Consider the following 115,343-nt stretch of genomic DNA (forward strand, 5'->3'; position numbering starts at 1 on the left):
GGCACGTTGTACCCGTAGGCGCAGGCGTCGTCGCTCGGCCGGAAGCCGCTCCAGGTCATGCCGGTGCGGGCGACCGGCGTGCCCCGGCCGTCGTTCGGCAGCGTGTCGCTCGGCGGCCCCGAGGCGCGGACGAAGCGGTAGCGCGAGGCGGTGGCGTGGTCCTGCTCGGTGCGCCATACGGCGACGGCGGCCCGGGCGGTGCGGGCGGCCCCGGCCAGGTGGTCGGTGCGCCCGGTGGCCAGCCAGAAGCGGTGGGCCAGCAGCAGCGGGAAGGCGAGCGAGTCGACCTCGTACTTCCGCTCCCACACCCACGGGTCGTCGCACAGGTCGTCCGGGTCGTGCGCCCGGCCGGAGGGGCCCGCGTTGAAGGCGTTGGCGTACGGGTCGCGGGCGATCTGCGCGTACTGGCGGCCCAGCACGGCGGCCACCAGGTCCCCCAGCGCCGGGTCGTCGCGGGTGAGCGCGAGGTAGGGCATCAGCTGCGTGGTCGAGTCGCGCAGCCACATCGCGGGGATGTCGCCGGTCACCACGAACGCGGTGCCGTCGGGCATCGCCCTGATGGTGCGGGCGAGGGTGTCGTCCAGGCAGCGCACCAGGGTCCGGCCGAAGCGCGGGTCGCCGAGCGCGTCCAGGCGGCGCACCGCCTCCCGGACGACCGGGTGGTCCCTGACGGTGGTGGGGAACGGCATCGTCGGCCTTTCTGCCGGTGGCCGGGAGGCCGTGGTGCGGGGCGGTTCCGTCGTGCGCGGGGGCTCCGCGGTGCGCGCGGACCGCGCCGTGGTCGCGGGGTCCGTCATGCGCCGGGGAGCGGGCCGTGGCGGACGACGCGGGTGGGGACGGTGACGCGGCGCGAGGCGCGCGGCTCGGCGTCCCGCTGGTCGAGCCGGTCGATCAGCAGCCGGGCGGCCTGCCGCCCTATCTCGTCGGCGTCGTAGGAGACCAGGGTCAGCGGCAGGCCGAGGACGTCGGACAGGTCGAAGTCGTCGAAGCCGGCCAGCGGCACACTCGTGCCCGCCTTGTACATCGCCCGGATCGCGCCCTGGCTGATGCGGTTGTTGGTGCAGAACAGCGCGGTCGGCCCGGCCGGCCCGGCCAGCAGGTCCGCGGTCGCCAGCTCCGCGGTCGCGGCGTCGACCAGGCCCTGGCGGATGAGCGCGTGGTCCGGCTCGACGCCGGCCTCCTCGTGCGCCGCCCAGAAGCCGCGCAGGCGTTCCGCCCCGGTGTACAGCGCGGGCGGGTTGCCGAGGAAGGCGATCCGGGTGTGCCCCTCGGCCAGCAGGCACGCGGTGGCCTCGCGGGCCCCGTGGAAGTCCTCGACCAGCACGCAGTCGGTGTCGAGGCCGGCCGGCGGCCGGGCGGCCAGCACGACCGGCACCCGGCGCATGGCCTCGGCCAGGTGCTGCTGGCGGCTGCCGGCCGGCACCACGATCAGCCCTTCGACCTGGTGGTCGACCAGGCCGTCGACCAGGCCCGGCTCGCGGTCGGCCTGTTCGGCGGAGTTGCTGAGCACGACCCTGAAGCCGTATTCGGTGGCGACGTCCTGGACGCCCAGTGCCAGGCGCGAGTAGAAGGGGTTGGCGAGGTTGGTGACGACCAGGCCGATCATGCCGCTGCCGCCGAGGCGCAGGCTGCGCGCGGTCTCGTTGCGGCGGTAGCCGAGCCGGTCGACGGCGGCGAAGACGCGCGCGCGGGTCGCCTCGGACACCCCGGGGTCGTTCTTCAGCACCCGCGACACGGTCATGGCGCTGACCTGCGCGAGTTTCCCGACGTCCTGCATGGTCGGCCCGCCGCCGCGGCGTACGGTCATGCCCCTGCTCCCTCCTGTGCCGGCCGGCGGCGTCCCGGCCGTCCCCGCGCGCCGCTCATGCCGCTCCGGGTGCGTCCCGCACCCACTGGGCGGCTCCGATCAGCGGCGCGTGGTCGGGCCGCCGGGCGGGCAGGACGGCCGCCGCGGGTCCGCCGGCCGCCGCGAGTCCGCCGGCCAGCGCGGGTGCGACCAGGTCCCAGGAGCGGGCCATGGAGCCGCCGACGACCACCGCGCCGGCCCCGAAGCGGCCGGCCCACGGGGCCAGCGCCCGGCCGAGCGCGTCGAAAGCGTAGCGGAAGACCTCCGCGGCGACGGCGTCCCCCCGCGCGGCCCGCGCCGCGATCTCGCGCACGTCCGGTGCGGCGCGCTCGCCGGCCCGGTCGTCCGCCAGGTCGTCCGCCCCGTCGGCTCCCCCGCCGCGGGCCCGCTCGCCCGCCAGGTCGTCCTCCCGGCTGCCGGCGGCAGCCGCGAGGCGGGCGTAGTGCGCGCGCATCGCCCGGCGCGAGACGGTGTCCTCCAGCGGCCGGCCGGCCACCGTCAGCCGGTGCGCATGGCCCTCGGGCGGCACGTCGGGGCCGTCGTGCACCGGCCGGCCGCGCAGGAACGAGGAGCCCACGCCGGTGCCCAGCGTCAGGCAGAGCACCCGCTCGTGCCCGGCGGCGGCGCCGGCGCGGTACTCGCCGAGGGCGAAGGCGTCGGCGTCGTTGAGGAAGCACATCCGCTCGGCGCGGCCGGCCAGCCGCCGTAGCAGCCCCGCGCCGACGTCGACGCCGGACAGCGACTCGAACTTGCCGACGCCGCTGAACCGGCCGATCCCGGCGGCGTAGTCGAAGGGTCCCGGCATGGCCACGCCCCAGCGCGGCAGGTGGCCCGCGGGAAGTCCCGCGGCGGCCTCGGCGATGGCGTCGAGGATGCCGTCGGCGCCGGCGTGCGAGCCCAGCTCCCTGCGGGTCACCGAGGCCGGCACCGGCAGGCCGTCCGCGGGGTCGACGAGCGCGGCGGTGACGTGTGTGCCGCCGACGTCGAGCACCGGCACGAGCGCGGCGGTGCGGCCCGCGGCGGCAGCGGCGCCGCCGCCCGCTCCCTCGGAGACGCCCGCGCCGGCCGTCCGGCCCGCGGCCCCGGGCGCCGGCGAGGTGTCCGGACCCGTGCCGCCGGCGGCGCCCAGGACGCCGCCCGCGCCCGCGAACCTCCCGCTCACGCCTCCACCACCAGTGCCTTCACGATCCGCACCTCGTCCGGGCCGGTCGCGCGGACGCGGTACGGACCGACCGCCGCGGGCACCGTGATCGTCTCGGCGAAGGCCAGGTCGTGGCTGCGGCCGTCCGCGGTCTCGATGACCGCGCCCCGGCCGGCGGCGACGTTCAGGATGTGGAAGCGGCCCTCGGTGTCGTCGTTGGCCGCCGCGTCCGGCGCCACCACCAGGCGGTGCACCGCGTAGAACATCTCCGGCAGCGCGCCGACGACCTCCTCGCGCCAGCCGTCGCCGGAGCGCAGCGTGCGCGGCTGCTGGACCAGGTCCTTCAGCACGTCCTCGCCGCGCCGCGCGGTGTCGAGGTTGGCGAAGCCGTGCTCGTAGGGCAGCGGGCGGGACGCGCCGGACGCGTCCTTGCGGAGCCAGTCGTAGAAGCGCAGCGAGTACAGGTACGGCGTCGCGCTCACCTCCAGCACCAGGTTGCCGGCCCCGAGGCGTGCGGGGTGCCCGCGGGGATCATGAACAACTGTCCCACCTCGGCGGGGTGGCTCTGTACGTGCTCCTCGACCGGCAGCGGGACGCCGTCCGCGACGGCGGCCTCGACCTGGCGGCGCATGACCTCGGGGTCGGCGTGCTCGGTGAGGCCGAGCAGCACCCGCGAGCCGGCTTCGCGGCGGTGACGTAGTACGTCTCGTGCTGGGTGTACGGCCAGCCGAACACCTCGCGCATGTACCGCTCGCGGGGGTGGCAGTGCAGGGAGAGGTTGCCGCCGCCCATGGTGTCGAGGTAGTCGAAGCGGATCGGGAAGGAGGTGCCGAACCTGCGGTGCACCCCCGCGCCGAGCATGTCCTCGGGATGCCGCACGCACAGCAGCTGGAACGGCACCTCGACCTGCGGCCCCTCCCGCTCGCCGACCAGCACCCCGGCCTCGGGGGCGATCAGCTCGTAGCCGAGCGCGGTGTTGCCGGCCTGCGGGGTGAAGCCCAGTTCACTGGCCGCCCACTGACCGCCCCACGGGGTGGAGTTGAAGTAGGGGCGGGTGCGCACCGGGCCGCGGGCCAGGTCGGCGAGGGTGGCCTGCAGCGCCGCGCCGTCCAGCGAGGCGGGGGCGGCGGGGTCGGCCAGGTCGATCCACCGCGCGATCCGCCCGGCGATCGCGTCGCGGTGCCGGTCCAGCACCGGCCAGTCGGTGTAGAACAGCCGCACCAGGTCGCCCGGGGTGTCGTCGCCGGCGGGCCGGCCGAGGTTCACGCCCACCGGCGACTCGCCGTGCGCGACGGCCGCCTCGGCGTACCGCTTGGGCAGGTCCGCGTACCAGAGCAGGTCCGGCTCGCACAGCGCCGCGCCCGGCCCGAACACCACCAGCACGCCGTCGCCCGCGGGCCGCCGCGGCCGCGGCACGGCGTCGAACAGGTCCGCGGCCCCCGCCGTCGAGAGCGGGGTGAAGAACGGATCGCCGGGCGGGACCGGCTCGGCCTGTATCCGATCGGCGGCCGAGGGCGCGTAGTGGCCGCGCACGTCCAGCAGGCCGCCCTCCCGCCCGGCGTCGCGCAGGGCGGCGACCAGGCCCTCGGCCGCCGTGGCCCAGTCGGCCGCGGCGGGACCGTCCACGGCCAGGACGAGCGGGCCGGGCGGCAGCGCGGCGACCGCGGCCGGCCAGCCGGCCGTCACCTGGCCGCCGACCGGGCGGTAGCTGGGGTGGGGGTCGTACGCACGAGACGCGGGCTGCACATCTGCTCCTCACTGGGCTTCCTCCGTGTTCGTTAACGATAACAGCGGGTGGCTGACGAGGTCCATCCCCTCCCGGAGAAGCGACTGTCATCACAGCAAGGCATCTGACCTGCATTTTTACCGAAGCAATGACGAGAATCGGACGCTAATCGGTCACCAACCCTTGCTACCGCTGGAATGGTGTCGTTAACCTCCACGCAACGCCCACTCGGCGATTCCGGGCGCTTCACTGGGTACACGTGTGCCCTGGTGTCTAGATCCGGCCATCTCCTGGCCCGATTCGGTGAAGGTGATCCATGTCAGCAACGGGCAGGAACCGTCCGGCGGGCGTGCCGCTCGGCCGGCGCCGCTTTTTCGCCGGGATGGCCGCGGGAGCGGCCGTCCTCGCGGTGGAGGGCTGCGCCCGCGGAAGCAGCACGTCCGCCCAGCCGGGCACCACCAGCCTCTCCAACGACAACGCCACCTGGGACGACGGCTACCGCTCCGCGGGACGCGAGCTGAAGAAGATCACCGGCTACGCGCTGCGGCCGCTGTCGAACCCGTCGGTGACCTCGTACCAGCAGGTGGTCCAGATGACCCTGCAGACCTCGAAGGCCACCGACCTGGTCAAGTGGGCGTCGGGCTACCAGCTCAAGCGGCTGGCCCGGGCCGGCGGGCTGACCGACCTCAGCGGCGTGTGGCGGGAGTACGCGGCCAAGGGCTGGGTGCGCGAGGCGTCCCGGGACGCGGTGTCGTACCGGCAGAAGGTCTACGGCGTCCCGCTGTACGAGTCCTACTACGTGCTCTTCTACAGCAAGCCGGTGTTCGCCAAGCTGGGCCTGACCGCGCCGCGCAGCTGGGACGAGCTGCTGCACTGCGCCGAGGTCCTCAAGCGCAACCGGATCACGCCGTTCCTGGCCAGCCAGGTCGGCGGATGGCCGGCCATCGAGTGGTTCCAGGAGCTGGTCACCAAGGTCGACCCGGTCTTCTACCGGAAGCTGGTGGCCGGCCAGGCCTCGTACACCGACGCCCCGGCGCGCCAGGCGATGGACATCTGGCAGGACTTCATGCGCAAGGGCTGGATGACCGCGCCCGACTTCGACCAGGCCCGCGGGCCCGGGGCGCTGAAGTCCGGCACGGTCGGGATGTTCCTGCACGGCACCTGGCAGGCGCAGGGCATCGCCGCCGCGGGGATGAAGGCGGGCGTCGACTACGACGCCTTCATCCTGCCGACGGTGCGGCCGTCCACGCCCAAGAGCGTGATCGCCGAGTCCGGGGTGTTCGTGGTGCCCAGCCGCGCCTCCTCGCACACCGCCGCCATGGCGAACGCCCGGGCGTGGCTGGACCCGTCGGTGCAGCGGGTGTGGAGCGACTTCCTGCAGGACAGCTCCGCCAACCCGACGGTGCCCTCGGGCAATCCGGTGGTGGCCCGGCTGCAGCGCGACATCGCGAGCGAGCACCGGACCCCGCTGATCCGCTACTGGGAGGCCAGCCCGCCGAGCCTCATCCAGGGCAACACCGACGACCTGGGCGGGTTCATGGCCGGGCAGACCTCGCCGGCCACCACGCTGCGCCGGATGCAGGACCGGGCGCGGGACGAATGGGCGGCCTGGAGGCGGGACGAGGCATGAGCACCCCGATGACCGAGACGACCGACACGACACCGCGCGCTGCCGGCGGCGCGGGCAGAGCCGGCCGGTGGGCCGGGCGCCATCCCGGCAGACGGCCGCACTCCCCCGGCGGCGCGCCGCCCACGCCGGTCGCGCACACCTGGCGCGGCAGGCGCGAGCGGCTGGCCGCGGGGACGTTCATGGCGCCGGCGGTACTGCTGGTCGCCGCGTTCCTGCTGGCGCCGTTCGTCTGGACGGTCTACCGCAGCTTCTTCAGCGACACCCGGACCTCGCCGTTCAGCTGGTTCGACAACTACACGAGGTTCGCCTCCGACCCGGCGCTGACCCGCTCGGTCCAGAACACGCTGCTGTGGGTCGCCGGCACGGTGGTGCTGCCGTTCGTGCTGGGGCTGGCCATCGCCGTCATGACCAACGCGACCCGCTGGTCGCGGGCCGCCCGGCTGTGCGTGGTGCTGCCGTACGCGCTGTCCGGCTCGGCGGTCGCGGTGGTGTGGAACTTCATGCTCACCAGCGACGGCGCGGTCAACCAGGTGCTCAAGGCCGTGCACCTGGGCTCGCTGGCCCACGGCTGGCTGCTGACCTGGCCGGGCAACACGCTGGTGATGATCCTCGCCAACGCCTGGCAGGCGACCGGGGTCGCGGTCATCCTCTTCCTGGTCGGGCTGCAGTCGATCCCGCCGGAGACGCTGGAGGCCGGCGCGCTGGACGGCGCGGGCAGCTGGCAGCAGTTCCGGCACATCGTGCTGCCGCAGCTGCGGCCGGTGTCGATCATCGTGATCGGCATGAGCCTGGTCAACGGCCTCAAGTCGTTCGACCTGATCTGGGTGCTCACCCAGGGCGGCCCCGGGCGGGCCACCGAGACCCTCGCGGTCTCCATGTACAACGAGACCTTCCTGGAGCTGCGGCCCGGCGCGGGGGCGGCGATCGCGGTCGTCCTCACCGTGATCGTGCTGGCCGCCTCCTGGCTCTACCTGCGCCGCCAACTGGACGTGAAGGGCGAATGACCATGTCTTTCGGCAGAGTTCTGCGGGGCGGCACCGTGGTGGTGCTCGCCGTGCTGTGGCTGGTCCCGACCTGGCTCCTGGTGGTCAACGCGCTGGTGCCGGCCGACCAGTACACCGGCGGCCCGCACTGGCTGCCCAGCCACTTCGGGCTGTTCGGCAACATGTCGCAGGCCTGGCACAAGGCCAACCTCGGGCCCGCCTTCGGCAACAGCCTGCTGTACGCCACCGTCAGCGCGCTGGCCGCGGTGGTCATCGCGACCTTCGCGGCGTTCGCCACCGTCGTCATGCCGGTCAAGCGGCGGGTGCTGTGGTTCTGGGCGATCTACTCCGGCACGCTGCTGCCGCTCCAGGTCTTCATCCGGCCGCTGTTCCTGTCCTACGCCCGCTCGTCGCTGTACGACACCCAGATCGGGCTGGTGCTGATCTACACGGCCATCGCGGTCCCGTTCGCCTTCTTCGTGATGCGCAACTACTCGCTGACGCTGCCGCGCGAGGTGGTGGAGGCGGCGCGGATGGACGGGGCGTCGTGGTGGCGGGTGTTCTGGCAGATCCACGTGCCGCTGACCCGCTCGGCCATGGTCGCGGTGTTCGTGTTCCAGTTCGTGGCCGTGTGGAACGACCTGATGTTCGGCATCACGCTGACCACCAGCCGCAACATCCGGCCGATCATGGCCGCGCTCGCCGACCTGCAGGGCAACTACTCCAACGTCGGGCCGCCGGTGGTGCTGGCCGGCGCGCTGCTGGTCTCGCTGCCGACCCTCGTGCTGTTCTTCTCCGCCCAGCGCTTCTTCGTCAGCAGCCTCAGAATCCACCGCTGACCGCTGACCGCCGATCGCTCACCGCTGACCGCTCACCGCTCACCGCCGATCACTCACCACCGACCGCCGGCCGCCTGCTCCTGGCTGCCGACCCTTCGACCGGGGCGCCGCTGTCCGCCGCGCGCTCGCGCCGCTTCGACCGCCCCGCCGCTTCCACCGCCCCGCCGCTTCCGCCGCTTCCGCCGTGAAGGGAACACCATGCCGCGATCCCTGCTCCGCCCCGCCCTCGTCACCGCCGTCTGCGCGGGGCTGCTCTGGAGCGCCGTCCCCGCCCACGCCCGGCCGGCCCCGCCGGACGGCGGCGCCGCCGTCACCTCGGCCCAGTGGACCGCCCGCGCCTCCGACGCCTACCGCGCCCTCCAGGCGAACCTCTACCAGGGCCCGGACGAGCACGGTCTGTACCTGGAGCGCACCCCCCGCCAGGCCGGCGACCAGGACCACTCCTACCTGTGGCCGATGCGCGAGGCCGCCGCCGCGGCCGTCGACATGGAGCGGCTGCCGCGATCGGGCCCCGCCTACCGCCGCGACGCGGCCGAGCGCTTCGCCACCGTCCAGCTGTACGCGACCTCCGGCGACCGGCCCGGCTACGCCTCGTACCTGCCGGCTCCGCTGGGATCGGGCGGCGACGTCTACTACGACGACAACGCGGTGGTCGCCCTCAGCCAGCTCGACCAGTACGAGGCCACCGGCGACCGTGCGTACCTCACCCGCGCCGAGCAGACGATCCCGGTCGTCAGCCGCGCCTGGGACGCCGACGCCGCCAAGGCGTGCCCCGGCGGCATGGACTGGTTCGACTCGCCGGCCAACTCCATCCGCGCCACCAACGTGACCGCCCTGTCCGCGCAGTTGGCCGCCCGCCTCTACGAGCACACCCACCGCGAGGCGTACCTGGACGCGGCGGAGCAGTGGTACGGGTGGGTGTACTCGTGCATGCGGCAGGCGCCGGGCCTGTACGGCAACGACCGCGCCGACGACGGCGGCACCGACCCGACGCTGTGGAGCTACAACTCCGGCTCGATGATCGGCGCGGCGCTGGCGCTGTACCGCGGCACCGGCGACGCCGGGTACCTGGCCAAGGCGGTGGAGGACGCCGACGGCTCGCTGGCGTACTGGACGCAGGGCAGCCGTCTGCACGACCAGCCGGCGATCTTCAACTCCTTCTACTTCAAGGACCTGCTCGCCCTGGACGCGGTCCGCCCGAACCCCGCGTACCTGAGCGCCATGAGCGCCTACGCCGACAGCGAGTACGCCGGCAACCGGGACGCGACCACCGGCCTGTTCCGCTTCCAGCCCTCCGGCGGCGGCGACTACGACCCGGCCGCCCCGGCCGAGACCCTGGAGCAGTCGGCGATGGTGCAGATCTTCGCCACTCTCGCCGGCGCCACCGCCGCCCCGCACGGCGGCCACCGCGCCTCCTCCTGACCGCGCCTCCTCCTGGCCGAGGCGCCGCACGCCGGCGCCGCGCCCGCTCCGACCCGGCGGCATGCGCCGCCCCCCGACACGAAGCCCGACCACCCCCGACACGAAGGACGTCCACGCACCATGCCCAAGCCACCGCTCACCCGGTCCTCCTGGTGGGACTCCGACATCGCGCGCGACATCCTGCGCGACCGCGTGGCCGTCGCCGCGGGCTTCGGCGACGCGCAGGTGCTGCTGTCGGGCGAGCCGCTGCTGCGCCACGACGGCCGCGGCGGGCTGCTGCAGTCCGTCCGGGTGCGCCTGCGCCGCGACGGCGCCGTCCGCACCCGGCCGCGGCTGACCCGGGCCTCGGTGACCACGGCGGGCGGCGTGCCGGTGCCGTGCGAGGTCGCCGCCGGCCCGGGTGACGACCTGCGGGTGCTGGTGCCGGAGGTCGACGCGCCGACGCCGCTGCTGATCGCGCTGCCGGAACTGGGCGAGGACGCGCGGTTCGCATTCGAGGCGCGCCCGCAGCGGCACTGGACGCTGCACCTGGTGCAGCACTCCCACCTGGACATCGGCTACACCGACCCGCAGGGCCGGGTGATGGCCGAGCACCGCGCGTACCTGGACTCGCTGCTCGAACTGTGCGACGACACCGACGGCCGGCCGGAGGAGGCCCGGTTCCGCTGGGCCGTCGAGGGCTTCCACTCCTTCGAGGACTGGCGGGACCACCGGCCGCGCCGCCGGGTCGAGGCGTTCCTCGACCGGGTGCGCGAGGGCCGGATCGAGCTCACCGCGATGCCGTTCAACCTGCACACCGAGACCTGCTCCACCGACGAGCTGCACGAACTGCTGCGCCCGGTCACGCGGTTGCGCGACCGGCACGGCATCGACATCCGCACCGCCATGCAGACCGACGTGCCCGGCCAGGTCGTCGGCCTGCCCGGGGTGCTGGCCGGCAACGGCATCCGTTATCTGTCGGTGGCGCACAACTGGGCCGGGCGCGCCGTGCCGCACCACGTCGGCGGCGAGCACCTGCCGCGGCTGTTCCGCTGGCGGGCGCCCGGCGGCGAGAGCGTCCTGGTGTGGCGCACCGACACCCCGCACGGCCTGGCCTACATGGAGGGGTCGGTGCTCGGCTTCGACGCCTCCTACGAACACGTCGACGACCTGCTGCCGGCGTACCTGAGCGCCCTCGCGTCGTTCCCGTATCCGCACGAGGGCCGCGGCATCCCCGGCTTCCCGATCCTGGACCGGGCCTCGGGCGCCGACCCGTACCCGTGGGACGTGCTGCACCTGCGGGTGCTGGGGAAGTTCGCGGACAACGGGCCGCCGCGGCGGATCATCTCCGACACGGTGAGCCGCTGGAACGAGCAGTGGGCGTTCCCCCGGCTGCGGGCCTCGCGCAACCAGGACTTCTTCGAGGACGCCGAGCGGCGCGTCGGCGACCGGCTGGAGACGTACACCGGGGACTGGAGCGACTGGTGGGTCGACGGGGTGGGCGCCGGCGCGGTGCCGCAGGCGGCGGTGCGCCGCGGCCAGGCCGCGCTCGCCGGGGCGCAGACGGTGGCCGGCTACGCCCGGCTGCTCGGGGTGCCGGGCGCCGGGAGCGTCGCCGAGGCCGCGCCCGCGGTCTACCGTGCGGCCTCGCTGTTCAACGAGCACACCTGGGGCGCCGGCGACCCCTGGACGCACGGCGAGCACGGCCACGGCTCCGGCGAGACGCAGTGGCACTGGAAATACGCCCAGGCGCTGCGCGCCCACGACGACGGCCAGGCGCTGCTGGACTCCGCGTCCGCGCTGCTCGGCGAGGCGCTCGCGCCGCGAACCGGCGCGCTGGCCTCGTACTACGTGGTGAACACGTGCAGTTGGGCGCGCACCGAGACGGCGCGGCTGTTCCTGCCGGAGAGCACCGCGGCCCTGGACGCCCCGGTCCGGGTGGTCGACGCGCGCACCGGCGCGGTCCTGCCCGCCGCGCCGGAGGAGCAGCGCAACGACCGCCACCGGGCGGCCGGGCGCTTCCTGAACGTGGCCGTCGCCGACCTGCCGGCCTGCGGCGCGGTGCGCCTGGACGTCGTGCCCGCGGACGCCGCCGACCCCGCGGCGCCGGCGCGGGACGCCGTGCGCGACACCGTGCCCGCCGACCCGACGGTGCTGGAGAACGAGCACCTGCGCGTCACCGTCGACCTGCGGCACGCGTGCATCGGCTCGATCCTGGACAAGCACACCGGGCGCGAACTGGTCAGGCAGGACGCGGCGGTCGGCTTCAACGGCTATCTGTACGACGAGTACGCGACGGCCGGCGGCTTCAACCACCAGTCCAGCAAGACCGTCGCCGACGACTCGATGCACCTGCTCGCCTCGCGCCGCACCGCGCCGCCCGCGGCGCTGGTCGACCGCCGCACCGACGCCACCGGCCAGACGCTGGTCTACGAGTGCGCACCGGCCGGGGCCCGCAGGCTGCGGGTGACCGTGCGGCTGCCGCACGGCGCGGCGCGGATCGACCTGGAGAACCGTCTGGACAAGGACGCGACGCTGACGAAGGAGAGCGCGTTCTTCGCGTTCCCGTTCGCGCTGGAGGACCCGCGGGTCCGGATGGAGGCCACCGGCGGCGTCACCGGCACGGGCCTGGCGACGGTCCCCGGGTCGGCACGGCACATGCGGGCGGTCCGCCGCTGGGTGAGCCTGGCCGAGGGGGCGCAGCACGCCGCGCTGGCCACGGTGGACGCGCCCCTGGTCCAGGTCGGCGGCATCGCGATCCCGTACGTGCCCTATCCGCCGTCGATGCCGCGCGAGGAGCCGGCGACCGTCTTCTCCTGGGTGCACAACAACATCTGGGACACCAACTTCCCCGCGCAGCAGGGCTTCGACCACGTCTTCCGTTACAGCGTCGGCTTCGCCCGCGCCGAGCCGTCCGGGGGCGGCGCGGAGGGGGCCGGGCCCGCCGCCGGCGGCGCCGAGGGCTCGGACGCGGCGTTCGGGGAGCGGCTGGGCGCGCGCACCGCGGCCGTGGCGAGCCACCCGCCGGTGCCGGTGCGCGCCCGGGCGCGGGCGGTCGCCGAGCCCCCGGCGGAGCTGGGGTTCCTGACCCTGGACGACCCGCGGGTCCGGCTGGTGGGTCTGACGGCGCCCGGCGACGGCACGGTCGTGGTCCGCCTCCAGTCGCTGACCGAGGCGGCGGTCGTCTGCCGTGTGGCCACGCCGTTCCCGCTCGCCGGGGCCGCCGCCACCACCTACCTCGGCCTCGCCCCCGTCGAACTGGTCGCGGACCCGGACGGCGCGGTGCCGGTCGAGGTCCCGCCGCTGGGGACGGCGGCCGTCGCCCTGCGCCCCGCGCCTGGCCGAGGCGGCCGGCGCGGGCCCGGTGTCAGCGTTCGTACGTGCCGGTGAGCCGGCCGCGGGCCAGGACCGGGCCGGTGACGGCGGCCAGGAGGGCGCGCGGGCGGGGCCAGTCCGGCGGGGCGGCGCCGGGCGCGCCCGCCACCGGGGCGGCGAGCGCGAACAGCTGGAAGACGTAGGCGTGCGGACCGTGGCCCTTGATCGGCGCGGGGCCGTGGTAGCCGCGTCCGATCGTGGAGCGCAGCAGCCGGACCCCGGCACCTGGGCGGTGTGCGTCGAGGGCGCCGGGGTCGAGGTGCCGCAGCGCCGGGTCGAGGAGGGCGACGCAGTGCGCGACCGGCCGGGGCAGCGGGACGTCGATGTCCTCGACGACGAGGAGGAGTTCGGCGGCGCCCGGCGGCGGCGCGGTCCAGGCCAGGTGCGGGGAGGTGTCGGAGCCGCCGGCGGCCCTGGCCGCGTGCTGCCGGGGCAGGGCCGCGCCGTCGGCGAAGTCCCGGCTGTCGAGCGTCAGCGTCTGCGGCCCGCTCAGGCCGGGGAGGTTCCAGGCCATGCGGGCCTCGCCCGCCCTGCGGTTCGTCAGGAGCCGTCCGATCAGGGTCATCGGGCGGCTCCCGTGCCGCGCGCCGGTCCGGCCGTGGCCGGTTCTTCCGCTTCTTCCACGGGGGCTCCTTCCGCGGTGGTGGTCCGGGCGCCGCGCAGCAGGGACGCGATCGCGGCGAGCAGGGCGAGGGTGGCGCCGAAGGCGAACACCACGACGAGCCCGGAGTGGAACGGCCCGGAGATCAGGTGGGGGAAGAACTCGCGTCCGGTCAAGGCCTGTTGCTGCGCCGGGGTCAGACGGGCCAGGGCGCCGCTCGGCTGGAGCAGATGCCGGACCGGGTTGACGCCGAGCTGCGCGGCGAACAGCGAGGAGACCGGGGGCAGGCCGCCGACGTGCGCGGCGACGTGGGCGGGCACGCCCTGCTGCCGCAGCCCCGCGGTGAGGGTGTGCGGCAGGCTGCCGGCCAGCCCGCTGATCATGAGCGAGAAGAACACGCCGATGGACACGGCGGTGCCGGAGTTCTGGAAGGTGGCGCGCATGCCGGAGGCGACGCCGCGCAGGTGCGCGGGCACGCTGCCCATGATGGCGGAGGAGTTGGGCGACGCGAACATGCCGCTGGCGACCCCGTTGAGCGCGATCAGCAGCGCGAAGGCCCAGTAGCTGAAGTCGATCGGCAGCAGCATCAGGCCCAGGAAGCTCGCGCCGAACAGCAGCGCGCCGCCGGTGGCAAGGCCCCGGGAGCCGAGCCGGTCGGACAGGTAGCCGGAGACCGGGCCCGCGGCGAGGAAGCCCGCGGTCAGCGGCAGCATGAAGATGCCCGCCCACAGCGGCGTGTCGGCGTAGTCGTAGCCGTGCAGCGGCAGCCAGATGCCCTGCAGCCAGATGATCAGCACGAACTGCATGCCGCCGCGGCCGATCGAGATGGCCAGGCCCGCGAGGTTGCCGAAGGTGAAGGCGCGGTTCCGGAACAGGCTGAGCTGGATCATCGGCGCGGCGGCGCGCTTCTCGACGGCGACGAACACCGCGAGCAGCACCAGGCCGCCGGCGGTCAGCGCGTCCACCAGCGGGTTGGTCCAGCCCATGGTGTGGCCGCCGTAGGGCTGGAGGCCGAAGGTGACCGCGATCAGCACCGCGCTCAGGCCCACGGCGAAGGTGACGTTGCCCCACCAGTCGATCCGGCCGCCGCCGCGCCGTCCGGTCTCGCGCAGGGTGCGGTAGGCCCACACCGTGAAGAAGACGCCGACCGGCACATTGACCCAGAACACCGACCGCCAGTCCCAGGCGGACAGCAGGCCGCCGGCGACCAGTCCGATGAACATCCCGCCGAGCCCCGCGACCTGGTTGACGCCGAGCGCGAAGCCGCGCTGCTCCTTGGGGAAGGCGTCGGTGAGGATGGCGGCGGAGTTCGCCGTCAGCATCGACCCGCCGACCGCCTGCACCACGCGCCAGCCGATCAGCCAGGTCGCGCCGCGGCCGCCGTCGAAGGGGTCGAACGACAGCAGCACGGAGGCGAAGGTGAAGACCGCGAAGCCGTAGTTGTAGATCCTGACCCGCCCGTACATGTCGCCGAGCCGGCCCACCGTGACCACCAGGACGGCCTGGACCAGCCGGTACCCCATGATCATCCACAGCAGGTACGCGATGTTGCCCGGCGCGAGCGGGTCCAGGTGCACGCCGCGGAAGATCGCCGGCAGGGCGATCAGCACGATCGAGCCGTCGAGGGCGGACATGAAGACGGCGGCGGTGGTGTTGGTGAGCGCGGTCCACTTGTAGCGGTCGCCGGGGGCGGGGCCCTCGCCCGGGGGCCGGTCGCCGGAGCGGGGCTCCGGGGCGGGCTGCCGGTCGCCGGGGCCGGGAGCCCGGTCGGGGGGTCGGTCGCCGGGCGCGTCGCGCGGGGCGCGCGGCTGCGGGGAGGGGTCGGTCATCGGGTGCTTCCTCGGGGTCGCGTCGGCGTCAGACGGTCCGGGCCAGCCGTTCCAGCAGCGCCGCCGCGGCGGCGAGCCGTGCCAGCTCGTCCTGGGTGAACCGGCCGCCGCGCAGGGCCGCCGCGACCAGGTCGACGCGCGCGTTGCGCTTGTCGCGCAGCGCCTGCCGGCCCTCGTCGGTCAGCGACAGCACCGCGCGCCTGCCGTCGTGCGGGTCCGGGCGGCGCTCGACCAGACCGCGCTCCCGCAGCGCGCCGAGCGTGGCCCCCATCGCCTGCGGGGAGATCTGCGCCTCCCGGGCCAGCGCCGAGGACGTGGTGGGCCCGGAGCGGCCCAGCCTCGACAGCGCCCCCCGCTCGGGCATGGTCAGCCCGCCGGTCGGCACCTGCCGCACCCGTCGCACCAGCCCGCCGAGAGCGGCCAGCAGCGCGGCCGCGACGTCCTCGGGGTCCGGGTCACCGTTCATATACTAAGGTTAGCTTATCAAGTTGCCTTAGTACATCCCGTCCAGGTCCGCCGCGCCCACCTCCTCGGCGGCCGGGGCGAACCACACGGCGAGGGGGCCCGCGCGGGTGGAGCGGACCGCGCGGGTGGAGCGGCTCCTTGACGGGACGTCACCCGCGACCTAAGGTCCGACTGCCGTACAGCTGTCACATACCTGATGTGCATCCATAAGTGTGAACCGATGTCGCTCCGTCGTATCCGCTCACCACCGTCAGGACCCCCGATGACCCCTCGGCCCCCCATGGCCCGGCGCCGCTCCCGCCCGGGCGCAGCCCCCGGACGGCGGACGCCCGGACGGCTCGTCCTCGCTCTCGGCCTCGCCACCGCCCTCGTACTGCCGGTCGCCGGCACGGCCCAGGGGGCGGACGGCTCCCCCGGCGCCGCGACGTCCGGCATCCTCCGATCCGGCGCCGCCCGGTCCGACTCCCCCGGGCGCTCCACCGCCGCCGCGCACTGGACCGCGACCTGGACGGCCAGTCCCACCGCGGCGAACTCCTCCGGCCTGTCGCACAACGGGCTGACCGACCAGACGATCCGCGACATCGTCCGCACGAGCGTCGGCGGCTCCGCCGTGCGGGTGCGGCTGAGCAACCGGTACGGCACCCGTCCGGTCACCTTCGACAAGGTGACCGTGGGCCTCGCCGACGGGTCGTCCGCGACCGGCGTCACGCCGGTCACCTTCGGCGGCGCGACCTCGGTGACCGTCCCGGTCGGCGCGGACGTGACCGGCGACCCGACGGCGCTCACGGTGGGCAGCGGACAGGCGCTGGCGGTCAGCCTGTTCAGCTCGGCGGCCACCGGCCCGGCCACCTACCACAACGCCGCGCACACCACCTCCTACCTCGCCACCGGCGACCACGCCGCCGACGGCGCGCCGGGCCTCGCCTTCGCCGGCACCACCACCTCCTGGCTCTTCGTGGACGGCGTGGACGTCCTGGCCGCACCGGGCGTCGGCACGATCGTGGCCCTCGGCGACTCCATCACCGACGGCACCGGCACCGCCCTGGACTCGAACACCCGCTGGACCGACGACCTCTACGCCCGGATCGCCGCCGCCCCCGCGGGACACCTCGCGGCGGTGGCCAACGCCGGCATCGGCGGCAACGAGGTGACCGCCGACCGCCAGCCGCCGCTCTACGGGGTCAGCGCGCAGCACCGGCTCGACGCCGACGTGCTCCGGCAGCCGGGCGTGTCCCTGGCGCTGGTCTTCGAGGGGATCAACGACCTGACGGCCGGCGACGTCCCCGCCGACCAGGTGATCGCCGGGCTGCGCGACATCGTCGACCGCGTCCACGCGGCCGGCCTGAAAGCCGTCGGCTTCACCATCACGCCCTGCGGCGGCTACTCCGTCTGCGGCTCCGGCCCGCTGGCCCAGCGCGCCCTGGTCAACACCTGGATCCGCACCTCCGGCGTCTACGACTCGGTGGTCGACGCCGACGCCGTGGTCCGCGACCCCGCCGACCCCGACCGCCTGCTCGCCGCCTACGACAGCGGCGACCACCTGCACCCGAACGCCGCCGCCTACCGGCAGTTGGCCACCGCCATCGACCTCGACACCCTCGCCCGACTCGCCGCCCACGGCCGGACCCCGCACGCCTGAACCCGGCCCGGCGGCCAGGACGCCGCCGACCACCCGAGCGGCGCGCGGCCGGACCCGCGCCGAAGACGAGGCGGCACTCACCCCGCACGGTCCTCACGCGGGCGCCGCACACGGGGACGATCCGCCCGGCTCACACCGCGGCGAGGTGCTCGGCGAAGAATCCGGCCAGCCGGTCGACGGCGGCGTCGACGTACTGCGGCCGGTCGTAGAGGTCGACGTGGCGGGCGCCCTCGATCCAGTGGAGCTCCTTCGGACCGGTGGCGCGCCGGTGGGCCTCGACCGCCATCCACGCGGTGACGGCGCGCTCGCCGACGATCTGGAGAAGGGGGCGGGGACCGATCAGCGGGACGGCGTGGAACGCGTCGTGCAGGGTCATCCGGTCCACGCTCTCCCACGCGAAGGTCCGCGCGGAGCGCTCGTGCCGGCCGCGCGGGGTGCGGTAGTACTCGAACCCGTCGACACCGTGCTGGCCGGCGAGCGCGCGGGCCTGCTCGACGGTGTCGGGGAACACGGGCATGGCGCCCGGGTCCTCGCCGCGCGCGACCGCGTCGCGGGCCGCCGCGGCGGCCTCCAGCAGGCCCCGGAAGACCGCCGGGTCCTGGGCGCCGTCGGCCCCGAACCGGAACTGCCGCGCGGGCTCGGCGGTGGACACCGCGGCCACCGCCCGCACCCGGAGGTCACCGCCGGCGGCGGACAGCGCGTAGCCGCCGGAGGCGCAGATGCCCAGCAGCCCGATCCGGCCGGCGTCGACCGCGTCGAGGGTCCCGAGGTACGAGACGGCGGCCTTGAAGTCCTCCACCCGCTGGGCCGGGTCCTCCAGGCCGCGCGGCGACCCGCCGGACTCGCCCTGGTAGGCGGCGTCGAACGCGAGCGCGGCGAAGCCGCGTGCGGCCATCCGCCGCGCGTACGTGCCGGCGGTCTGCTCCTTCACGCCCGCGCCGGGGTGCCCGACCACGACGGCCGGCAGCGGACCGGCTCCGGGACGGTCCGGGAGGTACAGGTGGCCGGCGATCGGAATCCCGGCGCTCGCGAAGCGGACGGCGACGGGCGGGGCGCCCGCGTCCGCGCCGCCGGGAGCCGCTGCCCGCCCCTCCCCGCGGGCGGTTCGGGCAGCGGGCTCAGCGGCGGCCCGGACCACGGGCTCAGCGATCGGCCGGGCAGCGGGCCGGCCCGGGGGCTGGACAGTGGGCTGGACCAGGGGCTGGACCAGGGGCTGGAGCTGGACCCGAGGCGTGACAGTGGCTTCGGGGGTGGCTTCGGAGGTGGCTTCGGAGGTGGGCCGGGACATACGTGGTTCTCCTCGCGTTCGTGGAGCGGTGTGCGGGTGGTGGAGCTTCGTGGAGGGGTGGGCGTCCGTGACGCGGTGTTCGTCGAGCGGCGCCCGGTGGAACGGCGTGCGTGCGCGGAGCGGCACCGTGACGCGTTCGCGGAGCCGTGCTGTGACGCGTCCGCGCCACGGGCGGGGCCCGCGGCCCGGGCGCCGCCGGACACACCTCCACGGTCCGCCGGGCCGCGCCGCCACGGGAGAGCCGGGTTCCTGCCCGGGAAAGAACCTGCCCCCCTTGCGCACGCGGCGGCCGGCGCGCAGCGGCGACACTGGGAGCCATGACCCCGGAATCCGACCCCCGCGCGCTCGGCGCCTTCCTCAAGGCCCGCCGGGCCCAGCTGACACCACGGGAGTGCGGCCTGCCCGAACCGGACTCCGGCGCGGCCCGCAGGGTCGCGGGGCTGCGCCGTGAGGAGGTCGCCCTGCTGGCCGCGATCAGCGTGGACTACTACACCCGGCTGGAGCAGGGCCGGGTCCGCGCCTCCGCGCCGGTGCTCGGCACCCTGGCCTGCGCCCTGCGCCTGGACGAGGACCAGCAGCGCTACCTCTACGAACTCGCCGGCCGATCCGACGCCCGGCCGCGCCGCCGCCGGCCCGCCCAGCGCGTGCGCCCGGCCATGCGGCGCCTGCTCGACCAGCTCACCGAGACCCCGGCGCTCGTCCTCGGCAGCCGGCTGGACGTCCTGGCCTGGAACCCGGCTGCCGCGGCCCTCTTCACGGACTTCGGCGCGCTCGCCGCTCCGGCGCGCAACTACCTGCGGCTGATGTTCACGCACCCGGAGGTCCGACAGCTGCACCGGGAGTGGGCCCACGACGCGCGGGACGCCGTCGCCGCGCTGCGCATGGCCGCCGCGGCGGACCCCGACGACCCGGACCTGGCCCGGCTGGTCGGCGAACTGTCCGTCCAGGACCCCGACTTCCGCGCCTGGTGGGCCCAGCACCGGGTGAACAGCGCGACCTACGGCACCAAGCGCTACCGCCACCGCCTGGTCGGGGACCTCACCCTCGACTGCGACACCTGGTCGAGCCCCGACGGCTCGGGGCAGCGCCTGATGGTCCTGACCGCCGAGCCGGGCACCCCCTCGCACGACGCCCTGCGCATCCTCGCCTCCTGGGTCGCGCGGGACCCGGCAGGGCGCCCCACGCGGCGCTCCGCGCAGGAGGCCGGCTGACCCCGCCGGGCCCCGCCGCGGGACAGCGCTCTCCCGCACCCGCCGGTCGCTGTCCGCGTACGGGCGATCCGTCGCCGGTCACAGTTCGGCGAGCGCTCCTGACCTGGTCAGACACTCGATCTCTGTTCGTCATCCGGCGTCTGCCTGGCCGCGCGGGCGGAGGGTTAGCTTCGTTGCGTTTGCGACAACCACCCCGGAAGGACCCTCATGTGCACTCCTGGTGACACGCCGTCACACGATCGCACCGGGCAGAGCAGGCGCGGATTCCTGCGCAACGCGGCGCTGGCCGGTGCGGGCGCGGCGGCGGTCGGGGTCGGCGCGACCGCCCTCGGCGCGACGCCCGCGGCCGCCGAGTCCGCCGCCTCCACCGCCTCCACCGCGTCCGCCGCGTCCGCCGCCGCCCGCAGCGGCGGGACCGGCTCCTGGAAGCCCGACGCCACGTCCCTCCAGTTCACCCTGGCCGTCATGCCCGACACCCAGTTCCTGTACTGGGGCAGCCAGGACAGCATCGAGCGGACGCCGCAGGAGGAGTCGTTCCGCTACATCATCGACAACAGCGGTACGCCCGACAACAACATCGTCTTCATGGTGCACCTCGGCGATCTGACCGAGGACGCGGACCCGTCGTCGTTCGCGGAGGTCGACAAGGCGTTCGCGCTGCTGGATCGGCACGGCGCCGGGTACAGCGTGCTGGCCGGCAACCACGACGTGAGCGGCGACGACAGCCGCGGCGACACGCCGTACCTGCGGACGATGGGCCCGCAGCGGTTCCGCCGCTCCAAGACCTTCGCCGGCGCGGACAAGACGGGCTACAACACCGCGCACATCTTCGAGGCGGCCGGCCGCTCCTGGCTGGTGCTGGCCCTGGACTGGCGGACCACCGACCAGGGCTTCGCCTGGGCCAACGAGGTCATCAAGGCCCACCCCAGGATGCCGGTGATCCTCACCTCGCACGACATCGTCGGCTCCCCGTACGATGACAACGTTTTCCCGTACCAGTCGGGCAACCCGGAGAACAACGCGGTGCTCTCCGGCTACGGGCAGACGGTCTGGGACAAGCTGATCAACGACAACGACCAGATCTTCCTGACCCTCAACGGCCACTACTGGCCGCCCGGGCGCACCACCGCGAAGAACGCCGCCGGCAACGACGTGCACATGCACATCACCAACTACCAGAACCGCTACTTCGGCGGCGGCGGCATGATCCGGCTCTACCACTTCGACCTGGTCCGCAACACGATCGACGTCGAGACGATCAACCCGTGGATCCTCGCGCAGGACCCGGAGAGCCGAACCCTGCTGGCCGCCGAGCACGCCCGGATCACCGGCCCGGTCGACAACTTCTCCGTCGCGATCGACTTCGACCAGCGCTTCTCCGGCTTCGTGCCGATCCCGGTGCGGCCGTCGCGGCCGGCGAGCAAGGAGCTGGTCAAGGGCACGCTGGCGTACTGGCGCTTCGACGGCCAGGGCGCGCCGGGCACGGCGCTGACCTCGGGCCAGACCGTCCGCGACCTGTCGGGCCGGGGCAACGACCTGACGGTGGTGACCGTGCCGGGCACCGCCGCCGACGCGCTCACCTGGTCCGCCGACCACCACCCCGACCAGCCGGGGCACGCGAGCCTGAAGTTCGTCGGCGGCCGCAACCCCGTGCACGGCGCGTACCTGACCACGGGGGCGCAGGCGCCGCTGAACGCCGAGACGTTCAGGTCCGGCTACACCATCGAGACGTTCGTCTCCATGCCGCTGGACTGGGACGCGGGGAACAACGGCTGGGCGTCGATCCTCAGCCGCCGCGGGTCGGCCGGGGCGGCGGGCAAGCACGGCAAGAACACCGACCAGGGCGAGCCGCTGGTCCAGCTCGCAATCTCCAACAACGGCCGCGAGCCGCAGTTCAACCACTACCCGCTCAACGACACCTACCCGACGACCAACTGGGGCCACGGCCTGGTCGAGTTGAGGTGGTGGCACCTGGCGGTGGTCAACGACGGCCGGTTCACCAAGCTGTACGTCGAGGGCGCGCCGGTCGCCGACAACCCGCACCGGCTCTCGCTCGGCCTGACCTCGCTCGGGCTGCCCTGGCTGGTCGGCGGCCACGAGTACGCGGGCGCGGTGGACATCGTCTTCCACGGCAACATCGGCGACATCCGGATCGTCGGCCGGCCGCTGTCGCAGCGGGAGTTCCTGACCGCGTAGCACCGGCGGCGCGCCCCCGCCCGACCCGTCCGGCCCCGGCCTTTGCCGGGGCCGGACCGCGTCTCGGGCGGAGCGCGGTGACCGGACTGCGTCGAACGGGTCACTGTTCCTGCGGCCTGTTGACTGGGCGTCACACCTTGCGTGAGTATGAAGCCATATGCTCAACTATGTCCCGTTTCACCAATGTTTCGTCCCCGCCGTAGGAGGAATTTTCCGTGCTGGACAGCAGTACCGGCCTCATCGTCAAGCAGCGCAAGGACGCCGGGGCGGCCGATCGGCCGCCCCTGACCGGGAGTTCCTCGCAAGGGGCGTCGCAGCCGCCGCTGGTGGTGTCCCCGGTCCGGGTGTGCCCGAGTTGCGCGTGCTGCGTGGAGGGCCTGTGCCGGCCCGGGCCGTCGAGCGGCTGCCCCGACGCCGTCGACAGCCGGTGGCCCTACCCCTGCCCGTGCACCAGCAACACCATGGACGCACCGCTGCCCTGACCGGCGGGGCGCGGACGGAAGGAGTACGGCGATGCCGACGAAGGAACCCGCACGCGAGCCGAGGACCGAACTCGACGCCCGCTACAGCTCCGCGGTCATCCCGCTGCCCGGCGCCGCGGACGCCACCGCGACCCCGTGGGAGCAGGCGCGGCGGCAGTTGGAGACCGCCGAGGTCTTCTGGGTCTCCACGGTGCGCCCGGACGGCCGGCTGCACGTCACTCCGGTGCTCGCCGCCTGGCTCGACGGCGTCCTCTACTTCTCCAGCGGCCCCGGCGAGCAAAAGGCCCGCAACCTGGCGGCCGACGCCCACTGCGCCCTGACCACCGGGGGCAACTTCCTGGCCGAGAGCCTGGACCTGGTGATCGAGGGCGAGGCCGAGCAGGTCCGCGACCCGGCCCTGCTGGCGGACGTGGCCGCGGCGTACACCGCCAAGTACGGCGCCCACATCACCTCCCCCGAGGGCGCGTTCCACGGCATCGACGACGCCATGCGCACCGGCGTGTCCACCGTCTACGCGGTCGCTCCCACCACCTCCTACGGCTTCGGCCGCGGCTCCGGCGCGTTCACCCACACCCGCTGGACCTTCTGACCCCCGGCGGCGCCCACCCCACCCGGTGGGCGCCGCCGCGTCGGGACCGCCGTGCCGACCGGGCCCCGTCTCCGGCTCCGGGCCCCGCGTCCGGGTCCGCCCCGGCCCTGATCCCGCTCCCCCGCGCCCTACCAGGCCGGCTTCCAGTCCTTGGCGAGCAGCCCGAGCAGCACCTCGTCGAGGAACGCGCCCATCACCCAGGCCGACTCGTGCAGCACGCCCTCGCGGACGAAGCCGTTGCGCTCGGCGGCGCGCAGCATCGCCGCGTTGTCCGCGAGGGTCTCGATCTGCAGGCGGTGCAGGCCGCGCACGACGAATCCGTAATGGCACAGCGCCGCCACCACGTCGGTGCCGTAGCCCTTGCCGCGCGCGGCGGGGAGCAGGCCGAGGCCGACGTGGGCGGCGCGGTGGTGGGTGTCGATGCCCCACAGCGCGGCGGTGCCGACGAGCGTGCCGCCCGCCAGCTCGACCACGGAGAACAGCACGCGCGAGGGGTCCTTGTCGTCCAGCGCGAGCCGCGGGTCGTCCGCGCCCGGCCCGACCGGCCGCCACGGCGCGCTCTCGGCTCGCGCGGAGTTCTCCACGTCGTCGTACAGCTCGGTCCGCAGGACCGGCACATCGTCCTCGTGGCGGGCCCTGAGCCCGATCTTGCCGCCTCGTAGCATGCCTGCTTCCTACCCGGCCGCGACGACCGGCCGCAAGCCGATATCACCGCTGTGACCTGCGCCTCCGCGATCCCCGAAACAAATACTTGGCTAGCCACCTAATCGGTGCTACGTTTTATGTGTCCAGCCACATAACGGGCCGCGGGATCGGGCCCCGAAGGAGAGACCAGCCATGAAGGCCATTGTTTTCGACACGTTCGGCGGCACCGAGGTCCTGCACGAGGCGGAGACCGACCTGCCCGAGCCCGGCCCCGGCCAGGTGCGGGTGCGGGTCCGCGCGGTCGGCGTCAACCCGGTGGACGGCAAGATCCGCTCCGGGATCATGGAGGCGATCTTCCCCACCACGCTGCCGGCCGTCCCCGGCGGCGAGATCGCCGGCGTGGTGGACGCGCTCGGCGAGGGCGTCGAGCGGCTGTCGGTGGGCGACGAGGTGCTCGGCTGGTCCGACACCGGCGCCTACGCCCAGTACGCGCTCGCCGACGCCTCGGTCCTGGCCGCCAAGCCGGCCGGCCTGGACTGGACGCACGCCGCCGCGCTGCCGGTGGCGAGCGACGGCGCCGAGCGGGTGCTCGACCTGCTCGGCGTGAAGGCCGGCGAGACGCTGCTGATCCACGGCGCGTCCGGCGCGCTGGGCACCGTGGCGGTCCAGCTCGCGGTGGCCCGCGGCGCCCGCGTCATCGGCACCGCCGGCCCGGCCAACCAGGAGTACGTCACCTCCCTCGGCGCCACCGCGCTGGTCTACGGCGAGGGCCTGGTGGAGCGGGTCCGCGCGGTCGCCCCCGACGGCGTGGACGCCGTGTTCGACGCCGCGGGCAAGGGCGCGCTGGAGGACTCCATCACCCTGCGCGGCGGCACCGACCGGGTCGTCACCACCGCCGACTTCCGCGCCCGCGACCTCGGCGTCGTCTTCGCCGAGGGCCCGCAGCGCCGCTCGGCCGCGCGGCTGGCCGAACTCGCCGAGCAGGCCGCCGCGGGCACGCTGACGCTCACGGTCGGCGCGACCTACCCGCTCGCCGAGGCGGCGAAGGCGCAGCAGGTCAGCGACGCGGGGCACGGCCGCGGAAAGCTCGTCCTGACCGTCGACTGACCCGCCGGACAGGGCCCCGGAACCGTCCGGGGCCCCCGGCGGACCTCCCGCAACCCCTTCCACCCGAGGAGACATCATGTCCACCACGGACACCACTGACGCCACGCACACCACTGACACCGACACCGGCGCCGCTGCGGGCGCCGGCGCCCCCGGCACACCCGGCACCGCCGCCCCCGGCGAGCTCGACGCCCTGTGGCAGCCCGCCCGCGCCGGCGACCTCCGGCTGCCGCACCGGCTGGCCATGGCGCCGATGACCCGCGACCGGTCCACTCCCGAGGGCGTGCCGACCGCGCTGAACGCCGAGTATTACGCCCAGCGCGCCTCGACCGCGCTCATCGTCACCGAGGGCACCCAGCCGTCCGCCGACGGGCAGGGCTACCTGCTCACGCCGGGCATCCACACGCCCGAGCAGGTGGCCGGCTGGCGCAAGGTCACCGACGCGGTGCACGCCGCAGGCGGCCGGATCGTCATCCAGCTGATGCACACCGGGCGGATCGCGCACCCCGGCAACACCCCGCACGGCCGGCAGCCGGTGGCGCCCTCGGCGGTCCGCCCGGCCGGCGTGATGTTCACCGCCTCCGGGCCGCAGGAGATGCCCGAGCCGCGCGCGCTGTCCACCGACGAGGTCGCGGCGACCGTCGAGGACTTCCGCCGGGCCGCCGCATACGCCGTCGAGGCGGGCGCGGACGGCGTGGAGATCCACGGCGCCAACGGCTACCTGGTCCACCAGTTCCTGTCCGGCAACGCCAACCGCCGCACCGACCGCTACGGCGGCTCCGTGGCCCACCGCATCCGCTTCGCCGTGGAGGTCGCCGCCGCGGTCGCCGACGAGATCGGCGCCGGGCGCACCGGCATCCGGCTGTCCCCCGGCAACCCGTACAACGACATCCGCGAGGACGACGTCCACGACACCTACCCCGCGCTGGTGCGCGCGCTCGCCCCGCTGGACCTGGCCTACCTGCACCTGATCCACGCCGGCGACGAGCAGCTCCTGGGCACGCTGCGGTCGCTGTGGCCCGGCACGCTGGTCCTCAACCGGCCCGGCGCCGACCTGGCCGCCCGCGCCCGGGACATCGCCGAGGGCCGTGCCGATGTCGTCACCGTCGGCACGATGGCGTTGGCCAACCCCGACCTGGTGGACCGGATACGCTCCGGAGCGCCGCTGAACACCCCCGACCCGGCCACCTTCTACACCGGCGGCGCGAGCGGCTACACCGACTACCCGGTCCGCCGGCGCCCGTGACCCGGCCCGCACCGCCCGAAGGAGCAGCGATGACCGACCCCGCGACCGGCCCGTCCGGTCCCCCGAGCACGGCGCACGAGGGACGCCTGAGCTACGCCATCTTCCAGCTGGCCCGCGCCCATCGCGGCCACGCGGCCGGCATGCTGCGCGGCATGGACCTGCACCCGGGGCAGGAGCTGCTGCTGATGCAGCTGTTCGACCGCGACGGCCAGACCCAGTCCGAGCTGCTGGAGTCGGTGGGCCTGGACCACTCGACGGTCTCCAAGTCGCTGCGCCGCATGCAGGAGGCCGGGCTGCTCACCCGGGAGCCGGCCGCGCACGACCGGCGGGTCATGGTCGTCCGCCTCACCGACAAGGGCCGCGCCATGGAGGACCCCATCGCGCGGATGTGGCGGAGCCTGGAGGAGGTGAGCGTACGGGACCTGACGGACGAGCAGGTCGAGGCGTTCACCGCGACCGCGTACGTGATCGAGCGGTCGGTCAGGGACCGCGGCCGTGGCGGGGCGGCGGCCGAGCAGGACCCGCCGGGCGCGTAGCCTCCCGCCAGGGGTTGCGGCGGGGCGGCGCGCGGCGCCCCGCACCGGGCCCGGCGCCGCCGGTGAAGCCGGTCGGTCAGGCGAGTTTGAGGGTCGGCCGGTACATGTCGATCCACAGCGCGAGGTCGAGCGCGCGCTCCAGGCCGCGGCGGGAGGCCTGGGTGGTCTGCGGCGTGTCGTCCCGCACCGCCTCCGCCAGGCGCCGGTGGCTGACGATGCCGAAGACCGGGTGCGAGGGCTGGGCCAGCACCTCCTGGACGTTGCGGCGCAGCGCGGCCGCGTAGGCCGGGTCCTGGGTGGAGGGGTACGGGCTCTTGACCCGGTCGTAGACCGAGCGCGGCAGCACGTCGGCGGTCGCCTCGCGCAGCAGGCTCTTCTCGCGGCCGTCGAAGGACTTCAGCGCCCAGGGGGCGTTGTAGACGTACTCCACCAGTCGGTGGTCGCAGAACGGCACCCGGACCTCCAGGCCGACGGCCATGCTGGCGCGGTCCTTGCGGTCCAGCAGCACCCGGACGAAGCGGGTCAGGTGCAGGTGGCTGATGGTGCGCATGCGCGACTCCAGGTCGCTCTCCCCCGGCAGCGGGGCGACCTGCGCGGCGGCGGTGGCGTAGCAGTCGCGGACGTAGCCGGCCAGGTCCAGGCCGCGGGCGGTGTCCTCGGCGAGGATGCCGCCGTCGTCGCCGAAGTGCTTGGCGAAGTTGGTCAGCCAGGGGAAGGTGGTGCCCTTGCGCGCCTCGGGGTCGAAGAACTGCAGATAGCCGCCGAACACCTCATCGGCGGACTCGCCGGACAGCGCGACGGTGGAGTGCCGGCGGATCTCCCGGAAGAGCAGGTAGAGCGAGGCGTCCATGTCGCCGAAACCGGCCGGCAGGTCCCTGGCCCTGATCACCGCGGAGCGGATCGCGGGGTCGGCGAGCTGGTCGGAGTCCAGCACGATGTCCTGGTGCTCGGTGCCCGCCACGCGGGCCACGTCGTGCACGAAAGGGGTGTCGGGAGTGGTCCGCAGCTCGTCGGCGACGAAGTTCTCCGCCTGGCCGACGAAGTCCACGGCGAAGCTGCGGACGCGCTCGCCGGTCTCGGCGAGCTGCCGGGCGGCGATCGCGGTCATCGCGGAGGAGTCGAGGCCACCGGAGAGCAGGGTGCAGCGCGGGACGTCGGCGACGAGCTGGCGGCGCACGATGTCGTCGAGCAGGTCGCGCACATGGGCGATGGTCGCGTCCCGGCCGTCGGTGTGCGGGCGGGTCTCCAGGGTCCAGTAGGCGCGGGTGCGCGCTCCGGCGCGGCTGACGGTGACGACGGTGCCGGGCACGACCTCGTGCATGCCGTCCCAGAACCCGTGCCCGGGCGTCTTGACCATGACCAGCAGCTCGCGCAGCCCGTCGAGGGTGACCGTGCGGGACGCGAGCGGGTTGGCGAGGATCGCCTTGGGCTCGGAGCCGAACAGCACGCCGTCCGCGGTCGGGTAGTAGTAGAAGGGCTTGATGCCCATGCGGTCGCGGATCATCACCAGCTCGCGGGTGCGCTCGTCCCAGATCGCGAAGGCGTACATCCCGTTGAGCCGGGCGGCGACGCCGTCGCCCCACTCCAGGTAGCCGTGCAGCACCACCTCGGTGTCGGAGTCGGTGGTGAAGCGGTGCCCGCGGCCGGCCAGCTCGGCGCGCAGCTCGGTGTAGTTGTAGGCCTCGCCGGAGTAGACCATGGCCACTGTGCCGTCCGGCGTCCGGACGCTCATCGGCTGCCGGCCGCCGGGCAGGTCGATCACCGCGAGCCTGCGGTGGCCCAGCGCGGCCGGTCCGCTGATCCAGGTGCCGCTGTCGTCGGGGCCGCGGCACGACATCGTCTCCGTCATCGCGTCCACGACCGGCCGCTGGGTGGAGAGGTCGCGCTGGTACGAGACCCATCCGGTGATTCCGCACATCGGGCATCTCCGCTCATCCCGGCGACGGCCGGGACGCGCTCGGCGTCCCGCGTGCCGTCGTCCTCCGACCTTCTCGGCGCCCCCGTAACGCGCTCGTCACACACATCCATGTGCATAGAGCACCTAATTGGAGAGTCGGCCGCGCCCGGGACGCACGTCAACACAAGGGGCGCGAGGGATGGATGCAATGGGCAACTTTCGGTCAGCAGCCGGGTGACGTGGACGAACGGACCCCCGCGCGCCACCGCGGTGACGTGCCGTCGACCCTCGGGCCACGCCTTTGCCGAGTCATGGCCGATCCCTGCCCGGACCGTGGGCCGCCGCCGCCCGCACCCCCTTCGTATACGACCTTTTCGGCGTCCCCCGGCGCCCATCCGGCGCTCTCCGCCGTGCACGGCCCGGCCGCCGGCCGCCGCGGACGGTGCGAACCGGCCGCGGTCCGCCCCGGGGAACGGCCGATTCCGACCCATCGCGCCGGAGCGTGAGCGCCGCGGCACACGCGGTGACGCGCGATACGCCGGCGATACGGACCGGCTCGTAGCATCGGGTGCATGCGTGTGCTGATCGTCGAGGACGAGCCTTATCTGGCGGAAGCCGTACGGGACGGGCTGCGGCTGGAGGCGATCGCGGCCGACATCGCGGGGGACGGGGACACCGCCCTGGAGCTGCTGGCCGTCAACACCTATGACATCGCCGTCCTCGACCGGGACGTGCCCGGCCCGTCGGGCGACGAGATCGCCCGGTGGATCGTCGCCTCCGGCAGCGGCATGCCCATCCTGATGCTCACCGCGGCCGACCGGCTGGACGACAAGGCCTCCGGGTTCGGGCTCGGCGCCGACGACTACCTGACGAAGCCGTTCGACCTGCGGGAGCTGGTGCTGCGGCTGCGGGCGCTGGAGCGCAGGCGTGCGCACAGCCGGCCGCCGGTGCGGGAGATCGCGGGGCTGCGGCTCGACCCGTTCCGCCGCGAGGTCTACCGGGACGGGCGCTACGTCGCGCTCACCCGCAAGCAGTTCGCGGTGCTCGACCTCCTGGTGGCGGCCGAGGGCGGCGTCGTCAGCGCCGAGGAGCTGCTGGAACGCGCCTGGGACGAGAACGCCGACCCGTTCACCAACGCCGTGCGGATCACCGTCTCGGCGCTGCGCAAGCGCCTGGGCGAGCCCTGGATCATCGCCACCGTGCCCGGCGTCGGCTACCGCATCGACACCGGGCCGGCCGCCGGGCCCGGCGCCGAGGAGGGGTGACGCGGCCGTGGACAGGCAGCCGGGCCTGAGCGTCCGCCTCAAACTCACCCTCAGCTACGCGGGCTTCCTCGTGTTCGCCGGCTTCGTGCTGCTCGCCGTCATGTGGATCTCGCTGCTCTACCGCGTCCACCCGGGGCTGATCGTCGTCGTGGAGAGCCACCGGGCCCTGCTGCGCCAGTTCGGCCCGACCACGCTCTTCGTGATGGTGTTCCTGCTGCTGTTCGGGCTGATCGGCGGCTGGTTCCTGGCCGGCCGGATGCTGGCCCCGCTCACCCACATCACGGACGCCACCCGCCGGGCCGCCGAGGGGTCGCTCTCGCACCGCATCCGGCTGCCGGGCCCCACCGACGAGTTCCGCGAACTCGCCGACGCCTTCGACACGATGCTCGCGCGCCTGGAGGCGCACGACGCCGAGCAGCAGCGGTTCGCCGCCAACGCCTCGCACGAGCTGCGCACCCCGCTGGCGATCTCGCAGACCCTCCTCGACGTGGCCCGCCGCGACCCGGGCCACGACCACGGCGAGCTGATCGAGCGCCTGCACACCGTCAACGCGCGGGCGATCGACCTCACCGAGGCGCTCCTGGTGCTCAGCCGCGCCGACCGCGGGTCCTTCCGCCGGGAGCCGGTCGACCTGTCCCTGCTGGCGGAGGAGGCCGCCGAGACGCTGCTGCCGTTCGCCGAGAAGCGCGGCGTCGCGATCGAGGTGTCCGGACGGGCCGCGCCGGTGCTCGGGTCGCAGCCGCTGCTGCTGCAGTTGGCGACGAACCTCGTGCACAACGCCGTCGTGCACAACCTGCCGGGCCGCGGCACCGTGTGGGTGGCCACCGACGTGCGCGACGCGGGCGCGGTGCTGACCGTGGAGAACACCGGCGAGCGGATCGACCCGGGGCTGGCGGCGACGCTCACCGAGCCGTTCCGCCGCGGCACCGACCGCGTCCGCACCGACCACGCGGGCGTCGGCCTGGGCCTGGCCATCGCCCAGACCATCGCCCACGCGCACGGCGGGACGATCGCCCTCGACCCCCGCCCGGCCGGCGGGCTGCGCGTCGTCGTCACCCTACCCGCGGACCCCGACCCCGCGCGCCCCTGACCCCGCCCCCCGAGCCGGCCGCCCTCGAGCCGGCCGTCCTTGAGCCGGCCGGCGCCCGCCCGACCGGCGGCGCCGCGCACCCTCCGGCTCCGTACGCCGTCACACGATGGGGAAGTCGAAGTACGTGTCCGGGTACGGCTCGTCCCGCAGCGTGTAGTGCCACCACTCGCTGGCGTACGGGCTGAAGCCGCTGGCCTCCATCACCGCCCGCAGGTGCTCGCGGTTGCGTTCCTCGGCCCGGGTGATGCCGTGGGCGCCGTGGTGGGAGACGGGGTCCATCAGGTCGTGGTCGCCGCCCATGGCCGCGAGTTCGCCGCCGGACAGGTGGTAGAGGGTCAGATCGACGGTGCTGCCGCGGCTGTGCCCGGACTTGGCGGCCACGTAGCCGTGGTCGAACATCCCGGCGCGGTCGATGTTCGGGTAGTGCCGGAGCTTGGTCCGGCCGTCCTCCGGCAGCCGGGACCAGCGCAGGAAGCAGTCCACCGCGCGCTGCGGGCGGTAGGCGTCCCACAGCAGCAGGCCGAAGCCGCGCGCGGCGGCCTCCTCCCGCGCTCGTTCCAGGGCCGCGCACAGCGCCCGCGTGCCGACGACCCGGTTGGCCAGGTAGCCGTCCACCGGCTTCCCGGTGAAGTTGTCCCAGGTGGCGTACTTGGCGTCCCACCGCACCCCGGGCAGACACGCGTCGATGAAGACGAAGTCCTCGTTCACCGCGCCGCCCCGTCCCGCGGGCCGGGGGCCTGCGCCCGGCGCAGCGCCTGCCGCAGCATCCGGTCGACCAGGGCGGACATCGGCAGCCCGGCCGCCGCCATCATCCGCGGGTAGCGGCTGTAGGAGGTCATCCCCGGCAGGGTGTTGACCTCGTTGAGGACCACCCGGCCGTCGGGGGTGAGGAACATGTCCACCCGTGCCAGCCCCCGGCACCCCAGCGCGCGGTACACCGCCTTGGCCGTCTCCTGGACGAGTTCGCGCGCGCGGTCGGGGATGTCCGCGGGCACGATCGGCGTGGAGTTCTCCGAACCGCTCTCCGGCGCGCTCTCCTGGTGGATCCTGAAGAAGCCGTGGGACAGCGCGATGTGGTCCACCTCGCCGACGAACAGCTCCGGCTCGTCGCCGAGGACCGCGCAGCCGACCTCGCTGCCGGCCACGGCCCGCTCGATCAGCACCTTGGTGTCGTACCGCCGCGCGGCCTCCAGCGCGGCCGGCAGCTCCTCCTCCCGGTCGACCTTGGTGACGCCGAACGACGAGCCCGAGCGGGCCGGCTTCACGAAGACGGGGTACGTCAGCCGGTCGGCCTCGACCTTCCCGCCGTCGGACACGGTCCAGAACTCCGGCGTGGCGATGCCGGCGCTCCGCGCGACGGTGTAGGCGAGGGACTTGTCCATGCACAGCGCGGAACTCTGGACGTCGCAGCCGACGTAGGGGATGCCGGACAGCTCCAGCAGCCCCTGCACCGCGCCGTCCTCGCCGAGCCTGCCGTGCAGCACGGGCAGCACCACGTCGAGCGGGACCGTCCCGTACCGCCCCTGTTCGAAGACCAGGAGTCCGCGCACCCCGCGGTCCGGCGACAGCACGGCCGGGCGGCCGTTGCCGTCCTCCCAGCCGGGGTCGGGTCCGTCGCAGAGCTTCCAGACGCCGTCCCGGGTGATGCCGACGTAGAACGGCTCGTACGCCCCCGTGTCCAGGCTCGCGGCGATCTCCCGTGCCGACTTGACGGAGACGGGGTGCTCCTCGGAGCACCCTCCGAAGAGGATGCCGACCTTGGGCCTGTCCATGCTCATGTCGCTCGTGTCCTGCTTTCGTGGTCGCTTCGGTGGTGGAGGCAGTTGGCGAGGGAGTTCTCGACCATGTCGCGCAGCGCGCGGTCGGTGTAGTAGGCGGTGTGCGGGGTGATCAGCACGTTCGGCAGCTTCTGCAGGCGCAGCAGCGGTTCGCCGGCGGCGGGTCCGGCTCTGCGGTCGGCGTAGAAGACGCCTTCCTCGCCCTCGACCACGTCCAGCGCCGCGCCGCCCAGCCGGCCGCTCTCCAGCGCGGCGATGAGGGCGTCGGTGTCGACGAGCGGGCCGCGACCGGTGTTGACGAGGTACGCGCCCGGCTTCATCAATGCGATCCGCCGCCGGTCCAGCAGGTGGCGGGTCTCCGCGGTGAGCGGGGTGTGCAGCGTCACGATGTCGCTCAGCCGCAGCAGTTCGTCCAGCGGCACGTGCTCGGCGGCGATCCTGGGACGCCGGTCGTGGGCGAGGAGCCGGCAGCCGAAGCCGCGCAGCCGGTCCGCGACCGCCGCGCCGATCCGGCCGGTCCCGACGATCCCGACGGTCAGGTCGCGCAGTTCCCTGCCGCGGGCCTCGGGCAGCCGGTAGTCGTGGTCGTCCACCCGGCGGACCGTGGACTGCGCGTTGCGGACCGACATCAGCATGAGCATGAGCGTGTGGTCGGCCACGCTGTCGGGCGAATAGGAGACGTTCTCCACCGCGATGCCGATGCGCTCGGCGTAGGCGACGTCGATGTGGTCGCGGCCGACGCTCCTGGTGGAGACGTACTCCACTCCGGCTTGTCTGAGTGCGCGCAGGACGGCGGCGGTGAGGCGCGCCTGGTGGCCGACGCTCACGCACCGGCTGCCGGCCGCCAGAGCGGCCGTGGCCTCGGAGGGCGCGGTGTGCGTGACGGTCACCGCGACGCCGGACTCCGCGGCCGCCCGCCGGAACAGCGCGGCCTCGTCCGGCCCGCACCCGTAGGCGGTGATGCGCGGTGGTTCGCTGGGGGACATGCGCCCAGTCAATGCCGTGTGCTGTTGCGGTCGCGTATGCGGATTCCGATATGCCGCCCATACATTACTCGCGGGTAATATATGGTCCTCCTATCGAATTCCGCTTATCCGCCGGAAACAGGGCGCCGTTTTGAATGGCGGACGTGACCTCCAACGAATCGACGTCCGTCCGCATCGCCCTTTCCCTCCGCGAGATCGCCGCGATCACCGGCGGGAGGGTCGAGGGCGACAGTTCCGTGACGGTGACCGGGCCGGCCGTGCTCGACGGCAGGAAGGCCGAACCCGGCGGGCTCTTCGTGGCCTTCGCCGGTGAGCGCACCGACGGTCACGACCACGCGGCCCAGGCCGGCCGGCCGGCGCGGTGGCGGTGCTCGGCTCGCGCCCCACCGCGCTGCCCACCGTGGTCGTCACCGACACCAGGGCCGCGCTCCAGGCGCTCGCCGCCCATGTGGTGGCGCGGCTGCGCGGCGGCCTGACCGTCGCCGCGCTGACCGGCTCCTCGGGCAAGACCGGCACCAAGGACCTGCTGGCCGCGGTGCTGGCCGGCGCCGCGCCGACGGTCGCCACCGCCGGCTCCTTCAACAACGAGCTGGGCGTGCCGCTGACCATGCTGCGCGCGAGCCCGGCCACCCGGTTCCTGGTGCTGGAGATGGGCGCGCGGCACGTCGGCGACATCGCCCGGCTCACCGGACTGGTCGCGCCGGACATCGCCGTCGTCCTCAACGTCGGCCGGGCGCACATCGGCGAGTTCGGCTCGCGCGAGGCCATCGCCCGGGCCAAGGGCGAGCTGGTGCGGGGGCTCGCGCCCGGCGGCACCGCGGTGCTGTGCGCGGACGACCCGCGGGTGGCGGCGATGCGGTCGCTCACACACGGCCCGGTGCTGACCTTCGGCCGCTCGCCCGAGGCCGACGTACGGGTGCTCGGGCTGGAGCAGGACCGGCTCGGCCGGCCGTCGTTCGCCCTGCGCGCGGCCGGCGCCACCGCCCATGTCGCGCTGCCGCTGGTGGGGGCCCACCAGGCGGTCAACGCGGCGGCCGCCGCGGCGGCGGCCCTGGCGGCCGGTGTGCCGCTGGACGCGGCCGCGGCGGCGCTGTCCACCGCCACGCTGTCCGGACGGCGGCTGGAGGTGCGCGACCTCGCCTGCGGCGCGACGCTGCTCGACGACTCCTACAACGCCAACCCCGACTCCACCCGCGCCGCGCTGGACGCGCTGGCCGCGGTCGAGGGCGGGCGGCGCATCGCCGTCCTCGGCGCGATGCTCGAACTGGGCGACACCGGCGAGGCCGAGCACCGCGCCGCCGGCGCGTACGCCGCCGCCCGCGCCGACGTGGTGGCCGCGGTCGGCGAGGGCGCGCGGGCGGTCGCGGACGGCGCGGCAGGACGCGGGCTGTTCCTCGCCGACAACGGCGCGGCCGCGGCGTGGCTGCGCGGCGAGGTCGCGGCCGGCGACGTGGTGCTCGTCAAGGCGTCGCGCGGCGCCCGCCTGGACGAGGTCGCCGCGGCGCTCGCGTAGGGCGTGCGTGCGGCTGCGGGGCCGAGCCGGCCCGGGCGGGCCTACGCGGACCCGCGCCGGGCCGGTCGCGGGGGTTCGACGCGGGGAGGACCGCCGCGCGCCCGCCGCTCCAGCAGGCGCGGCGGCTCAGCAGGCGCCGCCGGCAGGCGCGGCGGCTCAGCGGGCGCCGCGGCTCAGCGGCTGCGGCGGCCCGCCTTCGCGCGGTGCCGCATGTAGAGGTCGAACGCCTGGTAGACCCGCGGCCGCAGCGGCAGGTCCCACTCGCCCGCGTACCGCACGGCCCGGCCGCCGGTGCCGACCTTGAACTGGATCAGCCCGACGTGCGGATCGTCCGCGTCGAGGGTGGGCGTGATCCCGCGCAGGTCGTAGACGTCGCAGCCGGCCGCGAGCGCGTCGCGGATCATCGCCCACTGGCACGCGTTGGAACCGCGCACCTCGCGCTTGTGCGTGGAGGAGGCGCCGTACGTGTACCAGGCGTGGGCGCCGACCCGCACCAGGACGGTGGCGGCGACCGGGTCGCCCTGGTGGCGGGCGAGGTACAGCCTGATCCGCGCGGGGTCCTCGGCGCTCATCGCCGCGAACATCGTCTCGAAGTACCGCAGCGGCCGGGGCGTGAAGCGGTCGCGCGCGGCGGTGTGGAGGTAGAGGTCGTGGAACTCCTTCAGCTCCGCGCCGCTCGGGACCGCGCCGCCCCCGGCGACCGTGACCTCGACGCCGGCCTTCGCCGCCTTCTTGACGTTGCGTCGCCACAGCTGGTTCATGCCGCCGAGCACCTCGTCCTCGGTCCGGCCGGCCAGCGGCAGTTCGTACGTGAACTGCGGCTGGCCGGCGCCGAATCCGTCCTCCGGGCTCTGCGGCAGCCAGCCCGCCGCCGCGAGGTGGGCGGCCACCCGGGCGCCGGCCGGGTCGCCGGCGCCACCGGGCAGGTCGGTGAGCCGCTCGACCGCGGGGTCGGCGATGCCCTCCTTGACCTGGGCGGCGCTCCAGACGTGCGTGCGCACCGGCGGTCCGAGCCGGATCGCGAACGCGCCGTGCGCCTTGAGGCGGGCCGCCAGCGGGCCGAGCCACGCGCCGAGGTCGCCGGCCCAGTCGATGGCCGGGCCCTGCGGCAGGTAGGCGAGCGTGAAGCGCTCCAGCCGGGGCACCGGCCGGTGCAGCACCAGCCCCGCGCCCACCAGCCGGCCGCCGTCGTACCAGCCGAGGGACTCGCTGCGCCACTCGGTCTTGACCCGCCCCCACCCGGGCGTCTGCAGGAAGCTCACCGAGCGCCGCGCCCGTACGAACGCCAGGTGCTCGGCGGCGCTGATCGGCTCCACCCTCAGCCCCGCGCCTCCGCCGGGCTCCCCGGCCCTCCCCGTCCCAGGTCCCGCACCCACGCGCACTCCACCGCCGACCTCGCCGTTGACCATGCCCCGAGTGAAGACAGCCCGGCGTTGCCGCCGCGTATGCGGTTTTCCATACGCCGCCGATACGCGCTGCCGGCACGCGTCGCCGGCGCCCGCGGCCGGCGCCCGCGGCCCGGGGTGTGTCAGTGGCCCCGCGGACGCTCCTGGGTCGGCGTCGGCAGCGTGATCGTGAACTCGTCCTCCACGGGCGGGTCCTGCTCCTGCCCGAGCATTCCCGTCGCCGCGAAACAGCGGACTCGCACCGCCCCGGGGCTCACATCCAGCCGCAGGAAGCTCTTGAAGAACGGCGGGTCGTACGTCGCCGAGGCGGGCGAGAGCAGGCCGGTCAGCGTCTTGCGGACGGGCAGTCGGACCCGGCCGCGCCGCTGCGGCCGCGGCGGCACGCCGAGCACGCTCGCGACGAAGCGGGCGCGCCGTCCCGGCGTGCCGGCGGAACCTGACGGGCCGACGGCTCCGGGGCTGCGGACCGGCGTCGTGCCGAGGCGCCGCGCCACCACCGCGGACGCCTCGTCGGGGTGCAGGTCGAACAGCTTGCGCAGCCGCAGCCTGCGCCCGTACAGGCGGCTGTAGAACGCCAGCGAGTCGCCGCGCAGCGGGTAGCAGCGGAAGTTCTCCTCGGTGACGCCGCCGATGTCGACCCGCGGAATGGTGTGCGTGGCGTGCATGAACGCGCCGCCCCCGCCGGACACCACGTACTCGATCCGCCGTCCGGCCACGTCGACCGGGTAGTGCTGGTAGTTGTGGATGTCGCCGCCGATCGCCGCGACGTAGTGGTGCGCCGGATCGGTGACGATCTCGTCGACGGTGCCGCCGCCCTCGATCGCGCACGGGTGGTGCTCGCCGTCCACGTAGATCGGCGAGCCGGTGACGAGAATCTTGGGCCGGTCCCCCGCCGAGACGCGTCGCAGCCAGTCCCCCTGCTCGCGGTCGATGTCGCCGAGCAGACCGGTGTCGATGCCGACGATCCGCAGCGGTCCCGCGTCGATCGCCCAGTACGGGCCGGGCTGGGACGCCTGCTGGGACGGCGCGCCGCGCAGCAGCCGCTCCTCGTCGAGCCGCGCGTCGTCCGGGGTCTGCGGGCTCGCCCACAGCAGCGTCCGCCACCAGGCGGCCGTCAGCGGGCGGGGCCGCGGCGCGGGCGGAAGCGCGGGCGCGCGGCAGAAGACCCGCATGAAGCCGGTGAGCCCGTCGTACCAGTCGTGGTTGCCCGGTATCGCGTAGATCGGGGCGGCGTAGTCGCGGTACGGGCGGAAGAACTTCGGGCCGTACTCGTTGGCGTTGCCGACCGGGTAGAGGACGTCGCTGCACACCACGGCGAAGCGGGTGCCAGCGCCGGCTTCGAGCAGGCCGGGTATCACCGCGTACTGCGGGCCGTCGCCCTCGCCGGTGTCGCCGATCAGCAGGAAGGAGAAGGTGTCCGGGTCGTCGCGGGCGATCACCAGGTCGTCGGCGGGGTCCGCGCCCGATCTGCTGTCCGCGGCGGCAGCGGGGTCGGAACCGGCGGCGGCGCCGGTGTCCGTGCCGCCGCGCCGGGCGGCCTCGGCCGCGACCCAGCGGGAGCGGTCCCGCCCGGTGGGGTCGCCGAACAGCGAGGCCAGCGGCCCGTTGCGCGCCTTCCAGAGCGTCCCGGGGTTCAGCCAGGACAGCTTCTCCACCCGGGCGGGCATCAACTCCCGGTAGGTGCCGGGTTCTTGGTCCTGCCAGCCGGCGCCGGACAGGGACTCACGCGAGGAGGCGGCCATCGGCGCAGCGTAACAAGCGTGCCGTCCCTCCGTGCCGGCAGCGGGCGTTCGGCGTCTCGGCTCGCGGCCGGGGCCGGCCGCCGTCATGCGGCCCGCGGGCGGGGGGCGGTGTCCGCATGCTGAGCCGACGCCGTGTTTAGTTTATGTTTCACCTATCGAGCCCGGAGGCGGGGACCGTCCCCTCCGGGGCGCGAGCCGGAGCGGGAAAGGGCGAATTGAGCCGTTTCCCAAGCCCGTTTCCGTTCCTGCGAATTCATCTCGCCGGAACACCGCGGAAACAACGAAATGCCTGGTTACGGACGCGTAGCCGAAATCCGCTGATCTTCCTTCCCCCGGGATACTTTCGCGTCCTAAAGTCTCCTCCGCGTCGCCTTCCCCCCACGTTCAGGCCTTTCGCGCACCCTGCAGAACGAGGACAGGAAAGCCGCACATGCCAGTACGCCGTACCCCCGCCTCCTCCGCTTCCTCCGTCTCCCCCGCCGTTCCGGACTCCGACGCCGCTGTCGCCCCAACAGACTCCCCCTCGCGCGGGCTGAGCCGCCGCGCGATGCTCGGCGGCGCGGCCGCCGTGACCGGAGCCGCCGCGGTGTCGGCCGCCGCCGTCGCCCCCGCCGTCGCCGACTCGCCCGCGGCGAGCGGCGCTTCGGCCGCCGCGGCGTTCGCCGACGCCCTGCCCGCCGCGGCGTCGCTGCCCAAGCGCCGCCGGCTCGTGGACTACGAAGTGATGGAGCTGGCCGCGCTGTTGCGGGCCGGCGTCGTCACCGCCGTCCAGGTCACCCGGGCGTACCTGGACCGCATCGACCGCTTCAACGGGCCGTTCGAGACCTACGGCGACAACGGCCTCTACAACGCGTTCGTCCGGATCGACCGGGAGGGCGCGCTCGCCCAAGCGGCCGCCGCCGACGCGGCGTTCGCCCGCGCCCGGCACACCCGTGCGCCGCTCCCGCCGTTGCTGGGCATCCCGTTCGGCATCAAGGACTCCGTGGCCGTCAAGGGCCTGGAGGCCAAGGACGGCAGCCACGCCTTCGACGGCAACGCCGCGCTGCGGGACGCCACCGTCGTCCAGCGGCTGCGCGAGGCCGGCGCGGTGATCCTCGGCCACACCATCGCCTCGGCCTTCTCCGGCTCGATCACCGGCACCTTCGCCGGCAACGCCTGGAACAAGGCGTACGTGCCCGGAGGTTCGAGCCAGGGCTCCGGCGTGGCGCCGGTCGCCCGGCTCGCCGCGGCCTGCATCGGCGAGGAGACCGGCGGCTCCATCATGATGCCGTCGGCCGCCAACGGCGCCAGCGGCATCAAGCCCTCGCTCGGCACCTGCCCGGTCGGCGGCCTCATGCCGCTGTCCCCCGGGTACGACGTCCTCGGCCCGCTCGCCCGCTCCGTGCGCGACGCCTCCCTCATCCTGTCGGTGATCCTCGGCCCGGACCCGGCCGACGACCCGCTGAGCCTGTCGGCGCCCGACCCGTTCCCCGCCATGCCGCTCACCGCCCGCAAGGGCCGCAAGCCGCTGGCCGGGATCACCATCGGCGTCCCGCAGACCGACTGGATGCGCACGAGCGCCGGCATCCGCACGGGAGTCTCCCCGCAGGACGTCTACGACGCCGACCACCTCGCCGCGTTCAAGCGGCTGAAGCAGCAACTCGTCTCGCTGGGCGCGACGGTGAAGGACTTCGCCGGCCTGGACGTCACCGTCCCGGCCAACGACCCCTATTTCGCCAGCACCGACGTGCTCGCCACCGTCGACGGCTCCCCGGTATCACCGTCCTCCGCGGTGCTCAGCCCCAACCGCTACGAGATCGGCTACTGGGACGCGGTCAAGGACTTCGCCGCCACCCGGCCCGCCGACCAGGCGGCCGCCCTGCTCGCGCAGTACGGCCGCCGCGCGCCCGGCGAGACCGCCGCCTCCTTCGAGTCCGCCACCCGGTTCGGCGGCGCGGTCCCCGCCTCGGTCCGGGTCGAGGGCGAGCACCGCCGCCGCACCCTGCAGGCCAACTACCAGGCGGCCCTGGACGCGGCGGGCGTGGACTTCATGCTGGTGATGTCGCTCGGCGCGCAGATCGGCCTGCGCACCGGCGGCGGCTTCCCGGTCTACCGGGCCTACTACCAGCTGCCCAACGCGCTGACCTGGCCGATGGTCTCCTTCCCCGTCGGCTACGACAGCACCGTCGGCCTGCCCATCGCCGCGCAGTTCTGGGGGCCGCGGTTCAGCGAGCCGCAGATCGTCCAGGCGGCGATCGACTACCAGGACCGCTTCCCCGAATACCACACCGCGGCCCCGCCCGACCCCGACGTCGCGACTGCCACCCCCAAGCTCGCGCCGCACCGCCTGGTCGTCGAACCGGCCGCACCGCCGGAGCTGTCGAACGACCCGCTGATCGCCGAGGAGGCGCTGCGATGACCTTCCTCACCGTCGGCTGGGGCCCGGTGATCAACGCCGGACTGCCCCCGCAGCACCCCGGGGACGGCTCGACGCCGATCGCCACGGTGGGCTGGCTGCCCAAGCTCGGCACGGCCTTCTACCCCTACCCGCACGACGATCCGGACGCGGCCGGCGCCGCACGGCCCTCGTCCCGACCGGCCGAGTCCGCGTGAGGTGCGACCAGTGAACCCGCTCATATCCAGACGCCGGCCGCGGCGCCCGCTCACCGTGCTGGCCACGGCGCTCCTGGCCCTCGGCGCCACGGCGCTCTCGGCCGCCCTTCCGGCCGCCGCCGACACCCCCGGCGCGAGCCCGTCCGTCGTCGACTCCGGCGATGGCTGGCAGGTCAGCCGGGCCGCGGGCGGCTACGTCGTCTCCCTGCGGCTGGCGGCCCCCCTCCCGGTGAAGGACGACGTCCCCGTGCTGACCGCGGGCGGCGCCGACCTCGGACCCGCAGCCGAGTCGCCGGACGGCCGCACCCTTACCGTGACCACCACCGACCCCGCGGTCGCCACGACGAAGGGCGTCGCCTGGCGGTGGTCGAGCGGCGGTGACGGCACGGCGTCCGGCCCGGCCGCCGTGCCGCCCGCCGGCCCGCTGCTGGGCGCCCAGCGGGAGGCCCGGAAGAACCGGCCCGGCGGACCGCCCGACAGCACCGCGGGGGACCCGACGACCGTCGGAAGGGGCCGATACACCATCGCCGACTACAACTTCGGCACGCAGTCGATCCCGCTGGCCGACATCGGCGGCATACGCGGCGAACTCGAAGGCCGCGTCTACCTGCCGACCGGTCACGGCGCCCACCCGCTGGTGATCTTCCTGCACGGCCGGCACAGCGCCTGCTACAACACCACCACCTTCAAGGGCGCGAGCGGCTGGCCCTGTCCGGCCGGCACCGCGCCGATCCTGAGCTACGCGGGCTACGACGGCGCCGGCGAGGCGCTGGCGGCCGACGGCTTCACCGTCGTGTCGATCTCCGCCAACGCGATCAACGCCAACGACAACCAGCTCTCCCCGGACGACGGGGCGGGCACCCGCGGCCGGTTGGTGCTCGACACCCTCACCATGCTCAAGGCCGCCGACCGGGGACAGCCCGTCAGCTACCACGACGCCGCCACCGACAGGAACGTGACGCTCGGCCAGGCGCTGGAGGCCGGACGCGCCACCTACCCGGGCGGCACCCTCACCCCGGAGCGGCTCGTCGGCTCCATGGACTTCGACAGCATCGGGCTGATGGGCCACTCCCGCGGCGGCGAGGGCGTCGTCACCGCCGGCACCCTCAACGAGTCCCTGGCGCACCCCTGGAACATCAAGTCGGTGTTCGCCCTCGCGCCCATCGACTTCACCCGCGCCACCCTGCCCGACGTCATCACCACCACGCTGCTGCCGTACTGCGACGGCGACGTCTCCGACCAGCAGGGCCAGCACTTCTACGCCGACTCCCGCGACGGCGCCTTCGACGACGACGTCGCGCGCTCGGACCTGTGGGTGATGGGCACCGACCACGACTTCTACAACTCGTCCTGGACACCGCCGTATCCCGGCGCCTCGGACGACTGGTCGAAGGCGGACGACCCGGTCTGCGGCACCAGCGCGGCCGCGCTGGCGTCCGGGCAGAACATCCGGCTCACCGCGGCGCAGGAGTACCAGGTGGGCTCGGCGTACATCGCCGGGTTCTTCGAAGCGACGCTCGGCGGGCAGACCCGGTTCCAGGGCATGTTCGACGGCTCCGGCCAGGAGCCCCCGTCCGTCGCGGACTTCGCCGACGTCCGCACCGTCGCCCAGCAGCCCGCGTCGCTGCGCGAGGACCTGGACACCTTCCAGCAGGCCTCGCCGCTCACCAGCGCGACCGGCGACGTGACGGCCACGGTGTGCGCCAGCAAGTACGGGCGGACGCTGCCCCAAGCGCTGCCGTTCTGCACGGTCCCCGGCAGCACGCTGACCAACCAGCAGGTCCCGTACTGGACTCCCGCCAACTACGCCCCGAACGTCCCGCTCAACCCGATGACCCATCTGACCTGGACCGGCGCCGACGGATCGGTCACCGTGACCGTTCCGCACGGTGAGCGCGACGTCTCGCGCTACGCCGAGATGAGCGTCGGGATGTCCCCCGACGAGACGGTCGCCACCGGCACCGACATCACACTGAGCGTGACCGACGCCGCGGGGCGCACCTGGAGCGACCTGGTCTCCCGGCTCAACCCCTGGGGAGTGCGGCGGATGCCGGCCGGCCCGTCCACCAGCCTCGGCAAGATCGTCCTCCAGCAGGTGCACGTGCCCACCTCGGCGCTGCGCGCGGCGCACCTGGACCTGGCGAGGATCGCCTCGGTGGCCTTCACCCCGGCGATCGGCGCCGACGGCACGGCCGCCGGCGGGGCGTACCTGTCCGACCTGTCCTTCGACACCCCGGGCCTGGGCCGGCCGGACGCGCACCCGCGGACGGCCGTCGGGGTCGCCTCGGCGACCGTCGAGGAGGGCGACGGGCCGGGCACCGCCCATGTGGCGGTCCACCTGTCCCGCCCGAGCGGCACCCCGGTCACCGCCTACCTGACCGCGATCGGCTCGACCACGGGCAAGGTCGGCCTGGCCATGCGGCAGGTCGTCTTCCCGCCGGGCACGCTCTGCCGGGCCGTCCCGATCCCGCTCACCGGCGACACCCTCCCCGGCACCGCCGCGACCACCTCGTACAAGATCGCCGTCTCCGACTCGACCGGCGGTGTGCTCGGAGCCGACGACTTCGGCACCGTGACCGTCCGCGAGGACGACGGCGTGACCGCGCCGGGGACGCCGGCGCCGCCGGTCGGCCACCAGGGCGACGTCTGCGCGCCCTACCGGCACGGGGGACACGGCTGACCGGACCCCCCGCGTGACGGCGTCCGCCGTGGAGGGCACACCGCGAGGTGGCCGTCCGCGGCGGACGCGCGTGCGGGCCGCCGGGCCCGGGGCCGCACGCGGCGCCGGCAGGCCGGGGTCGGCCAGGCCGGCCGCGACCGCCGACGCGGCCCTCCCCTGCGGCTTACTCGGTGGTTGCCCACTGCGCCGCGATCCGTACCGGCCGCGCCCGGCACGCGGTTAAGGTGCGGGCATGCCAACCGGTGACCGTGCGGGCGAGCCGACGCTGCTGGACCCCAAGAACCCCGTCGTCGCGGGGTTCGCCTACCTGTTCGGCCTGGTGCTGCTGGTCGGCGGCGCCGGCGCGGCCGTGTTCTGTGTGGTCTCGGCGTTCACGCAGGACATGGAGTCCACCGGCGACTGGATCCTCCTCGCGGCCACGTTCCTGGCCACCCTGCTCGTCGCCGTCATGGGGTACCGCGTCTTCACCTCCTACCGCGCCGACCGCGCGCAGACCATCGCGCTGGCCGACCACGGCGTGGACGCCGAGGCCCTCGTGCTCTCCGCCGTGCTGCTGCCCGGCCGCGACACCGACGACGTGCTGGACATCCATGTGCGGGTCACCGGCAGCGGGTTCGAGGACTTCGAAGCGGCGCAGAAGCTGACCGGCGACGGGTTCGAGGGCATCGTGGAGGGCGCGGTGCTGCCGGCCCGGGTCAACCCGTCGAACCTCGTCTTCTCCCTGAAGCGCCTGCGCACACCGCGCGCCGCGCGTCCCTGAGCCCTCGCCCGTCCCCGGCGCCCCTTCGCCGCGTCGCCTCCTCGTTCCACAATGGAGTCGTCCCCCCACGACGAAGGGCACCACCGTGAGTGACGAAGACTCCGCCCGTTCCCCCGGCGCTCCCACCCCTCCCCGGCCGGCGCGGCCGGCGGGGTCGGCGCAGCCCGCGCGGCCGGCGCCGTCCCCGCATCCGTCCCGGCGGCGCCTGCTCGGCGCCGCGACCGGGGTCGCGCTCCTCGGCGTCGCGGGGTCGTCGCGGGCCGGCGCGGCCACCGTCCGTGACGACCGCGCGCAGGCCCCGGACGGCGCCGCGGGCCGCACCTCGCCCGGGCCCGCGCCGCACGCCTCCGCCGTCGAGGAGCAACCGCGGCCGCTGTACACGGGCACCTACACCTCCTCGGGCGGGCCGGGCATCGCCGTCATGACGTACGACCCCGGCTCCGGCTCGGTCAGCCCGTCCGGGACGCTGCCCTCGGTGGCCGATCCGTCGTTCCTCGCCGCCCGCGGCGACGGCCTGCTCTACGCGGTGGACGAGAACGAGGACCGGGTCACGGCGGTCGCGGTCGGCGGCGGCGCGCCGCGCGTGCTGAACAGCAGCGCCGCCGGGGGCTCCGGACCGTGCCACCTGGCGGTGCACCGGGCCGGCGGACATCTGCTGACCGCGAACTACGGCTCGGGCAGCGTGGCCGTGCACCGGCTGGCCGCCGACGGGTCGCTCGGCGAGCGGACCGACCTCGTCCAGCACACGGGGTCCGGCCCCGACCCCGACCGGCAGAGCGGTCCGCACACCCACATGGTGCTGAACGACCCGGGGGGCGCGTTCGTCCTCGCCGTCGACCTGGGCACCGACACCGTGTACACCTACCGGCTCGACACCGGCTCGGGCCGGCTGACCGGCGTCTCGACCGCGAAGGCGCCGGCCGGCGCAGGTCCGCGGCACGCCGCGTTCCACCCCTCGGGGCGGTTCCTGTACGTGGCGAACGAGCTGGGCGACTCGCTGACCGTGTGCGGTTACGACCCGGACACCGGGACGGTGACGCCGGGGGACTCGCTGCCCACGGTCCCGGCCGGCAGCGGCGGCGCCGAGCGCAACTACCCCGCGGAGGTCGCCGTCTGCGCGGACGGCGCCTTCGTCTACGTGTCCAACCGGGGCCACGACAGCATCGCCCGCTTCCGGGTCGCCGACGGCGGCGCGCGGCTGGAGCTCCTCGACGCCGTCCCGTCCGGCGGCGCCTACCCGCGGCACATCGCCCTCGCGCCGGGCGACGCGTGGCTGTTCGCGGCGAACCAGAACTCCGGGACGGTCGCGGTGTTCGCCCGCGACGGGGCGACGGGCGCGCTGACGCCGGCGGGCGATCCGCTCGCGGTCACCGCGCCGGTGTGCGTCCTGCCGCAGTAGCCGCGCCCAGCGGGCCGGCCGCGCCCTGGGCGCCGAGGGCGCCCGGAGCCCCGGCCGCGCTCTGCCAGGCGCCGGGGCGCGCGCCGGTCGCGTTGCGGAAGAACACCGAGAAGTTGGACGCGTCGGGGAAGCCGAGGGCGGCGGCGCAGCCGGCCGCGGTGAGGCGGTCGTGCGCGAGCAGGCGCTTGGCCTCCAGGACGATCCGTTCGACGAGGTACGCCTTCGCGGTGCGGCCGGTGGCCCGTTGGACCGCCCGGGAGAGCGTACGCGGCGCGTATCCCAGGGCCCGCGCGTAGTGGCCCGCGTCGTGGTGCTGCCTGAAGTCGGCCTCGACCGCGGCCCGGAAGAGCCGGAACAGCGCGGACGCCGGGTCGGCGGACGGCACGTCGCCGTGCGGCGGCCGGAGCCGGGCGAGCAGCGCGGACAGCAGGATGCCGGGCAGTTCCGCCGGCGGCCCGGCCGCGCGGGCGCCCGGCCCGGTCACCGGCGGCACTTCGAGCAGGAGGTGGTTCCGCGCGGCGTCGACGAACGGCCAGTCCGCGTCGGGGACGCTCCACCGCGCGGCCGGGTCGGGGAACGCGACGACCTCCCGGGTGCCCGGCGTGACCGGCGCGGTCGGCACGAAGAGCACGAGGTGTCCCGCGACCCCGGCGACGTCGTCCCACCGGTGCACCGCGCCGGGCGCGACCCACACCGCGGACCGCGCGCCGAGCCGGTGCCGGCGGAAGTCCACCGTGACCGACCCGCGGCCGCCGTCGACGAGGGCGAGCACATAGAAGTCGGCGCGCTGCGTGCCGCCGTCGTTCAGCTCGCGCAGCCGGTTGAAGGTCATCGTCTCCACGAGGGCGCCGCCGTGCCCCACCGGTGCGTAGGTCATCTGCCGGATCGCGTCCACCTGTCCATTTTCCACCATGGGCCGACCGGTCCCGCCGATGCCCCGCGGCCGCTGCGGCAGTGCAATGGGACGTGCGGCGTCCCGCCGCAGACCACCGAGCGAAGGACGAGCGATGCACCCCACCCGACAGCCGCTGCTGCCCGTTTACGACCACCGCCCGGGGACCGGTCCCACCCTGGTGCTCCTGCACTACTGGGGCGGTTCGGCCCGCACCTGGGACCTGGTCGCCGACCGGCTCGCCGGGCGCGACGTCCTCGCCGTCGACTTCCGCGGGTGGGGCCGCTCGCGCGGCCTGCCCGGGCCGTACACGCTGCGCGCGCTCGCGGACGACACGTCGGCCCTGATCGACCGGGCCGGCGTCGGCGACCACGTCCTGGTCGGGCACTCGATGGGCGGCAAGGTCGCGCAACTGGTCGCGGCGGACCGGCCCGCGGACCTGCGCGGGATCGTCCTCGTCGCCCCCGGTCCCGCCCGGCCCGCCCCGCACGTCACCGCCGCGTACCGGGAGCGGCTCTCGCACGCCTACGACTCCGCGCAGTCGGTCGCCGCCGCGCGCGACCAGGTCCTCACCGCCACCGACCTGCCGGAGACGGTCAGGGCGCGGATCGTCGAGGACTCGCGCTCCTGCGCCGACGCGGCCCGCGTCGCATGGCCGCTGCACGGCATCGCGGAGGACATCACCGCGCGCACCCGTGCGATCGACGTGCCCGCCCTCGTCGTCGCCGGCGAGCACGACCGGGTCGAGCCGGTCGACGTGCTCCGCTCCCACCTGCTGCCGCACCTCGGCGACGCGCGGCTGACCGTGCTGCCCGGGACCGGCCACCTGATCCCCCTGGAGGCGCCGGCCGCCCTCGCCGACGCGATCGCCGCCTTCCCCCGGCCGCCCCGACGCCCCCGGAGGTCCCAGCGGCCCCGGCCGTCCCGGCAGAGTGAACTCAGCAGCGTGCAGCGCATTATCATGACGGCCCGCGGCGCATCCGTATCGCCCGCGACGGCGTCTCCACAGGTGTACGTCGGAGAAAGGAGCCAGGGAATGGGCGGGTCGTTCGGGGTGCTGTGGGCCGTGGTCGGGGTCGCCGCCGTCGCCGTGGTGGTGAGCATGGCGCGGCATCGGCGGCACCTGGAGGCCGCGCGCGCCAGCGGGGTGACGGCCCAGGCGCGGTGCGTGCGGGTGAAGGTGGTGCGGCAGCCCGAAGGGTTCGAGGTCATGGGCACGACCCGCTACCAGACCTACGAGTTCACCGCGCCCGACGGCCGTCTGGTCCGGTTCGAGGAGATCGGGCGCCCCGAGACGGCCGAGGGCGACGTGGTGACCGTCTACTACGACCCGGCGCGGCCCGAACGGGCCACCGTCTTCGGGCCCCGCCGGTGACCGCCGCTCCCGTCAGTACCGGCCGGCGGCCGGGGCGGGCCCGGCGTCCTGCGCGGGGCAGGCGCCCGAGCGTGGGGTGCCGTGGCCCAGCAGGAACCGGGTGACGGCGTCCCCGACGCAGCCTCGGGAGGTGTCGACGCCGTGGCCGGCGGCGTCCACCGTGACCATGCCCGCGCGGTGCCCGAAGGCCGCCCGGGTCCGCTCGGCGCCGGAGGCGGCCGTCGAGGGGTCCGCGGTGTTCTGCACCAGCAGGATGTTCGCCGGACCGTGCGGGTTCAGGTCCGGGGCGCGGTCGGGCGCGGGGGTGGACCAGAAGGCGCAGGGCCAGACGTTGCGCGGTGATCCGGCCGTCAGCGGATAGCGCTCGGCGCTGCGGGAGACGTCCGCGCGGTAGCCCGCGAGGGAGCGGGGCCAGGCGACGTCGTTGCACACCACGGCGTCCTGCGCGGCGACGAAGTTGTCCGTCATCTCCGCGGCCCACGGCAGGGAGGAGCCGGTTCCGGCCGGTAGCGACCGGGCGTGGGCGCCCGCCAGCAGCCGGGCCAGGACGGGCCAGTAGGCGGTCTGCTCCAGCAGGACCTCCTGGGCCTCCAGCAGCAGGTTGCCGGTGAGCGCCGGGCCGTCCGGCAGCGGCAGCGGGTCCGTGTCGAGCGCGCCGGCGGTGGCGAGCACGAAGCGGCGCACGGCCTCGGGCGTGGCGCCGAGGTGGTAGTCGGCGTCCTGGTCCGCGGCCCACCGCGCGAAGGGGGTGAACGCGGACTCCACCGCCTCCCCCTTGTGCCGGATCGCGTCGCGCACTCCGCCGGGTGGCACCACGCTGTTGAGCAGCACGCGTCCGGACGTCGTCGGGAAGAGCGAGGTGTAGACGGCGCCGACGTAACTGCCGTACGAGACGCCGGTGTAGGAGAGGGTGCGCAGCCCGAGGGCCTGGCGGACGCGGTCGATGTCCCGCGCGATGTTCACCGTGCTGACGTACGGCAGTTCCGGCCCGGCGTCGGCGGCGCAGTCGTGCGCGACCCGCCGGGCCCAGGCGACCGTCCCGGAGATGTCGCCATCGGCCGCCGGGTAGGGGATGCCGGTGACCTCGGTGCGGTCGGCCGGGGCGATGCCGCAGTCCAGCGGGCTGCTGGCGCCGATGCCGCGGTAGTCCAGCCCGTAGAGGTCGAAGCGGGCGGTCACGGCGGCGGGCAGCGCCCGCTCCTCCTGCGAGGGCAGGTCGAGGCCGCCGAAGCCCGGGCCGCCCTGACCGATCATCAGGGCGAGCGGGTGGGCCGCGCCCGAGCGGATCCGGGAGATCTCCAGCCGGATCTGCCGGCCGTGCGGGCGGCGGTAGTCCAGCGGGACCGCGAGCTGTGCGCACTGCTGGCGCGGGTCCCGCTCCACCGGCGCGGGACCCGGCTCCTGCTGCGGGCACGCCCCCCACACCGGCGGGGCGCCCGCACCCGGCCGGTGCGACGAGTCGTTCACCGTCCAGGGCTGCCGCGGTCCCTCCGAACCGCTCCGCCCGCCCGGGCCGGCCGCCGCGGCCGGCCCGGCGGCACCCGTCAGGACGCACAGTTGCACCAGCGCCGTCACGGCGGCCGTGCCGGCCACGGCGAGCACCCGCGCCGGGCGCGACCTCGCCCGCGGCGGCCACGCCGAGAGCCGGCGCCGGGGCGGCCGCGCGGGCGCCGGCGAGGTGACGGAACGACTGACCGAAGCGGCGGATTCCACGATGGGAGGACCTCCATGATCGCCTGTGGGAACCGCCCCATCGTCCTCGCCGCACCTCGCCCCGCGGCTCAACCCAGGGGTTGAGCCGGGGTGGAACTCCCGGCCGGCTCCGGCGGCGCGGGCACGGACGGCGCCGCCTCAGCCGGTCTCGAAGGCCACCGCGAAGGTCGACGGCGCGGGCACGAGCCGGTACTCGGGACGGACGCCCGGGCCGCAGGAGGCGCTGCCGATGCCGTGCCGGGCGGCGTCCACCGACAGGTGCAGCCGGCCGTCGGGGCGCAGGTCGGTGGTGTGCCGCGCCAGGTCGAGGGACCGGGCCGGCCAGGGGCGCACGGCGAGCGCGTAGGGCTCGTCCGCGCTGATCCGCAGCCACCGCCCGCCGTGCTCCTCGTCCACGCGGGCCCACCGCACGTCCGTCCTGCCGCCGTTCTCCTGCGGGAACAGGTACGGCGTCTGCAGGTTCTCGACGGGCTCGCGGAAGCGGCCGATCCTGGCGGCCGCGCGGGTGTCGGGGTACGCCTCCCCCGGTCCGCCGCCGTACCAGGTCAGCGTGGCGGCGGCCATCGGCACGACGATGTCCAGGCCGACGCGGGGCCAGGTGGTCCGCCATGCCCCGACGGGGGCGACGGCGACGGTCAGCAGCACCCGTCCCGAGCCGTCCGCCGGGGCGCTCCAGGCGTAGTCGGCCAGGATCGCCGCGTCGCTGCCGGCGGCGGCGATCCGCGTGGAGACGGTGAGGCCGCGGCGGTCCGTCCCGACGGCGAGCAGTTTGTGCTCCAGGCGGTCGAGTCCCGCGGCCCGCCAGCCGGCCGCCTCGCAGCCGTCCCCGCCTCCGAGGTCGTTGTCGGTCGGCGCCCGCCACAGGCCGACCCGCAGGTCCTCCAACGGCAGGTCGCCGATCCGCAGCAGCCGGCCGGTGGCGGCGTCGAACACCGCGCCGCCCAGGGTGATCCGGTTCCCGGCGGCGGCCGGCGGCGCCGTCGGCGGGGTCGGGCGGGGCGCGGGTCGGTGCAGGCGGGCCTGGGCCCATGCGACCTCGTGTCCGGCCGGCGCCCAGGGCTGGTCCTCGGCCAGCCGCCCGGTGACGGTCACATGGCGTTCGCCCGCCGGTTCGGTGTCCGCCGCCGCGGTCAGCGCGGCCGGCCAGCCCACGGTGGCAGGCTCGCCGCCCGCCGGCACCACGGGCACGGCCAGGTCGCCCTCCGCGACCGGGCGCCCCTCGTCCTCCACCCGCCAGGCGAACACCAGGGAGCCGGTGTCGGCGAAGTCCTGCGTGTTGCGCACGGTCACCGTGCGGGCGGCGGGATCGACGGCGAGCACCACGGGTTCGACGACCTTCTTGAACTCCGCGAGCCCCGGCGACGGGGTGCGGTCGGGGAAGACCAGGCCGTCGGCCACGAAGTTGCCGTCGTGCACGACCTCGCCGAAGTCCCCGCCGTAGGCGAAGAACTCCCGCCCGTCGTCGGTGCGCCGGCGGATGCCGTGGTCGATCCACTCCCAGACGAAGCCGCCCTGGAGTCTGGGGTGGGCCTCGAAGAGCCGCTGGTAGTCGCTGAGGCCGCCGGGGCCGTTGCCCATGGCGTGCGCGTACTCGCACAGCACGAAGGGCAGGGCGCGGCGGTGCGCGTCGAGCGCCGGGTCGTCCAGCGGGTCCTCGGCTCTGCGGCCGATGCGTTCGGTCTCCTCGAAGCCGGCGTACATCCTGCTGTAGACGTCGACGTAGGCGCTGCTCCAGTCGCCTTCGTAGTGCACCGGCCGTCCCGGGTCGCGCCGGTGCGTCCAGTCGGCCATGGCCCGCAGGTTCTCGCCGGTGCCGGCCTCGTTGCCCAGGGACCACATGATGACGCTCGGGTGGTTCTTGTCCCGCTCGACCATCCGCTCCATGCGGTCCAGGAAGGCCGGGCGCCAGGCCGGGTCGTCGCTGGGGTTGCCCCCCAGTCGGCGAGGATGAAGCCCTGGGTCTCCAGGTCGCACTCGTCGACGACCCACAGCCCCAGTTCGTCGCACAGGTCGAGGAAGCGGCTGTCCGGCGGGTAGTGGCTGGTCCTGACGGCGTTGACGTTGTGCTGCTTCATCAGGGCGATGTCCTGCCGCATCGTCTCCACGGTCAGCGCGCGGCCGGTGTCGGGGTGCCATTCGTGGCGGTTGACCCCGCGCAGCAGGATCGCGCGCCCGTTGACCCGCAGCAGGCCGTCGGCGACGGTGACCGTGCGGAAGCCGATCCGCAGGGCCACCCGCTCGGTCGCGGTGGCCACCGCGGCGTCGTAGAGCCGGGGCGTCTCGGCGGTCCACGGCTCGGCGGCGACGCGGACCTCCTCCCCGGCCGCGGCCCGCAGGCCCAGTTCCGGCACCTCGACGGTGGCTCCCGGCGCGGCGTCGACCCGCAGCACGCCCTCGCCGGTGAGGTGGTCGTAGCCGGCGTGCACGAAGACGTCGGCGACGCCGCCGTCGGGCCGGTGCAGCAGCGTGACCGGCCGGAAGACGCCGGACAGCCACCACATGTCCTGGTCCTCCAGGTAGCTGCCCGCCGACCACTGGTGGACCCGCACGGCGAGGACGTTGCGCCCGGGCCGCAGGGCCGCGGTGACGTCGAGCTCGGTGGGGAGCCGGCTGCCCTTGCCGTTCCCCAGCGGCCGGCCGTTCAGCCAGGCCGCGAAGCAGGAGTCGACGCCGTCGAAGCGCAGCACGGTGCGGCCGCCGTCCGGCCAGGAGGCGGGCAGGTCGAAGGAGAGGCGGTACTCGCCGGTGGGGTTGGCGTCGGGCACGCGGGGCGGGTCGAGGGGGAAGGGGAAGACGCGGTTGGTGTAGATGGGCGCGCCGTACCGCGGCCGCTCGGGGACGCCCCGCATCTGCCAGTGCGACGGCACGGGGATGCGGTCCCAGTCGCCGTCGTCGTGGTCCGGTTGTTCGAAGCCGTCTGTCAGCTCCCGCAGCGAGGGCGCCAGCCGGAAGGCCCAGGCGCCGTCCAGGGCGAGGGACGCGGCGTCCGAGACGCCGCGGGCCCGCGGACGCAGCCGGCCCTCCCCGGGGCTGCGGCTCTCGACGTAGGCGGCGGGGCCGCCGGTGACCTCGGCGGTCATCCGAACACCTCCTGGAGAAAGCGGATCTGGGCGTCCGTCTGGTAGGCGCCGCCCTGCTCGTGGCCGTTGAACTTCCATACCCGGATGTCCTTGTGCTCCGCGCCCCACCGGTTGTAGGCGGCGAAGACCGTCGAGGGCGGGCACACGGCGTCCATCAGCCCCACGGAGAACAGCGCGGGCGCCGTCGCGCGCGCCGCCAGGTTGACTCCGTCGAAGTAGTCGAGGGTGGCGAACGCCTCTTCCTCGCGGTGCCGTTGGGTGCGCACGAAGGTCACCAGCTCCCGGTACGGGCCCGCGTCGGTGATCTCCGCCGCCCGCCGGAAGTGGCACAGGAACGGCACGTCGAGCAGCGCGGCCGCGACCGGACCGCCGAGCGCGGCGGCGGCCAGGGCGATGCCGCCGCCCTGGCTGCCGCCGTAGACCGCGATCCGGTCGGGGTCGATCCGCGGGTGGCTGCGCGCGGTGTCCACCGCGCGCACCGCGTCGGTGAACAGCCGCCGGTAGTAGTACGTCTGCGGGGACTCGATGCCGGCGGTGAGGTAGCCGGGCGTGTGCGGGGCGCCGCCGGGCGCCGGGTCGGGCGTCACCGCGTGCGTGTGACCGCCGCTGCCCTGGCCCCTGTTGTCCATGACCAGGTTGGCGTACCCGGCGGCGGACCAGGTCAGGTACTCGTGCGGGAAGCCGCGCCCGCCCTGGTAGCCGATGAACTCCACCACGCAGGGCAGCGGTCCCGTGGTGTGGCGCGGCAACAGCAGCCAGGCCCGCACCGGTTGGCCCGCGTAGCCGGTGAACGTGACGTCGAAGACGTCCACCGTGCGCAGGCCGCTCGGACAGGGGTCGAACCGCGCGGGGGACGCCTGGGCGCGGGCCTCGGCGAGGGTGCGCCGCCAGAAGTCGTCGAAGTCGGGGGGCTCGCTGGGCTCGGGCCGGTAGGAGCGCAGTTCGGGCAGTGGCATGTCGATGAGCATGGGATGCCTGTTCGTCGGGCCGCGCGGTGCGGAGCAGGGCGCGGCGGCGGTGTCGGGGCAGGAAGAGGGCGTGAGGGGGCGGGGCGCGGCCGGACGCGGTCGTCTGCCGGGCCCCGCGGGCGTCGGCGGGCGGCCGGTGCGGGCCCCGCCGGTGTGCGAAGGGTCAGGGCGGCGTGCGGCGCGCGCCGGTGTGTGCGGGGGTCAGGCGGCGTGCGGCGCGCAGCAGACGTGCGGCGCTCGCCGGTGTGCGGAGGGTCAGTCGGTCAGCGTGAGGTCCAGTCGGGACGAGGCCCGGGAGTCGGCGCCGACGTACACCTCGACGCGCCCGGGCTCCACCGTCGGCTCCGTGCCGTCCGCGGTGAAGAAGCCCAGGTCGTCCGCTCCGAGGGTGAAGCGGACCGGCGCCGATTCCCCGGGCGCCAGGCTGACCCGCTCGAAGCCGCGGAGCCTGCGCACCGGCTGCACCTGGGAGGCCACCGGGTCGTGCACGTAGAGCTGGACCACCTCGTCGCCCGCGCGGTCCCCGGTGTTCCGCACCTCGGCGGTGACCTCGACCCGCCGCCCTGCGGCGAGTTCGGCGACGGAGACCCGGGGCGTGGTGCACCGGGGCGCCGAGATCGCGAACCGCGTGTAGCTCAGGCCGTGTCCGAAGGGGAAGCGCGGGCCGTCCGCCAGGTCGAGGTAGCCGGAGGTGAAGGAGGAGGGGGGCTGGTCCGGACCGGCCGGCCGGTCCGCTCGTGGTCGTAGGACAGCGGGAGCTGGCCCACCGAGCGCGGCAGCGTCACGGGCAGCTTCCCGCCGGGCGGGACGTCGCCGAGCAGGACGTCCGCCAGGGCGGGGCCGGCTTCCAGGCCGCCGTGCCAGGCCAGCAGCACGCAGGGCGCCAGGTCGATCCAGGGCTCCACGACCAGCGGCCGTCCGGCGATCAGGACCACGGCGAACGGCCGTCCGGCGGCGGCGATCCGGGCGATCAGCTCCTCCTGCTCCCGCGGCAGCCGCAGGTCGGCGCGCGAGGACGCTTCGCCGCTGAACGAGGAGGGCTCGCCGACCACCACCAGGACGGCGTCCGCGGCGGCGGCCGCGGCACCCGCCTGCTCGCCGCCCGCGGCGTGCCGGACGTCCAGGGCGGGCGCCGCCGCCCGCAGCGCGTCCAGCACGCTGCGGGCCGGGAAGCGGTCCTGGCCGGGACCCGCCCATGTGCCGTGCAGGTCGGCCGAGTCGGCGTACGGCCCGACCACCGCCAGGGAGCCGGTGCGGCGCAGCGGCAGCACGGCGCCGTCGTTCTTCAGCAGCACCGCGCAGCGGCGGGCCGCCCGGCGGGCCGCCGCCCGGGTGGCGGGGGTGGGTCCGGCCGGTGCGGCGCGTTCGTCGGTGTAGGGGCGGTCGAACAGGCCGAGTCGGGACTTCAGCCGCAGGACGCGCAGTACCGCCTCGTCCAGTCGCTCGGGCGGGATCAGCGACGCGGTGAGCAACCGCGGCCCGTGGTCGGCGAGACGGGTGCTCGCCATCTCCATGTCGACGCCCGCCGTGAGGGCGAGCCGGGCCGCGTCCGCGCCGTCGGCGGCCAGGCCGTGCACGGTCAGCTCGTGCACCCCGGCCCAGTCGCTGACCACCACGCCGTCGAAGCCCCACTCGCCGCGCAGCACGCCGTCGAGCAGCTCCCGATGGGCGTGCGCGGGGACGCCGTTGACGGTGTTGAAGGCCGCCATCACGGTGGCCGCGCCGGCCCGCACGGCGGCGCGGAACGGCGGCAGGTACACATTGCGCAGCCGCTGCCAGGACACGTCGACCGTGTTGTAGTCGCGACCGCCCTCCACGGCGCCGTAGGCCGCGAAGTGCTTGGCGCAGGCGGCCAGCCGGCCGGGCGCCCCCGGCTCGCCCGCGCCCTGGTAACCGCGGACCTTGGCCGCCGCGAACACCGAGGTCAGGTAGACGTCCTCGCCGTTGCTCTCGGCGATACGGCCCCACCGCGGCTCCCGGGTGACGTCCATCATCGGGGCGAACGTCCAGTGGACGCCGTTGCCGCGGGCCTCGGCGGCCGAGACCTCGGCGTCGGCGACGGCCACCGCGGGGTCGAAGCTCGCCGCCTGCGCGAGCGGCACCGGGAAGGTGGTCCAGAAGCCGTGGACGACGTCGGAGCCGAAGATCAGCGGGATGCCCAGCGGCGATTCCTCCACCGCCAGGCGCTGGAGCTCGTTGCTCTCCCGTGCGCCGTGCAGGTTGAGGACCGAGCCGAGGCGGCCCTTCCTGACGGCGGCGTCGATCAGCTGGTTCTGGCCGCCGCCCGGTCCGGTGTCGCCGTTCCAGGACAGCTGCTGGAGCTGGCCGAACTTCTCCTCGACGCTCATCCGTGCGAGCAGGTCCGCGATGCGGGCCTCGTCGATGTGCCCGGCCTTGGTCCGGTCGTCCGTCATGGGTGCGTTCAGGTCGTGCGGCATGGCTGCGAAGCCCCCCGAGGCTGGGTGGTGCGGTGCGAGGCGACGATAATGCGCTTTATTCGACGGCGCAACAGTCGTACCGGCCGACCGGCGGGGTGTCCGGCGGGCGCTCAGGGAGCGAGGGTCGCACCCTCGCGCAGGCCGCAGTCGAGGGTGGAGCGCAGCGGCGCCGACTCAGGCGAGGTCAGCAGCCGCAGCAGCAGCCGCACCGCCTCCTGGCCCATCTCCCGGCGCGGGATGTGGAGTTCGGCGAGGTCGGAGACCTGGGGCTGCTCCGGGGTGCCGCTCAGTCCCACCAGGGCGAGGTCGGCGGGCACGCCGAGGCCCGCGGCGGCGGCCGCCGCGCGGATCGCCACCGCGTCCGTGCTGACCTCGACGACCAGGGCGGTGGTGCCGTGGGAGGCGGTCCAGGCCAGCAGGTCGGCGACCGTGGGCACCGTCGCGTCCGCCTCCGGCGGCGGGCCGGCCGGGACGCCCAGCGTGAGCACCGGCGTCTCCTGTGCGCTCAGCCCGAGTTCCGCCCGCGAGGCGCGGAAGCCCGCCCGCCGCCCGGGGATCCCCTCGAAGCCGTCCGCGCTCTGCACGAAGGCGATCCGGCGGTGCCCCAGCCCGACCAGCTCGCGGACGATCGCCACGGTGCCGCCGAAGTAGTCCGCCGCGACGTACGACAGGTCGACGCCGGGGACCTCGCGGTGGCCGACGAAGACGAACGGGTACGACTCGTCGGTGAGCCGGGACAGCTCCTCCGCCGACTCGTTGACCCCGATGAAGACCGAACCGTCGGCCAACTGGAGGCTGTTGACCCCGTCGGCGTAGATGGAGCGCTCCCTGCGGCGGTCCTTGGAGCCGGTGACCAGCAGCAGGTTGTAGCCCGCCCGCTCGGCCTCCTCCTCGATGCCGATGAGGAACTCGTAGTAGAAGTCGCGGCTCTCCAACGGGAAGATCGGCTGGTAGGTGAAGACCCCGATCAGCCGGTTGCTGCCGCGGGCGAGGTTGCGGGCCGCGATGTTCGGCACGTAGCCGAGTTCGCGGATGGAGCGGCGGACCCGGTCACGGGTGGCGTCGCTGACCCGGATCGAGCCGTAGTCGCGGCCGTTGATCACCGAGGAGACGATCCCGGTCGACACCCCGGCGTGCCGGGCGACGTCCATCTGGGTGATCTTCCGGCGGCCCGCGCCGGCCTCCGCTCCGGAACTCGCGCCGCCGCCGCGGCTGCCGCGTCCGCCGCGGCCGGCCTTGCGTCCCTTGCCGGCGTCCTCGGCGGGACTCCCGTTCGCCACACTGCCTCCCTCACCACCGCCCCCCGACAGCGTCCCGTCCGAGGCGTCACCGCCCCGGCCCGCTCGGCAGGGGATCCGCGGAGCCGGAAAATTCTTCGGTCCACTCGTTGACACCCTAGCGTGGCCAGCCTACGTTAACCGCATTGGTCGATGCGCTTTATCAGTCGGAAACACGCCACTGCCGCCGCCACTGCCTCTCCCGCCGTACCCGCGTGCGGGGACGGCGGCCGCCGGCAGCGCTCCCGTGGTCCCGCGTCGACCCCCCATCGCGTTTCGCGGACGGGCCCGGCCCTGCCCTCGGGCGGCCAGGGCGGAAGTCCCCCGGCGGAAAGGTTCCCCATGACGGTGCAGGAGACCGATGTCCTGGTGGTCGGAGGCGGGCTCGGCGGAGTGGCCGCCGCGCTCGCGGCCGCACGGCTGGGCCGCCGGGTCGTACTGACCGAGGAGTCGCCCTGGCTCGGCGGCCAGATGACCTCGCAGGCCGTGCCGCCGGACGAGCACCCGTGGATCGAGACCGCGGGCGCGACCCGCAGCTACCGGCGGCTGCGGCAGAACATCCGCGACTACTACCGCCGCAACTACGACCTCACCGACGACGCGCGGGCCACCGCCGTGCTCAACCCCGGCGGCGGCGGGGTCAGCCCGGTCTGCCACGAGCCGGCCGTGGGCGTCACCGCCATCGAGGAGCTGCTCGCCCCCTACCGCCCCGACGCCCGGCTCACCGTGCTCACCGAGCACGAGCCGGTCGGCGCCGAGACCGAGGGCGACCAGGTCGTCGCCGTCACCCTGCGGGCGCGGCGGACCGGCGAGGAGATCACCGTCACCGCCCCGTACGTCCTGGACGCCACCGAACTCGGGGACCTGCTGGAGCTGGCCGGCGTGGAGCACGTCATCGGCGCCGAAAGCCAGGCCGACACCGGTGAGCCGCACGCCCTGGAAGGCCCTGCCGACCCGCTGGACCAGCAGTCCTTCACCTGGTGCTTCGCCGTGGACTACCACCCCGACGGCGACTTCACCATCGACCGCCCGGCGGACTACGACTTCTGGCGCGCCTACCAGCCGGACTTCTGGCCCGCTCCCCTGCTGTCGTGGGACGACGTCAACCCGCAGACGCTGGCCCCCCGCCGCGAGGCGATCTTCGAGCACCCCGACTCCCCGCGGGGCCACGTCACCGCCGACCGCTGGAACTTCCGCCGGATCTTCTCGGCCGCCAACCACCGCCCCGGGCGGTACGCCAGCGACATCACGCTCGTCAACTGGCCGCAGATCGACTACATGGAGGGCCCGCTGCTCGGCGTGGACGACGCCACCCGCGCGCGGCACCTGGCGGGCGCGCGGCAGCAGAGCCTGTCCTTCCTGTACTGGATGCAGACCGAGGCGCCCCGGCTGGACGGCGGCACCGGCTACCGGGGGCTGCGGCTTCGCGGCGACGTGCTCGGCACCGGCGACGGTCTGGCCATGCGCCCCTACATCCGCGAGTCGCGCCGCATCCGGGCCGAGTTCACGGTGCTGGAGCAGCACGTCGGGGTGCAGGCGCGGGCGGAGGCGGGACTGCCGGCCGGCTCGGAGCCGTTCCCCGACACCGTGGGCACCGGCTCCTACCGGATCGACCTGCACCCCAGCTCGGGCAGCCGCGGCCCGCGCACGTACATCGACATCGCCGACCACCCGTTCCAGATACCGCTGGGCGCGCTGATTCCGCAGCGCGTGGAGAACCTGCTGCCGGCGAACAAGAACATAGGCACCACGCACATCACCAACGGCTGCTACCGGCTGCACCCGGTGGAGTGGACGATCGGCGAGGCCGCGGGCGCACTGGCCGCGCACTGCCTGAACTCCGGCGCCACCCCGCGCAAGGTGCGCAACGACCCCGCGCTGCTCACCGGCTTCCAGCGGCTGCTCCAGGACGAGCTGGGGTTCCAGCTCGCCTGGCCCGAGCACATTCGCACCGCGCAGCGCTGACCCCGCGGGCCGCGGGTCCGGGACTCGCCGCCCCCCTCGCGCCCGGCGCACCCGAGCCGCCCGGCTCCGGCCGCGCCGTCCGCACTCCCCCCGCACCGCACCGAGATGACCCTCACGACCCACCACCCGCACGGAAGGTCGCCGACATGGCTCCCGTTACAGGCTCAGGCCTCTCCCGCCGTACCTTCGTGGCCGCCGGCTCGCTTGCCGCCGCAGGCGCCGCGGTGCCGCTGCTGTCGTCGTGTTCGACCAGTCCGGCCGCCAAGGACGCCTCCGCCGCCAACGCGCGGGCCAAGCTGCCGACCTACACGCCGGTCACCGTGGTCCGCCCGGACCTGCCGGGCACGGACGCCGGCGCGATGCCCGGGTACTTCAGCTACCCCAGGAACCCCAAGCCGGCCTTCGCCACCCCGCCGCTCGCCGGGATCGGCGACGTCAGCATCATCTACCCGACCTACAGCGCGGTGCCGCCCAAGCCGAGCGACAACGCCTTCTGGCAGCAGCTCGACAAGGGCGCGGGCGCCAAGCTGAACATCACGCTGGCCACCGGCGGCGACTATCCGACGAAGTTCCAGACGCTGATCGCCGGCGGCGACCTGCCCGACGTCATGGGCTTCCCGGTGCCGACCCCGAGCCAGCCGCAGGTGATGCAGAAGCTCTTCGCCGACCTGGGCCCCTACCTGGCCGGGGACGCGGCCAAGGACTTCCCCTACCTGGCGAACATCCAGACCGAGTCGTGGAAGACGACCCTGGCCAACGGAACGATCTACGCGGTGCCGCAGCCGCGAGCGCTGGCCAACCACGCGCTGCTGGCCCGGGCGGACATCATCGAGCAGCTGGGCGCGAACCCGGGCCCGAAGAACTTCCAGGAATTCCTGCAGCTGATGAAGGACGTCACCGACGCCAAGAGCAGCCGGTGGGCCTTCGCCAACGTCTACGGAATGGTGGAGCACCTGCAGATGATGCTGGGCGCGCCCAACACCTGGGACACCAGCGGGGGGAAGTTCGTCAGCACCTGGACGGACGAGCGGACCAAGCAAGCGCTCGGCCTGGTCCGCGACATGATCAAACAGGGTCTCTTCCACCCGGACGCGGCCTCGGCGACCGCCCAGTACACCCCTCTGCGGGACTACTTCACCAGCGGCCGCACCGTCATGAACAGTGACGGCTACGCGGCCTGGGACATCTACGGCCAGCAGATCGGCTACGACAAGGTCACCGCGCTGGTGGAGCCCAAGCACGACGGCGGTGGTGACGCCAAGCACTTCGCCGGCACGGGCAGCCAGGGCCTCACCGTGATCCGCAAGGGCCTCGGCGAGAAGAAGACCAGGGCGCTGCTGAACTTCCTGAGCTGGCTGTGCGCGCCCATCGGCACCCTGGAACACCTGCAGCGCAAGTTCGGCGTCGAGGGCGTGGACTACACGTGGAAGGACGGCAGGCCCGTCGCGACCTCGCGCGGCGCCCGCGAGCTGGTGGACGTGCAGTACATCACCGACGCCCCCACCATCCTGGGCCCCGGGCAGAAGGCCGAGGTGACCAGACAGCACGCCTGGCACGTGCGGATCGCCGACAACCTGATCCGCAACCCGGCGGTGGGCCACTACTCGGACACCAACAGCCGCAAGGGCGCGCAGCTGAAGAAGATCACAGACGACGCCCAGCTGGACATCGCCTTCGGGCGCCGGCCGCTGTCGCACTGGGACGACGTGGTCAAGCAGTGGCGCGCGGCCGGTGGCGACAAGATGGCCGCCGAGTACACGGAGTCCGCGAGCTGAGACGGCCCGGCGGGCGCGGCACGGGTCGCGCTCCGGCGGAACGTACGGTTCGCACGCGGGCGGGGACCCGCACCCGAGGCACACGAGTTCCAGGAGGAGAGATGGCTGTCGAGGCGACGCGGCGGCTGAGGCCCGGCAAGGGCCGCAGACCGCGGCCCGGCGGGGACGGTGGGCGGCCAGGGTGGCTCGCCCGCATGCGGCGGGACCGGTTCCTGCTGCTGCTCGCGCTGCCGGGCCTGGCCGTGGTGCTGCTGTTCTCCTACCTGCCGCTGCTCGGCAACGTCATCGCGTTCAAGGACTACCAGCCCTTTCTCGGCATCTCCGGGTCGCCCTGGGTGGGGCTGTCCAACTTCGACGTGATCTTCAACGGCGACCCCGAGTTCGTCACGGCGCTGAAGAACACGCTGATCGTGGCGGTGGCGCAGGTCGTGTTCGTCTTCCCGGTGCCGATCGCCGTCGCGCTGCTGCTGAACTCGCTGGTCTCGGAGCGGATCAAACGGCTGGTGCAGTCGGTGCTGTATCTGCCGCACTTCATGTCCTGGGTGATCGTGGTCGCGCTCTTCCAGTCCATGCTCGGCAACGCGGGCATGCTCAACACCTGGCTGGCCCAGCACGGTTCGGACGGCTTCCACATCATCGGCGACCCCGGCCTGTTCAAGGTGCTGATCACCTCGCAGGTGATCTGGAAGGACACCGGCTGGGGCACGATCCTCTTCCTGGCGGCCCTGTCCCGGATCGACACCAGCCTGTACGAGGCGGCGGCCGTGGACGGCGCGAGCAGGACGCGCCAGCTGTGGCACGTGACGCTGCCCGGCATCCGAAGCGTCATCGTGCTGATGTTCATCCTGAAGCTCGGCGACTCGCTGAACACCGGCTTCGAGCAGATCCTGCTCCAGCAGGCGCCGGTGGGCACCGACGCCTCGGAGGTGCTCGACACCTATGTCTACAACCACGGGGTGATCAACGGCGACTGGGGCGTATCGGCCGCGGTCGGCCTGGTCAAGGGCGTGGTGAGCGTCGCCCTGGTCCTGGGCGCCAACAAGGTCGCCCACATCTTCGGAGAGCGCGGGGTGTACGAGTCGTGAGCACCGCAGTGACCAACCGTCCGGCGCGCAGGCGCAGTCCGATCACCCGGGCGGCCGGCCGCCGCTCCCCCGCCCCGCCGAGCCGCCGGGGCACCACCGACGGACCCGGCCGCGGCGCGGCCGCACTGCCCCTGCGCGGCCTGAAGGGCCTGGTGCTGCTGCTGTGCTGCGCGGTGGTGGTGATCCCGTTCGTCGCGGTCGTCTCCACCTCGCTGGCGGACAAGCGCCAGATCACCAGGTCCGGCGGGTTCGTGCTGTGGCCCGACCACCCCTCGCTGTACGCGTACCGGGCGGTGCTCTCGGGCGGGGTGGTCACCCGCTCGCTGATGGTGTCGATCGGCATCACCGTGGTCGGCACGCTGCTGGCGCTGGCCTGCACCACCATGCTCGCCTACGCGCTGTCCCGGCCCGGGACGTTCGCCGGCAAGCCGATCCTGCTGACCGTGCTGTTCACGCTGATGTTCAGCCCCGGCATCATCCCCAGCTACCTGGTGGTCAAGGAGCTCGGGCTGCTGAACTCGTACTGGTCGCTGATCGTCCCGGTGATGGTCAACGGCTTCAACGTCATCGTGATGCGCTCGTTCTTCATGGACCTGCCGCAGGACATCCTCGACTCCGCCCGCATCGACGGGGCCGGCGAGTTCCGTGTGCTGGTCAGGATCGTGCTGCCGCTGTCCAAGGCGGTGCTCGCGGTGGTCGGGCTGTTCTACGCGGTCGGCTTCTGGAACAGCTTCTTCACCGCGATGCTCTACATCAACGACACCGCGAAATGGCCGCTGCAGCTGGTGCTGCGCACCTACGTGGTGAACAACGCGCCGCTCGGCGCGGACAACATCGCGGCCCTGGGCACCACGCCGCCGCCGCAGCAGTCGCTGCAGATGGCGGTGCTGGTGATCAGCCTGGTGCCGATCCTCCTGGTCTACCCCTTCCTGCAGAAGCACTTCGCGAAGGGGGTCATGGTCGGCGCCGTGAAGGGCTGAGGCGCCGCACCACGTCTGATCGCACACGGCAGTTCACGCAGTCTCCTCGGACGAAGGGACATCGATCCGCCATGCCCGAAAACATCCGGTCCAGGCGCCACCGCGCCCGTACCGCCACCGCCGCGCTCGGCGCGGTCGCGGCACTGACCGGCGCGCTCGCCCTCACCGGCGCGCCGGCCGCCTCGGCCACCACGCCGGCCGTCTACCACGTCGACTGCCAGGCCACCGGCAGCACCCAGACCGGCAGCGAGGCCGAGCCGTTCACCAGCCTCGCCAAGGCCTCCAGCCACCACTTCCTGGCCGGCGAGAGCCTGCTGCTGAAGTACGGGACGGTGTGCGACGGTTCGCTGGTCGTCCAGGGTTCGGGCAGCTCCACCGCCTGGAACACCATCGGCGCCTACGGCGACTCCACCCAGGCGCTGCCCGTGATCGACGGCGGGCAGAACATCGACGACATGTCCAACCCCAGCGCCGTGGCGCTGAAGAACGTCTCCTACTGGAACGTGCGCGACCTGGACATCCGGGGCGGCTACTGGCGCGGCCTGTGGATCGAGGCCGACCAGCCCGGCGTCACCCAGCAGGGCTTCAACCTCACCGGCCTGAAGGTGCACGACCAGGCCAACCGCCCGCGCTACCGCGTCGATCCGACCACGAAACAGGTACAGACCGACTGGATCTCCTCCACCGGCGGCGTCATCGTCGAGCCCTGCCAGCAGACCGCGAAGATCGCGGACGTGATGATCGACCACGTGGACGCCTCCCACTCGCACGAGGTGGGCTTCCAGATCGGCCACTCGGAGAAGGGCGTCTACGACCCGGTCGTGCCCGGCGGCTACAACACGCCCGACTGCCACATGGGCCTGACCGGCAGCACCCTGCCGGCCAAGGACGGCGTCTCCGACGTGACGATCCAGAACTCCGAGGCGGGCTTCAACGACGCCTCCGGGGTGTGGGCTTCGGGCGTCACCGGCCTGCACCTGTACAAGAACGAGCTGCACGACAACGGCAACGGGAAAGCGGCGGACGGCGAGAACTCCTCACTGCTGAACGGCGAGGGCGCCTGGTGGTCCAACTCCTACGACGTGCGCGTGACGTACAACCACAGCTACGGCAACAAGCGCGGCGGCGGTGACGGCGGCGGCCTGGACGCCGACACCTACTCCACCAAGAGCCTGATCGACCACAACACCGTCGAGGACAACGAGGCCTACTGCATCGCGGTCTTCGGCGGTCGCGACCTGCTCACCTCGGACGTCACCATCACCAACAACACCTGCACCGACAACGGGCAGAACGCGAAGTCGCAGACGCAGGGCGACATCTACACCTGGACCAACGGCCGCAAGTCCACCGACCCGTCGAACATCCAGGACATCACCGTCAACCACAACGTCATCGACCGCACCCAGCCCGGCGCATGGCTGGTGTCCCAGTCCAGCTACCTGCCCGGCGAGGTGTCCTTCTGGGGCAACACCATCACCCACGCGGTGCCCAGCGAACTCGTCGACATCGAGCAGTGCGGTACGGACGTCCTGTGGAAGCTGTGCGGCACCACGCTGCCGGCGCTCAACCTCAACACCTACAAGGTGACCGGGACGGGGCCGGTGACCTTCGTGGAGGCGCCCTACGGCTCCACCGGGCCGGGCAGCGAGAGCGACCCGTACACGCCGTTCTCCGACTACCAGGCGAAGACCGGGCAGGACCCGCAGTCCACCTGCACCTCGGCGTCCAGCGCCACCTGCTGAACCGGCCCGACCCGACCACGCCGCCAGGCCCCGCGCCGGCCGGCGGCCATCGACCGAGCGGGGCCGGGAGGTGCCTCCCCCGGCCCCGCTCCCCTCTCGCCCGCCCACCCGCCTTCGAGGACACCGCCATGCCGCACCCGGACCCCCCGCACCCCGTCTGGGGGCGGATCCCCGGCCCGCCTACGGGGCCGACTACAACCCCGAGCAGTGGTCGCCGGACGTCTGGCGCGAGGACGTGGCGCTGATGCGCGAGGCGGGGGTGAACCTCGTCTCGCTCGGCGTCTTCGCCTGGTCGTGGATCGAGCCGGAGCCGGGCCGGCTGGACTTCGCCGGCATGGACGAGGTGCTCGGCCTGCTGCACGAGGGCGGCATCGCCGTGGACCTCGCCACCCCGACCGCCGCCCCGCCGCTGTGGTTCTCGCACGCCCACCCCGAGTCGCTGCCCGTCACCGCCGACGGCGTCCGCCTGGCGCCCGGCTCCCGGCAGGCGTTCTGCGCCTCCTCCCCCGCGTACCGCGCGCACGCCACGGGCATCGCCACCGCCCTGGCCGAACGGTACGGCGACCACCCCGCCGTGGTGATGTGGCACGTCAACAACGAGTACGGCAACACCAACGCGCACTGCCACTGCGACACGTCCGCCGAGGCCTTCCGCGACTGGCTGCGGCGCGTCTGCGGCGACGACCTGGACGCCCTCAACTCCCGCTGGGGCACGTCCTTCTGGGGCATGCGGTACAACGACTGGGCGCAGGTGACACCGCCGCGCACCACCACCGGCAGCCTGCCGCCCGGCCTGCTGCTGGACTTCCACCGCTTCAGCGACGCCGAGCAGCTGGCCTGCTACACCGCCGAACGCGACGCCATCAGACCGCACTCGCCGGGCCGTCCCGTCACCACGAACTTCATGACCGGCGAGTTCAAGCCCGCCGACTACTGGCGGTGGGCCCGCGAGGTCGACATCGTCGCCAACGACCACTACCTGACCGCCGAGGACCCGCACCGCACCGCGGAACTCGCCTTCACGGCCGACCTCACCCGCGGCATCGCCAGCAGCAGGCCCTGGCTGCTGATGGAACACTCCACCTCGGCCGTCCAGTGGCAGCCGCGCAACCTCGCCAAGGCGCCGGGCGAGATGGCCCGCAACACCCTCACCCACCTCGCGCGCGGCGCCGACGGCGCCCTGTTCTTCCAGTGGCGGCAGTCCGCGTCCGGCGCCGAGAAGTGGCACTCCGCGATGCTCCCGCACGGCGGCGTCGACACCCGCGTCTGGCGCGAGGCGCGCGATCTGGGCGCGGCGGTGGGCCGGCTCGCCGAGACCGCCGGCAGCCTGTGCGAGCCCGCGGACACGGCGCTGGTCTGGGACTACGACGCCTGGTGGGCCCTGGAACTGCCGGACCGGCCCAGCCTCGACATGCGCTACCGGCCCGAACTGCGGGCCTGGCACCGCGCCCTGTGGACCGCGGGTCTGCGCTGCGACGTCGTGCCCGCGCCCGGCGGGGAGCACGCGCCCCGGCTCGACCCGTACCGGCTGCTGCTCGTGCCCTCGCTGTACGCGGCCCCGGACGGCGCGGCGGCGGCACTGGCCGGCTTCGCCGAGGCGGGCGGCCACGTCGTGGTGGGCCCCTTCAGCGGCGTGGCCGACGGCGCGGACCGGGTGCCCGCCGGCCCCTATCCCGCGCTGCTGCGGGATCTGCTGGGTCTGCACGTCGACGAGTTCCTGCCGCTGGCGGCCGGCGCGACGGTGGGCCTGGACGACGGTACGACCGGGCGCACCTGGGCCGAGCGGGTCGTGCCGGGGCCGGCGCCGAGGTCGAGGCGCGCTTCGCCTCGGGCCCCGCCGCGGGCGAGCCCGCCGTCCTGCGCCGCGCCCTGGGCCGCGGCACCGTGCGCTACGCGGCCACCCGCTTCGACGACGCCTCCCTGTCCCGTCTGCTGCCGCGCTGGTCGGCGGCGGCCGGCTGCCGCCCCGCCGTCGAGGGCGCCGGCGCGGGCGTCGAGGTCGTCCGGCGCCGTAGCGGCGACGCCGCCTGGCTCTTCGCCGTCAACCACACCGGCGCGCCGGCCGCCCTTCCGGCGGCGGGCCACGAACTGCTCGGCGACCGCCCGGTCCGCGGCGTGCTCCACCTGCCCGCCGGCGCGTGCGCGGTGGTCCGCGAGCAGACACCGCGGTGACCGGCCGCGGCGCCCCGGCGCGGGCCCGCACCTGACGCGGGCCCGTGCCGGCTGCGGCGCCGTGGGCCGCGGCCGCCGGACGCGGTGCCGTGGGCCGCGCCCACCGCGCGCGGGGCGGCCTCCGCGACCGCCGGGGCTACCGGCCGTCCGCCGCCAGGACGCCGTCCAGCACGATGCCCACCAGGCTGAGCAGCCGGGACCGCAGGTCGAAGGGCGCGGGCTCGCGGGAGATCCACTCGGTGAGCGCGGCGAAGTAGCCGGCCGCCAGGACGCGTCCGGCGAGTCCGGGGTCCACCCCCTCGGCCAGGCGGCCCGCGGTGTGGGCGCGGGCGAAGATCGAGCCGAGCTCCGCGGCCAGCGGCGGGTCCGCGAGCACGTTGGTGGTGTGCACGGCCGCGCCCATCAGCGCGACGGTCTCCTCGCGGGTGCGGCTGCTGGTCTCGGCCAGCTCGATCATGTAGCGGTCCAGCACCTCGCGTACGGAGTGGTCCTCCAGGTGCTCGGCGTAGATCGCGCCGAACGCGCGCCGCCTGCGCCGCGCGCTCCACTCGTCCAGGAACGCGCTCTTGCGCGGGAAGTGGTTGAACACCGTCCCGCGCGCGACGTCCGCGCGCTGCGCGATGTCGTCCATCGTGGTGCTGTCGAAGCCCTTCTCGATAATCAGCTCCACCGCGGCGTCGTAGACCTGGTTGCGGCGCCGCTCACGGCCGCGCTCGCGGCGGCCGGCCGGAGCGGCCACCGCGCCGCCGGACTCGGCAGAACCGGAAGGGGACACCGACCGCGCCGGCTCTGCGGACATCACGCTCATAACTCCTTCGGCGGGACCCATTGACGGACCCCGGGTCGTGACCTACGTTACCTAGAACTTGTACCGCAGTCCAAAAATGTACCGTGGTACAGAAAGGAGCGGGCATGCGACTCGTGACCTTCACACCCCCCGGACTGGCCCCCCGGCTCGGCGTCCTCGACGGGCCGACCGTCGTCGAGCCGGCGGCGGTGCTCCGGGCCGACCGGCTGCTGGCCGAAGGGTCCGCCGGCGCCGGCCGCGCGCCGGAGCTGCCCACCGAGATGGTCGCCTTCTTCGAGACCGGCGAGCGCGGGCTCGACCTGGCCCGGCAGGCGCTCGACACCGCGAGGACGAGGCGGGAGCGCGGCGACGAGCTCACCGGGCCCGACGGCTCCCCGGCGGTGCACGCCCTGGCGGACGTCACGCTGCTCGCCCCGGTGCCCCGGCCGCGCCGGGTGCGGGACTACCTGACGTACACCGAGCACGCCACCGGGTCCGGGCTGGAGGTGCCGCCGGCCTTCGCGGCGATGCCGATCTGCTACAAGTGCAACACCGAGTCGATCATCGGCCCCGAACAGCCGCTGCTGTGGCCGTCGTACACCGACCAGCTGGACTTCGAGCTGGAGCTGGGCTTCTTCACCTCCGGCGGCGGCCGGGACCTGACCGTGCGCGAGGCGGCCCGGCGGATCGCCGGCGTCACGATCTTCAACGACGTCAGCGCCCGCGACATCCAGTTCTTCGAGATGAGCCTCGGCATCGGGCCGTCCAAGGGCAAGGACTTCTGCACCGCGATGGGCCCCTGCGTGCTGACGATGGACGAGGTCGACGAGTGGGCGGTCGAGATGACCGCGCGGGTCAACGGGGAGGTGTGGGCTTCGGGCACCACCCGGCATCGCCAGTTCTCCTTCGCCGAGGTACTCGCCTGGGCGTCGCTTGACGAGGAAGTCTATCCCGGCGAGTTCTTCGGCCTGGGGACGGTCGGCGGCGGCTGCGGCCTGGAACTGGACCGCTGGATCCAGCCGGGCGACGTGGTCGAGCTGGAGGCCTCCGGCGTCGGCGTCCTGCGCAACCCCGTGGGCGCCCGCCAGATCCGCCCCGAGGGCGCGGGCGTCGCCTCCTACCGCGGCGCCCCGCGGGCGCGGGCCGACCATGGCTGACACCGTCCCCGGGCTGCTGCGCCGGCACGCCGCGGACCCGCGCAGGGTGTTCGCCGTCCTCGACGGCGGCGTCACCGTCACCTACGCCGAGCAGCTGGCCCGCAGCCGCCGGGTCGCGGCGCAGCTGCGGCGGCGCGGCGCGCGCCCGGGCGACCGGGTGCACGTCCAGCTGCCCAACTGCCGGGAGTTCTACGACATCTGGTTCGCCACCGCGCTGTCCGGCACGGTCCTGGTGCCCACCAACCCGCAGTCCTCGGACGACGAACTCGCCCACGTGCTGCGGGACGCCGCGCCCGTCGTCTCGGTCCGCGACCCCGCGCAGGCCGCCGCGCTGCTCGCCGGAGCCGCCGGCGAGGACGCGGATTCACCGGCCGCCCCCGGCGCGCTCGCCGCGATCCTCTACACCTCGGGCACCACCAGCCGGGCCAAGGGGGTGATGGTCACCGACGCCAACTACGCCGCCGTCGGCCGCGCCGTCGCCGACCACCTGTCGATGACCGCCGACGACCGCTGGCTGGTCGTCCTCCCCCTCTTCCACGCCAACGCGCAGTACTACTGCACCATGTCGGCGCTGGTGTCCGGCGCCTCGATCGCCCTGGCCCCGCGCTTCACCGCGCGCGGCTGGGGACGCCAGGCGCACGAGAGCGGGGCGACGCTGGCCAGCCTGTTCGCCGCGCCCGTGCGGATGATCCTGGCCGCCGCGCCGCAGCCCACGGACGCCGCCAACCGGCTGCGCGCCGTGCTGTTCGCGCAGCACCTCTCCACCGCGGACGCCACCGCGTTCGAGAGCCGGTTCGGCACCCGGCTGCTGCAGCTGTACGGCATGACCGAGACCGTACTGCCGCCCACCGTCAACCCCGACGACGCCGCCCGCCGCTGGGACAGCATCGGACGACCGCTGCCCGGCGTCCGGATCGACCTGCGCGACCAGGACGGGACCCTCGTCGAGGGCCCCGGCACCGGCGAGATGGTCGTCCGCGGCCGGCCCGGCCTCACCCTGGCCGGCGGCTACTGGAACAACGACCGCGCCACCCACGAGGTGTTCACCGAAGACGGCCTGCGCACCGGCGACCTCGCCCGGCGCACGGCCGACGGATTCCTCCACTTCGTCGACCGCAGCAAGGACATGATCAAGCGGGCCGGGGAGAACGTCTCGGCCGGCGAGATCGAGCGGGTCGCGAACGAGCATCCGGCCGTCGCCGAGTCCGCGGCGATCGGCGTCCCCGACCCGGTACGCGACGAGGCCATCGTGCTCGTCGCCGCGGTCCGCCCCGGCCACCGGCCGAGCGCGGACGACCTCATCGAATGGTGCGCGCGACGGCTCAGCCCGTTCAAGGTGCCCGGCACGGTCGTCTTCGTCGACGCCCTCCCGCGCACCAGCGTCGGCAAGATCCGCAAGGCCGAGCTGCGCGCGCTGCCGGAACTCCAGACCGGCTGACCGAGTCCGCTGCCGCCGCGCAGCCGACCTTCGGAGGACATCGTGACCGCTCCCTTCCCCTCCCCCGCCGCCCCGTCCCCGTCCAGACCCGACACCCTGCGCTGGGGCATGCTCGCCCTGCTCAGCGCCGGGTTCGTCGCCCTCACCCTCAACTGGTTCGACGTGGCCGCGGCGTTCCCGCTGATCGGCGCGGAGTTCCACGCCGGACTGGGCTCGCTGACCTTCCTCGTCTCGCTGTTCATCGTCGGCTACGGGCTCGCGCACATCCCCGGCGGCATGCTCGCCACCGCCATCGGCATGAAGCGCACCCTGGTCATCGGCCTGGCCCTGCAGGGCGCGGCCGGCGTGATGTCCGGCCTGTCGTACTCCTACACCGAGCTGGCCTGGTTCCGGCTGGTCAGCGGGATCGGCGGATCGATCTTCATCGCCGTCGCGTTCGGCGCGGTGATCGTGTGGTTCCGCCAAGGGCAGGTGACGCTGGCGCTCGGCATCTCCGGCGGCGCGGCCTTCAGCGGCGGCGCGGCGTTCGCCCTGTACGTGTGGGTGTATCTGCAACGGGCCACCGACTGGCACGTCTCGCTGGTGCTGGCCGGCGTCTTCGAGCTGCTGGTCGCGGCGGCGACCGCGGTGTGGTTCCGCACCCCGCGGGACATGCCGTCGCTGGCCGGCGCGTCCTTCGAACGCGAGGCGCTGCGCACCGCGGTGGCCGGCCGGGACCTGTGGACGTACGGCATCGCGCTGCTCGGCGCGTACGGCGCGTACTTCACCACCTCGCAGCTGTTCAGCGTGTACGCCATCGCCGAGCGCCACTTCGACGCCTCCAAGGGCGGGCTGCTCTCCGCGATGATCGCGCTGGCCGGCATCCCGGGCAGCGTGCTCGGCGGGTACTTCGCCGACCGCAGCCGCAATCTGCGGGCCTTCGTGGTGGCGTCGCTGGTCGTCGTGGCGGGCCTGCTGGCGCTGATCCCGGTCGTGCCCACCGGCTGGCTGTGGCCGGTGGGGATCGGCATCGGCTTCGCGCTGATCTTCGGGTTCGCCGCCTGGTCGGCGGTGCCGACCCGGGTCAGCGGGATCCGGCACGAGTACGTCGGCACCGCCACCGGGCTGATGCTGACCCTGGCCGCGGTCGGCGGGTTCTTCGTGCCGATCGTCTTCGGCCACGTCGTGCCGCACACCAGCTACGACACCGGCTGGCGGTTCCTGGCCGTGGTCAGCTTCGTCTTCGCGCTGGTCGGCCTGTTCGGGCGCAACCCGGGAGCGGTCCCGGACCCGGAGCCGGCCCGGCCCGACGCCCTGGACGCGCCGGCCGCCACGGCCGCGCGGCGGCCCACCGACACCCCCCGACCGAAGGGATCCCTCACATGAGCAGCTCGACCGCCGCCCCGCACGGCGTGCGCACCCTCGACCCGCCGCTGGTCCAGGAGGTCAGCGACGGCGTGTACGCCTACGTCCAGCCGGACGGCACCTGGTGGATCAACAACACCGGCTTCCTGGTGGGGCGTTCACGCGCGGCGGCCATCGACGCGTGTGCGACCGAGGCGCGTACCCGGGCCTTCCTGGAGGCGGTGGCGTCCGTGACGCCCGCGCCGGTGCGGACCCTGGTCAACACCCACCACCACGGCGACCACACACACGGCAACAGCCTGTTCGGCGACGCGGTGATCGTGGCCCACGAGCGCACCCGTGAGGAGGTCATCGCCGAGGGCAGGCCCGGCACCAGCGAGCTGATCCGCAGCGGCGCCTGGGAGCCGACCGAGTGGGGCGACCTTCAGGTGGCACCGCCGTTCCTCACCTACACCACCGGCGTGGACCTGTGGGTCGACGACCTGCGCTGCCAGGTGCGGTACACCGGCGGGCCGGCGCACTCCACCAACGACTCGATCGTGTGGATCCCCGAGCGGAAGGTGCTGTTCGCGGGCGACCTGCTGTTCAACGGCGGCACCCCGTTCCTGCTGGCCGGGTCGGTGGCCGGCGCGCTGGAGGCGGTGGCGGCCCTGAAGGACCTGGGCGCCGAGACGATCGTGCCGGGCCACGGGCCGGTGTGCGGCCCCGAGGTCATCGACGACGTGCTGGCGTACCTGCGGTTCGTCTCGGACCTGGCGGCCGACGCGGTCCGCTCCGGCACCGACCCGCTGGAGGCGGCGCGCTCCACCGACCTCGGGGCGTTCGCCGGTCTGACCGACGCCGAGCGGCTGGTCGGCAACCTCCACCGGGCCTGCGCCGAGCTGCTCGGCACGGAGCCCGGCGGGGTCATCGACTTCGCCCGCGCGCTGGCCGACATGCGCGCGTACAACGGCGGCCGGCCGCTGAGCTGCCTGGCCTGACGGCCCCGGCGCCCCCGGGGCGCCGGCTCCGCCCGCGCGTTCCGCCTGTTCCGCCCTGTGCCGCCCTACATCGGCCGGGGCTTGATCATCGCGAAGGGCGCGCCCTGGGGGTCGGCGACCACGGTCATACGGCCGGCGACCATGTCGAACGGCGGGGCGAGGACCGTACCGCCCCGCCGTACCAGGGCGTCCACGGTGGAGTCGACGTCGTCGACCGAGAAGTAGGTCAGCCAGTGCGCCGGGGTGCCGGGCGGGTCGTTGTCCAGGAGCGTGACGCCGCCGACCGCCCGGCCGCCGACCCGCAGCTCCCAGTACGCCTCCGCGCCGTCCATCGGCTCGATCTCGATGCCGAACGCCTCGCCGTAGAAGGCGGTGGCGGCGGGCACGTCGCCGGTGTGCAGCTCGTTCCAGGTCAGCGCGCCCGGTTCGTCGGCCACCTGCGCGCCGGAGAACTCGCCGGCCTGCCAGACGCCGAACACCGCGCCCTGCGGGTCGGCCGCGATGAGCATCCGGCCGAGGTCGCCGACGTCGGTGACGGGGACCAGCAGGGTGCCGCCGGCGCCGACGACGGCGTCCTGGGTGGCCTGGGCGTCGGTGCTGGCGAGGTAGCTGGTCCAGACGGTCGGCGGTTCCTGCGTCCCCTCGGGGGCCGTCGCCCGGCCGATGCCGGCCGCGGCCCGGCCGTTCAGCTCGCAGACCGCGTAGCCGCCGAACTCGTCGGGCGCCGGCCGTCCCTGCCAGCCCAGCAGGTCGCGGTAGAAGTCCAAGGCGGCCTGCTGGTCCTTCGCCATCAGGTCGACCCAGCACGGGGTGCCGGTGTAGTAGGGCGCGGTGACGTCGGGCATCTGTCGTCCTTTCTCGTCCCCCTCCTAAGCGGTCCGCCCCTCACCCTCCCGGCCGCCGCGCCGATCCCCCGCCCGACACGCCGTCGCCGTCCGCCGTCCGGGCGGCGGCGCGCCGCGGCGGGCGGCGGTCAGCGCCGCAGGCCGAGCGCCTCGCGGCCCGCGTACCTGGCCTGGCCGCCCAGCTCCTCCTCGATCCGGACGAGCTGGTTGTACTTGGCCGTGCGGTCCGCGCGCGACAGCGAGCCGGTCTTGATCTGGCCGCAGCCGGTGGCGACGGCGAGATCGGCGATGGTGGTGTCCTCGGTCTCGCCCGAGCGGTGGGACATCACCACGGTGTAGCCCGCGCGGTGGGCGGTGGCGACGGTGGCCAGGGTCTCGGTGAGGGTGCCGATCTGGTTGACCTTGACCAGGATCGAGTTGGCGATCCCGTCGCGGATGCCCGCGCGCAACAGTGTCTCGTTGGTGCAGAACACGTCGTCGCCGGTGAGCTGGACGCGGTCGCCGAGCCGGCTGGTGAGGGCCTGCCAGCCGGCGTGGTCGTCCTCGGCCATCGGGTCCTCGACGGAGGCGACGGGGTAGCGCTCGACGAGGGCCGCCAGGTGGTCGGCGTGCTCCTCGGGGGTGCGGCGCACGCCCTCGCCGCGGTAGTCGTAGACGCCGTCGCGGAAGAACTCCGAGGCGGCCGGGTCCATCACGACGGTGATGTCGGACCCGGGCTTGTAGCCGGTGCGCTCGACCGCGCGGACGACGAACTCCAGCGCCTCGTCGGCGGTGCGCAGATCGGGGGCGAAGCCGCCCTCGTCGCCGACGTTGATGCTGTGGCCGGCCGCGACGAGATCCGCGCGCAGCGTGTGGAAGACCTCCGAGCCCATCCGCACGGCCTCGGCGAAGCTGCTCGCGCCGATCGGCGCGATCATGAACTCCTGGAAGTCCAGCGGGTTGTCGGCGTGCGCGCCGCCGTTGACGATGTTCATCATCGGCACCGGCAGCAGGCGCGCGTCGACGCCGCCGACATAGCGGTACAGCGGCAGGCGGTGCGCGGCCGCGGCGGCCTTGGCGGTGGCGAGGGAGACGCCGAGCAGCGCGTTGGCGCCCAGGCGGGACTTCGTCGGGGTGCCGTCCAGCGCGATCATGGCGCCGTCGACCGCCGCCTGGTCCTCGGCGTGCAGCCCGACGACCGCGTCCGCGATGCCCTCGTTGACGGCGTCCACGGCGCGCCTCACGCCCTTGCCGTGGAAGCGCGCGGGGTCGCCGTCCCGCAGCTCGACGGCCTCGCGGGCGCCGGTCGAGGCGCCCGAGGGCACGGCCGCGCGGCCGAGCGACCCGTCCTTCAGCTCCACGTCCACCTCGACGGTCGGGTTGCCCCGGCTGTCGATGATCTCCCGTGCGACGACCCGGCTGATGGCGGTCATGTGCGTCTCCCCACGTCGGGCCCGCGCCGCGGCGGGCCATAAGTTCCCATTCGAAACAAAGTGAGTTCAGAAAAGGAATCTACTATGGCGTCATGAAGATGCACAACGCCGACGCGACGTGCGGCATCGCGCGGGCCGCGGTCGTGACGGGCGACTGGTGGAACGTCCTGGTGCTGCGCGAAGTGGCCCGCGGCCGGGTCCGCTTCGACGCGATCGCCGCCGAGCTGGGGCTGTCCCGCAAGCTGCTCACCGAGCGGCTCAACGCGCTCGTCGCCCGCGGGGTGCTGCGCCGCAGCCTCTACCAGCGGCGCCCGACCCGCTACGAGTACCTGCTCACCGACGCGGGCGAGGCGCTGCTCCCGGTGCTGGTGGCGCTCCAGGACTGGGGGGACCGGTGGATGCCGGGCGAAGGGGACGCGGCGCAGGACGAGGTCACGCCGGGCGCGGCGCAGGACGAGGCCGCACCGGGCACGGTCGCGGGCGGCGAGGTCACGGACGGGGGCGCGGACGGGGACGGGGGCGCGAGCGCCGGCGCGGACCCGGACAGCGTCGGTCGCGCGCGCCTCCAAGGGCTGACCGGGACGCCGCTGCCCGACGTCGAACTCCCGGGGGCGCACGGGGCGGCCGAGCCGCCGGCGCCGGCGGACGCCCGGGCGACCGTGCTGTTCACCTTCCCCGGCGGCGACATGACGGGGGGCCAGGACCCGGCGGCCCCCGCCGCGGCCGGACACCGGCTGTTCGCCGACGCCTGGCCGGAGCTGCGCGGGGCCGGCGTCGCCGTGCGCGGCATGGGCCTGCAACCGCCGCGCGAACTGGCCGGACTCGCCGAACTCCCCGCGTCCGCCGGGGCGCTTCCGTACCCGCTGCTCAGCGACCACCGGCACCAGGTCACCGCGGCGCTGCGGCTGCCGGTCCTCCGCGACGCCGACCGGCTGCGCCTCCGGCCGGCCGTGCTCGTGGTCGACGCGACGCGCCGGATACGGCACGCCCTGTTCCCCGTCACCGACCCCGCCCGGGCGGTGGCCAGGACGCTCGACCTGGCCAGGGCGTTGGCGGCGGCCGGCCCGGCCCCAGCCGGCCGTGAGTCCGCGCGGACGGCTGGTCCATACTCGGCGCATGGAACTGGTGACGATCGCCGACATCGAGGCCGCCGCGAAGCGCGTGGAGGGCGTCGCGGTGCGCACGCCGCTGCTCTTCCAGACCTGGGACCCGCGCGGGTCGCTGTGGCTCAAGCCGGAGAACCTCCAGCCCATCGGGGCGTTCAAGCTGCGCGGGGCGTTCAACGCGGTCGCCTCGCTCGACGACGCGGCGCGCGCCCGGGGTGTCGTGACGTACTCCAGCGGCAACCACGCGCAGGCCGTCGCGTACGCGGCGCGGCACTTCGGCGTGCCGGCGGTGATCGTCGTCCCGGACATCGCGCCGCGGGTCAAGGTGGAGGCCACCCGTGCGTACGGCGCGGAGGTCGTCCAGGTGCCGATCGACGAACACGAGGCGAAGGCCCACGAGCTGGCCGCGGCGCGCGGGCTGACGCTGGTGCCGCCGTTCGACCACCCGGCGATCATCGCCGGGCAGGGCACCGCGGGCCTGGAGATCGCCGAGGACCTGCCGGACGTCGAGGTGGTGCTGGTGCCGGTCAGCGGCGGCGGGCTGGCCTCGGGTGTCGGGGCGGCGATCAGGGCGCGGTGCCCGCGGGCCCGCGTCATCGGCGTCGAGCCCGAACTGGCCGCCGACGCGACCGAGGGGCTGCGGCTCGGCCACCGCGTGGACTGGCCCACCGCCGACCGGGCCCGTACGATCGCCGACGGCCTGCGCGCCCAGCCCTCCGACCTCACCTTCGCCCACCTGCGGGAGGTGGTCGACGCGATGGTCACGGTCACCGAGGACGAGATCCGCGACGCGATCCGCGTCCTGGCCCTGCGCGCCCGGCTGGTCGCCGAGCCGAGCGGCGCCGTGACGACCGCGGCCTATCTCTCCCGCGCCGCCGAACTCCCCCCGGGCCGCACGGTCGCACTCGTCTCCGGCGGCAACGTCGACCCGGCCCTCCTCGGCTCCCTCCTGGCCTGACCGCCCCGCCCCGGCCGGCCCGGGAACGCGCGGGGCCCGCCCGGAGGCGCCGGGCGGGCCCTGGTGCTCAGAGCGGCCGGGCTGCGGTCAGACGATCGCGACCGGGCCGTCCCACGCGTCGCGGTCGACGGTGATGGTGTACCCCTTGCGGGTCTCCTTGCTGTTGACGGTGTACTGGTGACCGCGGCTGTGATCGGTGTACAGGCCGGCCGCCCAGGGCCAGTCCGTCGTCGTGGTCGCCTTGCCGTCGTACAGGGCGTACCAGAGGTTGCCCGGCAGGTCGGTGCGGTTCGTCGCGGTGGCGACCGCCTTGGCGCTGGAGGACGTGAAGCCGTAGTAGCCGGCCCGGTACGTCTTGGCGCGCAGCGTCTTGGTGAAGGAGCGCACGTACGTCAGCACCGCGTTGTCGCACGAGGTGTTGGTGATGTCGTACGACTCCATGTCGAGGTAGACCGCGGAGCCGGCCTTCATGCCGAGGGCCGCGGCCCTGGCGACCGCGTCGTTGCCGTCGCTCGCGCCGAGCGCGGCGGCCGTCGCCGCGGTGATCTTCTCCTTGCTGGTACCGGTCCGGCACGGCGGCTGGGCGCCGACGTAGATCGGCACGAGCTTCCAGCCGGACGCGCTGACCGTCTTCACCCAGGACGCGGTGAGGTTCGGCTGCGCGCAGCCGCGGTTCCTGCCGCCGACGTAGACGGCCGCGGCGCCGTAGTAGCCGTCGGACCGCCACGCCTTCATCGCCGCGGCCGACGGCGCCGCGCAGGCGTCGAAGGCCCGCCCGGTGAACGTCCGCTGCGCGGGCCAGGTCGTCGCGGCCATCGACGTCTGCGCCATGACCACTCCCCCCGCCACGACGGCCGCGCCCACCGCGCCCCAGGCGATGTAACGGCCTGTCCTGGACAGTCTGTGCTTGGACAGCCTGGACAATCCCCACCCTCACTCGTTCGTTCGGCAGCGCTGTGCCGCTGACCTGGCGTCAGGCCCGGTCGGGCCGACGCCAGATCGTAGAGGCAGCCGGCTTTCCGCCCGGCACCCGGGGCCCGACTCCCGCGGAGGGGCGTTCAGTCGACGACGGTGAGCACGAGCTTGCCGCGGGTGCGGTCGCTCTCGCCGGAGCGGTGGGCGTCGGCGGCCCGTGCCAGCGGGAAGGTGTCCGCCACCTCGACGCGGACCGCGCCGGAGTCGACGAGTCCGGCGATCGTGGTCAGCGCGGTGGAGTCCGGCTCCACCAGGAAGGGGCTGGTGCGCACCCCGGCCCGGCCGGCGGCGGCGGCCAGGCGGTCCGAGACGCCGCCGGGGATCGAGACGACCAGGCCGCCCGGGCGGACCACGGCCACCGAGCGCTCGTCGGTGCGGTCCGCCGCGCCGACCAGGTCGATGACGACGTCGACCTCGCCGGTCGCCTCCTCGAACCGCTGCCGGGTGTAGTCGACGGTCAGGTCCGCGCCCAGTTCCTTGAGCCAGGCGTGCCGGGGCTCACTGGCGGTCGCGACCACCTCGGCGCCCAGGTGCTTGGCGAACTGCACCGCCAGGTGTCCGACGCCGCCGGCCGCGGCGTGCACCAGCACCCGCTGCCCGGGCCGCACGTCCGCGGTGTCGACCAGCGCCTGCCACGCGGTGAGCGCCGCCAGCGGCAGTGCCGCGGCCTCCACGTGGCCGAGGGAGGCGGGTTTGCGGGCGAAGTGCCGGGAGGGCGCGGTGACGAACTCCGCGTAGGCCCCCGCGGGCCGCGGGAACCACGGCATCGCGTAGACCTCGTCGCCGGGCGCGAGCGTGGTGACGCCGAAGCCGACCTCCTCGACCACTCCCGAGACGTCCCAGCCGAGGATCAGCGGCAGCTTCTGCAGTCCGGCCATGCCCCGGCCGGCCCGGGTCTTCCAGTCCACCGGGTTGACCCCCGCCGCGTGCACGCGCACCAGCACCTCGGTCGCCAGCGGCTCGGGCCTGGCGACCCGTTCCCAGGTCAGCACCTCGGGTCCGCCGAACCCCGCGATGGTCACGGCCCGCATGGTGGGCTCGGCCGCCGGTACGGCGGTGTGCCCGGCCGCCCGCGTGGTGTCCTCGCCCGCCGGCGTGGTGGTGTGCTCGCTCATGTTCCTCGCTCATCTCCGTCTCGTGCGCTGTCCTGCCGGACCGAGGTCCGGCGGGTTCCACCCTGCCGGGCGTGCGCGGAGGCGGATGAGTGGCCGGGGGGACACCTGTCGTACCATTCCGGCCATGTCACCGCACCGTGTCGCCGTCCTCGCCCTCGACGGAGTGCTGCCCCTGGACCTGGGCATCCCGGCCCGGGTGTTCAACGAGGCGCGCACCGCCGACGGGACCCGCCTGTACTCCGTGCGCACCTGCTCGCTGGGCGGCGGCCCGGTCCGCACCCACGAGGACTTCGCGATCGTGGTCGACCACGACGAGTCCCTGCTGCGGACCGCGGACACCGTGGTGATCGCCACCCAGGAGCCCACCGAGCACCTGCTCGCCACCGGGACGCTGCCGGCCGACCTCGCCGCGGCGCTGGCGTCGGTGCGCCCGCGGGCCCGCGTCGTGAGCCTGTGCACCTCGGCCTTCCTGCTCGCGGCGGCCGGCCTGCTGGACGGCCGCCGGGCCACCACGCACTGGACGCTGTGCGACACCTTCGCGCGCACGTTCCCTGCCGTGGAGGTCGATCCGGACGTGCTGTTCGTCGACAACGGACGGGTGCTGACCTCCGCGGGCGGGGCGGCCGGCATCGACCTGTGCCTGCACCTGGTGCGCCGGGACCACGGGGCCGCGGTGGCGGCGGCCGCGGCGCGGCGCTGCGTGGCCGCGCCGTGGCGGGAGGGCGGGCAGGCCCAGTTCATCGAGCACCTGGTGCCGCGGGACACCGACCGCTCCACCTCGGCGACCCGGCAGTGGGCGCTGGAACGGCTGGCCGAGCCGTTGACGCTGGAGGACATGGCACGGCACGCGCACATGAGCGTGCGGACGTTCACCCGGCGGTTCCGCGGCGAGGCGGGCATCAGCCCGCTCAAGTGGCTGGCCCAGCGGCGGCTGGCGCACGCGCGCCTGCTGCTGGAGTCCACCGACCTGACCGTGGCGCGGATCGCCGCGGCCTGCGGCTTCGGCGACCCGGTGACGCTGCGCAAGCAGTTCCACGCCCATGTGGGCCTGTCCCCGGTGGCCTACCGCCGCGCCCACCACGCGCCGCAGCCGGCGGCGGACCGCGGCGCGCAGGGCGCGGGTCCGGTCCCGGGCGCGCCGGCGGCGACCTGACGCGCGCCGGCGGGCCGCGGCCCTCTACGGGTGGTACTTCTCGGCGACCGTCTCGGCGCCGCCGGAACGGGTGTCCATGGTGACGCGGACGCTCACACTGCCGGTCTTCGCGGCGGTCTCCAGCTGGTCGACGGAGCAGGCGGAGGTGCCGTACCCGTCGCTGTCGATGGTCACCCGGCCGTCGGTGTCGGAGCAGATCGCGGCCGCGCCGAGGATCGTGGTGGCGTTGGAGACCAGGAACGCCCGCTCCGTGCCGCCGCTCTGCGGTGTGACGGTCAGCTTGCCGGGAGCGAGGTACGTCAGCCTCCCGACGATCGTGGTCCGGTCGCCGGCGTCGGCGGTGCCGCTGCCGGTGGTGGTCACCGGCGGGCACGTGCCGGTCTGCTCGCCGATGCTGTTGATCTCGGCGTTGGACCGCGGGTCGCCCGCGTAGTCGATCCGGTCGGTGCACTTCGCGTGGGACGTGTGCGCGGTGCCCGACATGGTGGTCGCGGAGGAGCCCTTGGTGCCGGCGCTGGTGACGCCCGCGGTGGCGGCGGGCGTCGCGGCGGTGCGCGGGGTGCCCGTGGCCGCCGGTGAACCGCCGGCGCCGCCGGTCGTGTCGGCCGACATCGTGGCGGATGTCGTGGCGGAGGCGGGAGGACGGTCCGCGGAGTCGGTGCTCTGCGATCCGCAGGCGGTGACTAGCGCCAGCCCCGCGGTGGCGAGCACGGCGGCCGACAGACTCCGGCGAGCGGTCCTGACGCGCATGATGTCCTTCTTTCCTCTTCGACGCTTGTCCGACTGTTCGACGCCGGCCCACGGGACCGGGGCCGCGCCGCGGGCGGCTTCGCCCGCCGGCCGGGAATCCCCGGCCCGAAACGACCTTGGCATCGCCGTCTGCCCATGTCAGCGCCTGTTACGGCCTCGTGGCGCAACGCCGCACGGGCCACGACATTCGATACACGCCCGCTTCCCGACGCCGACGGGGGCGGGCACCTGGGGCCTGGTGACCCGGGGCCGGGCACATGGGGCCGGGCGCCGGGGGCAGGGCAGTTGGGCAGGGTGCCCGGGGCCGGGCGCTATGCGCCGCCGAGCATGAGGTAGGTGACCAGTCCGACGAACAGCACGACGACCGAGCAGACCAGGCCGACCATCGCCTGGGCCCGGCGCTCCCCGGCGAGGCGCAGGGAGCGGGCCGTGGCCATCGTCGCGGTCGACTCCCCGGCCAGGAGGGTCCGCAGCGCGGACCGCGCCGCGGACGCGTCGCGCGGTGCGGGAAGGCACAGGCTGAGGGCGGCCCGTGCGTGGCGGAGCCGGTGGACGGCGGCCTGGGTGCTGGACTCCATCTCGGCCGCTGCCTGCGAGGGCGTCAGGCCGAGGCCGTCGCACAGGACGACGGTGCGGCGGTGCTGCGGCGGCAGCAGGAGCAGCGTCCGCCTGAGCACGTCCGGCGCGTGCCCGGGTAAGTGCGGGCCGGGCGGGGGGCTCCGGTGCAACCGGTGCCACGGGGACAGCGCGTACTCGTGCGCACGGGCGCGCAGCCAGCGCACCGGGTCGGAGTCGAGACAGACCTCGGGCCAGTGCTGCCAGGCGTGACGGAACGCGAACTCCACGGACTCGAAGGCGCGTCTGCGGCTCCCGGTGAGCAGGAGCACCTGCCGGATCAGCGCCGGCGCGGCGTGCGCGTGCAGCGCGTCGAAGGCGCCCTCGGGCGTCGACGTCGCGTAGAACGCGCCCGCGCGCCGCATGAGTTCCTCGGTGTCGTCGTTCACGATCCCCCCGTACGCCCTATCCCCAGGGGGACCGTGAACAGGTGACGGACCCCCTGCCGTCGGTCAGGCCGGTCGGCAGGCCGGTGGCCGTCGACGCGGGCGGGTAGCCGAAGGCGGTCGGGGTCCGGCCGGCCTCGACGTCCTCGGCGAGCCGGCGGACCGCGGCACGGGCGCGCCGGCCGGCGACCGCGCCCTCGGGCGCGGCCAGCATGCGTCGGGTCCTGCGCCATGCCCTGGTGCGGCGTCCGCCGGCGTGGTCCACGACGGCCAGGGCGTAACGCGCGAGGTAGCTGGCCCAGGCGTCGGTCGCGGGGTCCGTCTGGGCCGCCGCGCGGCGGACGGCGCGACGGGCGGCCGCCGGGGCGACCGCGGCCAGGGTGACGGCCCTGGCCGCGTGGCTGACGGCGGGCGGGGGCCCGCCCGGCGCGCCGCGCGGGATGGTGTCCGCGGCCTCGGCGAAGTGGTCCGCCGCCGCGGCGAGATCGTGCCGGGACAGGGACAGGACGCCGTGCACGTGGGCGATGCGGCCGACGGTCGCGCTGTCGCCCGCCGTCACGGCGGTCGGCCAGGCGTGGCGCAGCAGCGCGGTCGCGCCCTCGGCGTCGTTGCAGGCGACCAGCCACGCGACCAGCCACAGTCCGCGCGCGGTCTCCGGACGGCGCACGTCGCACAGGGGCAGCAGGGCGAACAGGTGGTGCAGACCCTCGTCGCCCCGGTCGTGGACGGCCCACCAGAACCACAGGTCCAGGACCGTCTCCAACGCGAGGCCGACCAGCTCCGGGTCGTCCGGGCCGTGTCGGAGCGCGGCGTCGAGCGTTTCGGCCTCCTGCCCGACCAGCGCGAGGGCGTCCTGCTGGCTGCCGGCGTCCCACAGGTTTCCCGCCACGGCGGCGACCTGGCGGCAGTGCAGCGCGCGGCGCTCCGCCGCCACCTCGAACTCCCCGGCCTCCCGCAGCCGTTCGGCGCCGAACTCCCGGGCCGGCGCCGACATCCGGTAATACGGCCCCGGACCTGCGGCCGGCCCGTTCCGGTCCTCGTGGACGACGTCGAGCACCCCGGCCGCCGCCAGGCGTACCAGGCACGCGGGGACGTCGGCCGGGGCGACGGAACCGCCGGCGCAGACCAGTTCCGCCGTCCACTCGGCGAAGGCGCCGGGCAGGACGCTCGCCCGGGCCCACACGGTCCGCTCGCCGCGGTCGGCGAGCGCGTAGGCGGAGCCGACGGCGTCGCGCAGCGACCTGTGCCGGGGGACGGAGAGGTGGGAACTGCGCAGCCAGCACTGGTGGTCGCGGAGCATCGCCGCCACTTCGGCCACCCGGAAGCGGGCCGTCTGCTCCGCGGCCAGCTCGATCGCCAGCGGCAGCCCGCCGAGCACCTCGCAGACGTCGCGCACGGCGGCCAGATCCCGGGCGTCGAACTCGGTGGCCCCGGCGGGGACCCCGGCCCTGCGCCCGGCGGCCCGCGCCCGGTCCAGGAAGAGCTCCACCGCCGGCGCCGGACGGCGGCCCCGCAACGGCTCGCAGCCCAACGGGCCGAGCCGCAGCACCCGTTCGTCCCCCAGGCCCAGCGGTCGGCGGGCCGTGACCAGCACCCGTAACGCCGGCCGCGCCGCGAGCAGTGTCTGTACCAGGCCCACGGACTCGGCGTGCCACGGATCGACGTCGTCGAGGAACAGCAGGAAGTCCGAGCGCGGCAGCGACTCGACCAGCGCGGCCGGACCGATCCCCGGACCGATCCCGGGACCGATTCCCGGACCGGCGCCCGGACCGTTGTCCTGACCGGCGCCCGGCCGGATGTCCCGACGGGCTCCCCGACCGACTGCCTGACCGGCTCCCGAAGAGGTCTCCTGACCGGCGCCCGGACCGATCTGCTGACCGGCGTCCGCGGTGGGCGTACCCCGGCCCGTGACCGCCGCGAGGATCGCCGCGGCCAGGCGGCCGGGATCGGCCTGGACGTTCGCCTCGGCCTCGCCGGGCCACGCGATCCGGACCCGGCACTGCCGGTCGCCGTCGCGGCCGTGGCCGCCCGCGGCCACCACCGCCGCGGCCAGCCTCTTGCCCATGCCCGCGGGCCCGGTGACCGTCACCAGCCGTTCCCGGGCCACCAGTCCGGCCAGCTTCCTGCGCTCCCGCTCCCGTCCGACGAGAGCGCCGGGCGCCCCGTCCTCATGACTGGACGGCATCCCCGCTCCGTCCCCACGCATCCCCGTACCCACCGCACACTCCGTACCGCTCCCGGCCCGCTCGACGACGGGCGCCGCGGAGCCGGCCCCGCCCGCGTCCCACGCGATGCAGAATCGTCACTCCTGACGCCACGACAACCACAACGCACAACCGGCGCATTGGTGACGGCCCAGGCCCGACGGAGGGACCGAGGAGTCGACGTCGCGGCCGAGTTCGAATCCGCGGTCGGGCCGCGTGGCGGCGCCGCGCGGGGCGGTGACCGGGTCGGGCGGTGACCGCTCGGGGCGGTGACCGGGCCGGGCGGTGACCGCCCGGGGCGGTGTCGGTCCCGCGTGCCACACTGCGACCAGCCAGGGCCACCTCCGGCCGCCCGCCTGCCACGACGGGCTCCAGCACCCTGTCCGCAGGGACGACGACCCCCGCCTTGGAGGCATCGTGAACATGCTCCTCACCTCCGCCGGGGTGAAGAACCCCAGCATCCGGCGGGCCCTGGTCGACCTCCTGGGCAAGCCAGTCGGGGAGGCCGACGCCCTGTGCATCCCCACCGCGGGTTACGGACACCCCATGGGGAGCCCGGCCGGAGCCTGGCGCTTCATCACCGGGCGCTCCAGCACCCCGATGTGCGAGCTCGGCTGGCGGTCCATGGGCGTCCTGGAGCTCACCGCCCTGCCCAGCATCGGCGTGGAGCGCTGGCTGCCGTGGGTGCGGGAGGCGGACGTCCTGCTCGCCGACGGCGGGGACGCGCTCTATCTGTGCCACTGGATGCGGCAGTCCGGGCTGGCGGAGCTGCTCCCCTCCCTGCACGGGAAGGTGTGGGTCGGGCTGAGCGCCGGCAGCATGGTGATGACGCCCCGCATCGGCGAGGACTTCGTCGCATGGGAGCCGCCCGCCGTGAGCGACGAGACCCTGGGCCTCGTCGACTTCTCCCTCTTCCCGCACCTGGACCACCCCGACCTGCCGGAAAACACCATGGCCGACGCCGAGCGGTGGGCGGCCACCCTGCCGAACCCGGCCTACGCCATCGACGACGAGACCGCCGTCAAGGTGGCCGACGGGGTCGTCGAGATCGTCTCCGAGGGGCGTTGGCGGCGCTTCTGAACGGCCCACGGGAACCCGGCGCCCGCGGGTCGCGGACCCTGCGGAGGCGGGCCCGCGGGCGCGTGCCGGTCCCGGTCGCCGCGAAGGCCGGGACGGAGGGGTCAGACCCGGTCGTGCAGCGTCACCTGGTAGCCGTCGGGGTCGGCGAAGGTGAAGGTGCGGCCGAAGGGGCCGTCGATCGGGGCGGAGACGATGGTGTGCCCGTCGGCGGCGAGGGCGTCGTGGATGGCCTGGACGTCGGTGGCGTGGAGCCAGATCGCGGCGCCGATGCCGGGCTGGGGCACGGAGTCGAGGTCGGTACCGGGCACGAGGTCGCGCAGCGCGCACGCGATCGGCTTCGTCTCGAAGACGACCGCGTGCGGCGGACCCGCCTGCGAGCGGACGAGGCCGAGGTACTGCTCGTAGAACGCCTGCGAAGCGGCGAGGTCGCGCGCCTGGAGCGAGATGAAGTCGGGACCGGTGACGGGCATGGCGGGACCTTTCATGTCAGCTTCCTTACATACCCGAGCGTATGTCAGGAGTCTGACATCGGTCAAGGCGAGCCGCCGCGCGTGACGTCCGGCGCGCGGACCAGGGCGACACAGGGGCCGGGGCCCGAAACCCGGGCCCCGGCGGGGTCCTCGTCGGCGACGGCCCCGGCGCGCCTTTCGCGCGATGTCAGGACCGTGACATACTCGACGCCGGACCTCGACCCCCTTGATGTCACCACATGGACATGCACGACACGTCGCCGCCCGAGCCGCCCCACCCCGCCCAGGACGTGCTCGATCACGTGGGTTACCGGCTCAAACGCGCCCACGCCGCGCTGCGCGGCGCCATGGACCGGGTGCTGCGCGAGCACGGCCTGACCGTGCCGCAGTACGCCTGCCTGGAAGTGCTGGCCGCCCGGCCGGGGATGTCCAACGCGGACCTGGCGCGCGCCACCTTCGTCACCCGCCAGTCGATGAACGTCGTCCTGCGCGGCCTGCAGGACGGCGGTCTGCTCACTCGGCCCGCCACCGTCGCGACGGGCCGGGCCCGCCCCGCGGCCCTCACCGACGAGGGGCGCCGCCGCCTGAAGGCGGCGCAGGAGGCCGTCTACGCGGTCGAAGCCCGCATGATCCACGCGATCCCCGAGGAACGGCTCACCGCGCTCCTCGACGACCTCGACCGGATAGGGCGGGCACTCACGGAGTGAGGCAGCGGCCGGTGACGGCCGCCGCCCGCACGTCGTTTCCCTGGTCCCGCCCCACGGGGAGGTGTCAGGCGGCCGCCTCGAAGGAGGGCTTCCGGACGGGTGCGCGTCGGGAAGCCGCGGCGGAACGGCGTCGACCGCGGGAGGCCGGGCTGCCCTTACCGCCCTTGCCGCCCTCGGTCGCCGGCGCGGTGATCGTCACGGGAACACCGGAGGGGGCCTGCGCGCCGGTGATCCTGCGCAGGTCCTCCGCGCCGGGGCGTACCTGCGCGGTCCGTGGCACGATGCCGGCGGCTGCCATGAGGCGGGTCATCGCGTGCGACTGGCCGGGGGTGACCAGCGTGACGACGCTGCCGGACTCGCCTGCCCGCGCGGTACGGCCGCCCCGGTGGAGGTAGTCCTTGTGGTCGGCGGGCGGGTCGACGTTGACGACGAGGTCGAGATTGTCGACGTGGATGCCGCGCGCCGCGACGTTCGTGGCCACGAGCACGGTGACGTCGGCGGCTTTGAACTGGGCCAGGGTCCGGGTGCGCTGCGGCTGCGACTTCCCCCCGTGCAGGGCGGCGGCTCTCACCCCGCTGTTCAGCAGGTCCCGCGTCAGCCGGTCGACGGCACGCTTGGTGTCCAGGAACATGATGACCCGGCCCTCGCGGGCCGCGATCTCGATGGTCGTCCGGTGCTTGTCGGTCTCCTGGACGTGCAGGACGTGGTGCTCCATCGTCGTGACCGCGCCCGCGGAGGGATCGACGGAGTGGACGACCGGGTCGGTGAGGTAGCGGCGGACCAGGAGGTCGACGTTCCGGTCGAGGGTGGCGGAGAACAGCATGCGCTGGCCCTCGGGGCGGACCTGTTCCAGGAGCGCCGTGACCTGGGGCATGAAGCCCATGTCGGCCATCTGGTCGGCCTCGTCCAGCACGGTGATCGCGACCTGGTCCAGCCGGCAGTCGCCGCGGTCGATGAGGTCCTTCAGACGTCCCGGCGTCGCGACGACGACCTCCGCGCCGCCGCGCAGCGCGGCGGTCTGCCTGCCGATCGGCATTCCGCCCACGACGGTGGCCAGGCGCAGCTTCACCGCCCGGGCGTAGGGGGCCAGCGCGTCCGTCACCTGCTGCGCCAGCTCACGCGTCGGCACGAGGATCAGGGCCAGCGGCCGGCGGGGCTCGGCGCGCTGCCCGGCGATACGGGCCAGCAGAGCCAGACCGAAGGCGAGGGTCTTGCCGGAGCCGGTACGTCCACGGCCGAGGACGTCCCGGCCCGCGAGGGTGTTCGGCAGGGTCGCGCCCTGGATCGGGAACGGAACGCGCACGCCCTCAACGGTGAGCGCGGCCAACAACTGCGCAGGCATGTCGAGATCGGCGAACGTCTCGACGGCGGGGAGCGCCGGAGTGGTCGTCCTCGGCGGGGCGAACTCCCCCGAGGCCACCGCGGGCCGTCGGCCCTGGCCGCCCGCACGGCTCCGGCTCTGGGAACGACTCGGGGCCGCTGAGCCGAAACGGCTTCTGCGACTGCGGGAACTACGGCTGTTCATACGTGTGGAATTCAAGGAAACCCTTCCTCGATACGGGACGGCGCGCATCAAGGAATTCTCACTGCGGAACAACGCGGCAGGGAATCGCAGAAACGGGCCGAATGGAATGCGAGCGCAGATCGGGGTGGCGCGTTCGACTTCAGGCGGGAACGATGTTCTCCGCCGTCAGGCCCTTCGGACTCGACGCGATATCGAAGGTGACCTTCTGGCCCTCGACCAGCTCACTGAGATGCCGGACAGCGATGTTCGAGAAGTGGGCGAACACGTCTGCACCGCCGCCGTCCTGCTCGATGAAGCCGAATCCCCGGGCTGCGTTGAACCACTTCACCGTGCCGGACGCCATGTCGCATTCTCCTCTCGGGGCAGTACTCCGGTCCCGCAATCCGCGGATGCCGGGTCGCCGCGATGATGCCCCGCCCGGAAGACGACCGGAAACAAGAAACGCTTCCGGAGGCCGCTGGGGCCGACGGAGCGATGGGAGAATGGGGAAACCACAACTGCAACTGCGATCGACACTATCACACGGACAGGGCGATGTACGGGCGGTAGCGGCACGTCGCCTTACCGGTGAATCAAACCGTTCGCGCGGAACGGCAAACTCTCATCCGGCGGGAACAGATAATGTTCCGCCCGCAGCGTCGCCTTTCGACGGAGAAGTCGGGCGGACGGGAAACACCCGCCCAGCCCGGTCAGTCGTCGGTCCGCACGTCCGGGAGCTCGGATCGCGCACCCTCCCCGCCCTGGGAGGCGGCGCGGCGGTACTCGGCGTTGAGGCGCTGGGCCTCTTCGAGCTGGTCCTCAAGGATGATGATCCGGCAGGCCGCCTCGATGGGCGTGCCCTGGTCGACGAGTTCCCGCGCGCGGGCGGCGATCCGCAGTTGGTAGCGGGAGTAGCGCCGGTGGCCGCCCTCCGAGCGCAGCGGGGTGATCAGTCGGGCTTCTCCGATGGCGCGCAAGAACCCGGGAGTGGTGCCGAGGAGTTCCGCGGCGCGGCCCATCGTGAAAGCGGGGAAGTCATCGTCGTCGAGACGGCCGAACGAGTCGTCTGCTGTCATCGCACCTCTCTGTGGAACGCATGGAGGGGTCCTGGCACCACACGGTGCCAGGACCCCGAAGGAACTACTACACCACCGGCCGGCCTGGGTACTGCGCCGGCCCTCTGTTGCCACGGACCCGGCCGAAATGCCGCCGGGATCGCGGGGATCGCGGTTGCTTGACCGAAGACCACCTCACTGTCGATGTCCTACGGTACCCGGGCTCACGACCTCCACCCGGGCGATCCTGATGGCGCCTGGCCCCTCCGTCCTTCCCTCTGGGGATCGATCACTTGCCAAGCGGTACTGCGAACATGCGGTACTTCCTCGCGGCGGCCCCTGATGACTGCGGGCCACCCGGTCCGGCCGTCAGCCCCGCCGCCATCCTGCGACCACTCCGGCTTCGGGACTCCACCACCGCACCGTCCTGCAACTGCGGGTGTCACCGCCCGGCAGTTCGTCTCTGCCGGGCCCACTCGATCTCGGTTACAAGAGAAACCCTAGCGATGCTGTCGCAGAATGTCTACTGCGGCCACGATAGATTTTCGCATGGGCCGGGCACTGGCCCACCGACGGGACGGCCGGCTCGGCGCCCTTGAGGCACCGGGCTCCGTGCCGTCGCTCCGGCGCTGACGCGGGCACCGGCGTCCGCGGCGGCGAACCCGTGCGACGCGGCAACACGGGAGATGCGGCGCGGCGAAGCCGCTTCCGACGATGAGGGAAGGCATCGTCGAGGAGAGGTTGCAGTGGTGGCCGAGACCTTGTGCACGCTGTTCGCCCGGGCGCTGGACCGCGACGACTTCGGGCCCGACGAGAACTTCTTCGAGTACGGCGGCCAGTCCGTGTCGGCGATGCTGCTGGTGTCGCGGATCGGCGAGGAGCTGGGCGCCGAGGTCGCCCTGTCGGAGCTGTTCGAGGCGCCCACTCCCAACCGGCTCGCGCAGCGGCTCGGCATCACCGCCGACGGCCCGCTGGAGCGGGCGCAGGCCCGGGGCGCCGCCGCGGAGCCCGGGGTGACGCGGGGGACGCCGGGACGCCGGCCGCCGCGGCGCCGCCCGACGCTCTGCCGCTGTCGCCGTGCCAGGACTTCTTCTGCGTGATGGACAAGGGCAGCGAGAGCGGCGCGTTCGGCGTCCGGCACCTGATGATCAACAGCTGGCGGCTGACCGGGCCGCTCGACGTCGCGGCGCTGCAGGGCGCGCTGGACGACGTGGTGGCGCGGCACGAGAGCCTGCGCACCGTCGTGGTGCGCGAGGCCAGTCCCCGCTACCAGGTCGTGGAGGCGGCCAAGCCCGTCCGGCTCACCGTGCGCGAACTGCCCGCGCCCGCCGGGCCGGAGCGCGACCGGCTGAGCGACGACGTGCTGGCCGACGCGTCCACCGAGGACTTCGACGTGCGCGACCTGCCGCTGCTGCGCGCGGTGCTCGGCCGGTTCGCGGCGGACGACGCGGTGCTGGTGCTGACCATGCACCACAGCGCGGGCGACGCCTGGTCGGCGCAGGTGGTGATGCGCGACCTCGCCGCCTTCTACGCCGAGCGGACCGGGCACGGCCCGGCCGCGCTCCCCGAGGTCCGCCAGTACCGCGAGCACGCGTTGGCGGAGGCCGCCCGCAGGCAGCGCGGCGAGGAGCCGGCCGACCTGGGCCTGTGGCGTGAACGCCTGCGGGGCGCCGAGGCGTTCTCCATCCCCGCGTCCCCTCCGGCCCGGCCGGAGCCGGGGCGCGGCGCGTACGTCATGCGCAACTTCGAGGTCGGCGCGGCGACCGGAGCGGCGGTGCAGCGGCTGGCCGCGGAGACCGGCAGCACCCCGTACATGGTGATGTTGTCCGCGTTCTACCTGCTGGCGCACGGCCTCGGCGGCGGCACCGACCTGACGGTGACCACCTTCAGCTCCGGGCGCGCCGAGCCCTCCTTCCGCGACACCGTGGGGTTGTTCATCAACATGCTGCCGCTGCGCACCGACCTGGCCGGGGCGGCCTCCTTCCGCGACGTCGTCCGCCGCGCCCGCGAGACCTGCGTCGAGGCGTTCTCCCACGAGGTGCTGTTCGGCGACATCGACCGCGTCGCGCCCGACCTGTTCGGCCCGGACGGGCTGACCGGGCGTATCGCGCCGACCTTCGAGATGGTCCAGTCGCCGCTGCACGGCCGCACCGGCACCGCCGGCGACCTGCGCTACGCCGAGTCCCACCACGAGGCGCCCCCCGAGGGCGAGTGCCCCGACCTCGCCGACGGCATGCTCTGGGTCGTCGGCCTGGTCGGGCCCGGCCGCTACGCCGGCACCGTCCAGTACCGCCGCGACGAGTTCTCCTCCGCCGCGGTCGCCGACATGGTCGGCCGTTACCTGACCATCCTCGACGCCCACGCGGCCGACCCGGACGCGGAGCTGTCGCTCGCGGCGGGGTGAGCCGCGCGGGCCGATCCCCCGGCCGCGCCCAGGCGTCCGGGCCGGCGGGGACGACCGACGGGGACGACCGGCGCGGAGGGCCGACGGGGACGGCCACCGAGGACGACCGGCGGGGACGACCCGCGAGGACAGCGGGCGGATCGGTCAGGGCTCCTGGGCGAGCCGCACCCGGTCGATCTTGCCCGCGGGGGTCCGCGGCAGGACCGGGAGCAGCCGGACCCTGGCCGGGCGCATCGAGGGGGAAGGCGGTCGGCGAGCCAGCGGCGGACGTCGCGGGCGGTGAGGCCGGGCGCGGCGACCGCGAAGAGCGCCAGGTGCGGTTCGGAGCCCAGGCCCGAGCCGCCCTCGCCGGACCGGAGGACGACCGCGGCCTGGTGGACGCCCGGCTGCTCCTCGGCGACCGCCTCGACCTCGGCCGGTTCGATCCGGTGCCCGCGCAGCTTCACCTGGCCGTCGACGCGGCCGATGAACTCCAGCCGCCCGTCCGGGAGCCGGCGGGCCCGGTCACCGGTGCGGTAGCAGCGGCGCTCGCCGTCCGGTGTCCGCTGAAGACGGAACCGGTCCGCGGTCAGCTCGGGCCGGTGCAGATAGCCGCGCGCGAGACCCTCGCCGTAGAGCATGATCTCCCCCACCGCGCCGGGGCCGTCGACCGGTGCGCCGTCCTCGCCCTCCAGATACAGCCGCGCCCCCGGCAGCGGCGCGCCCAGGTGCACCGGCCTGGCCTCGACACGCGCCGCGGTGGCCCAGATCGTCGCCTCGGTCGGGCCGTAGAGGTTCCACGCCTGCGCGCCGAGGCCGGCCAGCGGGTCCGCCAGGCTCGGCGTCAGCGCCTCGCCGCCCGACCACAGCCGGGCGTGCGGCGCGCCGGTCCAGCCCCAGGCCAGCACCAGCCGCCAGAAGCTCGGCGTGGCCTGCACGACGCTCGGCCGGTGGCGCCGCACCGTGTCGGCGAAGACGGCCGGGTCAAGCCTGGCGGCGGCCGGCGCGGAGACGACCGTGCCGCCCACGGCGAGCGGCATCAGCAGCTCGGCCATGGAGATGTCGAACGACGGCGCGGTGAGCGCCAGCATGGAGTCCCCCGGCCCGAACCCGGGCACCGTCGCGAGCGCGTCGAGCCTGCTCAGCAGCGACTCGTGCGGGACGACGACGCCCTTGGGACGGCCGGTCGAGCCGGAGGTGTACATGATGTACGCGGCGTCCTCCGCCGCGGCGCCGCCCTCCGCCGCGGCGCCGCCCTCCGCCGCGGCGCCGCCCTCGGCCCCGGCACGCGGGCCGTCCGCGCCGGCGGAGGCGTCGGCACGGGCCTCGGCGGTGAGGGGCAGCACGGAGAGGCCGGCGTCCGGCTCCTCGGCGACGAGGACGCGCGGCGCGGCGTCCGACAGCACGAACTCCCGGTGCAGCGCCGGGCTGTCGGCGCTGAGCGGCAGCACCGGGCAGCGCAGTGCCGCGGCGGCGAGCAGCACCGGGACGGCCGCGCTCGACCGCCCCACGGTCAGCGCCACGACGTCGCCCGGCCGGCAGTGCGCGGCGAGCCTGTCGCGCAACGCACCGGCGCGGTCGGCGAGTTGCGCGTAGGTCAGGTCCTCGCCGTCGCCGCGCAGGGCGACCGCGAGCGGCGTGTGCGCCGCGTGCCGCAGCACGGCGTCCCACACCGTGGCCGTCACCGCGGCCCGCCCGTGGAGTCCGCCTGCTCACCGGCCCGCGCCGCGTAGGCGGCCAGCAGTTCGGGCGTGGGGTGCTCCACCACGTCGATCAGCTCCAGAGCGGTGCCCCAGGCCCGCTCGATCTCCGCGAGCAGCCGGAGCGCCAGGACCGACGTCCCGCCCATGTCGAAGAAATTGTCCTCGGGCTCGATGTCGGTCTCCAGCAGCCGCGCGAACAGCGCGGCCATGTCGCCTGCGGTCATCGTTCGGCCTCCCTGACGGTCGTCTGGTCGTCGGCAACGGGTCGTGCGGGTGCGGCGGGCGCGGACCCCGGCGGGCGAGCGCCCGGGACGGGTACGGGACGCGGCGCGCTCCCGGGCGCGGCGCCGGAGCCGGCGCCGGCGCCGGAGAGCGCGTCCAGCCACGTACGGTCGCGGACCGGCCGCCCTGCCTCGTCCGCGTAGCCGATCCGGTGGACCAGGAACTCCGTCACCCCGACGAAGCGTTCGCGCAGCTGCGCGTGGTCGTCGCCGACCACCCACAGCCGGGCGGTCATGCCGAGCGTCCCGTGGCGCCAGTGCACCTGGTCGCCGGGTGCGGCCAGCATGTCCACCGCGATCACGCCGGGCAGCGCGGCGAGTGCCTCGCGGGCCGGCACCGCCGTCACCCGCCGTGCGGCGGGCGGCGGCTGGTGCAGGACCAGGGCGACGCAGCGCCGCCAGCGCGGTTCGAGCACGGGCGGGTGTCCCAGCGCGCAGGCCACCGCCTGGCGGCCCAGGTCCGCGCCGGAGGCCAGCCGCAGCCCGCGGGCCACGAAGCCGCCGATCCGGCCGTTGATCTCGATGATCTCCGGACCTGCGGCGGTCGACTTCAGCTCCACGTGGAAGGCGCCCTTGGTCGCGCCGACCGCGGCGAGCGCGCGGCGCGCCACGGCGGCGTACGCACGCTGCTCGTCCTCGGGCAACGGGGACGGCAGGATCAGGCCGGTCTCCCGGAACGGCCAGGCGAGCGGCGGCCGCGAGGAGACCAGCGCGGGGGCGTCGGCGACGTCCGAGGTAGGGGCGTCGTGCCCGGCGGGGGCTCCGGGTCCGCTGTGCTCGTCCGGCCGCACGCCGCCGAGCAGGACGTCGGCCGATCCGTAGTCGGCCACCCACGAGGGCACGAAGGACGTCCCGGCCGGGTGGCCCGCGATGAACTCCTCGGCGTAGAGCCCGTGCGGCCAGCCGTCGGCCCCGCCGTCTCCGCCGGCCGACCCGCCGCCCGCACGGCCGCCCGCACCGCCGCCCGCACCGCCGACGCCGCCCGGACCGGTCCTCGTGTCCGGGCCGGGGTCCCGGCCGGGGTCCCGGCGCGCGCGGCGGTCAGCGTCAGCCGCGGCCATGAACGCGTCGACGTCGGCGGGTCCCTTCAGCTGCCAGGTGTCGCGGCTGGCGAAGCCGTCGACGGGCTTGACGACGAAGGGGAAGCCGACCTCGGCCGCGAAGGCGCGCAGGGCGCCGGCGTCGGGGAGGGGGGCCGAGCGGACCCCGGAGACGCCGGCCCGGCGCAGGGCGTGGCGCTGGAGGTCCTTGCGGCCCCACGCGACGCGGTTGCCGTCGTAGCCGCAAGCCTCGCGGTCGAGCACCGCGGCGAGGGCGCAGAGCTGCTCGGTGAAGGTGGTCACGGCGTCCGCGCCGGCCTCGCGGACCGCGGCGAGGCAGGCCGCCGGATCGGCGAAGTCCACCCGCTCGGCCGGCCCGAGAGCGCGGCACACCTCGTACAGCGGCTCCGACGCGGGGTCGCGCGCGTCGAGCAGGAACCGCGGCTCGGCCAGCCCCTTGCAGGCCAGCACGAGATCGGTGGGCGTCAGGGAGCCGCCTGGCCCGACGAGCACCACGACACGGACGCCGTCACCGCGCCGCCCCGGCCAGACGTGCGGTCGCTGGGCCATCGAGGAAACCTCCGTACTGCGTCTCGAACACGGCGCCGCGGCCCTCCTTGGTGGAGCGGGCCGCCGCGCCGAGGCGGATGGTGCGCAGGCCGCGGTCGCGGGCGTAGCGCAGGGGGGTGTGCACGAGCAGGTCCAGGTAGGCGGCCAGTCGGGCGGGTCCCGGCTCGCCGCCGAGCCCGATCTCGACCATGTCCAGCTCGTCCGCCCAGACGCGTGCCGTGGTGTAGCCCTCCGCGGCGCCGAACCGGGCGGTGAACGCGACGAGTTCGACGCCGGGACAGCGGTCCCACAGCCGGGTGCGCATCTTCACGAACTCCGCGTGGTCGGGGCGGCCCTTGCGCTGGTTGTGCGCGGCGATCAGCGCGGCCGCGCGGTCCTCGACGTCGTTCCACCGCCCGGCGGTGACGCGGACGCGGGAGGCGGTGATCAGGTCGCGGTCGGCCCGCAGGTTGCGCCGGGCCCTGCGGCCGAGCCGGTCGGTCCAGCGCGGGTCGGTGACGTCGCCGGGCAGCCGCGCGTCCTGGCCGAGCGGCGCCCACACCGCCGCGTCGCCGCAGACCGCCGTGACGGCGTCGCGCACCCAGCCGTAGACGTACGGCAGCGCGAGGCCGCGGCCCTCCGCCGCCGCCACGCCCGCGAGCGCGCCGAGCACCGGCCGCAACAGCGCGGGCGACCGCAGCTGCGCGGCCACCGGGAAGCCGGTGCGCAGATCGCCGTGGCCGCCCACCAGCAGGCAGTCGGCGGCGTCCGCCCGCCGCACCGCGTCCTGCGGCAGTCCCCAGGTGCGCGGGTCGTACGCGGGATCGGGCCAGGTGGCGCCGCGCGGCGCGTAGAAGGGGACGAACGCGAGCAGCCGTGTGCCGTCGACGCAGCGCACGTAGCCGGTGCGCCACCGGCCGTCCCGCTGCCGCTGCGCGGTCCACGCGTGGCAGCCCGCGGCCCCGGCGCTCCGGTCGAGCCGGTCGAACTCCGCCGCGCCCGCCTCGGCGATGTCGTCCACCACGTCGATCCGCATGCGGCTGCGGCCCCCTTCCGGGCTCGGCGTACGGAACAGGGGTCACGCCGGCGCGCGCGTCCCGGCCGTGGCGCCGTCGACGGCGACGGTCGCGCCGCGGCCGGCCGGCGCGTCGGCCGCGGCCAGGAGCAGGCGCGGGAGGTCCGGGCCTGGCCACGGCGCCCCCTCGGGCGCGCGCACCTCGGTCACCGGGTACGCGGCGCCGGCGAACCAGGGACCGCGCGCGTGGTCCGTCGAGCCTCCGGGCTCCACCCAGACCCGCGGGGTCGGGAAGGCATCACCGCCGGCGGACGGGCCGGCGTCCGGACCGGGGCCGGTTTCCCGGCCGGGGCGGTGGACGGCCGGAGCGGTGGACGGCCAAGGGGCGCGGAGCGCCTCGCGGGCGGCGAGCAGGTAGCCCAGCCAGCCGCGGTAGCGGCCGTACAGGTCGGCGATCGTCCGGCCGCGCGGGTCGATGCCGTGCTGGGCGGCCAGCGCGTCGAGGTCCGCGCGCAGGACGTCCAGCGCGGCGTCGAGCGCGGCGTCGGGACCGCCCGCCAGCTCAGGCGTCGCCGCCGCGGTCGCCCCGCGCAGCCCCGACCTCACCTCGGCGCGCAACTCGTCGAGGATCTCGCGCACCAGCGCGGTGTCCGGCCACACCGGCCGCAGCAGCACGACCGCCGTCCGCCCCGGAGGGCCGCCGTCGCGTTCGGCGGACGGCTGCGGGGTCTCCAGGGCCGCGGCGATCCGCAGCGCCAGGGCGGACGCGCTGCAGTCCGCCGCGATCGTCACGTCCTGGTGCGGGCAGGCTTCCCGGATCAGCTCCGCGTAGTGGGCCGCCGCCTCGTCGAGCGACGGCGCCCGCGGATCGTCGTCCAGGCTCCGGGCGAAGTCCCGCGCCGGGTCCAGCTGGCAGATCGTCACCTCGGCGGCGGGCGCGGCGGCCTGCGACGCGCGCGCGTCACCGGGCCGCTCGCCGCCGTCCCGGCCCGGATGCCGGCCCTCGTCCTCGGCCTCGGCCGCCTCGCCGCGCACGGCTGCCGCCAGTCGCTCGGCGAGCCGCGGCGCCGAGGACACCGGCCGGAAGTCGGCGACGACGACCGCCCGCGCACCGCCGCGCGTCAGCACGTCGAGGGAGAAGGCGGACCGGTTCGTCGCCATCGCAGGACCTGTCCTCTCGTCACGCCGACCCGGGACCGGGCACCGGCATCCCATCGTCGCAACCGCGGATCCGCGCGCCACCTTCGTGGTTGCCCCGCCCGCCGCTCTCCGCGTGCCGCCGCGCGGGCCGTCCGGTACGCGTCCGGGCCCACCGCGTTTCCCGGCCCGGTACGCGTCCCGGCCCGGTGCGCAAGAGGGCAATGCGGCGGATGTCGGCCCCGCCGCCGCTCGCCGACGATGGGCGCATGCATCCCTTCCGGTTCCTCACACCGCCGCAGGGCTGGTTCGACGGGGCGAAGCTCGCCGCGTTCGCGCGCCAGGCGGAATCCATCGGGTACGACGAACTCATCGTCAACGACCACGTCGTCGAGCAGCTCGCGCCGGTCCCGGTGCTGGCGACCGCGGCGGCTGCCACGGAGCGGTTGCGGCTCGGCGCCTTCGTGTTCAACGCCGCACTGCGTCATCCCGCGGTGCTCGCACAGGAGTTGGCCACGCTGGACGTGCTGTCCGGGGCCGGCTGCGGGTGGGGATCGGGGCGGGCTGGAACAAGCCGGAACACCTGGCCCTCGGGCTGCCGTTCGAGCCGGTGGGCACCCGGATCGCGCGGCTCGCCGAGGCGGTGGCCGTGCTGAAGGGGTGCTTCGGGCCCGGCCCGTTCTCCTTCGACGGCGAGCACTACCGGATCACCGCGCACGACGGACCGCCGAAGCCCGTGCAGCGCCCGCACCCGCCCTTCTTCATCGGCGGCGGCAGCCGCAAGGTGCTGTCGCTCGCCGCACGCGAGGCGCAGGGCGTCGGCCTCTCGCCGCGCATGCTGCCCGGCGACCAGAGCGACCCGAAGCCGGACGCGCGCACGATGACCGCCGCGGCCACCGAGGAGAAGGTCCGGTGGATCCGGGAGGCCGCGGGCGACCGCTTCGACACGCTGGAGCTGAACACGTACACCGTCTTCGGCCCGCTGGTGATCACCAGCGACGCCCGCGGCGAGGCGGGCCGCCGCGCCGACGTCATCCGGCACGCCACCGGCGTCGAGCTGACGGTCGAGGAGGTCATGGACTCCCCGCACGTCTTCATCGGCACGGTGCGCGGCATCGTGGCGAAGTTCACCGAGATGCGCGAGCGGTTCGGCATCTGCTCGGTCGTCCTCGACGACCCGGAGACCAGCGCGCCGATCGTGCAGGCCCTGGCCGGACGCTAGGGCCGGTACGGGCGGGTCGTCGTCGGGGACGACGGCCCGCCCGTACGGGCGCCCTGCCGGGCTCAGGCCGCCGCGACCGAGGCCCGCGGCAACGCCGGCCGCCCCAGGATGAGGTCCGCCGCCTTCTCCGCGATCGCCACCGTCGGCGCGTTCGTGTTGCCGCTCACCAGCAGCGGGATGACCGAGGCGTCCGCGACGCGCAGCCCCTCGACGCCGCGCACGCGCAGTTCCGCGTCGACCACGGCGCCCATCGCGCAGGTGCCCACCGGGTGGTGCAACGACTGCACATGGCGCCGGACGAACGCGCGGACGTCGGCGTCCGACTCCGAGTCCGGCACCGCGTACGGGGTCTGCGTGTACGTCTTGAGCGCGCTCTGCCGGGAGATCTCCAGACCGATGCGGACCCCGGTGGCCGCCGTGTCCAGGTCGGCCGGCTCCGCGAAGTAGTCGAAGACGATCCGCGGCTTGGCGGTCGGCTGGTCCGAGGCGAGGGCGAGCCGGCCGCGGCTGAGCGGCCGCAGCACACTCGCCCCGAAGCTGATGCCGTGGCCGGGCGGCGGGGTCAGCCCGCCGTCGAGCAGCAGCACCGGCAGGCACTGGAACTGCAGGTCGGGCGCCGCGAGTCCGGGCCGGGACCGGACGAAGCCGCCGGACTCCGGGCCGTTGGAGGTCAGCGGCCCGGTGCGGTGCGCCTGGTACTCCTCGACGTTGCGCGGGTCGCGGGCGGAGATCAGGCTGATCGGGTGCGGGTGGGCGAAGCCGAGCCAGACGTGCGGGTGGTCCTGGAGGTTGCGGCCGACCTCCGGCTGGTCCAGCACCACGTCGAGCCCCAGGGCGCGCAGTTCGTCCGCGTCGCCGACGCCGGACAGCATCAGCAGCTGCGGCGAGCCGAACGCGCCGGCGGCCAGCACCACTTCGCGCGCTGCCGGGAACTCCACCTCCTCCTCCAGCCGGCGGCCGCGGACCGCGCGGGCCCGGCCGTGCTCGATGACCACCCGAGTCACGTGGACGTTGGTCTCCACGGTCAGGTTGGGCCGGGACAGCGCCGGCCGCAGGAAGGCGATCGAGGAGTTGACCCGCTCGCCGTCGCGCTGGGTCAGCTGGAACAGCCCGAAGCCCTCCTGATCGGGGCCGTTGAAGTCGTCGGTGGCGCGGTGGCCGGCCTCGACCGCGGCGTCGACGAAGGCGAGCGCGCTGGGGTTGCGCGACCGGGCGTCCGAGACGGCCATCGGGCCGCCGACGCCGTGGAAGGGGGAGGCGCCGCGCTCGTTGTCCTCCGAGCGCAGGAAGTAGGGCAGCAGCTCCTCGTAGGACCAGCCGGGCTGCCCCCAGCCGTCGTAGTCGCTGCGGGCGCCGCGGACGTAGACCATGCCGTTGAGCGCCCCGGAGCCGCCGAGGACCCGGCCGCGCGGCAGGTAGACGCGGCGGCCCTCGGCCCCCGCCTCGGGGTGGCTGTCCAGGTCCCAGTCCTGGTGGGTCCGGAAGAGCTTGGGCGAGTCGATAGGCACCCGGATGTTCGGGTCGTGGTCCGCCGGCCCGGCCTCCACCAGGCAGACGGTGACACCCGGGTCCTCGCTCAGCCGGGCGGCCAGTACGCTGCCGGCGGAGCCGCCGCCGACGATGACGTAGTCGTACATATGCTCTCCCGTCACGAACCTCACCGGTGTGGACTCTTCCGTATGGTCCACGGCGGTTGTGCGCCGATCGACTTCCAGCGTGCTCTGTCAGGCGTGCCGTCCGGCCCCCCGATCGCGGGTCGCCCGCGCTCCCGCGGGCCGCGGCGGCTCTCCCGGCAGTCTCGGAGAAGGCCGCGGCGCGGGGCGCGCCTACTGTCGCAAGGGACGGGTTGACCGCCCGCGCGGGCCGATGCGACCGCCTCCCGGTGGTCAGGAAGGGCACGATGATGTCGACCACCTCGACCGCGCCTCTCACGGCGGCGGACGCAGCGGCACTTGAGGACCTCGACCGCCGGCACTTGATCCACCCGCACCAGACCGTGCTGCGGCCCGGCCGCCACGTCTTCTCCCGCGGCAGCGGCAGCACCGTGTGGGACACCACGGGCCGGGACTACCTGGACATGATGGGCGGCGGCAACTGGCTGGCCCAGGTCGGCCACGGCCGTCCGGAGCTGGCGCAGGCGAGCGCCGACCAGACCGGCACGCTGGAGTTCTTCTCCTGCTGGCGCGAGTACTCCAACGACCGTGCCGTCCATCTGGCCGCCCGGCTCGCGGAGCTGTCCCCGGGCGACCTCAACAAGGTGTTCTTCACCTCGGGCGGCTCCGAGGGCACCGACACCGCGGTGAAGATCGTCCGCCGCTACCACTTCGAGCAGGGCAACCCGGAACGCACCTGGATCATCGGCCGCTACGGCAGCTACCACGGCTCCACGCTGGGCAGCGGCAGCGTCACCGGCTTCGACGACATGCAGTACGCGGTCGGCCCGACCCTGCCGCACATCGCCAAGGTCGGTTCGCCGATGCCGTACCACGCCGAGCTGTACGGCGGGCAGGACCCCAGCGACTTCCTGCTGCGCGAGCTGGAGGAGACGATCGCGCGGATCGGCGCCGACCGGATCGCCGCGATGATCGGCGAGCCGGTGCTCGGCGGCGCGGGCGCCATCGCCCCGCCGGCCGACTACTGGCCGCGGGTCCGCGAGCTCCTCAGCGCCCACGGCATCCTGCTCGTCGCCGACGAGGTGATCACCGGCTTCGGCCGCTCCGGCGAGTGGTTCCAGTCCGCGCACAACGGCATGGACCCCGACGTGGTGATCACCGCCAAGGGCATCACCAGCGGCTACGCCCCGCTGGGCGCGGTCCTGATGCGCGACGACATCGGCTCCGCGATCAGCGGCGGCGACACCCACTTCTTCCACGGCCACACCTACTACGGCCATCCGGTCGCCGCGGCGGTGGCGCTCGCCAATCTCGACCTGCTGGCCGGCGAGAAGCTGGTCGAGCGGGCCTCCGCGGTGGGCGAGCGGCTGGCCCGCGGGCTGGCCCCGGCCGCCGATCTGCCGGTCGTCGGCGACATCCGACAGGTCGGCGCGATGATCGGTGTCGAACTGGTCACCGACCGCGCCACTCGGGAGAACCTGCCCAACCCGGCGGTGATCGCGGCCATCGACGAACTCCAGGACGTGCACGGCGTGCTGGTCCGCGACTACGGCTCGACGGTCGTCATGGGCCCCCCGCTGGTGCTGACCGACGAGGAGGCCGACCGGGCGACCTCCGCCCTGGTCGAGGTGCTGAGCAGGCTCGGCACCGACGGCACGCTCCGCTCACGCTGAGGGGGACGGCGCCGGTACCGACACCGGGCCCGCGTCGGCAGCGGCATCGGCCCGGCGCCCGTAGCGCACAGTGCGGCCGGGACGCGGACTCCGCGTCCCGGCCGCCTGCTTGTGCGGGCCCCCGTGCGACCCGCACGGGAAACGGCCGTCAGCCGGCCGCGCCGTCGAAGACGCGCACCCGGTCGCCGACCCGCCGGGCCTCGGCGAGGATCAGCTCGCCCCACGACTCCCACAGCCCGGCCAGCCGCGAGGTGATGACGACGGTGTCGACGGTGTCGTCCGCCAGCGTCGTCTTGATGCCGATGGCCCAGTACCCGGAGTGGTCGCCGGTCTCCAGCGCGCGGTCCAGCAGCTCCTGGTCGAACTCCACCAGCACCGCCGAGTCCAGGCCGGCCGGCAGCACCCCGCCGCTGCCGAAGACCGCGATCCGCTCACCGTCCGCGAGATCGGCGACCGCCTTGGCGATCTCGTCGGCGACGTCCGTCCCCCGCACCTCGTCGCGCCAGCGGACGAACGCGCGGTACTCCTCCTCCCAGGGCCAGTACTCGTCCTTGCCGATCATCAGGCCGTAGCCCAGTTCGAGCGGCGGCTCGGGGAGCTTGGCCGTGATCATGCGGGTGTTGGCCTCGAAGGTCCGCTCGTTCGCCGGGTGGTCGCGGCCGTGCGGGTAGGCCAGGTTCCAGGCGTCGTCGGTGTAGTGGAAGGTCAGCCCGAGCTTGTGCAGGCGGTAGCCGAGGTCCTGGTCCTCGCCGCCCCAGCCGTGGAACGTCTCGTCGAAGCCGCCGGTCCTGCGGAAGTCGTCCGCGTGCACCGAGCAGTTCGCGGCCCAGAAGATCTGCCAGGGCACCAGCAGCTTCGTCATGTCGAAGCCGACCGCCTCCAGCGCGGGCTGCCGGATGTCCTGGAACGCCGGCACGTCGCGGTAGGCGGCCACCGCGTCCTGCGGCGTCATGCTCTCCACGATCGCGGCCAGCCCCTCCATCGGCGCCGGCGGGTTGTAACCCCAGCTCGGGCCGATCACCGCGCGCCGCGGCCGGCCCGGCGGGTGCGCGGCCAGATGCGCCTGCAGGAAGCCCGGCCCGGGGAAGTGGCCGGTGTCGAGGAAGACCAGCAGCGGCGCCGCGGCCAGCCGGGCCGCGCCGTTGCGGGCGGCGCCGGCGCGGAACCCGCGGTCCTCCTGGAAGTAGTACTTGATCTGCAGGCGGTCGGCGAAGGACCGCACCACCGCTTCGGTGCCGTCGCTGGACCCGTCGTCGCCGACGATCACCTCGAACGCGGTGCTGGGCAGGGTCTGGCGGGTCAGGTGGCCGAGCGTCTCGGCCAGCAGGTCTGCGGCGTTGTAGGTGGCGATGACGACGGAAACCCGCAGGTCGCGCCTGGACATGGTGTTCTCCGCTCTGGTTCGTGACGGGCCCGGGTCTGCAACGTGCCCGGGGGCGGAGCGCCTCGGTGTGCGGTCCGCCCCCGGAGGCCATCGGTCAGCGGCCGGCCAGCGCCTCCTGCGGGTAGCGGTCGTGGTGGAACAGCCACGGCCGGCCCGGCGCGTCGTCCTGCCGCCCCAGCGGCGTCATGTCGAGCAGGTTGAACGTGCCGTGCAGCAGGTCGATCTCGATGCCGCCGTCGTAGGTCGAGTACGCGTGCAGGATGCGGTCGCCCTCGCGGACGAACACCCCGGCCTCGCCCTCCAGGAACCGGGAGGGGTCGTCCGGGTCGCCCATCTCCTCCGGGTTGTAGGCGTCGCCGAGCGCCACGTGGAAGTCGCGGTTGAAGTCCGGGCCGTCGACCGAGTACCACGGCACGGACCAGCCCATCCGCTCGCGGAAGGCCGCGATCTTCTCGTACGGCGCGCGCGAGGCGAGCGCGAACGTGGTGTTGAGGGCGTTGATGTGGGACAGGTGCCCGACGTTGTCCAGGATCAGCGAGCAGTGCTTGCAGCCCTCGGACCACTGCGGGTCGAACATGAAGTGGTAGACGATCAGCTGGCGCCGGCCCTCGAAGAGGTCGGCCAGACCCACCTGGCCGTCCGGGCCCTCGAAGCGGTACTCCTTCGTCACCTCCGTCATCGGCAGCTTCCGCCGGGCCTCGATCAGCTCCTGCCGGGTCCTGGCGAGTTCGGCCTCCTTGGCGAGCAGGTCCTTGCGGGCCGCCAGCCATTCGGCCCTGGAGACCACGGGATTGTCCATCGTCCTTCTCTCTTCTTCCGGTGAAAGGGGGGTTCGTGCAGCGGGCGCTCAGCGGTACGCCTCCGCCTGGATGGCGAACATCTCGGCGTATGTGCCGCCCGCGGCCATCAGCGCCTCGTGGTCGCCGACCTCCAGCAGCCGGCCGTCGCCGACCACGACGATGACGTCGGCCATCCGCACGGTGGAGAACCGGTGCGAGATCAGCACGGTGACCGCGCCCGACTCGGCGCCGGCCTGTTTGGCGCGCTCGGCGTACTTCAGGAACAGGTCGTGCTCGGCCTGCGCGTCGAGCGCGGAGGTCGGCTCGTCCAGCACCAGGAGCAGCGGGTCGTCGCGCATCATCGCCCGGGCCAGCGCGAGCTTCTGCCACTGGCCGCCGGACAGTTCCGCGCCGTCCGCCCATGAGGTGCCCAGCTGGGTGGCCAGGCCCTCCTCCAGCCGGTCCACCACGCCCTCGGCACTGGACCGGCCGAGCGCGGTGCGGACCGCCGACTCGTCCTCGACGCGGGGCACGTCGCCGACCCCGACCGCTTCCAGCGCCCGGATCTCGTACCGCACGAAGTCCTGGAAGCCGGCGGCGATCCGGCGGCGCCAGTCCTCGATCGGCATCCGCTGGAGGTCGGTGCCGTCCACCAGGATGCGGCCGCTGGACGGGCGGTAGAACCCGCACAGCAGCTTGACCAGCGTGGACTTGCCCGCGCCGTTCTCGCCGACGATCGCCACGGTGCTGCCGGCGGCCAGCGTCAGGTCGACGTCCGCGAGCGCCTCGCCCGGGCTGTCGGGGTAGCGGAAGCCGACCCCTTCCAGGCGGATGCCGTCGCGCAGCCGCTGGGGGGCCGGCCGGTCGGCGGGGACCCGGCCGGTCTCGTCGACGGCCGCCCGCAGCAGCTCGATCCGGCGGAACGCGCCGGCCATCCGCTGCAGGTTCTGCAGGAAGGTCACCGCCGCCGTCACCTGGCCGTTGACCTGCGTGGCCAGCGCGATCACCAGCACCACGTCGCCGACGCTGCGGTGGCCGGAGATCGCGCCGCGCACCACGATCAGCACCGCCCCGACGTAGGTCAGGCCGAAGAAGACCTGGCCGGCCGCGCGCAGGGCCATCGCCCGGAGGTGTGCGCGGGCCAGGCCGCGGGTGCCGGTCCGCCACAGCTCGGCGTGCCGCCTGCGCAGTTCCGGTCCGACGCCGAAGACCCGCAGCTCGCCGGCGTACCGGGCGGTGGTGGTGAGCTGGAAGAGGTTGAGGGCCAGCCGGGTGGGCTCGGCGACCGTGGTCTTCGCCCGGTCCAGCACCCGTTCGGCCAGTCGGCCGGTGGCCAGCGGCACCAGCGCGGCGACCGGCAGCAACAGCAGCAGCGGGCTCTGCTGGGCGAGGATCACCGAGCCGAACACGATGGACAGCAGCAGCCCGACGCCGTTGAGCAGCGCCTCCAGGCTCATCCGGAGCTGGCCGCTCTCCTCGTACAGCACCGACAGCGTGTCCGCGTGCTCGGCGCGTTCGTGGTGCTCGATGCCCGGGGAGCCGTTGGAGATCCGCAGCAGCGTCTCGTGGAAGTCCAGTTCGGCCAGCTCGGACAGCTCGAAGTACGCGATGGGCCCGAAGTGCCCGAAGGCCAGGGCGAGCACGGCGAACAGGGCGACGAGCACCCCGGTCGCGGCCGCCTCACCGTCGCGGCCGTCCATCATCGCGTCGGTCATCCGGCCGAGCGTGACCGCGAGCAGCGGGGTGGACAGGGTGAAGGCGAGCATCAGCGCGACGGCCACCGAGAACTTGCGCTTGTCGGTGCGCCAGCCGATGGCGGTCAGCGTGCGCGCGCAACTGACGATCTCTCTCACAGCAGCACCTCGTCCGGCTCGTCGGTGGCGTTCTCGGCGTCGTCCCCGTCGTCCCCGTCGTCCCCGTCGAGGTCGGCGGGGTCGCCGTCGCCGGTGAAGCGGTCGGCCTGGAGCCGGAACAGCTCGGCGTAGCGACCGCCGAGTGCCAGCAGTTCCTCGTGGCTGCCCTGCTCGCTGATCCTGCCGTGCTCCAGCACGACGATCCGGTCGGCGTGCCGGACGGTGGAGAAGCGGTGGGAGATCAGCAGCGTGGTCGCGCCGCGGGTCAGCTCGGCGAACCGGTCGAAGAAGCGGGCCTCCGCGCGGGCGTCCAGGCTGGCGGTCGGCTCGTCGAGCACCACCACCGGCGAGCCGTGCCGCAGCGCGAACACCGCCCGGGCCAGCGCCACCCGCTGCCACTGGCCGCCGGACAGCCCGGCGCCACCGCTCAGGTGCGGGGCGAGCGGGGTGTCCATGCCGCGCGGCAGCGCGTCCAGCGCGGGGGCGACGCCCATCGCCTCGATCGCGTCGCGCACCCCGGCGCGGTCGTCCGCCGAGGCCACCGAGCCCAGCGCGACGTTGTCGGCGGCCGAGAGCTGGTAGCGCAGGTAGTCCTGGAAGATCACCGCCAGCCGGCGGCGCCAGGACTCCAGGTCGTACGAGCGGATGTCGGCGCCGTCCAGCAGCACCGCGCCGGAGTCCGGTTCGTAGAGCCGGGCCAGCAGCTTGACCAGGGTGGTCTTGCCGGCGCCGTTGACCCCCACGATGGCGGTGCACTTTCCGGCCTCGATGGTCAGGTCGAGGCCGTCCAGGACCGGCCGGTCGGTGCCGGGGTAGCGGAAGCTGACCTTCTCGAAGCGGACGTCGTGTTCGGGGACGGGCGCCGTGGCGGCCTGCTCCGGCCGCAGCTCGGCGCTGGTGACGTCGTGCTCGACATGCGCGGCGAACCGCCGCACCGCCCCGTAGGTCACGCTGCCGATCGCGGTCTGCAGATCGGCCTCGGGGTAGAACTCCGAGAGCCGCAGCGCGCCGATCGCCGACTGCATCACCATGGCGAACTCGGTGAGGGTCAGCGCGCCGTGCGCGTCGGACCCGATGTACCCGAACAGCGCCCCGCACACCAGCAGTCCGAAGACGAAGACGAAGATGCCGGGCCACAGGTAGATGCGGCGGCGCTCCCGCCACATCGGGGTGAACCAGTCCTGGTACGCCCCGCGCATCTGGCCACCGGTCCAGTCCGACAGCCCGAACACCCGGATCTCCTTGCCGGCGTCGGCCTGCACCGCGAGGTGGCGCATGTACTCGACCTTGTTCTCGTGGCCGTTGAGGTCGAACCGGGCCTGGACGTAGCGGCGCAGCCCGCCGCGCTCGCCGACGCGGAAACCGGCCACGGCCAGGGCCACCACGATCCCGGCCGGCCAGGAGAAGGCGATCGCGATCACCAGGCTGTAGCCGAGCAGTTGTCCGTAGCGGGCGATCAGCGCCAGCGTGCCCGCCGTGCCGGTGCCGGGGCTCCAGAACTGCAGGCCGAACTCCAGCTCGCGCGCGGCGAACCGCAGGTCGGCGACCACCTGCTCGTCCTCCAGCGAGGTCACGTGGGCACTGCGCGTGGCCGCCTCCATCAGCTCCTCGATGACCGTGCCGTCGACGGTGCGGGAGAGCAGCACGCCCAGGGAGGTCTGCACGACCGCGAGGATCTGCTGGGCCACGAAGATCGCGGCGGCGGCGAGGAAGACGGGGACCAGATCGTGCCACTGCGAGGAGTGCAGCCCGCCCGCGACCGCGGCCGGCACCTTGCCGAGCACGACGCTGGTGGTGACGACGAAGGCGACCGGCAGCGCGGCGAGCGCCACGTTCACCAGTGCGAGCCCGCCGACCAGGGCAGGGCCGCCCCGGGAAGCAGCCGCACGATGTGCCATCGTGCGGCCGCCAGTTCCCTGAGCCTGCTGGGCATGCGACGACCTCCTGATAGGGAGCGGCGGTGCTGCGATCTGCCGGGAGCCCGTTTCCGGTCTCCACCCCTACGACGAACGGGGACGCGGCCGAATCGACAACACCGCGGCCGAATTCCCGCGTATGGGCGCGCCGCCGGTCCACCGCGGCGTACGGCAGCGCCGGAGAAGCCGGGCGGTGCGGCGGCGGCCGATGATGCGGAGGACCGGGCCGTGCCCGGCTGCCCCAGCCGACCGGACATCCCGCCCGGCCGTACCCGTCCGAAGGAGGGGAAGAGCGATGACGAGCGTCCTGGTCATCGGCGCCACCGGCTACTCAGGCGCCTATGTGGCCGCGGCCTTCGCCGAGGCCGGTCACCAGGTCTCGGCCCTGCAGCGGCCCGGCGGCCGCACCGTCCCCGACCGGTACCCCGCGGTGCCGGGCGACCTTTCCGACCCGGCCTCGCTGACCGCCGCGGCCCGCGGCTTCGACCTCGTGGTGCAGATCGGCCGCATCGAGGGCGACATCGAGCGGGAGGGCGCGAGGGCCCTGCTGGACTCCGGCGCCCGGCTGATCCACACCTCGGGCGCGGACGTGCTCGGGTCCGGCGAGGTCGCCGAGGACGACGACCCCAAGCCGCCGCCGATCGTCGGCTGGCGGGCCGAGGTGGAGCGCGCGGTGCTGGCCGGCGGAGGCGTCGTGGTCCGGCCCGGGCTGATCTACGGCAACCGCGGCGGCGTGGTGCAGGACATGTTCGTGCCGCTGGCGAACCGGATCGGCGCCGGGGTCTACGTCGGCGCGCCCGGCGTGCGCTGGGCGGCGGTGCACGTGGAGGACCTGGCGCGGCTGTATCTGGAGGTGGCGGCGAAGGCGGCCCCCGGCACCGCGTGGAACGGCGTCAGCGAGACCGTCACCGTCGACCGGCTCGCCGCGGCGGTGGGCGGCGGCGTCGCCGTGTCCTGGCCGGAGGACGCCCCGGTGCCGCCGGAGATCGGCCTGATCGGCCCGCTGATGCGCTTCGACCAGGAGGTCAGCTCGGAGAAGACGCGGCGTGAGATGGGCTGGAAACCGCTGCACGAGTCGATCGCCGACCACTACCTGCGCGAGCGCACAGCCGCCCGCTGACCGGTGTGACGCACGAGCGCGGCGCCCGTCCCGCACGGCCGGGACGGGCGCCGCGGTGTGCCGGCCCGGTCAGGCGGCCGGCACGGGAACGGCCGCCACGGGAGCGGCCGACACCAGCACGGGCACCTCACGGTGGCCGTTCATGATGAAGGTGCCCTGGGGCTCCAGCTCCCCGACGTCGACCGCCATCCGCAGGTCGGGGAACCGCTCGAACAGCGCCGGCAGCGCGATCGCGGCCTGGAGCGTGGCCAGCGGCATGCCCAGACAGCGGTGCGGGCCGTAGCCGAAGCCGAGGTTGGTCTTGTCCGCGCGGGTGATGTCGAACTCGCCCGCGGTCTCGCCGTGCAGCTCCGGGTCACGGCCGATGGCCGAGTAGCCGATCAGCACCAGGTCGCCCTTGGCGACGGTGACGCCGCCGATCTCGACGTCCTCGGTGGCGTAGCGGAACGGCAGCTGCGCCACCGCCCCCTCCTTGCGGACCGTCTCCTGGAACACCGCGTCCCAGCCGTAGCGGCCGGTGCGCACCAGCTCCAGCTGGTCCGGGTGGGTCAGCAGGTCCAGCACGGCGTGCGCCAGCACGTTGGACACCGTCTCGGTGCCGGCGCCGAACATGAGGTGCAGGGTGCCGACCGTCTCCTCGTCGGTCAGCGGAGTGTCGCCCTCCTCGCGCGCCGAGATCAGCGTCGTCGTCAGGTCGTCGCCCGGCTCGCGCCGCTTGGTCTCCACCAGGTCGGTCATCGCCGACTGCCACTGGTGCAGGTTCGCCTCCGCCTGCTCGGCGCTGTTGGTGGTCTTGCTGTTGACCACCGAGCCCTGGAGCACGCCGGCCCGCGCGGACTCCGGAACCCCGAACAGGTCGCAGATCACCGTCGCGGCGAGCGGGTAGAAGTAGCGGGACTTGACGTCGACCGGCTCGCCGGCCGGGGTGGCGGCGATGTCGTCGAGCAGCCGGGCGACGATCTTCTCGATCATCGGCCGGGCCTTCTCCACCTGCCGGGTCGTGAAGGCGTGCGAGACCAGCTTGCGCAGCCGGTCGTGGTCGGCGCCGTCATGGGTGTTCATGTTGTCCATGACGACCCAGGTGATGAGTTCCCAGTCGGGCGGCACTTCACCGTTGATGAATGCGGGCCAGTGCTCTCGGGCGTTCTTCGCGAAACGCGGGTCCACCAGAACGCTCTTGGCGATCTCGTAATTCGTGATCGACCAGGCGTGGAATCCTCCCGGGACCTCCACCAGGGTGACCGGGCCCTGGGCCCGGATGCGTTCGCCCTCGGCGTGTACATCCTGACCGGTGCGGTCAAGGACGATCGGGCACTTGCCCATGTGCGCCTCCACACGGATTCGGCAGTGTTTTCGGGTGCGCGTACCGAAAGCATAGGAATAGGCGATGTCGCGGCTTTCTCCCTCCTTGCCGTCTATCGGGCGATGCCTGCGGAAACGGGCTGTCGGCCGGGGTACGACAGTTCCGGACTTGTGCTGCCCGCCGATGCGCGGAAGAGTTCTCGTGAGCGCCGCCGCCCCGCCGGGCGGCACCGACGGGGAAGGACGAACGGACCGACCATGCCGCAGTACCTGCTGCTCATCCATGACAACGAGGCCGACTGGGACGCCGCCGACGAGGCCGAGCACCGCGCCCTGGACGAGGCGCACGAGGTCTTCAACCGCGAGCACGCCGATGTCATCGTGGCCAGCGCCCACCTGCAGCCGACGTCGACCGCCACGGTGGTCAGGGAGGACGGCCGGGGCGGGCACCTGGTGACCGACGGCGCGTACGCCGAGACCAAGGAGGCGCTCGGCGGTTACTACATCATCGACGTCCCCGACCTCGACGCGGCGCTCGCGGTCGCCAAGCGGCTGCCGTTCTTCGGCAAGGTCGGCGACGCGGCCGTCGAGGTGCGGCCGCTGTACTGAGGGCCCGTCGTTGACCACGGGGAGGCGGGCGAGCGTCGCCGAGGCCGTCGCGGAGGCGCACCGCAAGCAGTGGGCCCTGGTGCTCGCCGCGACGGTACGGGTCACCCGCGACCTGGACCTGGCCGAGGAGTGCGTCCAGGACGCCTATGCCAAGGCCCTGGTGGCGTGGGGCGACACCGGCATCCCGGACCGGCCGGGCGCGTGGCTGACCACCACCGCGCGCAACCGCGCCGTCGACATGATCCGCCGCGAGGCGTTCCTGCGCACCACGATCCCGCTGCTGGCGGGGGACGAGGCGGGCTACGACCCGCAGGACGGCGAGGACATCCCGGACGAGCGGCTGCGGCTGATCTTCACCTGCTGCCATCCCGCGCTGGCCCCGCAGTCGCAGGTGGCGCTGACGCTGCGGCTGGTGTGCGGGCTGACCACCGCGCAGATCGCCCGGGCGTTCCTGGTCGGCGAGGCCACGATGGCGGCCCGGATCACCCGCGCGAAGAAGAAGATCGCCGCGGCCCGGATACCGTACGTGATCCCGGACTCGGAGGAGCTGCCCGAGCGGATCGACGCCGTGCTGACCGTGGTCGACCTGCTGTTCACCACCGGGCACGTGGCGCCGAGCGGTCCGGACCTGGTGCACGCGGACGTCATCTCCCGCGCCACCGACCTGGCCCGCACGCTGCGCGAACTGCTGCCCGGCGACGCGGAGGTGGCGGGCCTGCTGGCGCTGATCCTGCTCACCGACGCCCGCCGCGCGGCCCGGCTGGACACCTCCGGGGCGCCGGTGCTGCTGGCCGACCAGGACCGGGCCCGCTGGGACCGCGCGGCGATCGCCGAGGGGCTGGTGCTGGTGCGCAGGGCGCTGCGCCGCCGCCCGCCCGGCCGGTTCGGGCTGCGCGCGGCCATCGCGGCCGTGCACGCCGAGGCGCCGTCCTGGGAGGCCACCGACTGGCAGGAGATCGTGGGGCTCTACGACCTGCTGATCAGGCGCTGGCCGACCCCGGTGACCGCCCTCAACCGCGCGGTCGCCATCGGCTTCGCCCGCGGCCCCGAGGCGGGCCTGACCGCGCTGGCGGAGCTGGCCGACGCACCGCAGCTGGCCGGGTACCCCTACGGCGCCGTGGCGCGCGGGGAGTTCCTCCGCCGGCTGGGCCGCACCGCCGAGGCCAGGTCCGCGTTCGAGGAAGCGCTGAAGACCACGGAGAATATGGTCGAGCGCGATTCGCTGCGCGCCCGGATCGCCGAACTGGACGGCTGACCCGGGCGTTCGGCCCACCCGGGCAATCACACGAAGAACGAGTTGGGCTCCAGACCGCTCAGCACCCGGCCGTACAGCTCCAGGTTGGTGCTCGGCAGGTTCATCGCGTGGATGGTGACCGCCTGGACGTCCCGGCGGAAGCGCTGGATCGGGCGGTTCGCGAAGATCGACGACGCGCCGCTCGCCGAGGCGAGCAGCTCGACCGCCTCGGAGGCCAGCTGGCACACCCGGCCGACCGCCACCCGGGCGTACGCGCGCTCCTGGAGCGACCACGGTTCGCCGCTCAGCGCCTTGTCGTCGACCATGGCGGCGATCTTGCGGGCGTGGAACTCCGCCTCGTCGGTCTTCAACGCGGCCTCGCCCGCCTGCAGATGGGTGATGGGGGCGTCGGCCTGCCGCTCGTAGTCGGTGTTGGTGATGGGCCTGCGGCGATCAGCTCCTGGAACTCCTCGGCCGCGCCGCGCGCCATGCCCACCAGCTTTCCGCAGGTCGCGGCGGACACCGCGGCGACCATCGGGACGCGGAACATCGGCGAGGCGGCGTTGAGCCGGGAGGCGTACTGCTGCTGGAGCAGCGACGGGATCGGGATGTACCAGCCCGCCGGGACGAAGACGTCCCGCGCGGTCACGGTGACGCTGCCGGTGCCCTTCAGCCCCGCGACGTCCCAGTCCTCGACCGTGCGCATCGCGCTCATCGGCGCGACCGCCATCACCGGCAGCGGCCCTTCGGGCGTCGGCAGGATCGCCGAGAGCAGCTTCCACCTGCTGTGCGCCGCACCGCTGTTGAACGCCCAGGAGCCGTTGACCACGATCCCGCCGTCGGCCGGCTCGGCGGTGGCGGTGGGCGCGAACGTCCCGCAGATCCGCACGTCCGGGTCGGCGAACACCTCGTCCTGGACCTCGTCGGGCAGCAGTCCGACGTTCCAGGACATGATCCACCAGGCGACCACGTCGAAGGCCGTCGAGCCGTCCGCCCGGCCCAGTTCGATGCTCACGTCCACCAGCGTGGAGGTGTCGCACTCGAAGCCGCCGTAGCGGGCCGGCACCCGCATCCGGAAGATGCCGGCGTCGGTGAGCGCGCGCACGCTCTCGTCGGCCAGCCGGCCGTTGCGCTCGCCCCACTCGGCGTGGGCGCGCAGCACCGGCAGCAGCGCGGCTGCCCGCGCCTGCCACTCGGCCCGGTCGGGCCTCACCTCTGTCTCCACGGCGTTCCTCCTCGGTCCGTGCGGTCGGTCGGGTACGTCCTGCGGGGCTTGCGGTCGTCGGCGCCGCCGCGGCGGCCGGGCTCGGGCGCGCCGGGCTCAGGCCCGCCGGCGCAGCGCCGCGGCGAACGAGCGCAGGTCGGCCACCAGCAGGTCCGGCTGCTCCATGGCGGCGAAGTGGCCGCCGCGGTCGAACTCGTTCCACTGCACGATGTTGCTGAAGGCGCGCTCGGCGAACCGGCGGATCGGCTGGGCGGGGTCGCGCGGGAAGACCGCGACCGCCAGTGGCGTGGGCAGCGCGGGCGGCGGCGGGGGCAGGTTCGGCGCGGTCGGCAGCAGCGGCGCGTTGTCGTAGTACAGGTGGGCGGAGGAGGCGCCGCTGCCGGTGAACCAGTAGAGGCTGGCGTTGGTGAGCAGGCGGTCGCGGTCCACCGCGTCCTCCGGGACCTTCTGGACGTCCGCCCACTCGTGGAACTTCTCCATGATCCAGGCGAGTTGGCCGACCGGTGAGTCGTTCAGCGCGTAGCCCAGCGTCTGCGGCCTGGTCGCCTGCACCTTCATGTACGCGGACATGTCGTCGCCGAACAGCTGGAGCAGCCCGAGCCGGCGCAGCTCCACGTCGCTGAGGCCGATCAGGTCCTGCGGGTCGCTGCCGGGCAGCGTGATGAGGAAGTTCAGGTGCAGCCCCGCGACATGCTCGAAGTCCAGTCCGGCCAGGATCTGTCCGACCCAGGTGCCCAGGTCGCCGCCCTGCACGAGATAGCGTTCGTAGCCCTGCCGGCTCATCAGCTCCGCCCACGCGCCCGCCACCTTGTGGAAGCTCCAGCCGGGTCCGGACACCGGGTTGGAGAACCCGAAGCCGGGCAGGCTGGGGATCACCAGGTGGAACGCGTCGGCCGGGTCGCCGCCGTACCGGCGCGGATCGGTCAGCGGTCCGATGACGTCGGTGAACTCCACGAACGAGCCGGGCCAGCCGTGCGTCATGATCATCGGAGTGGCGTCCGGCTCGGGCGACCGCACGTGCAGGAAGTGGATCGGCGTGCCGGCGATCTCGGTGACGAACTGCGGGAACGCGTTCAGCCGGGCCTCCGCGGCCCGCCAGTCGAACTCCGTGCGCCAGTACTCGGCGAGTTCGCGCAGATAGTCCAGCGGGACCCCGCGCTCCCAGCCCGCGGCCGGCGACGCCGCCGTCCAGCGGGTGTCCGCCAGCCGCCGACGCAGATCGGCGAGGTCCGCCTCGGGAATGTCGATGCGAAAGGGCTTCATCGTGCCGTCCCTCCGAAGTCGCCTGCGCCTTCCGGCGCCCGGCTCACCTGCGAACCCATGACGACTTTATTGCCGGATTCGGCAGGCTCCGAACGTTCCGGGGAATCTCAGCACAGAGTGGGCTTTTTTGAAGAAACGGAAACAGCAATATGAAAGAAGTATTCCGGACATCTCTCCCTAGCGTGAAGAATGGGATGGTGTTCAGGGCCGTTCCGCACGTTCCGAACCCTTTGTGACGGAGAGGAACCATCGTGGAGAAAAAAGCAGATCGCGCGGTCGTCCTGGGCGCCGGCATCGCGGGGCTGCTCGCCGCCCGCGCACTGTCCGGACGCTACCGGCGGGTGACCCTGGTGGACCGGGACGATCTGCACGGCCCGGCCGAACCGCGCACGGCCGTCCCGCAGGGGCTCCACATCCACGCGCTGCTCGCCCGCGGCCAGCAGGCCCTGGAGGAGCTGTTCCCGGGCCTGACCGGCGAACTGGCCGCGGCCGGCGCGCCGGTCGGCGACTTCGGGGCCAATGTGAGCTGGTACTTCAGCGGCCGGATGATGCGGCGCACCAGCACGGGGCTGGTCTGCGTCGCGGCCGGGCGGCCGCTGCTGGAGCACACGATCAGGGCCAGGGTGCACGCGCTGCCGCAGGTCACCGTGCGC

At 74.3% G+C, this 115,343-nt stretch carries 87 protein-coding genes and 8 pseudogenes (2 of these 95 cut by a window edge); 47 read left to right on the top strand and 48 right to left on the bottom strand.

All coding sequences use genetic code 11. The features are described from left to right. From VSR01_RS02945 to VSR01_RS02960, 4 genes and pseudogenes are all read right to left on the bottom strand, one after another. Positions 1 to 689, bottom strand: the 5' portion of a protein-coding gene (locus tag VSR01_RS02945; RefSeq protein ID WP_326447724.1) for a glycoside hydrolase family 125 protein. It extends 694 nt beyond the left edge of the window; the window shows 689 of its 1,383 coding nt (coding positions 1-689); the start codon lies at positions 687 to 689; its stop codon lies off the left edge, out of view. Between the two features lie 104 nt (positions 690 to 793). Then, positions 794 to 1,807 carry a LacI family DNA-binding transcriptional regulator gene (locus tag VSR01_RS02950; protein WP_326447725.1) on the bottom strand — a complete coding sequence of 338 codons (1,014 nt, stop codon included), beginning with the start codon at positions 1,805 to 1,807 and terminating at the stop codon, positions 794 to 796. A gap of 55 nt (positions 1,808 to 1,862) precedes the next feature. Beyond that, positions 1,863 to 3,008, bottom strand: a complete 1,146-nt coding sequence (locus VSR01_RS02955) for an ROK family protein (protein WP_442785390.1) — start codon at positions 3,006 to 3,008, stop codon at positions 1,863 to 1,865. After that, positions 3,005 to 4,733 (bottom strand): annotated as a pseudogene (locus tag VSR01_RS02960) (class I mannose-6-phosphate isomerase). The gene VSR01_RS02955 and the pseudogene VSR01_RS02960 overlap by 4 nt, the downstream one beginning before the upstream one ends. A gap of 296 nt (positions 4,734 to 5,029) precedes the next feature. Between VSR01_RS02960 and VSR01_RS02965 the strand changes: the two are divergent. The 5 genes from VSR01_RS02965 to VSR01_RS02985 all read left to right on the top strand — a co-directional run bounded on the left by VSR01_RS02965 (position 5,030) and on the right by VSR01_RS02985 (position 12,956). Then, complete coding sequence (locus VSR01_RS02965) at positions 5,030 to 6,343, top strand: ABC transporter substrate-binding protein (RefSeq protein ID WP_326447726.1); 1,314 nt, start codon at positions 5,030 to 5,032, stop codon at positions 6,341 to 6,343. Continuing rightward, positions 6,340 to 7,347, top strand: a complete 1,008-nt coding sequence (locus VSR01_RS02970) for a carbohydrate ABC transporter permease (protein WP_326447727.1) — start codon at positions 6,340 to 6,342, stop codon at positions 7,345 to 7,347. Before VSR01_RS02965 ends, VSR01_RS02970 begins: the two co-directional genes overlap by 4 nt. Next, entirely contained in the window at positions 7,344 to 8,165 is an 822-nt protein-coding gene (locus tag VSR01_RS02975; protein ID WP_326447728.1) for a carbohydrate ABC transporter permease, read from the top strand. The genes VSR01_RS02970 and VSR01_RS02975 overlap by 4 nt, the downstream gene beginning before the upstream one ends. A gap of 198 nt (positions 8,166 to 8,363) precedes the next feature. Next, the gene (locus VSR01_RS02980; protein WP_326447729.1) at positions 8,364 to 9,587 is read left to right on the top strand and encodes a glycoside hydrolase family 76 protein; all 1,224 of its coding nucleotides are present in this window, start codon (positions 8,364 to 8,366) and stop codon (positions 9,585 to 9,587) included. Between the two features lie 120 nt (positions 9,588 to 9,707). Then, positions 9,708 to 12,956, top strand: coding sequence for an alpha-mannosidase (locus tag VSR01_RS02985; protein ID WP_326447730.1), 3,249 nt, complete (start codon positions 9,708 to 9,710; stop codon positions 12,954 to 12,956). Here the strand turns inward: VSR01_RS02985 and VSR01_RS02990 are convergent. From VSR01_RS02990 to VSR01_RS03000, 3 genes are read right to left on the bottom strand one after another with little or no spacing between them, the layout of a single operon-like run. Beyond that, complete coding sequence (locus tag VSR01_RS02990; RefSeq protein ID WP_326447731.1) at positions 12,934 to 13,506, bottom strand: YbhB/YbcL family Raf kinase inhibitor-like protein; 573 nt, start codon at positions 13,504 to 13,506, stop codon at positions 12,934 to 12,936. The two genes, VSR01_RS02985 and VSR01_RS02990, sit on opposite strands and share 23 nt — an antisense overlap. Continuing rightward, on the bottom strand, positions 13,503 to 15,371 hold the full coding sequence (locus VSR01_RS02995) for an MFS transporter (RefSeq protein ID WP_442785391.1): 1,869 nt from the start codon (positions 15,369 to 15,371) through the stop codon (positions 13,503 to 13,505). The genes VSR01_RS02990 and VSR01_RS02995 overlap by 4 nt, the downstream gene beginning before the upstream one ends. A 28-nt stretch (positions 15,372 to 15,399) precedes the next feature. Further along, positions 15,400 to 15,837, bottom strand: a complete 438-nt coding sequence (locus tag VSR01_RS03000) for a MarR family winged helix-turn-helix transcriptional regulator (protein ID WP_326447732.1) — start codon at positions 15,835 to 15,837, stop codon at positions 15,400 to 15,402. Between the two features lie 261 nt (positions 15,838 to 16,098). Here VSR01_RS03000 and VSR01_RS03005 point away from each other — a divergent pair, with 261 nt between their 5' ends. Next, positions 16,099 to 17,475: an SGNH/GDSL hydrolase family protein gene (locus VSR01_RS03005; protein WP_326447733.1), complete on the top strand. Its 1,377-nt coding sequence runs from the start codon at positions 16,099 to 16,101 to the stop codon at positions 17,473 to 17,475. Positions 17,476 to 17,605: 130 nt separating this feature from the next. On the opposite strand, the gene VSR01_RS03010 is transcribed toward VSR01_RS03005, so the two are convergent. Continuing rightward, on the bottom strand, positions 17,606 to 18,493 hold the full coding sequence (locus VSR01_RS03010) for an alpha/beta hydrolase (protein WP_326453469.1): 888 nt from the start codon (positions 18,491 to 18,493) through the stop codon (positions 17,606 to 17,608). Between the two features lie 587 nt (positions 18,494 to 19,080). Between VSR01_RS03010 and VSR01_RS03015 the strand changes: the two genes are divergently transcribed. The 4 genes from VSR01_RS03015 (at position 19,081) to VSR01_RS03030 (ending at position 23,241) form a co-directional block, all read left to right on the top strand. Then, the gene (locus VSR01_RS03015) at positions 19,081 to 19,974 is read left to right on the top strand and encodes a helix-turn-helix domain-containing protein (RefSeq protein ID WP_326447734.1); all 894 of its coding nucleotides are present in this window, start codon (positions 19,081 to 19,083) and stop codon (positions 19,972 to 19,974) included. A 207-nt stretch (positions 19,975 to 20,181) separates the two neighbouring features. Continuing rightward, entirely contained in the window at positions 20,182 to 22,170 is a 1,989-nt protein-coding gene (locus tag VSR01_RS03020; RefSeq protein ID WP_326447735.1) for a LamG-like jellyroll fold domain-containing protein, read from the top strand. 215 nt (positions 22,171 to 22,385) lie between these two features. After that, complete coding sequence (locus VSR01_RS03025; protein ID WP_326447736.1) at positions 22,386 to 22,652, top strand: hypothetical protein; 267 nt, start codon at positions 22,386 to 22,388, stop codon at positions 22,650 to 22,652. Positions 22,653 to 22,683: 31 nt separating this feature from the next. After that, the gene (locus VSR01_RS03030) at positions 22,684 to 23,241 is read left to right on the top strand and encodes a pyridoxamine 5'-phosphate oxidase family protein (RefSeq protein ID WP_326447737.1); all 558 of its coding nucleotides are present in this window, start codon (positions 22,684 to 22,686) and stop codon (positions 23,239 to 23,241) included. Between the two features lie 128 nt (positions 23,242 to 23,369). Here VSR01_RS03030 and VSR01_RS03035 read toward each other — a convergent pair whose 3' ends face one another. Continuing rightward, positions 23,370 to 23,906, bottom strand: coding sequence for a GNAT family N-acetyltransferase (locus VSR01_RS03035; RefSeq protein ID WP_326447738.1), 537 nt, complete (start codon positions 23,904 to 23,906; stop codon positions 23,370 to 23,372). A 172-nt stretch (positions 23,907 to 24,078) separates the two neighbouring features. Between VSR01_RS03035 and VSR01_RS03040 the strand changes: the two genes are divergently transcribed. The 3 genes from VSR01_RS03040 (at position 24,079) to VSR01_RS03050 (ending at position 26,775) form a co-directional block, all read left to right on the top strand. Then, positions 24,079 to 24,993, top strand: a complete 915-nt coding sequence (locus tag VSR01_RS03040) for an NADP-dependent oxidoreductase (RefSeq protein ID WP_326447739.1) — start codon at positions 24,079 to 24,081, stop codon at positions 24,991 to 24,993. Between the two features lie 244 nt (positions 24,994 to 25,237). Next, complete coding sequence (locus VSR01_RS03045; RefSeq protein WP_442785635.1) at positions 25,238 to 26,239, top strand: alkene reductase; 1,002 nt, start codon at positions 25,238 to 25,240, stop codon at positions 26,237 to 26,239. A gap of 29 nt (positions 26,240 to 26,268) precedes the next feature. After that, on the top strand, positions 26,269 to 26,775 hold the full coding sequence (locus tag VSR01_RS03050) for a MarR family winged helix-turn-helix transcriptional regulator (protein ID WP_326447741.1): 507 nt from the start codon (positions 26,269 to 26,271) through the stop codon (positions 26,773 to 26,775). Positions 26,776 to 26,851: 76 nt separating this feature from the next. On the opposite strand, the gene asnB is transcribed toward VSR01_RS03050, so the two are convergent. After that, the gene (gene asnB / locus VSR01_RS03055) at positions 26,852 to 28,693 is read right to left on the bottom strand and encodes an asparagine synthase (glutamine-hydrolyzing) (RefSeq protein WP_326447742.1); all 1,842 of its coding nucleotides are present in this window, start codon (positions 28,691 to 28,693) and stop codon (positions 26,852 to 26,854) included. 551 nt (positions 28,694 to 29,244) lie between these two features. On the opposite strand from asnB, the gene VSR01_RS03060 reads away from it, so the two are divergent. Beyond that, a complete protein-coding gene (locus tag VSR01_RS03060; protein ID WP_326447743.1) occupies positions 29,245 to 29,937 on the top strand; it encodes a response regulator transcription factor in 693 nt (230 codons plus the stop codon). Between the two features lie 7 nt (positions 29,938 to 29,944). Beyond that, complete coding sequence (locus VSR01_RS03065; protein ID WP_326447744.1) at positions 29,945 to 31,027, top strand: sensor histidine kinase; 1,083 nt, start codon at positions 29,945 to 29,947, stop codon at positions 31,025 to 31,027. A 99-nt stretch (positions 31,028 to 31,126) separates the two neighbouring features. Here VSR01_RS03065 and vanX read toward each other — a convergent pair whose 3' ends face one another. The 3 genes from vanX to VSR01_RS03080 are packed head-to-tail and all read right to left on the bottom strand — an operon-like array spanning position 31,127 to position 33,791. After that, positions 31,127 to 31,735, bottom strand: a complete 609-nt coding sequence (gene vanX, locus VSR01_RS03070; protein WP_326447745.1) for a D-Ala-D-Ala dipeptidase VanX — start codon at positions 31,733 to 31,735, stop codon at positions 31,127 to 31,129. Then, a complete protein-coding gene (gene vanA, locus VSR01_RS03075; protein ID WP_326453470.1) occupies positions 31,732 to 32,799 on the bottom strand; it encodes a D-alanine--(R)-lactate ligase in 1,068 nt (355 codons plus the stop codon). The genes vanX and vanA overlap by 4 nt, the downstream gene beginning before the upstream one ends. Before the next feature lie 2 nt (positions 32,800 to 32,801). Further along, positions 32,802 to 33,791, bottom strand: coding sequence for a D-isomer specific 2-hydroxyacid dehydrogenase family protein (locus VSR01_RS03080; RefSeq protein WP_326447746.1), 990 nt, complete (start codon positions 33,789 to 33,791; stop codon positions 32,802 to 32,804). Positions 33,792 to 33,925: 134 nt separating this feature from the next. Here VSR01_RS03080 and VSR01_RS03085 point away from each other — a divergent pair. Continuing rightward, a pseudogene (locus VSR01_RS03085) lies at positions 33,926 to 35,304 on the top strand (UDP-N-acetylmuramoyl-tripeptide--D-alanyl-D-alanine ligase). Positions 35,305 to 35,477: 173 nt separating this feature from the next. Here the strand turns inward: VSR01_RS03085 and VSR01_RS03090 are convergent. After that, positions 35,478 to 36,626 (bottom strand): lipid II:glycine glycyltransferase FemX, encoded by a 1,149-nt coding sequence (locus tag VSR01_RS03090; protein ID WP_326453471.1) that lies wholly within the window; start codon positions 36,624 to 36,626, stop codon positions 35,478 to 35,480. Positions 36,627 to 36,832: 206 nt separating this feature from the next. Further along, on the bottom strand, positions 36,833 to 38,452 hold the full coding sequence (locus VSR01_RS03095; RefSeq protein ID WP_326447747.1) for a metallophosphoesterase family protein: 1,620 nt from the start codon (positions 38,450 to 38,452) through the stop codon (positions 36,833 to 36,835). 430 nt (positions 38,453 to 38,882) lie between these two features. On the opposite strand from VSR01_RS03095, the gene VSR01_RS03100 reads away from it, so the two are divergent. The 5 genes from VSR01_RS03100 (at position 38,883) to VSR01_RS03120 (ending at position 45,883) form a co-directional block, all read left to right on the top strand. After that, positions 38,883 to 40,850, top strand: a complete 1,968-nt coding sequence (locus VSR01_RS03100; protein WP_326447748.1) for an amidase — start codon at positions 38,883 to 38,885, stop codon at positions 40,848 to 40,850. Continuing rightward, entirely contained in the window at positions 40,847 to 41,044 is a 198-nt protein-coding gene (locus VSR01_RS03105; protein WP_326447749.1) for a hypothetical protein, read from the top strand. Before VSR01_RS03100 ends, VSR01_RS03105 begins: the two co-directional genes overlap by 4 nt. A 10-nt stretch (positions 41,045 to 41,054) precedes the next feature. Then, on the top strand, positions 41,055 to 43,724 hold the full coding sequence (locus tag VSR01_RS03110; protein ID WP_326447750.1) for a hypothetical protein: 2,670 nt from the start codon (positions 41,055 to 41,057) through the stop codon (positions 43,722 to 43,724). Between the two features lie 232 nt (positions 43,725 to 43,956). Next, on the top strand, positions 43,957 to 44,484 hold the full coding sequence (locus VSR01_RS03115) for a hypothetical protein (RefSeq protein WP_326447751.1): 528 nt from the start codon (positions 43,957 to 43,959) through the stop codon (positions 44,482 to 44,484). 85 nt (positions 44,485 to 44,569) lie between these two features. Further along, entirely contained in the window at positions 44,570 to 45,883 is a 1,314-nt protein-coding gene (locus tag VSR01_RS03120; RefSeq protein ID WP_326447752.1) for a lactonase family protein, read from the top strand. Here VSR01_RS03120 and VSR01_RS03125 read toward each other — a convergent pair. Then, on the bottom strand, positions 45,852 to 46,796 hold the full coding sequence (locus VSR01_RS03125) for an AraC family transcriptional regulator (protein WP_326447753.1): 945 nt from the start codon (positions 46,794 to 46,796) through the stop codon (positions 45,852 to 45,854). The genes VSR01_RS03120 and VSR01_RS03125 overlap by 32 nt on opposite strands. Positions 46,797 to 46,890: 94 nt before the next feature. On the opposite strand from VSR01_RS03125, the pseudogene VSR01_RS03130 reads away from it, so the two are divergent. Together VSR01_RS03130 and VSR01_RS03135 are read left to right on the top strand one after the other, a co-directional pair. Then, positions 46,891 to 47,652 (top strand): annotated as a pseudogene (locus tag VSR01_RS03130) (alpha/beta fold hydrolase); the annotation flags it as partial. Positions 47,653 to 47,877: 225 nt separating this feature from the next. Continuing rightward, positions 47,878 to 48,150, top strand: a complete 273-nt coding sequence (locus VSR01_RS03135; RefSeq protein ID WP_442785636.1) for a DUF3592 domain-containing protein — start codon at positions 47,878 to 47,880, stop codon at positions 48,148 to 48,150. A gap of 12 nt (positions 48,151 to 48,162) precedes the next feature. Here the strand turns inward: VSR01_RS03135 and VSR01_RS03140 are convergent, their stop codons facing one another. From VSR01_RS03140 to VSR01_RS03165, 6 genes and pseudogenes are all read right to left on the bottom strand, one after another. Then, positions 48,163 to 49,743: an alpha/beta hydrolase gene (locus VSR01_RS03140; RefSeq protein WP_326447754.1), complete on the bottom strand. Its 1,581-nt coding sequence runs from the start codon at positions 49,741 to 49,743 to the stop codon at positions 48,163 to 48,165. A gap of 258 nt (positions 49,744 to 50,001) precedes the next feature. Beyond that, on the bottom strand, positions 50,002 to 51,261 hold the full coding sequence (locus VSR01_RS03145) for a beta-galactosidase small subunit family protein (RefSeq protein ID WP_442785637.1): 1,260 nt from the start codon (positions 51,259 to 51,261) through the stop codon (positions 50,002 to 50,004). After that, positions 51,244 to 53,021: pseudogene (locus VSR01_RS03150) on the bottom strand (glycoside hydrolase family 2 TIM barrel-domain containing protein); the annotation flags it as partial. The pseudogene VSR01_RS03150 and the gene VSR01_RS03145, both read right to left, overlap by 18 nt. Further along, complete coding sequence (locus VSR01_RS03155) at positions 52,940 to 53,899, bottom strand: acetylxylan esterase (RefSeq protein ID WP_326447756.1); 960 nt, start codon at positions 53,897 to 53,899, stop codon at positions 52,940 to 52,942. The gene VSR01_RS03155 and the pseudogene VSR01_RS03150, both read right to left, overlap by 82 nt. Before the next feature lie 267 nt (positions 53,900 to 54,166). After that, a pseudogene (locus VSR01_RS03160) lies at positions 54,167 to 56,325 on the bottom strand (glycoside hydrolase family 3 N-terminal domain-containing protein). Positions 56,326 to 56,459: 134 nt separating this feature from the next. Continuing rightward, a complete protein-coding gene (locus VSR01_RS03165) occupies positions 56,460 to 57,629 on the bottom strand; it encodes a LacI family DNA-binding transcriptional regulator (protein ID WP_326447757.1) in 1,170 nt (389 codons plus the stop codon). A 339-nt stretch (positions 57,630 to 57,968) separates the two neighbouring features. Between VSR01_RS03165 and VSR01_RS03170 the strand changes: the two genes are divergently transcribed. The 7 genes and pseudogenes from VSR01_RS03170 (at position 57,969) to VSR01_RS03200 (ending at position 67,348) form a co-directional block, all read left to right on the top strand. Then, positions 57,969 to 59,591 carry an FAD-dependent oxidoreductase gene (locus tag VSR01_RS03170; protein ID WP_326447758.1) on the top strand — a complete coding sequence of 541 codons (1,623 nt, stop codon included), beginning with the start codon at positions 57,969 to 57,971 and terminating at the stop codon, positions 59,589 to 59,591. A 146-nt stretch (positions 59,592 to 59,737) separates the two neighbouring features. Further along, positions 59,738 to 61,366, top strand: coding sequence for a hypothetical protein (locus VSR01_RS03175; protein ID WP_326447759.1), 1,629 nt, complete (start codon positions 59,738 to 59,740; stop codon positions 61,364 to 61,366). A gap of 101 nt (positions 61,367 to 61,467) precedes the next feature. Then, positions 61,468 to 62,451, top strand: a complete 984-nt coding sequence (locus VSR01_RS03180; RefSeq protein WP_326447760.1) for an ABC transporter permease — start codon at positions 61,468 to 61,470, stop codon at positions 62,449 to 62,451. Then, the gene (locus VSR01_RS03185; protein WP_442785392.1) at positions 62,448 to 63,431 is read left to right on the top strand and encodes a carbohydrate ABC transporter permease; all 984 of its coding nucleotides are present in this window, start codon (positions 62,448 to 62,450) and stop codon (positions 63,429 to 63,431) included. Before VSR01_RS03180 ends, VSR01_RS03185 begins: the two co-directional genes overlap by 4 nt. A 71-nt stretch (positions 63,432 to 63,502) precedes the next feature. Further along, positions 63,503 to 65,176 (top strand): right-handed parallel beta-helix repeat-containing protein, encoded by a 1,674-nt coding sequence (locus VSR01_RS03190; protein WP_326447761.1) that lies wholly within the window; start codon positions 63,503 to 63,505, stop codon positions 65,174 to 65,176. A gap of 244 nt (positions 65,177 to 65,420) precedes the next feature. Continuing rightward, positions 65,421 to 66,911, top strand: a pseudogene (locus tag VSR01_RS03195) (beta-galactosidase); the annotation flags it as partial. A gap of 122 nt (positions 66,912 to 67,033) precedes the next feature. Then, positions 67,034 to 67,348 (top strand): Beta-galactosidase C-terminal domain, encoded by a 315-nt coding sequence (locus VSR01_RS03200; protein WP_326453474.1) that lies wholly within the window; start codon positions 67,034 to 67,036, stop codon positions 67,346 to 67,348. A gap of 136 nt (positions 67,349 to 67,484) precedes the next feature. On the opposite strand, the gene VSR01_RS03205 is transcribed toward VSR01_RS03200, so the two are convergent. Beyond that, the gene (locus tag VSR01_RS03205) at positions 67,485 to 68,177 is read right to left on the bottom strand and encodes a TetR/AcrR family transcriptional regulator (RefSeq protein ID WP_326447762.1); all 693 of its coding nucleotides are present in this window, start codon (positions 68,175 to 68,177) and stop codon (positions 67,485 to 67,487) included. Between the two features lie 83 nt (positions 68,178 to 68,260). On the opposite strand from VSR01_RS03205, the gene VSR01_RS03210 reads away from it, so the two are divergent. From VSR01_RS03210 to VSR01_RS03225, 4 genes are read left to right on the top strand one after another with little or no spacing between them, the layout of a single operon-like run. Then, entirely contained in the window at positions 68,261 to 69,292 is a 1,032-nt protein-coding gene (locus VSR01_RS03210) for a fumarylacetoacetate hydrolase family protein (RefSeq protein ID WP_326447763.1), read from the top strand. Further along, complete coding sequence (locus VSR01_RS03215; RefSeq protein WP_326447764.1) at positions 69,285 to 70,730, top strand: class I adenylate-forming enzyme family protein; 1,446 nt, start codon at positions 69,285 to 69,287, stop codon at positions 70,728 to 70,730. The genes VSR01_RS03210 and VSR01_RS03215 overlap by 8 nt, the downstream gene beginning before the upstream one ends. A gap of 42 nt (positions 70,731 to 70,772) precedes the next feature. Beyond that, positions 70,773 to 72,095, top strand: a complete 1,323-nt coding sequence (locus tag VSR01_RS03220; protein WP_326447765.1) for an MFS transporter — start codon at positions 70,773 to 70,775, stop codon at positions 72,093 to 72,095. Then, on the top strand, positions 72,092 to 73,054 hold the full coding sequence (locus VSR01_RS03225) for an MBL fold metallo-hydrolase (RefSeq protein WP_326447766.1): 963 nt from the start codon (positions 72,092 to 72,094) through the stop codon (positions 73,052 to 73,054). The genes VSR01_RS03220 and VSR01_RS03225 overlap by 4 nt, the downstream gene beginning before the upstream one ends. A 65-nt stretch (positions 73,055 to 73,119) precedes the next feature. On the opposite strand, the gene VSR01_RS03230 is transcribed toward VSR01_RS03225, so the two are convergent. Beyond that, positions 73,120 to 73,899 (bottom strand): VOC family protein, encoded by a 780-nt coding sequence (locus tag VSR01_RS03230; RefSeq protein ID WP_326447767.1) that lies wholly within the window; start codon positions 73,897 to 73,899, stop codon positions 73,120 to 73,122. Positions 73,900 to 74,027: 128 nt separating this feature from the next. Beyond that, a complete protein-coding gene (gene eno / locus VSR01_RS03235; protein WP_326447768.1) occupies positions 74,028 to 75,311 on the bottom strand; it encodes a phosphopyruvate hydratase in 1,284 nt (427 codons plus the stop codon). A gap of 98 nt (positions 75,312 to 75,409) precedes the next feature. On the opposite strand from eno, the pseudogene VSR01_RS03240 reads away from it, so the two are divergent. Both VSR01_RS03240 and VSR01_RS03245 read left to right on the top strand, forming a co-directional pair. Continuing rightward, positions 75,410 to 75,655 (top strand): annotated as a pseudogene (locus VSR01_RS03240) (winged helix-turn-helix transcriptional regulator); the annotation flags it as partial. Positions 75,656 to 76,427: 772 nt separating this feature from the next. Further along, a complete protein-coding gene (locus VSR01_RS03245) occupies positions 76,428 to 77,375 on the top strand; it encodes a threonine ammonia-lyase (RefSeq protein ID WP_326447769.1) in 948 nt (315 codons plus the stop codon). Positions 77,376 to 77,462: 87 nt separating this feature from the next. Here the strand turns inward: VSR01_RS03245 and VSR01_RS03250 are convergent, their stop codons facing one another. Both VSR01_RS03250 and VSR01_RS03255 read right to left on the bottom strand, forming a co-directional pair. Next, on the bottom strand, positions 77,463 to 78,290 hold the full coding sequence (locus VSR01_RS03250) for a glycoside hydrolase domain-containing protein (protein WP_326453475.1): 828 nt from the start codon (positions 78,288 to 78,290) through the stop codon (positions 77,463 to 77,465). Between the two features lie 143 nt (positions 78,291 to 78,433). After that, positions 78,434 to 79,381, bottom strand: coding sequence for an NADP-dependent oxidoreductase (locus tag VSR01_RS03255; RefSeq protein ID WP_326453476.1), 948 nt, complete (start codon positions 79,379 to 79,381; stop codon positions 78,434 to 78,436). A 208-nt stretch (positions 79,382 to 79,589) separates the two neighbouring features. On the opposite strand from VSR01_RS03255, the gene VSR01_RS03260 reads away from it, so the two are divergent. Continuing rightward, complete coding sequence (locus VSR01_RS03260; RefSeq protein WP_326447770.1) at positions 79,590 to 80,618, top strand: GlxA family transcriptional regulator; 1,029 nt, start codon at positions 79,590 to 79,592, stop codon at positions 80,616 to 80,618. A gap of 24 nt (positions 80,619 to 80,642) precedes the next feature. Here the strand turns inward: VSR01_RS03260 and VSR01_RS03265 are convergent, their stop codons facing one another. The 3 genes from VSR01_RS03265 to VSR01_RS03275 all read right to left on the bottom strand — a co-directional run bounded on the left by VSR01_RS03265 (position 80,643) and on the right by VSR01_RS03275 (position 84,554). After that, positions 80,643 to 81,368, bottom strand: a complete 726-nt coding sequence (locus VSR01_RS03265; protein ID WP_326447771.1) for a hypothetical protein — start codon at positions 81,366 to 81,368, stop codon at positions 80,643 to 80,645. 311 nt (positions 81,369 to 81,679) lie between these two features. Then, a complete protein-coding gene (locus VSR01_RS03270) occupies positions 81,680 to 82,372 on the bottom strand; it encodes a hypothetical protein (protein ID WP_326447772.1) in 693 nt (230 codons plus the stop codon). Between the two features lie 16 nt (positions 82,373 to 82,388). Beyond that, a complete protein-coding gene (locus VSR01_RS03275; protein ID WP_326447773.1) occupies positions 82,389 to 84,554 on the bottom strand; it encodes an ATP-binding protein in 2,166 nt (721 codons plus the stop codon). A 442-nt stretch (positions 84,555 to 84,996) separates the two neighbouring features. Between VSR01_RS03275 and VSR01_RS03280 the strand changes: the two genes are divergently transcribed. Then, positions 84,997 to 85,653, top strand: coding sequence for a Type 1 glutamine amidotransferase-like domain-containing protein (locus VSR01_RS03280; RefSeq protein ID WP_326453477.1), 657 nt, complete (start codon positions 84,997 to 84,999; stop codon positions 85,651 to 85,653). Positions 85,654 to 85,754: 101 nt separating this feature from the next. On the opposite strand, the gene VSR01_RS03285 is transcribed toward VSR01_RS03280, so the two are convergent. Further along, positions 85,755 to 86,123, bottom strand: coding sequence for a VOC family protein (locus tag VSR01_RS03285; RefSeq protein WP_326453478.1), 369 nt, complete (start codon positions 86,121 to 86,123; stop codon positions 85,755 to 85,757). Between the two features lie 245 nt (positions 86,124 to 86,368). Here VSR01_RS03285 and VSR01_RS03290 point away from each other — a divergent pair, with 245 nt between their 5' ends. Further along, the gene (locus VSR01_RS03290) at positions 86,369 to 86,830 is read left to right on the top strand and encodes a MarR family winged helix-turn-helix transcriptional regulator (protein WP_326447774.1); all 462 of its coding nucleotides are present in this window, start codon (positions 86,369 to 86,371) and stop codon (positions 86,828 to 86,830) included. 64 nt (positions 86,831 to 86,894) lie between these two features. Here the strand turns inward: VSR01_RS03290 and VSR01_RS03295 are convergent, their stop codons facing one another. The 3 genes from VSR01_RS03295 to VSR01_RS03305 all read right to left on the bottom strand — a co-directional run bounded on the left by VSR01_RS03295 (position 86,895) and on the right by VSR01_RS03305 (position 89,410). Further along, positions 86,895 to 88,370 carry a DEAD/DEAH box helicase gene (locus tag VSR01_RS03295; protein WP_326447775.1) on the bottom strand — a complete coding sequence of 492 codons (1,476 nt, stop codon included), beginning with the start codon at positions 88,368 to 88,370 and terminating at the stop codon, positions 86,895 to 86,897. Positions 88,371 to 88,494: 124 nt separating this feature from the next. Then, a complete protein-coding gene (locus VSR01_RS03300) occupies positions 88,495 to 88,698 on the bottom strand; it encodes a cold-shock protein (RefSeq protein ID WP_326447776.1) in 204 nt (67 codons plus the stop codon). A 346-nt stretch (positions 88,699 to 89,044) separates the two neighbouring features. After that, entirely contained in the window at positions 89,045 to 89,410 is a 366-nt protein-coding gene (locus VSR01_RS03305) for a MerR family transcriptional regulator (protein ID WP_326447777.1), read from the bottom strand. A gap of 728 nt (positions 89,411 to 90,138) precedes the next feature. On the opposite strand from VSR01_RS03305, the gene VSR01_RS03310 reads away from it, so the two are divergent. Next, positions 90,139 to 90,489 (top strand): acyl carrier protein, encoded by a 351-nt coding sequence (locus VSR01_RS03310; protein ID WP_326447778.1) that lies wholly within the window; start codon positions 90,139 to 90,141, stop codon positions 90,487 to 90,489. Next, positions 90,489 to 91,793 carry a condensation domain-containing protein gene (locus VSR01_RS03315; protein ID WP_326447779.1) on the top strand — a complete coding sequence of 435 codons (1,305 nt, stop codon included), beginning with the start codon at positions 90,489 to 90,491 and terminating at the stop codon, positions 91,791 to 91,793. The genes VSR01_RS03310 and VSR01_RS03315 overlap by 1 nt, the downstream gene beginning before the upstream one ends. Here the strand turns inward: VSR01_RS03315 and VSR01_RS03320 are convergent. The 5 genes from VSR01_RS03320 to VSR01_RS03340 are packed head-to-tail and all read right to left on the bottom strand — an operon-like array spanning position 91,727 to position 97,521. Next, the gene (locus VSR01_RS03320; protein ID WP_326447780.1) at positions 91,727 to 93,457 is read right to left on the bottom strand and encodes an amino acid adenylation domain-containing protein; all 1,731 of its coding nucleotides are present in this window, start codon (positions 93,455 to 93,457) and stop codon (positions 91,727 to 91,729) included. The two genes, VSR01_RS03315 and VSR01_RS03320, sit on opposite strands and share 67 nt — an antisense overlap. Next, a complete protein-coding gene (locus tag VSR01_RS03325; protein WP_326447781.1) occupies positions 93,454 to 93,699 on the bottom strand; it encodes a phosphopantetheine-binding protein in 246 nt (81 codons plus the stop codon). The genes VSR01_RS03320 and VSR01_RS03325 overlap by 4 nt, the downstream gene beginning before the upstream one ends. Continuing rightward, entirely contained in the window at positions 93,696 to 95,366 is a 1,671-nt protein-coding gene (locus VSR01_RS03330; protein ID WP_326447782.1) for a hypothetical protein, read from the bottom strand. The genes VSR01_RS03325 and VSR01_RS03330 overlap by 4 nt, the downstream gene beginning before the upstream one ends. Next, positions 95,326 to 96,381, bottom strand: a complete 1,056-nt coding sequence (locus VSR01_RS03335) for a hypothetical protein (protein WP_326447783.1) — start codon at positions 96,379 to 96,381, stop codon at positions 95,326 to 95,328. Before VSR01_RS03335 ends, VSR01_RS03330 begins: the two co-directional genes overlap by 41 nt. A gap of 42 nt (positions 96,382 to 96,423) precedes the next feature. Next, positions 96,424 to 97,521, bottom strand: coding sequence for a hypothetical protein (locus tag VSR01_RS03340; protein ID WP_326447784.1), 1,098 nt, complete (start codon positions 97,519 to 97,521; stop codon positions 96,424 to 96,426). Between the two features lie 245 nt (positions 97,522 to 97,766). On the opposite strand from VSR01_RS03340, the pseudogene VSR01_RS03345 reads away from it, so the two are divergent. Beyond that, a pseudogene (locus tag VSR01_RS03345) lies at positions 97,767 to 98,719 on the top strand (TIGR03621 family F420-dependent LLM class oxidoreductase). 62 nt (positions 98,720 to 98,781) lie between these two features. On the opposite strand, the gene VSR01_RS03350 reads toward VSR01_RS03345, so the two are convergent. After that, entirely contained in the window at positions 98,782 to 100,371 is a 1,590-nt protein-coding gene (locus tag VSR01_RS03350; RefSeq protein WP_326447785.1) for a GMC family oxidoreductase, read from the bottom strand. Between the two features lie 248 nt (positions 100,372 to 100,619). Between VSR01_RS03350 and VSR01_RS03355 the strand changes: the two genes are divergently transcribed. After that, entirely contained in the window at positions 100,620 to 102,005 is a 1,386-nt protein-coding gene (locus VSR01_RS03355) for an aminotransferase family protein (protein WP_326447786.1), read from the top strand. Between the two features lie 148 nt (positions 102,006 to 102,153). Here VSR01_RS03355 and VSR01_RS03360 read toward each other — a convergent pair whose 3' ends face one another. From VSR01_RS03360 to VSR01_RS03375, 4 genes are all read right to left on the bottom strand, one after another. Next, positions 102,154 to 103,389 (bottom strand): glycosyltransferase, encoded by a 1,236-nt coding sequence (locus VSR01_RS03360; protein WP_326447787.1) that lies wholly within the window; start codon positions 103,387 to 103,389, stop codon positions 102,154 to 102,156. A gap of 94 nt (positions 103,390 to 103,483) precedes the next feature. Then, the gene (locus VSR01_RS03365) at positions 103,484 to 104,188 is read right to left on the bottom strand and encodes a DUF899 domain-containing protein (protein ID WP_326447788.1); all 705 of its coding nucleotides are present in this window, start codon (positions 104,186 to 104,188) and stop codon (positions 103,484 to 103,486) included. 48 nt (positions 104,189 to 104,236) lie between these two features. Next, a complete protein-coding gene (locus tag VSR01_RS03370) occupies positions 104,237 to 106,021 on the bottom strand; it encodes an ABC transporter ATP-binding protein (protein WP_326447789.1) in 1,785 nt (594 codons plus the stop codon). Then, on the bottom strand, positions 106,018 to 107,859 hold the full coding sequence (locus VSR01_RS03375; RefSeq protein WP_326447790.1) for an ABC transporter ATP-binding protein: 1,842 nt from the start codon (positions 107,857 to 107,859) through the stop codon (positions 106,018 to 106,020). Before VSR01_RS03375 ends, VSR01_RS03370 begins: the two co-directional genes overlap by 4 nt. A 373-nt stretch (positions 107,860 to 108,232) precedes the next feature. Here VSR01_RS03375 and VSR01_RS03380 point away from each other — a divergent pair, with 373 nt between their 5' ends. Then, complete coding sequence (locus VSR01_RS03380) at positions 108,233 to 109,057, top strand: NAD-dependent epimerase/dehydratase family protein (protein ID WP_326447791.1); 825 nt, start codon at positions 108,233 to 108,235, stop codon at positions 109,055 to 109,057. Positions 109,058 to 109,126: 69 nt separating this feature from the next. On the opposite strand, the gene VSR01_RS03385 is transcribed toward VSR01_RS03380, so the two are convergent. Further along, a complete protein-coding gene (locus tag VSR01_RS03385) occupies positions 109,127 to 110,380 on the bottom strand; it encodes a cytochrome P450 family protein (RefSeq protein WP_326447792.1) in 1,254 nt (417 codons plus the stop codon). Between the two features lie 237 nt (positions 110,381 to 110,617). Here VSR01_RS03385 and VSR01_RS03390 point away from each other — a divergent pair, with 237 nt between their 5' ends. Together VSR01_RS03390 and VSR01_RS03395 are read left to right on the top strand one after the other, a co-directional pair. After that, positions 110,618 to 110,968 carry a YciI family protein gene (locus VSR01_RS03390; protein WP_326447793.1) on the top strand — a complete coding sequence of 117 codons (351 nt, stop codon included), beginning with the start codon at positions 110,618 to 110,620 and terminating at the stop codon, positions 110,966 to 110,968. Positions 110,969 to 110,978: 10 nt separating this feature from the next. Beyond that, positions 110,979 to 112,223 (top strand): RNA polymerase sigma factor, encoded by a 1,245-nt coding sequence (locus VSR01_RS03395; RefSeq protein ID WP_326447794.1) that lies wholly within the window; start codon positions 110,979 to 110,981, stop codon positions 112,221 to 112,223. 26 nt (positions 112,224 to 112,249) lie between these two features. Here VSR01_RS03395 and VSR01_RS03400 read toward each other — a convergent pair whose 3' ends face one another. The 3 genes from VSR01_RS03400 to VSR01_RS03410 form a co-directional block, all read right to left on the bottom strand. Then, positions 112,250 to 112,642: a hypothetical protein gene (locus tag VSR01_RS03400; protein ID WP_326453479.1), complete on the bottom strand. Its 393-nt coding sequence runs from the start codon at positions 112,640 to 112,642 to the stop codon at positions 112,250 to 112,252. Beyond that, positions 112,570 to 113,427 carry an acyl-CoA dehydrogenase family protein gene (locus tag VSR01_RS03405; protein WP_326447795.1) on the bottom strand — a complete coding sequence of 286 codons (858 nt, stop codon included), beginning with the start codon at positions 113,425 to 113,427 and terminating at the stop codon, positions 112,570 to 112,572. The genes VSR01_RS03400 and VSR01_RS03405 overlap by 73 nt, the downstream gene beginning before the upstream one ends. Before the next feature lie 96 nt (positions 113,428 to 113,523). Then, on the bottom strand, positions 113,524 to 114,690 hold the full coding sequence (locus tag VSR01_RS03410) for an epoxide hydrolase family protein (protein ID WP_326447796.1): 1,167 nt from the start codon (positions 114,688 to 114,690) through the stop codon (positions 113,524 to 113,526). 251 nt (positions 114,691 to 114,941) lie between these two features. On the opposite strand from VSR01_RS03410, the gene VSR01_RS03415 reads away from it, so the two are divergent. Beyond that, positions 114,942 to 115,343 carry the 5' end (the start) of an FAD-dependent oxidoreductase gene (locus tag VSR01_RS03415; RefSeq protein WP_326447797.1) on the top strand. Its footprint extends 921 nt past the window's final position, so 402 of the gene's 1,323 nt are visible here — the first part of the coding sequence; it begins with the start codon at positions 114,942 to 114,944; its stop codon lies off the right edge, out of view.

The sequence above is a fragment of the Actinacidiphila sp. DG2A-62 genome (assembly GCF_035825295.1).
In the GTDB taxonomy this organism is placed as follows: Bacteria; Actinomycetota; Actinomycetes; order Streptomycetales; family Streptomycetaceae; genus Actinacidiphila.

Excerpts from the sequence above, each read along its gene's own strand:
- VSR01_RS03045 (WP_442785635.1), top strand. The coding sequence starts at position 25,238 with ATGGCGCCGATGACCCGCGACCGGTCCACTCCCGAGGGCGTGCCGACC.
- VSR01_RS03355 (WP_326447786.1), top strand. The coding sequence starts at position 100,620 with ATGATGTCGACCACCTCGACCGCGCCTCTCACGGCGGCGGACGCAGCG.
- VSR01_RS03275 (WP_326447773.1), bottom strand. The coding sequence starts at position 84,554 with ATGCCGTCCAGTCATGAGGACGGGGCGCCCGGCGCTCTCGTCGGACGG.
- VSR01_RS03245 (WP_326447769.1), top strand. The coding sequence starts at position 76,428 with ATGGAACTGGTGACGATCGCCGACATCGAGGCCGCCGCGAAGCGCGTG.
- VSR01_RS03315 (WP_326447779.1), top strand. The coding sequence starts at position 90,489 with ATGGACAAGGGCAGCGAGAGCGGCGCGTTCGGCGTCCGGCACCTGATG.
- VSR01_RS03100 (WP_326447748.1), top strand. The coding sequence starts at position 38,883 with ATGCCAGTACGCCGTACCCCCGCCTCCTCCGCTTCCTCCGTCTCCCCC.
- VSR01_RS03340 (WP_326447784.1), bottom strand. The coding sequence starts at position 97,521 with ATGGCGACGAACCGGTCCGCCTTCTCCCTCGACGTGCTGACGCGCGGC.
- VSR01_RS03095 (WP_326447747.1), bottom strand. The coding sequence starts at position 38,452 with ATGGCCGCCTCCTCGCGTGAGTCCCTGTCCGGCGCCGGCTGGCAGGAC.
- VSR01_RS03280 (WP_326453477.1), top strand. The coding sequence starts at position 84,997 with ATGCTCCTCACCTCCGCCGGGGTGAAGAACCCCAGCATCCGGCGGGCC.
- VSR01_RS03180 (WP_326447760.1), top strand. The coding sequence starts at position 61,468 with ATGGCTGTCGAGGCGACGCGGCGGCTGAGGCCCGGCAAGGGCCGCAGA.
- VSR01_RS03080 (WP_326447746.1), bottom strand. The coding sequence starts at position 33,791 with ATGTCCCCCAGCGAACCACCGCGCATCACCGCCTACGGGTGCGGGCCG.
- eno (WP_326447768.1), bottom strand. The coding sequence starts at position 75,311 with ATGACCGCCATCAGCCGGGTCGTCGCACGGGAGATCATCGACAGCCGG.
- VSR01_RS03325 (WP_326447781.1), bottom strand. The coding sequence starts at position 93,699 with ATGACCGCAGGCGACATGGCCGCGCTGTTCGCGCGGCTGCTGGAGACC.
- VSR01_RS03360 (WP_326447787.1), bottom strand. The coding sequence starts at position 103,389 with ATGTCCAGGCGCGACCTGCGGGTTTCCGTCGTCATCGCCACCTACAAC.
- VSR01_RS03205 (WP_326447762.1), bottom strand. The coding sequence starts at position 68,177 with ATGGGTCCCGCCGAAGGAGTTATGAGCGTGATGTCCGCAGAGCCGGCG.
- VSR01_RS02985 (WP_326447730.1), top strand. The coding sequence starts at position 9,708 with ATGCCCAAGCCACCGCTCACCCGGTCCTCCTGGTGGGACTCCGACATC.
- VSR01_RS03005 (WP_326447733.1), top strand. The coding sequence starts at position 16,099 with ATGACCCCTCGGCCCCCCATGGCCCGGCGCCGCTCCCGCCCGGGCGCA.
- VSR01_RS03020 (WP_326447735.1), top strand. The coding sequence starts at position 20,182 with ATGTGCACTCCTGGTGACACGCCGTCACACGATCGCACCGGGCAGAGC.
- VSR01_RS03380 (WP_326447791.1), top strand. The coding sequence starts at position 108,233 with ATGACGAGCGTCCTGGTCATCGGCGCCACCGGCTACTCAGGCGCCTAT.
- VSR01_RS03035 (WP_326447738.1), bottom strand. The coding sequence starts at position 23,906 with ATGCTACGAGGCGGCAAGATCGGGCTCAGGGCCCGCCACGAGGACGAT.
- VSR01_RS03305 (WP_326447777.1), bottom strand. The coding sequence starts at position 89,410 with ATGACAGCAGACGACTCGTTCGGCCGTCTCGACGACGATGACTTCCCC.
- VSR01_RS03170 (WP_326447758.1), top strand. The coding sequence starts at position 57,969 with ATGACGGTGCAGGAGACCGATGTCCTGGTGGTCGGAGGCGGGCTCGGC.
- VSR01_RS02980 (WP_326447729.1), top strand. The coding sequence starts at position 8,364 with ATGCCGCGATCCCTGCTCCGCCCCGCCCTCGTCACCGCCGTCTGCGCG.
- VSR01_RS03330 (WP_326447782.1), bottom strand. The coding sequence starts at position 95,366 with ATGGCCCAGCGACCGCACGTCTGGCCGGGGCGGCGCGGTGACGGCGTC.
- VSR01_RS03410 (WP_326447796.1), bottom strand. The coding sequence starts at position 114,690 with ATGAAGCCCTTTCGCATCGACATTCCCGAGGCGGACCTCGCCGATCTG.
- VSR01_RS03105 (WP_326447749.1), top strand. The coding sequence starts at position 40,847 with ATGACCTTCCTCACCGTCGGCTGGGGCCCGGTGATCAACGCCGGACTG.
- VSR01_RS03285 (WP_326453478.1), bottom strand. The coding sequence starts at position 86,123 with ATGCCCGTCACCGGTCCCGACTTCATCTCGCTCCAGGCGCGCGACCTC.
- VSR01_RS03210 (WP_326447763.1), top strand. The coding sequence starts at position 68,261 with ATGCGACTCGTGACCTTCACACCCCCCGGACTGGCCCCCCGGCTCGGC.
- VSR01_RS03125 (WP_326447753.1), bottom strand. The coding sequence starts at position 46,796 with ATGGTGGAAAATGGACAGGTGGACGCGATCCGGCAGATGACCTACGCA.
- VSR01_RS03175 (WP_326447759.1), top strand. The coding sequence starts at position 59,738 with ATGGCTCCCGTTACAGGCTCAGGCCTCTCCCGCCGTACCTTCGTGGCC.
- VSR01_RS03000 (WP_326447732.1), bottom strand. The coding sequence starts at position 15,837 with ATGAACGGTGACCCGGACCCCGAGGACGTCGCGGCCGCGCTGCTGGCC.
- VSR01_RS03155 (WP_326447756.1), bottom strand. The coding sequence starts at position 53,899 with ATGCCACTGCCCGAACTGCGCTCCTACCGGCCCGAGCCCAGCGAGCCC.
- asnB (WP_326447742.1), bottom strand. The coding sequence starts at position 28,693 with ATGTGCGGAATCACCGGATGGGTCTCGTACCAGCGCGACCTCTCCACC.
- VSR01_RS03335 (WP_326447783.1), bottom strand. The coding sequence starts at position 96,381 with ATGCGGATCGACGTGGTGGACGACATCGCCGAGGCGGGCGCGGCGGAG.
- VSR01_RS03050 (WP_326447741.1), top strand. The coding sequence starts at position 26,269 with ATGACCGACCCCGCGACCGGCCCGTCCGGTCCCCCGAGCACGGCGCAC.
- VSR01_RS03215 (WP_326447764.1), top strand. The coding sequence starts at position 69,285 with ATGGCTGACACCGTCCCCGGGCTGCTGCGCCGGCACGCCGCGGACCCG.
- VSR01_RS03365 (WP_326447788.1), bottom strand. The coding sequence starts at position 104,188 with ATGGACAATCCCGTGGTCTCCAGGGCCGAATGGCTGGCGGCCCGCAAG.
- VSR01_RS02970 (WP_326447727.1), top strand. The coding sequence starts at position 6,340 with ATGAGCACCCCGATGACCGAGACGACCGACACGACACCGCGCGCTGCC.
- VSR01_RS03135 (WP_442785636.1), top strand. The coding sequence starts at position 47,878 with ATGGCGCGGCATCGGCGGCACCTGGAGGCCGCGCGCGCCAGCGGGGTG.
- VSR01_RS02995 (WP_442785391.1), bottom strand. The coding sequence starts at position 15,371 with ATGACCGACCCCTCCCCGCAGCCGCGCGCCCCGCGCGACGCGCCCGGC.
- VSR01_RS03015 (WP_326447734.1), top strand. The coding sequence starts at position 19,081 with ATGACCCCGGAATCCGACCCCCGCGCGCTCGGCGCCTTCCTCAAGGCC.
- VSR01_RS03290 (WP_326447774.1), top strand. The coding sequence starts at position 86,369 with ATGCACGACACGTCGCCGCCCGAGCCGCCCCACCCCGCCCAGGACGTG.
- VSR01_RS03060 (WP_326447743.1), top strand. The coding sequence starts at position 29,245 with ATGCGTGTGCTGATCGTCGAGGACGAGCCTTATCTGGCGGAAGCCGTA.
- VSR01_RS03225 (WP_326447766.1), top strand. The coding sequence starts at position 72,092 with ATGAGCAGCTCGACCGCCGCCCCGCACGGCGTGCGCACCCTCGACCCG.
- VSR01_RS03255 (WP_326453476.1), bottom strand. The coding sequence starts at position 79,381 with ATGCGGGCCGTGACCATCGCGGGGTTCGGCGGACCCGAGGTGCTGACC.
- VSR01_RS03390 (WP_326447793.1), top strand. The coding sequence starts at position 110,618 with ATGCCGCAGTACCTGCTGCTCATCCATGACAACGAGGCCGACTGGGAC.
- VSR01_RS03040 (WP_326447739.1), top strand. The coding sequence starts at position 24,079 with ATGAAGGCCATTGTTTTCGACACGTTCGGCGGCACCGAGGTCCTGCAC.
- VSR01_RS03030 (WP_326447737.1), top strand. The coding sequence starts at position 22,684 with ATGCCGACGAAGGAACCCGCACGCGAGCCGAGGACCGAACTCGACGCC.
- VSR01_RS03190 (WP_326447761.1), top strand. The coding sequence starts at position 63,503 with ATGCCCGAAAACATCCGGTCCAGGCGCCACCGCGCCCGTACCGCCACC.
- VSR01_RS03115 (WP_326447751.1), top strand. The coding sequence starts at position 43,957 with ATGCCAACCGGTGACCGTGCGGGCGAGCCGACGCTGCTGGACCCCAAG.
- VSR01_RS02950 (WP_326447725.1), bottom strand. The coding sequence starts at position 1,807 with ATGACCGTACGCCGCGGCGGCGGGCCGACCATGCAGGACGTCGGGAAA.
- VSR01_RS02990 (WP_326447731.1), bottom strand. The coding sequence starts at position 13,506 with ATGACCCTGATCGGACGGCTCCTGACGAACCGCAGGGCGGGCGAGGCC.
- vanA (WP_326453470.1), bottom strand. The coding sequence starts at position 32,799 with ATGGACAGGCCCAAGGTCGGCATCCTCTTCGGAGGGTGCTCCGAGGAG.
- VSR01_RS03385 (WP_326447792.1), bottom strand. The coding sequence starts at position 110,380 with ATGGGCAAGTGCCCGATCGTCCTTGACCGCACCGGTCAGGATGTACAC.
- VSR01_RS03265 (WP_326447771.1), bottom strand. The coding sequence starts at position 81,368 with ATGCGCGTCAGGACCGCTCGCCGGAGTCTGTCGGCCGCCGTGCTCGCC.
- VSR01_RS02975 (WP_326447728.1), top strand. The coding sequence starts at position 7,344 with ATGACCATGTCTTTCGGCAGAGTTCTGCGGGGCGGCACCGTGGTGGTG.
- VSR01_RS02965 (WP_326447726.1), top strand. The coding sequence starts at position 5,030 with ATGTCAGCAACGGGCAGGAACCGTCCGGCGGGCGTGCCGCTCGGCCGG.
- VSR01_RS03230 (WP_326447767.1), bottom strand. The coding sequence starts at position 73,899 with ATGCCCGACGTCACCGCGCCCTACTACACCGGCACCCCGTGCTGGGTC.
- VSR01_RS03260 (WP_326447770.1), top strand. The coding sequence starts at position 79,590 with ATGTCACCGCACCGTGTCGCCGTCCTCGCCCTCGACGGAGTGCTGCCC.
- VSR01_RS03300 (WP_326447776.1), bottom strand. The coding sequence starts at position 88,698 with ATGGCGTCCGGCACGGTGAAGTGGTTCAACGCAGCCCGGGGATTCGGC.